The organism is Bradyrhizobium sp. 190 (assembly GCF_023073415.1).
Taxonomy (GTDB): domain Bacteria; phylum Pseudomonadota; class Alphaproteobacteria; order Rhizobiales; family Xanthobacteraceae; genus Bradyrhizobium.
In genome coordinates this window covers 392,426-504,421 of sequence record NZ_JADPJL010000005.1, presented here as the reverse complement: position 1 = coordinate 504,421, position 111,996 = coordinate 392,426, and the positions used below count along the sequence as shown (strand labels likewise).

Below are 111,996 nucleotides of genomic sequence, written 5' to 3'. Positions count from 1 at the left end.
GTGTGCCACGGCGTCGGTGCGGCCGGTGGCGTCGAGCTTGTCGAGCAGCGATCCGACGTGGAATTTGGCCGTGTGAACGGATATTCCAAGCTGTCTCGCAATGGCCTTGTTCGATGCTCCTTCGGCCATCAGCACCAGCACGTCGCGTTCACGCGGTGTAAGTTCGATGTCGTCAGGTTGGAGGACCGCTTGCGCCTCACGCGACACGAGCGCGACCGCGGCTGCCTCCCCCGGTGTCGCCAGGCGGATGCCGGTAACGCCACCGAGCAGCGATGCAAGCCGGTCCGCCAGCGCGGGATCGGAAATCTCGATGGCGACGACAACGACCGGTGCAACCTCCTCGCTCACGCGTCCGCCCTTTCGCCGATCGTGAGCTTGATCCGCACCGGTTCGCCGCCGCGCCGAATCGTGACGTCAACGACCGAGCCGACGCTGTCCGGCCCGAGCGCTCTTAACAACGAACGCACGCCGGAGAGTTTCTCGTCGTTCCAGCCGACGATAATATCGCCTTGCCGGATGCCGGCGGCGGCCGATGGGCCCGATCTATCGACACTCATCACCATCGCGCCGATTCCATCGTCGAGCTTGACGGGCTGCAGCCCAACCCCGAGATAGCCCCGCGCGATCCGGCCATGGGTTTCAAGTCTTCCTGCGACCCGGCCGATCGTCGAGCTGGGAATGACAAGAACGCGTCGCACCCCCTGGACAGCCATGCCAATCGCTTCGCCGGAGGCATTGAGGACGAGGCCCCCCTCGTGACTGGGTCGCAGCCGCACGCCGAGCTCGATCCGGGCGTCTATCTCGCCGCCACGAAGACTGCGCCAGCGGGTGCCAACCAGCGATACGGTACCCAGCGCCGCGGTGGGAACGCCGTGCTCGGCGGCGACCACGACCGACAGCGAGCCGAGATCCGGAACGACGGATGCAAGCGCGATCGGCGCAATATTCTGGGCATCAAATCGCAACAGCGCGATGTCGGTCGTGTGATCGCGTCCGGCGATGCTGGCTGGCCGCGTCGTTCCGTCGGCAAGCCTGACCGAGACTTCGCCCTCGTCGGCCAACGCCTCGTCAGCCGTCACGATCAGGCCGGGTTTCCAGACGAAGCCCGAGGCCTGCAAGCGGTGCGAATGCACCGAGACGATCGCCGGCTTTGTTCGGGCGACGAGTTCGGCAAGCGCGGAGGAGAACGAGGAAAGGGTGGCTGCGCTCGGGTCGGTCATGACAGGAACTCCTGGATTGTTTGATTCAATCTGGGAGTTCCGATCGCGTTCGGGAACTAGCCTGATGGGGAGGCGCGGTTGCTTTTAACGACGAGCGCAGCACCACGGAACCAACATCACCGAGGTGTGCCGACTTCGCAGATACCGTGTGTTGTTGCGACGATTAGCAATCTTCTGCGTTGATTTTTGGAGGCTTTCTAAGAGTTACTCTAAGAACCTTTCTATTAGAGGAATCGTCGTCCCTCGCGTTATGCGTCCCACTGGGGTTGCGCTGCCAAATTTTCCTGAAAGCGCGACAAGTGCTCGCAGGTTGGGGTGACGCTTTGAAGTCTCGTGATTTGTTGAAGGTCGCCGCGTCGGCGACCGCTTCCGTATTGGTGTTGTGGCCGCAGGCGACGTTCGCGCAGTCGAGTTCCGGCTCCGCGTCGCAATCGCTCCCGTCGGTCGTTGTCACCGCACCTGAGAAGCGCACCGCGGCGACGACGACGCGGCGCAGCCGGCGGCCGGCGGCGCAAAGCACGGCTGCTTCCCAAAGGCCCCAACCAAAACGCGAGGCAACCACCGTCGTCGTCGAGATTCCGCGCGGCGCGGTCCAGGGTTACGTCGCCGGCCGCTCGATGGCGGGCACCAAGACCAACACGCCGATCATGGAGACGCCGCAGTCGCTGTCGGTGATCGGCAGCGAACAGATTCGCGACCAGAAGCCCGGCAAGTTCGATGAGATCCTGCGTTACACGCCGGGCGTCGTCGCCGGAACGTTTGGTGCCGACACACGCAATGACTGGTTCCTGATCCGGGGCTTCAAATCCGACGATATCGGCCTGTTCCTCGACGGCCTGCAGCTCTTCTACACTTCCTATGCGAGTTGGAAGCTGCAACCGTTCAACCTCGCCCGCGTCGAGGTGCTCCGCGGCCCCTCCGCCGTGCTGTACGGCGGCTCCAGCCCGAGCGGCATCGTCAACGCGGTCAGCAAGATGCCTCCGGCCGAGCCGATCAGGTATATCGAGACCGGCGTCAACAATTTCGGCAACGCCTATCTATCGTTCGATTTCGGCGGCCCGGTTGCGACCGCGCCCGAAAACGGAAAACTGTTCTACCGCGTGGTCGGCCAGGTCCAGAACGGCGGCACCCAGGTCGACTTTACGCCTGACAATAACTATTTCATCGCTCCGTCCGTCACCTACAAGCCGGACGCCGATACAACGTTCACCGTGCTGGCATCAGCATCGAAGACGGATACGCGCGGCATTAACTTCCTTCCCTATGTCGGAACGGTGGTAAACGCACCTTTTGGGCGCATCCCGACGAAACTGTTCGTCGGCGACCCCAGCGTCGATACGTTCAAGCGCGAGCAGGAAATGCTCGGCTATCAGTTCGAGCGCAACGTTTCTGATAGCGTCACATTCCGGCAGAATGCCCGCTACGCGCATGTCGACATCACCTATCGCGGTTTTGTCGGCAACGGCTACACCAACGCCTCCGCCGGCGACATTGGCCGCTACAATTGGTACGCGAAAAACACCGCCAACCAGGGCAATCTGGACAACCAACTGGAGTATCGTTTCGATACCGGCCCGGTGCAGCACACGATGCTGTTTGGCCTCGATCTGAAAACCTATCGGATTGACGACTATCAGATCTTCGCCTTTGGCACCGTGCCCTCGATCAACGTGTTCAACCCGGTTTACGGCGTCGGTGACATACCCTTCACTGGCACCGATCCGTTCCGCAATTTTCTCCTGACTCAAAATCAACTCGGCACCTACATTCAGGACCAGATCAAATTCGGCGGCTTCACGCTGGTGTTGAGCGGACGCAATGACTGGGTATCGACCAGCCAGGGCGATCGTCCGACCGGAGCCACGCTGTACAACCGCGAGGACAGCAAGTTCAGTGGCCGCGCCGGCCTGATCTACAATTTCGCGAACGGCCTCGCGCCCTATGCCGCTTACGCGACCAGCTACAACCCGATCATCGGTCTCAACGCTTCGAACCAGCTGTTCCTGCCTGAAACCGGTGAGCAGGCCGAGATAGGATTGAAGTTTCAACCTAACGGCTTCAACGGCCATTTCAGCATTGCCGTGTTCGATCTGAAGCGGCAAAACGTGCCGACGACAGTTCCGAACATCACGCCGGTTCTGCAGAACCAGACCGGTGAGGTTACCTCGCGCGGTCTGGAGCTGGAGGCCGTGGCTAATCTCGCACCCGGTCTGAAGATGGTTGGCGCGTTCACCACCTACGATCTCTTCATCAGCAAGGACGCAAATCCGACCCTGCTCGGCCTGACGCCGACCAACACGCCGCAGCAGATTGGATCGCTCTGGGCAGACTACACGTTCCAGGAGGGGCCGCTGCGAGGCTTTGGCTTTGGCGGCGGCGTGCGATACGTCGGCAAGTCCTTTGCTAATGCCGCGAATACGTTGATCGTTCCTTCAGTCGTGCTTCACGACGCGACGATCCACTACGAATGGCAAAACTGGCGCGCGGCGTTGAACGTCATCAATATCGCCGACAAAACTTACGTCGCCAGTTGCGCGTCCGATACTTCCTGCTTCTACGGCGATCGGCGCCGCGTCACGGCGAGCCTCGCCTACAAATGGTAGCGCAGACGCGACGGAGGCTGCACTGAAAGCCAGAACTGTTCGTATCTGGTCGGTCGTCCACACCTGGAGCAGCCTGATATCGACGCTGTTCCTGCTGCTGCTGTGCGTCACCGGCCTGCCGCTGATCTTCCATCACGAGATCGATGAGCTGCTCGGCTACGATCCGAAGCCCGAGATTGCCCAGCCGGGCGCGGTGAAGCGGAGCATCGACGAGATTGCCCGCACCGCGCTGGCGAACGATCCCGGCCGCGTCCTGCAATACATCGCGTGGGACAAGGACGAACCGAACAACGTGATCGCCTTCACCAATAGCAAGGTCGATGGCGATCCGGATGCAGCGACTCTCAGAGCGTACGATGCCCACACCGCCAAGCTGCTCGGCTCGGTCGGTGGCGGCCCGATGCTGATATTCTTAAAACTCCACGTCGACATGTTTGCGGGCCAGCCCGGCAAGCTGTTCCTCGGTGCGATGGGCTTTTTGTTCCTGGTCGCGATCGTCTCCGGCGTGGTGTTGTACTGGCCCTTCACGCGCCGCCTGAGCTTTGGCATCCTCCGGGACAAGTCGCGCCGTATTGCCTGGTTCGACTGGCACAATCTTCTGGGCGCGATAACCATCGCATGGGCGCTGGTGGTTGGTGCTACCGGCGTCATCAATACGCTCGCCGAGGTGATGCTGGGCCAGTGGAAAGCCAACGAACTCGCTGACATGGTCAAGCCCTATGCCGGCAAGCCGCCGCCGGTGCACCTGGCCTCGCTTGACACAACGCTCGATAGAGCGCGCAAGATCGCGCCCGACATGAACGTCTCGTTCGTCGCCTTTCCGGGCACGCCGTTCACGAGTTCGCATCATTTCGCGGTGTTCATGCGCGGCGACACTCCGTTAACGTCGCGGCTTCTCAAGCCGGTGCTGCTGGATGGCGAAACCGGGGAAGTATCCGATGCGCGCGACCTTCCCGTCTATCTCAAGGCGCTGCTGATCTCGCAGCCGCTGCATTTCGGCGACTATGGCGGCATGCCGCTGAAGATCATCTGGGCGTTGCTCGACGTCATGACCATCGTCGTGATCGGCAGCGGGCTCTATCTATGGATTGTCAAACGCCGCAAGCACCGCAGCCACGCCATCGCGGGGCGGCCCTTGTTGCAGCCGTCCGAATGACCGCTGCACGCAATTCCCGATCGAGTGGCAATTGGTGGACCGTGTATGGTGGCCCGCTCCTGCTCGGCGTGCTCTCGATTGCGGGGCTATTGACAGCGCTGCTCTCCGAAGGCGCCGGCCGCTATTTTTCCTGGATCGCGGTCGGCGCACCTGTCGCCGCTACCGCGTGGTTTTTCGCGCGGCGCAAGCGGGGTTAGGCCGGCCGCATCAGCTTCAGCGTGGCGGCCAGCCGCAGGCTGCGCTTGCCCGCCAGCGCAATGGCTTCGAGTTCTGCACCGGCCTCGTCGCAGGTGCCCGCAAAGCCGATGCCGACCTCATGGCCGCCGAACACGGGGTTTTCGCCCTTCGCCGGCGTGTGCTCCTGGTTGAGGATCTCGCCCTTCCAGCGGCCGTCGGCCGATGAGTAGGCGCCGAGGTAATAGAAGAAAGCGTCGCCGCCCAGGATGCGCCCGTCCAGCAGCAGCATGACGCCCGACAACCGGGCCTTGACACCGTCGAGCGCGCGAAGCTGGTGGGAATAGAGTCCGTTGACGATGCCGCCCTGCCCGACGGTACCGACCGGTGGTAACCCCTCGTCGTCGAGCCGTGTCAACTCGGCCCAGAACAGGGCGCCGGGCCGCGGCGCGGCGCTGCCCTCAAAACGAATCCTGTTGCCTTGCAGCTTGCCTCGCACGCTGATGGCGGCGACGTCGGTGTCCATCAGCGGCTTGTAATAGGGGTCGTCATTGTGGCGCTGGGTGATGACCTCGCCGAGAATTTCCCCGCCACTTTCCTGATAGGTGCCGAGATGGGCAAAAGCGGAGTTTCCACCCAGCATTTTACCGTTGTGCATGCACATGATGCTGCGGCCGAACGCGTCGTTCACGCCATACTCGACCTTGTAGAGCCCGTTCAGCAACGAAAGTGTCCCGCAATTGTCAAAATCATCTGGCGGGGGCTTAGCACCGCCCAGGGCCTGGAACCAGCCGTGTTTTAACGCAGGTCAATGGCGCTTGAAATATTGTACCGCGCGCTCGTGCTTTTCCGCTGCCGCGCGGGATTTGAAGGTTCCAAGGTTACGGCGTTTGCCCGTTTTCGGGTTGATTTTGCGGGAATAGAGCCGGTATTCGCCCGATTGCAGTTTTCGGATCATGGAAAGCACCGCTTGTTGGCGAGCCCCCGTCCGCAATAATTGCGCCGCGGGACCTCTTGTTCCGGGCTGGCCATTCGCGTTGTCTTCAGGCCTTGCAATGCCGGATCGCTCTGCCAGCGCGGCATGAATTGGGGACCCCGATGCAACATTTCTTCCTCTACGTCCTCGCGCTCGGCGCAGGTGTCAGCGTCGTCACCCAGCAGGTGCTCAATGGCAGCCTGCGCACGGCGCTTACGTCGCCGGCCTGGGCGGGGTTGGTCAGTTATGCCGGCGGCCTCATCACCATGATCGTTGCGGTGATCGCACTCCGCGAACGGGTTCCCACGTGGAAGACTGTTGTCGATGTGCCGTGGTACGCGTGGTCCGGCGGCGTATTCGGTGGCGCTTTCATCCTGCTGGCAATCCTATTGTTGCCCTCGCTCGGCGCGGCGACACTGTTTGCGCTGGTCGTCGCGGGGCAGGTTCTCGCCGCGGTGACGCTGGATCATTTCGGTGCGTTCGGCTTGACGCCGCATCCGATCAGCGCCGCGCGGCTCGCAGGCGCGGCTCTCCTGATCGCCGGCGTCGTCTTGATCAGGGAGTGAAATTCAAGGCTCCAGGCCACTCTCGCGTAACGCCGGCGCGACCTCGGGCGACGCAAGAAACCGCAGCAACCGGTCTGCTTCGGCGGGCTTGTTCGCCGCCGCCATTCGTCCCGCCGAAAACACCGCGGGCGTTTGCAAGGCGTGTGGAATGGGACCGACGACCTCGATCCCGCCCACCTGCTTCAACTCGCTGATCTGCTGGACGGCGAGATCGGCTTCGCCGGTGACGAGCTTCTCGGCGGTAAAGCTCTGCTGGATGATCTGCGCCTTTGCATTGATCTCGGAGGCAATGCCGAGCCGCTCGATCAGCTTTGCAAACAGAATGCCGCTGGCGCCGAGCCGCGAATAGGCCACCGATCGCGCGCCGAGCAACGCCGCGCGCAGTGCAGCCTCAGTCGCGATATCAGGATGCGCGGCTCCCGCCTTCACCGCAACGCCGACCCAGGAGCGCGCGAGGTCGACGCAGCTTTCGGCAGCCACCCGTCCTTCTCGCGCGACCTCGTCCAGTCCCTCGCGGGTCAGGATGACAACGTCGGCGGCATCGCCCGCACGCAACCGCTCCAGCAGCGCCAGGGTCGGCGCGAAATCGGCATTGATGCGCGCACCTCCGGCCGCCTCGAATTGTCCGGCCAGGCTATGGACCGCCCCCTTCAATGCCAACGTTGAGAGCACGCGCACGGTATCGCTCATCTTCGCTACACTCGGTGCATCAGCTTGAGCACCGCGGTCATGCGAAGGCTGCGCTTGCCGGCGAGCGCGGTCGCCTCAAGCAGCGCGCCCCCCGTGTCGCAGGTACCGGAAAAACCGATGCCGACTTCATGGCCGCCGAAGACGGGGTTCTCACCCATCGCGGGCGTATGCTCCTGATTGAGGATCTGGCCTTTCCAGCGGCCATTCTCCGAGGTGTACGTGCCGACGTAGTAGAAGGATGCGTCGCCACCGAGGATGCGTCCGTCATTGAGCAGCATCACACCGGTCAGGCCGCCTTCGACGCCATCGAGCAGGCGAACATGGATGGAATAGAGGCCATTGACGACGCCCCCCTCGCCGACACCGCCGGCGATCGGTATGGCGTCCTGCTCGATCGGCGTCATCACCGAATGGAACGCCACGCCCGGCAGTTCCTTCAAGCCCCCTTGAAAGCGGTAGAGGTCTCCGTCAGCCCTGCCCTTCGCCAGCAGGGTGGCATCGTCGGTGCCGGCCATGGCGCGATAAGCCGGGTCCGGGTTATGGCGGACGGTCTGGATCACGATGTCGACGCCGTCGTCCCGTTTTTCGTACGTGCCGATATGGGCAAAGGCCGAGTTGCCGCCCAGCATCCTGCCGTCGCGCGCGTACATCACGCTGCGGCCGACCGCAGCGCCAAGCTGAAACCTGACTTTGTAAAATCCCTCAAACAATGCCGTGTCCCCGGCAAGCCCACGGCCGTTGTCTAGCGCGGTTCACAACGCAGGGAAACGGCCTTGAACCGGCGGAATTGAATCAAACTCATAAGACGCCGTGTCATCAAAACGCAATGATCCGCCAAGGCGGTTTTGCCTTGGCGGATCAGCTTTGCAGCCCGGGCGCCCCCGGGTCATATCGCAGGTTCCTTAGGCCGCAGCCGCCTTGGCGCCGGTCGGGACTTCGGCGATGGTCTTCAGGATCTGGGAAGCGATCTGGTATGGGTCGCCCTGCGAGTTCGGACGGCGGTCTTCCAGATAGCCCTTGTATCCGCTGTTGGCGAAGGAGTGCGGAACGCGGATCGAGGCGCCGCGGTCGGCAATGCCGTAGCTGAACTTGTTCCAGGGGGCGGTCTCGTGCTTGCCGGTCAGGCGCTTGTCGTTATCCGGCCCGTAGACGGCAATGTGGTCCATGAGATTCTTATCAAAGGCCGCCATCAGCTTCTCGAAGTACTCCTTGCCGCCGACTTCGCGCATGTACTTGGTCGAGAAGTTGGCGTGCATGCCCGAGCCGTTCCAGTCGGTATCGCCGAGCGGCTTGCAGTGGAATTCGATGTCGATGCCGTAAGCTTCGGTGAGGCGCAGCATCAGGTACCGGGCCATCCACATCTGGTCGGCGGCGGTCTTGGAGCCTTTGCCGAAGATCTGGAATTCCCACTGGCCCTTTGCCACTTCGGCGTTGATGCCTTCGTGGTTGATGCCGGCGGCGAGGCAGAGGTTGAGGTGCTCTTCCACGATCTTGCGGGCGACGCTACCGACGTTCGAGTAACCGACGCCGGTGTAGTACGGGCCCTGCGGCGCCGGATAGCCATCCGACGGGAAGCCGAGCGGACGGCCGTCCTTGTAGAAGAAATACTCCTGCTCGAAGCCGAACCAGGCGCCTTCATCGTCCAGGATGGTCGCGCGCTTGTTCGAGGGGTGCGGGGTCTTGCCATCGGGCATCATGACTTCGCACATCACGAGCGCGCCGTTTTCCCGCGCGGCGTCCGGATAGACTGCAACCGGCTTCAGCACGCAATCGGAGCTGTGGCCTTCGGCCTGCATGGTCGACGAGCCGTCAAAACCCCACAGCGGAAGCTGTTCCAGCGTCGGAAACTTGTCGAATTCCTTGATCTGCGTTTTGCCGCGCAGATTTGGCGTCGGCGTATAGCCGTCGAGCCAAATATACTCGAGCTTGTACTTGGTCATTGAGCCTCTCATTGAGCTGTTAGTGGAATGCGGAAAACCGAAGCCTTGAAATCTGGATTTTGACGCCCAGCCCCTGGAGGTCTCCGCATACGTGTACCCGGCCACGTCAGGCCACGCCTTACTAAGCATTTAACGTGCCAATCGCTGCACTGCGGCAATGGCCGTCCACAAGCTGCTGACCGCGCCTTCTCAAATAAAAGGTGCGACATACGAGCGCGGCAGGCCGCGGAAGCGGGCAGCCGGGCGCTTCGTCTGGAGCCCGAATCCAGCCCATTTCTCCGGCATTTTCGCAGTCGTGCCGTTCCGCGATTAAAGCTGCGGCAGCTCCTCAACCCATTCGCCGGGAAGGTACGCTTCCGCCGGCAACCTTCCGGCCGGCTCACGCGTTGGCCATTCGTTCGCTGCCTTGCAGGAAGCAACGCCCAGAATGCCTACGAATTAGACATCTAGTGCCGTTCTCTTAGTCACCTTGCGTCCGCGGAGGGCACGGCTGATATCCTGGATTGTAACGACTAGAGAACGAGTCGGGCGCACCATGGAGGCTGTCGCTTCGACAAGGAGAGACCGAAATGATGAATCCAGGTTTGAATCAGGGGTCTGCTAAGATCTATCAATTCCCGACCGGGGGCCGTGCGGCTCTCGAGGGGCGTCGCTATGGCGAGGCCAAGACCGAGCTTGCCGTCCCGCAGGCCAACTTCGTGGATTGCAGCGGGAGCTGGTACCACGCCGCCGCCATCGAGGACGAAAAGAGCGGGCGGGATCACTGATGCCCGGGAGGTGTTTGGCAGGGACGCGCCCGATCAGCAAGGCTCGGACAGTGAATTGAAGAGGGTCGAAACGATATCGTTTCGGCCCTTTTTCACGTCTGCTCGCAGGTCGTAGTCGGCCGTTTGGCGTGCTTGAGCGTGGTGACCCCCGCCTTGGTGATCCTCAGGGTCACGCCCTTCGCCTGATAGCGCGATCCCGACAGCGCCACGCGCTTGGGCAGTGTCAGCGCCTTGCCGTCGAGCTGCAGATGGGCGCGGGAATCGTACCGGAAAAACCCGACGATGAATTGCGCCCCGTCGGCGCAGCGATAGTTCCGGAAAGTCGACTGCGCGAACGCGGCCGACGGCGCGGTTGCCATCGCCGCGGCGCATAGCGCAGCGCCAAAAATTGTATTCCTGCGACATTTCATGTTTCGCCCCCTGCAGGGTTCAGTATAGACGAGACGGGAGCGGACGACATGCCCTTCCCCCGTCCGCCACTCAAGATCATCCGAACCAGCCAATGTCAGTCTCCCCCGACCGCCATCTCAATCTCGCCGGCGCCAGCAATTTCCGCGATCTCGGCGGCTATCCCACGAGCGACGGCCGGACCGTGCGCTGGCGGCAGATCTTCCGCTCCAACCATCTCGGCCATCTCACCGGCGACGATGTCTCCGTGCTGCGGGAGCTCGGCGTCCGCAGCGCGTTCGACTTTCGCGGCACCGAGGAGCGCGCCGCAGCCCTGTGCGGCATGCCTGAAATATCAGTCCATTCGCTGCCGGTCGAACCCACGGTCGTTGCGGCGCTGCGCGCCATCGCGGCCGCCGGCACGCCGCTGTCGACGGAACACGCCGTCGAGGTGATGCGCGATTCCTACAGCGGCTATGTACAGAACAACACGCAGCATTTCCGCACGCTGTTTGCACATCTCCTGGAAGATCGCGCGCCGCTGGTGATCCATTGCACCGCCGGCAAGGACCGCACCGGTTTCGCCTGCGCGCTGATCCTGCACACGCTCGGCGTTTCCAAGGACATCATCTCGGAAGACTATCTCCTGACCAACCGCTTCTACCGCAGGGATCCCAATCACAGCACCGACCTGCCCGACGAGATCAGACAGGTGCTGGGTTCGGTGCAGGCATCGTTTCTTGCCACCGCGTTCGAGGCCATCGACGCCGACTACGGCGATCTCGAAAGCTATCTCCGCGATGGCCTCGGCCTCGGCAAAGCCGAACGCGCCCATCTCGAGGCGCGCTACCTGCAAGGCTGATTTGTAAGCGTACCTAATTTGCCCGCCGCACCGACACGACCTGCGCGGACAGCTTGCCGCCTCGATCCCTGATGTTGACCTGCACCACGTAGTCGTTGCTGGTTTCGCCCTTGGGCACATAGAGCATCGCGGTAAAACGAAGGCGGCCCCGCGCATCAAGTGTCACCGGCAGATCCTCATGCACCCGGAACGAATTACCCTCGCGATTTCGCGGCGGCAGCCTGGCTGTCAAGACAGGCTCGACCAGCGCGCGCAGATCGAGCTTGGTCGCCGTTGCTCCATCAATCCGGTAATAGGCAAAGGAATCGCTGTCCCAGCGGCTGTTCGCGACCTCGACGACGGCCCGGCTATCCGGCGACCACGCCGCCATCAATTCGGAGCGGTTGGCCCGCACCTCGCCAGTCTCCCAATGGGTGCCGCCGAGCGTGGCCAGCACCGCGCCATCGGTGACACGGATCAGGACGTTTTCGACGCCGTTGGGAGCATCGCGGCCGGACGGCAGGCCCTGCGCGGTCCGCCAGGCGAATGCATAATTCTTGGATGGCGATGTGGTGTCGGCGAATACGCGCGACGCGGTATTGCCCGCACCACAGACAAGGTCGCCACCTTGATCGGCGACACAGGCCTGTGCCCGCACCGCAACCGTTTGCAGTGCGTACAATGCGAGGAGCACGACCGGCAATGTCAGAGCGGAGCGCACCGCTCGATCCTACGCTCCGGCGCCTGCTCCGTAAAGCTGCAGACGGATCGCGCGGCACGTTGCTGGCTTAGGCCGCCGCTTCCATTTCCAGTTCGGCATCGAGATCGGCGATGACGTCCTCGAACGCCGAGATCGCCTGCTGGATCGCAGCGATCTGCATCAATTCCCAGCTCGAAACCGGACCGCTGCGATTTTGCAGCGCTACGACCAGGTCGCGCCGCTGCTCCTTAAGCTGAACAAGCGGTAAACCGTGATCCGGCAAACCCATGACAAATCCCCCTGCCTTTTGTTGGTCATCCGGTTGTACCGAACGGATTCTGAAAACGGCTTACAGAACTCCGGCAAATTTTATCGATTCCGCCCGATTCCGTGGTCTTACGTAATTCGCTTCCTCCGGATCGGCGCGGCCCGCGGCAATTTGGGAGCGTGAGACAGATCGTTCCATGCAGAAATTCGCCGCATTGCGAGCGAAAAACTCCTGATAGAGTGCGCTCCCGTTCCCGGCAGGCGGAGGCCCTACATGGACGGAAAAGTCATTGTCGTGACGGGCGCGCTGGGTGCGCTCGGCCGGGTCGTCGTGGATGAAGCGCTGGCGCGCGGCGCCAGGATTGCAAGCGTCGACCACGCCCCGACGCAAGTGCCGGCCACGGCGGATCTGTTCGAACTCGGCGGCGTCGATCTCACCGACGCGGCAGCGGCCAGAAAGTCCATCGACGTCGCCGCGACGCATTTCGGCAAGCTCGACGCGCTGATCAACATCGCCGGCGGCTTCGCCTTCGAGACGGTAGCCGACGGCGATCCCAAAACCTGGCAGCGGATGTACGCGCTCAACGTCATGACCGCGCTCAACGCATCGCGCGCGGCGATCCCGCATCTCATCTCGTCGGGCACTGGGCGCATCGTCAATATCGGCGCGATGGGCGCGCTGCAGGCAGGCGCCGGCATGGGCGCCTACGCCGCCTCCAAGGCCGGCGTCCATCGCCTCACCGAGGCGCTTGCCACTGAACTCAAGGGCAAGATCACGGTCAACGCCGTGCTACCGTCGATCATCGACACCGCGGCCAACCGCGCCAGCATGCCCAAAGCCGATTTCGCCAAATGGGTGACGCCGAAGGAGTTGGCCGACGTGATCCTCTTCCTCGCCAGCGACGCGGCCAGCGCCGTCACCGGCGCGCTGCTGCCGGTGAACGGGAGGGTTTAGTCCTCAACCTCCACCAGCTTTCGCAGCACCGCCTTGAAGCGGATGCTGCGCTTGCCGGCGAGCGCGGTGGCTTCGCCTTCCGCGCCATCGCTATCGTACGTGCCGGAAAAACCGATGCCGACTTCGTGCCCGCTGAACAGCGGCCGCTCCGCTCTGGCGGACGTATGCTCGCGGTTGATGAGTTCGCCTTTCCATCTGCCGTTCGCCGCCGAGTAGGCCCCGATATAGTCGAAGAACGCGTCGCCGCCCCTGATGCGTCCGTCTTGCAGCATCATGACACCGGTGTTGCCGGCGTCGATGCCGTCGAGCATGCGGATGTGGATGGAATAGAGCCCGTTGCCAATCCCGTCAGGGCCGACCGCACCGGGCGGCGGCGCGTCGGAATCATTGATCCGGGTTAGAATCGTCTTGAAGCCGACGCCCGGCAACGCGGCGCTGCCACCCTCGAAATGAATTTCCTCTCCGTGAGGCACGCCCGTGAAACTCAAGACGATGTGGTCGACGTCAAACATCGGAACGTAATTGGGATCGTGATTGTGACGCGACATCGTAACCTCGGCAGAAATGACGCCATCAGCCGAGGTGAAACTGCCGGCAAAGGAAGAGCCGGAATCGCCGCCATAAAGCCGGCCGCTTTCGGTGGCGAACATCACGCCGCACCCCGTTCCGCGCCCGGTTATAAAACTAAATTTGTACAGTCCTTGCAGCACGCCCTACTCGTTTCGATATCCGGCAACGCCGATTGGCCCGCGAACACTGGTTCGCGGGTTCCCTCAATTGCCTTTGGCCTTGTCCCCGGAGCGCAGAATAGCCGCGAGCGCACCACCCGATCAAACGCTTTGCCGGAATTCGGCTAAAGTCCGGACACTGAGTCGCGGCTGCACGCGCCGCCGGAGCCCATTTTGGAAACCGCGCTTTATCTTCCTGTCAAACGCTTCCTCGAAAAGCTCGGCTTCACCGTCAAGGGCGAGGTCGGGGGCTGCGACCTGGTGGCGCTGAGCGGCGACGACCCGCCGATCGTGGTGATCGGCGAGCTGAAGCTTGCCTTCAATCTGGAACTGATCCTGCAGGCGGTCGATCGCGCGGGCGCCGCCGACGAGGTCTGGCTTGCGGCCAAATTATCTGCCCGCGGCAAGGGCCGCGAGAGCGACGCGCGGTATCGCAATCTCTGCCGCCGGCTTGGTTTTGGCATGCTGGCGGTCACCAACACGGGCGACGTCGAGGTGATCGTCCAGCCCGCGACGGCAGCCCCTCGCCGCAATCCCAAAAAGCGGTCGCGGTTGGTCGCGGAGCACCAGAAGCGCAAGGGAGATCCTGTCCTGGGCGGCTCGACGCGCACGCCGATCATGACGGCTTATCGGCAGCAGGCGCTGGCTTGCGCCTCGGCGCTGTCAGGCGGGCCGCGGCGCGTTAAGGATCTGCGGACCGAGCTTCCCGACGCCGGAAAAATCCTGCTGCACAACGTCTATGGCTGGTTCGACCGCGCCGAGCGCGGCATCTACGTGCTGACCGATGCCGGACATGCCGCCCTGAAACGCTGGCCGCAGCAGCCGCTGGACCTGACCGCCGCTGGCAATTCCGCGCCATGACGGCGAGAACGGGAGGGTATCATGATCGTGGTGACCGGCAGCGTGACCGCGCGTGCGGACAGTTTTGACGAGGTACGGAAACTGAGTCTCGAGCATGTCCGTCGCTCGCGCACCGAGCCTGGCTGCATTTCCCACGCCGTGCATGTCGATTGCGAAAATCCGTTGCGGCTGGTGTTTTTCGAGCAATGGGCCGATCGCGCCGCCCTATTGGCCCATTTTGCGGTCCCCGCCTCGCGTGAGTTCGTGCGATCGCTGCAAAAGCTGGCCGATCAGGCCACCACCATCGAACTGTATGAGGCTACCAGACTTGAGAAATTGTAGGTGCATGGCTGTATTGCCACGCGAAATTGATATTGCAATGCAGCATTGGGGCACCTAGGTATCTCCCGCAATCAGATTGCGAGGCCCCGATGAGCGAAGACTGGAACACGAAATACGGCACACGGCGCGTGCGGCGGGATCCGCCGACGCTGGAGGAGGCAATCTTCGCCGCGGTGGGGATCACCGACGATCAGCAGCAACAGGCAGAAATCGCCGCCGCGCTGATAGGCCTGCCCTACGAGGAAGTGCTGGCTGAAGTGAAGAAGACCGGCCGCGCGGTAGCGCGATCGGCCACCCGCATCATCGCGGGCGAGCAAGGCGCCCAGCGCGCCGTCGTGGTCGAGCGCCGCGTTATCAGGCGTTTTGGCAACGACAAGCGCACCGGTACCTGAACAATCAAAGTCTTGGGCAATTCGCTGGATCCAACGTCAGCGAATTGCCCTGATTTAACGCGCTGCTCAGGCGGCGCGGCCCCAGCCATACATCCGAAACAGCATCCGCCAATAGGCGCGGTTGAAATTCGCGACCGTGCGCGCGGCATTCAGCGTGCTGTCCGCCCAGCTGGTCGCGAGCTCTGTCTGATCCTGTTTCGTCAGGTCGATGATGCCGGTGGATTCGCCATGGCGGAACACCAGCTGTGCGCCGAACTTGTTGGCGAGCGCCCGCATCGCCTCATTCTGCGCGCCGGTGGTGATCCGCAGGCTCTTGTAGCCCTTGGCACGCGCCACCGTGATCAGCTTGCGGAACAGGATGCTGCCGACGCCCCGGCGGCGCACCGACGCTTCGACGCTGAAGGCGATCTCGGGGAGCGAATCCGGTGACTGGTCCGGCGGATGCAGCTCCGCCGCACCCCGAACCACGCCATTCTCGAAGAAGGCAATGATGACCGTGCCGTCATTGGCGCATTTCTCGGCGTAGCGCTCGATGAAGCTGTCGTCCATGAAGCCATGGAAACGGTCATGGCGGCTGGTGCGGTCGAGCCGCAGCAGGTGATCGCGCAACAGCGGCAATTCTTCCTGCTGGCTCAGCGTGCGCACGCTAGAGTTGGCAAGCGCGGCCGCAATATGGGTGAGGTACATATCCAAAACTCCTCTGAGAGAAGCCCTCGAGGAGGCGTCGAATCCCTAGACCACTTATATTGTGCATCGCAGCATGGAATTCAAGCCCGGATTGTCCGTATACTGCCTTAAATAATGGCAGCAATTGCAGCAGCTTAGCGGCACTCTTATTAACCAATTGTTAAGGTTGGCCGCCCGGCGCAGATTGGGCACGGGGATTGCTTATTTCTGAACGAGCCAAGGTCTTAGAGAACGCTCGGATGATTCGTGGAGGTCCGTCGTGGCTGTCGTGCTCGACACGAGTTCGTGCCTTCCGCAACGCCGGCTTGCGGTGTGGCAGGACATCGTCTGCGACACTTTCGTCGGCCTCGACTGCAAATCGGACATGCGCGGCGCGTTTTGGGGTGCGGTGTCGCAATCCAGAATCGGGCAGGTTTCGCTCACGCAGGTCGATTCCACCGCGCAGCGGGTATTTCGCACGCCGTCGCGAATAGCCCGCGCCAGCGAAGATTACGTGCTGATGGCGCTGGGCAATCACGGCGTGAACGGCGTCTACCAGGACGGCCGCGAAGCGATCGTCTCCGCTGGACAATTCGTTCTATACGACACCACCCGCCCCTACGAGCTGCGCTTTGACGACAGCTTTTCGCAGACCATCTTCCAGATGCCGCGCAAGCTGCTGCAACAGCGCGTCGGCTCGTTCGATAGTTTGACCGCGACCACGTTCGCCGGTGATCGTCCGCTCGAACGGCTGACCTATGATTTCGCGCGCAATGTGAGCAGGACGATCGAGCTGGTCGATCCCGCAGCCGCAAGCCGCCTGCTCGACCAGGTCCTCGACCTGCTCGCGATGACGCTTGCCGACAGACTGCACGCGCGCTTGCCGGACCAGTCGGTCCACCGGTCGGCGCTGCTCTATCGCCTCAAGAATCATATCCTGACGCATCTCGCCGATCCCGAACTATCGCTGCCGCGCGCTGCGGCGGCGACAGGAATCTCGCCGCGTTACGCCAGCGATTTGATGGCCGCCGAACAGACCTCGTTCCGCGGCTACGTGCAGACGCAGCGGCTGGAGCGCTGCAAGCGCGATCTCGCCGACCCCGCCTACCAGGCCCGGCACATCGGCGAGATCGCCTTCGCGTGGGGCTTTAACGACCTCGCCCATTTCAGCCGCATCTTCAAGCAGCGGTTCGGCGTCTCGCCGCGTGAATGGCGCGAGCAGCCGCGCCAATAACGCCTGCCACTCGGCACCCTCCTTCTGCCACGCCACAGGCATCCGGCGTCCATCTGCGCGTTAAGACAAGTTTTCGTTCCGCTGCAGACAAGCGGCGCGCGTTGCCATGGCTGTAGGCTTGCGACCGGGCGATTGTCGGCCTCCAACGCGAAAGGATCGATGCGATGGGTCTGGTTCATCAGAAATACAAGGTGGCGGTGGTTCAGGCGGCGCCGGTCTTTCTCGACCTCGATGCCACCGTGGACAAGACCATCGCACTGATCGAGGAAGCTTCTGCGCAAGGCGCGAAGCTGATCGCGTTTCCCGAGACCTTCATTCCCGGATACCCGTGGCAGATCTGGCTCGGCGCGCCCGCCTGGGCGATCGGCCGCGGCTTTGTGCAGCGCTACTTCGACAATTCGCTCGCCTTCGACAGCCCGCAGGCCGAGAAAATCCGCCAAGCCGTCAAGCGCGCCAAATTGACCGCGGTGCTCGGGCTGTCCGAACGCGACGGCGGCAGCCTCTATATCGCGCAATGGCTGATCGGACCCGACGGCGAAACCATCGCCAAGCGCCGGAAACTGCGCCCGACCCATGCCGAACGCACCGTGTTCGGCGAAGGCGACGGCAGCGACCTCGCGGTCCACGATCGCGCCGACGTCGGACGGCTCGGCGCGCTGTGCTGCTGGGAGCACCTGCAGCCATTGTCCAAGTATGCGATGTACGCCCAGAACGAGCAGGTGCATGTCGGCGCCTGGCCGAGTTTTTCGCTGTACGATCCGTTCGCGCATGCGCTCGGCCATGAGGTCAACAACGCCGCCAGCAAGGTCTATGCGGTCGAAGGCTCGTGCTTCTTCTTAGGCCCTTGCGCTGTCGTCTCGCAGGCGATGATCGACGAACTCTGCGACTCCCCCGAGAAACACGCCTTCCTGCATGCGGGCGGCGGCCACGCCGTCATCTACGGACCGGACGGCAGTTCGCTTGCCGAGAAATTGCCGCCCGACCAGGAAGGCATTCTGTACGCCGATATCAATCTCGGCATGATCGGGGTTGCGAAGAACGCCGCCGATCCGGCCGGGCATTATTCGCGGCCCGACGTCACGCGGCTGTTGCTCAACACCACGCGCGCCAACCGCGTCGAGCATTTCTCGCTTCCCGTCGATGCCGAGGTCATGAGCGAAATCAGGCTGCAGGCCTGACGCGCTTCAATTCCGAAGGAGCAGGCCGATGGAATCCGCAATCCCTGAGCATCTGCAAACCGCGCGAACGCGTCACCGCCGGGTCGGCGACGATTATGCCCCGCCCTATCCGTCCTTCGTGGCGCGGCACAAGCCAAGCGTGACGCGGGTGGTGATGGCCTATTTCGGCATCCAATCCCGCGGCGCGCTCCCGGCCGCTGCAGAACAGGCGTTGACGCGGATCGCCTCGGATTTCGCCAACTCGGATGGTCCATCGCATTGGGACCGCGCGGGCTATGTCGACGAGGCCGGTTTCAACAACGTCGTCACGGTGGCCTATTGGGACGACCGGCAAAAATTCGACCGCTGGTTTCCGGCCGCACGCGAGCGCTGGACCGGCAACCAGCGGACCAACAACGGGTTCGGGACCTTCATCGAAGCGCTTTATCCATCCGTGGAGGGATATGAGACGCTGTTCTCTTCGCTTGGAAGGCCCGAAGGCGTCGCCGTTCTCGCCGACGGCATGAGCGGCGAGGTTTTGGAGCACGCCTACTGGGGCGGCATGCGCGATCGTATCCCGTTGTCGCAAACCAGCGAGATGGCGCCTTCAGGCGCCGCGCGCGCGATCCGCGACGGCGCCCGCATCCGCATCATCCCGCATGACAACCTCTGCCTGATCCGGTCGGGCCAGGATTGGGGCGATACCGAAACCACTGAGCGCAAGATGTACCTCGGCGATGTCGAGCCGGTGCTGCGCGAAGGCATGGATTTCCTGCGCGACCAGGGACGCTCGATCGGCTGCTACGCCAACCGTTACATGACCGTCGTCGGCCGCGACGGCGCGGCTACCGAAAAATCCTACGGCATGAGCTGGTGGAAAAGCCTGTCAGCGCTCGAACGCTGGGCTGAATCGCACCCGACCCACGTCAGGATATTCGGCGCCGCCATGAAGTATCTGTCTACGCTGGGGCCGGCCGCAAAACTGCGGCTCTACCACGAAGTCACCGTCGCCCGCGCCGACGAACAGCTTTTCGAATATGTGGATTGTCATCCGCAAACCGGGATGCTGAACGCCGTGCAGACGGTGGAGGCGAGCTGAAGCTACAGCACCATCTGGGTCTGGGTCACAATCGCCACGAGTTTACCGTCCTCGGTCTCCAGCCGCGTCTGCCAAACCTGGGTGCGGCGGCCCCGATGCACCGGGGTTGCAGTGGCGATCACCGTAGACCCTTCCTTGGCACCGCCGATGAAGTTGGTCTTGCTCTCGATCGTCGTGGTGCCCTTGGCGTCCTCAGGCAGGTTGATGACGGTCGCCGCAGCGCCAACCGAATCCGCGAAAGCCATGATCGCGCCACCGTGAATCGTGTTCCGCAGCGTGCAGAGATCCGGCCGCACCAGCATCTTCGCCACCACCCGATCCATTCCGGCTTCCGTGAAGGTCACCCCCTTCAGTTCGGCAAACGGCATCTTCATCGACTGGATTTTCTCGAGCGGCGTCATTCGTCCTCCGGCTTTTCCTTGAAGCGATTTCTCAGACAGAATGGATGGTGCTGGTAAATCAGGCAATGACCTCTGAGGTAATGGCTGCCGTGACAATGCCCTGTTAATTCGGCATATCGTCGCCATGCGCCAGTTCCCGCCCCGCCGGATCGTCTGCCTCACCGAAGAGACCGTGGAGACGCTGTATTTGCTCGGCGAGCAGGACCGCATCGTCGGCGTGTCCGGCTATGCGGTGCGGCCGCCGCAGGTCCGCCGCGAAAAGCCGCGGGTTTCCGCCTTCATCTCCGCGGACATTCCGAAAATTCTCGCGCTCGAGCCCGATCTCGTGCTGGCCTTCTCCGACCTGCAGGCCGGCATCGTCGCCGACCTGGTGCGCGCGGGCGTCGCCATCCACGTCTTCAACCAGCGCGATATCGCCGGCATCTTCGCGATGATCCGCACGCTCGGCGCCATCATCGGTGCGGCGGAACGTGCTGATCAACTCGCGAGCGGTCTTGAACAGCGCCTCGCGCGTATCGCGGCAACGCCCCGGCCACAGCCCAAGCCAAAAGTCTATTTCGAGGAATGGGACGATCCGTTGATTTCCGGCATCGGCTGGGTATCCGAACTGATCGAGATCGCCGGCGGCGAGGACGCGCTACCGAAACTGCGGCTTCAGCAGGCGGCCAAGGACCGGATCATTTCGCCTGAAGTCGTGCGCGAGACCGCTCCCGACGTGATCCTCGCCTCCTGGTGCGGCAAGAAGGTCGTGCCGGATCGCATCCGGCAGCGTCCGGGTTGGAGCGAGATCCCGGCGGTGAAGAACAACCGCATTGTGGAGATCAAGTCGACGATCATCCTGCAGCCGGGACCAGCCGCGCTGACGGACGGGTTGGATGCGATTGTGAAGGCGTTGTGGGGGTGACAATCTAGCCGTCGTCCCTGCGAACGCAGGGACCCATACCGCGTGATCTATCGATAAGGCAGAACGGCAGACGTCATCTCAAGACAATTGAAGCCGGTGGTTATGGGTCCCTGCGTTCGCAGGGACGACGAGAGAACGAGCTACACCTTCTCCACCCCGCACCATTCCGCGATGAACAGCGCGGTCGCCTTGGTCGATTTCCGCAGCGGCTCCAGGTCGACATATTCGTTGAAGCCATGCATCGCCGCCCCCGTCGCGCCGAAGCAGAGGCTCGGGATGTTGTAGTTTAGGCCGTAGAAACGCGTATCGGTCAGCGCGGTGAACGCGCGGTCCGACACCGTGCCGCCATAGACCGCGCCAAACGCTTTTGCAAACGCGGCTTCCGGCTCGGCGGAATTCGTCAACTCATAACCCTCCGACAGGAAGCCCGACCATTCCACCTGCGGCGGGTTGTTGGAGAGAAAGCGATGGTCACGCGCGGCCGCCGACACGCAGGCCAAAATCTCCTTCTGGCATTCGGCGATCGACCAGCCCGGCAGCACCGCGATGCGGCAATCTACGTCGCACCAGGCCGGCACGCTGGAGGCCCAGTCGCCGCCCTTGATGATGCCGGGGTTGAAGTTGAGCGGATGGGCGACCGCCTTGAAGTGACGGTCCTTCTTGGCGCGCTCGTTCCACTCTTCTTCGAGCTTCTGCAAAGAATGGATCAGATGGTAAGCCGCCATGATCGCGTTGGCACCGGCACCGGCCTCGAACACATGCACGGGAAAACCGCGCACCTTCAGGCGAAACCAGATCACGCCGACCTGCGAGCGCACCATCGTCTCGCCGGTCGGCTCCGGGATGAAGCAGGCGTCCGCGCGGTAGCCGCGCTGCAAGGTCGAGAGCGCGCCGACGCCGGTGGACTCTTCCTCGATCACCGACTGGAAGTGGATGCGCGCAGTCGGCTTCAGCCCTGCAGCCTTGATCGCATCCAGCGCATAGAGTGCGCCGATGGTGCCGGATTTCATGTCGCAGGCGCCACGGCCATACATCTTGCCGTCCTTGATGACCGGCGCGAATGGCGGCGTCTCCCACATGTCGAGGGGCCTGCTGGAACGACATCGCAGTGGCCCTGCAGGATCAGCGATTTGCCGGCATTGTTCGAGGGCCGGTAGGTGCCGACCACGGTCCGCGCCTTGGAGAAATCATGCTCGATCGGACCAAAACCGCGCAGATCCTTCAAATCCTCGACGTCGATATGCCAGTCGTCGACTTCATAGCCGCGCTGCCGCAGGAGATCGCCGATCATGTCCTGGCATGGCCCCTCGGCGCCGCGGGTCGAGGGGATCGCGACGAAATCCCGCGTCGTTGCCAGTTGCGCGTCAAAGCCGGCATCGACGGCGTCGAGGATTTTCTGTTGCGTATCGGTCGTCATGCGGCGGCTCCGGTCGAGAATTCAAAGAGATCGGGAGTGCGCACCCTACCCCGATCTCAGCCGCCGGCGTAATGCGCAAAATGCGCATCCCGCAATGCATCTTCGAGCAGGCGGCCTTGCGAATAGCCGTGCAGCGACGCCGGGCGCTCGACGCCATCGAGAAGCCGCGGACAGGGTTCCGGCGCGCCCAGCACCGTGCGCACCGGAATGCGCTCGGCATAAATGGGCAATTCGTAATCCTCGTCGTCGTCGGCTACGCCCTTCGACCTGATCTTGGCGGACGCCTGCTCGATCTCCATCGCAATCACTGACGTCGCCTTGATCTCCTGCGCCGTGCTTTGCCGCAGGCTCGCGGTCCGATCGGGAAAGAACCGGTCGACCATGGCGACCAGCGCGCGCTCCTTCTCGCCCTCATCGGTGACGAGGTAAGCAGTGCCGAAGGCCATCACGGCGCGATAGTCCGCCGAATGATTGAAGCCGCACCTCGCCAGCACCAGGCTGTCGAGATGCGCAACGGTCAGACAAGCCTTTTGGCCATCCGACTGGTTCCTCAGCATGCGGCTGGCGCTGCTGCCGTGCCAGTACAATCTGCTTCCCTCCCGCCAGAAGAAAGTCGGCGTGCAATAGGGCTGGCCGTCGATCACATAGGAAACGTGGCACAGCATCGAGGCATCCAGCAGGCCATGGACCGTGGCGTGATCGTAAAAGCCGCGATCATGGCGGCGCTTCACCTGGTTTCGCGACGATAGCGGGTATGCGTCGGTGGTCTCGCCTTCGGTCACGATGGCTCCTGTCGGAATTGGCGGGTGGTCAGGAAGGTTGTACCGGCGAATTTGGTCTGCGATAGTGCCAATTCCATGCGAAAAATTCCGACCAATTCTCCGTCGCGGCGCAAGCCCGAGTTTGCGCTCGACCTTGGCGGGCCGCACATCACCCAAGGCGCCTCGTCGCAGCACCGGCTCTATCAGGCGCTCTGCCACGCCATAACGGGCGGGATCGCAAAACCCGGCGAGCCGCTGCCGCCGTCGCGCACGCTGGCAAAACAGACCGGTTTTCGCCGCAACGCCGTCACCTCGGCCTATGAGCGGTTGATCGCGGACGGCTTTGCGGTCGCCACCATCGGCTCCGGCACATTCGTCGCCGCGCGCATTCCCGCCCGCGTCAACGACGCGCGCAAGACCAGGATCGCGATCGAGGCGCCGCAGCAAGGCCCGCTGGCGCTCGGCTGCACGCATATCGATGAAAGGGCGCTGCAGCGCTTCAGGTCGTTTGCCGGCCGGCGCATGCGCGCCTTCGGCAACGAGCACCTGCAGTACGGCGACCCCAGGGGAAGCCGCGAGCTGCGCGCCGCGATTGCCGATCATTTGCTGTCGGCGCGCGGGCTGCGCTGCGATCCGGACCAGATCATGCTGGCGTCGGGAACGCAGCATAGCTTGCGGATCGTGCTGGGCGCGATCCTCAAGCCCGGCGATCAAATCTGGTGCGAGGATCCTGGCTATCCCGCGGCGAGAAGAGCGATCGGGCATTATGGCCTGCGCCCCGTCGCCGTGCCGGTCGACGCCTCAGGCATGATCGTTGCCAAAGGCCGGGCCCTCGCGCCGCTGGCGGGCGCGGCCTATGTGACACCGTCGCACCAGTTTCCGCTCGGCGTACAGATGTCAATGACGCGACGGCTCGAATTGCTCGACTGGGCAAGGGATGCCGGCGCCTTCGTGATCGAGGACGATTACGACAGCGAATTTCGATACGACAGCGCGCCATTGCTGTCGCTCGCCGGTATCGATCACCTCTCGCGCGTCATCTACATGGGCACGTTCGCAAAGACGCTGTTTCCGGGATTGCGCATCGGCTACTGCGCGCTGCCCGAACGGCTGGTCGGGCCGGTGACGACAGCCCGCGCCGCGCTCGACCGCTTTCCCGGCACGTTGCTCGAAGGCGCGGTGGCGGACATGCTCAATTCCGGGGCGTTCGCGGCAAATCTGCGCAAGGTGCGCGGAATCTATCGCGAAGCGCGTGACGTGCTGGCTTCGACTTTGTCGGTGGCATCGGACGGGCTTCTCACGGTGCCGGTGCCCTCGCAGGGCCTGCACCTGGTCGCGCGGTTCGATCCATCGACCGATCCGCTGGTGGCCGCCAAGGCAAAGACGGAGGCTGGCGTCGCCGGTTGGCTACTGGCGGAAACCTATTTTCGCGCGCGCCCGCTGCCGGGATTCGTCCTCGGCTTTGCCGGCCACCCCCTGCCGCAACTAATCGCGTCGGCCGAACGGCTGGCGAAGTCATCGCTGGCTGCCTTGCGGGCAAGCCGCAAACCGAACGCAAGTGGAACCGGGAGAGTCAAACGGTCGAAGGCTGTGACCTGACCGTTCCACCAGGGTAGCGCCCTATCAGAATCGCCGCCGCGTCACTAAGCTCAACGCCTGATTCAATCTCACGGCGGAAGCACCGGATGCCCGGCAATCGCAACGTTTTGTATCTCGTCATCGGCGTGTTGATCGTCGCGGTCGGCGTGCTCAGCTTCAATCTCTATAAAGCCAAGCAGGAACCCGAGGGCCTGCAGATCAATGTCGGCCCCGGCGGGCTGAAGATCCAGAGCAAGTAAGGGAGACCGCTTTGTCGCTCACGAAGGCCGAATCCCGATGCCTTGCCCTGGCCGCCAGCCTTGCCCTGTGGCTGATCGCAACGCCCGCCTTCGCGCAGGTGGTTTCGCGCGAGCAGGACATTATGGACCTGCGGCTCGGTCAACGCGTGCTGGTCGACGATGGATCTTGCCCAGCCGGACAGATCAAGGAGGTCAAGGGCTCGCAGATGACGACGTCAGGCGTGCTCCGTACCCGCCAGTGCATTCAGAGGCTGGGGACGAAGAAGCGTTAGCGGGATCTCCCCGGGCCTAGAACATGCCGTTGGTGTTGGCGGCTTTCTCCGGAATCTCCTGCACAACGTCCCAGTGTTCGACAATCTTGCCGTTCTCGAGCCTGAAAATGTCGACGATCGCACGGCCGCGCGTGCCCTTCTCGCGGACGCTGTGGACGTGGACAATCACGTAGTCACCGTCCGCAAAAGCGCGCTTGATCTCGCTCCGCGAGTCCGGGAATTTCTCCCGCAGGAAGCCGAGGAACGCCTTGAAGCCTTCGATACCGTCCGGCGCCGTCGGGTTGTGCTGGATGTAATGCGGCCCGAAAAACTTCGCGGCGGCGTCAAAGTCCTTCCGGTTGAGCGCCGCATCGTAGAATTCGAGCACGGCCTTCTTGTTGGCTTCCTGCGTCGTTGGGTCGGCGGCAGATGCCGGAGTTATGGCCAGCGACAACAGGCCGATCAGGCCGATGAGAAGAGATCGCATGACAGCTCCTTTGCGCAACCGGTCTTGATGCCGAACTTATCCTACCAGCTTCCGTCACCATGGCGAGCCTGGCAGTGGCAGCGGCGAAGCCGCCTTCTTCAGCGTGTATTGGTGCAGGATGCTGTCGAGGTGGCTGAACGATCCGACCCCGGGATGCTCTCGTCGTAAAACCAGTTGGCACGCGCGCAAACCGGGTAGCCGCGCCGAATTTACTGGTTCGTCGCCGGCTCGAACATGCATTGCAGTGTCGGCTTGGCGATCTTGGTGAAGGTCGGGCCAATCTGGGACTGCTTCGACGGCGGCACCCACGCGGTTTCGATGGTCGGCACGCCGGTCTCGCTGATGCCGCGCAGCAGCGCTTCGCGCAGGTCAGCATCTTCCACGGTCGCGGCGGCGTAGTCGTGCAGACAGCCGCAAACGCTTTCGGGATTCGCCCAGCGTCCGACCATATGCGGTGCGCAGAGGCGGACGAACTCACCGCGCGGATCGGGCACCTTGAACAGGGAACGGAATGAGGTCTGCGGCGCCTGAAACTGGAGTTGGACTTGCGCCTGCGCCGAGCCGCCAAGAAGGAAGAACGACAGGATTACAGAAGAACAGATGCGTACGAACATGCAGGGCCTTTATCGGCGATCTTCTTGTGAAACGTCCGCAACCGCTCAGTTGGCAGCCACGACCATCGGCTGGGACGCCGGGGTCGCAACCGGCGAGCCATTATAGGCGAAGGTACCGACGCCCGGCAGGCCCTGGTCAGAGGAACCAGCCATCGAGGGACCCGCCAGGATGAAGGCGAAGGCGAGGATGAAGCTGAGGGTCCGCATCTGACTGTCTCCGGTTATCCGTGGCCGGCAGCGCCCGCCGTCTCGTTGACCACGTGATAGCCATCGGCTGTTTCCGGACATCTGCGCCAAAAACGCAAAATGGTTTCGTCGCACAGGAGAATTGTTTCGTCGGTTCGAGCGGACGAAACAATAGCCGGAAAAATTCAATGAATTCAGCCGTGACGCCCCCACTTCAGACGCTCAGGCTGAACGCTGGAAGCCGGCTATTCGGGCCGCTTTGGCCCTCCTCTCATCGACGCGGACGGCCTCGTTCACCGGCCGATCGGATGAACCCAAGCCTCGGTCCGGCCGACTCAACGAACGCCGCGCAACTTTGCGTGTGCTTGTGCGTTGGTCACCCCTTCCTCAACAAAGGATAGCCGTCGTGGGCAGTGGCAACATCGATGTTGGCAATGACACCCCGACCCGCAAACCCGGCCGGCCGGCAGTTGAAAATGTGTCTGGCAGTTCAGAGCATCCCGTGAGCCCTTGTGGCGCGATGTCTCAGCAAGGCAGCGAATTTCGCGGCAATGTCTCAGCACCGCAAAAATTCGTGCATCTGGTCGGTTGCCGTGAGCGCAAGGCCGGACCCGGTCTGGAGGCCCGCCAATATTCCAATCCGGTCAAACGGTAAGCCCAAAACCCTCATCTCGGATCCCGGATCCGATCTCGGATGCTGGGTGGCATCGGACTTACTGGATGAATTCACCGCATTTCTGAACAGCGACATCGGTAGCCCCCCAAGGCATGATCGGAACCGAGGACGTCGAGTTTTTGGGTGAACCTTCGATCAGCCGGTCCGAATAGACCATGTAGACCAGCACGTTGCGTTTGGTGTCGCAGCCGCGAACGATCTGCATCTTCTTGAAGAACAGCGAGCGGCGCTGGCGGAACATGTCGTCGCCCTGCTCAAACTTGTGCTTGAACTTGATGGGGCCGATCTGGCGGCACGCCAGCGAAATATCCGAGACCTCCTCGGCAAGGCCAAGCCAGCCCTTGAAGCCGCCCTTTTCCGGCACCGTGAAGTGACAGGCCACCCCCTCGACCTCGGGGTCGTCGACGGCGTAGGTCGCCAGCTTGTCGTTCGGGCTCAGCCACTTGAAAACGGTCGAGCGGCGAAAGATCAGATCGGGCTCGTCCGCGGCCGACGCCGGCCCTGCCTGCCACAACGTCAGCGCCAGCACCACCAAGGCCAGAATTTCCCACTTCTTGTCACACTTAACGATGGCCTTGGATGTCATTGATATCTCCGCTGAAGGGCACGTCGCCTATGTAGTGCTGCAATGCCGAACGGGAAGGCCACTAGCGGGCTTGGAGGCCTCAGTACCGCCGTACGGGTGGCGTCCGATTGACCGGGCGCCGTTTAACGGAATGTGAGGCTTTTTTGCTACGATCAGAGCGAAAATCGCTGAAATTATAAGGCCTACGCTGGTGAACGCTTTTCGCCTCTGCGACAACAAACGGATTAGCTAGACTGTAGATTCGAGTACCTGGATTTGGGGATTATGCGCGTGAGCGAGCATCGAGTTCTTAGTGCGAGTATTACGGGCGCGACTATTTCCAAGCAGCGATTTTGGCAAATTGCGATGTTGACCGTGGCCGGCTCCGTTGCCACGGCTTCCCAGGCAGACGCCGCCACCATGTTCTACTGGCAGGACTCCGACCCCGGCTACTACCGGCCCGTGCCAATGGTGCAGCCGCGCAAGCCAAAGGCGCGCCGGCCGTCAGCCAAGACCGAGAAGGCCATCAAGGAGACCAACGCCAAGCCGCAAGGGCCGTTGATCATCGCGGTCTCGATCGAACAGCAGAAGGTCCGCGTCTACGACGCCAACGGGTTGTTCGCGGAAAGCCCGGTGTCGACGGGCATGAAGGGTCATTCGACCCCGATGGGCGTGTTCAGCATCATCCAGAAGCACAAGATGCACCGCTCCAACATCTACAGCGGCGCGCCGATGCCTTACATGCAGCGCATCACCTGGTCGGGTATCGCGATGCATGCCGGGGTATTGCCCGGCTATCCGGCATCGCACGGCTGCATCCGCATGCCGACGGCGTTCGCCATGAAGATGTGGAATTGGACCAGGATGGGCGCGCGGGTCGTTATCACACCCGGCCAGATCACGCCGGCCAATTTCTCGCATCCGTTGCTGATGGCGCAGAAGGTCGTGCCGCAGCCCCTCCTCGCCGACGATCCCTCGACCGACGCGCCCGCGGTGAAAGGCGACAAGGGCGCCGACGCAGGCGGTGCGATCAAGCCTGCGAATTCGGAGGCAGGCCTCGATCTCCGATCGACCGTCGGGCACGCGGCGCCGTTACGCGAACAGACCCACACCGCAGATGCCGGCAGCGCGATCAACGCTGTCGTGTCAGATGCAATGCCTTCAGCAGCCGGAGCCCATGCTGCCGGCGATATGTCGAATACGGGAGCCAACGCCGACGCGCCGAAATCCGGGCCAGCAGCCATCGCAACTGATGCCGGCGAACTCACGAGGACGGAAGTCTCCGCAAGCGAAAGCATGAAGGCCGAGGACAAGCCCGTCGAGGCGAAAATCGAAGCCAGCTCGCAACCGAAATCCGACGAGGTGCACGCCGAGGTTCCCACCGCAGCGATTGCCAATGCGGCGCCAGCCAAGACGGAAGCGCCGAAGGTCGAGGAAGCCAAGACTCTCGAATCCAAGACTCTCGAATCCAGGGAGGCTGAATCCAAGGCGGCCGAAAAGCCCGCCAAGGCGATCGCCGACGCACCGGCCGTTGCACCTGACGTGAAGAAGGATACGGCGCGTCTGCCCGGCGCCGAAAAGGCTGTTAAGGCCGAACCACCCAGGCGCCCCGGCCAGATTGCGGTGTTCGTGAGCCGCAAGGATTCCAAGCTGTACGTCCGCGAGAGCTTCAAGCCGCAGTTCGACGTTCCGATAACCATAGCGCCGAGCGACCGGCAGCTGGGTACGCACGTCTTCACCGCCGAAACCGACAAGAAAGATCCCAATCTGTTGCGCTGGTCGGTGGTCTCGCTGCCGGTCACGGCCCGCAACGCGGCTCGGACTGACGAGGACGATCGCGCTGTCCGACGGCGCAAGATGGCCGGCGGAGCCATTGCCGCGGCCAAACCGTTGCCAGCGCCGAACAGCCCCGCCGAGGCGCTGGACCGCATCACCGTCGCTCCCGAAGCGATGGCGCGGATCGCCGAAGTGCTGACCACCGGCAGTTCGATCGTGGTGTCCGATCACGGCATCAACCAGGGTGGCGAAACCGGCGAAGGCACCGACTTTATCGTCCCGCTGCGCTAATCTCTTCCTCTGACGCGTTTTCTTTACGCGAACCGGCACCCATAACGGCTTGTTGAGGCGCAGCGGGCCGCGGGTTGCGCTATGATTTGCGCGGTTGAACCGCAGGGCGAATCTTTTCATCGAGGCTTTTCATGATGGACCGCAGGAGCGTGATATCGGCGGCGCTGGCCGCGATCGCAGCCGTCGCCTCGAACAGGCAATCCCGGGCGCAGGCCGGCATGAGCCGGATCACGGCTTACGCGTTTTCGTTTCCGGGATTGGCCGGCGGCGATATCAGGCTTTCCGAACTTGCCGGCCGGCCGATCCTGATCGTCAACACCGCTTCGCTCTGCGGCTTCACCCCACAGTATGGCGGACTGCAGGAATTGTGGACCGAGTTTCACGACCGCGGCCTGATGATCATCGGCATCCCCTCCAACGATTTCGGCGGCCAGGAGCCGGGCGGCGCGGCCGAAATCACCGCGACCGCGCAGAACCACCGCGTCGCCTTTCCGATCGCCGCGAAGGCCGTCGTGAAGGGACCGAACGCGCATCCGTTCTACAAATGGGCGGCGGAGGCTCGACCTAAGGATGTTCCACGCTGGAACTTCCACAAATACCTGATCGGCCGCGACGGCTATATCGCCGACGTCTTCCCGGAATCCGTCAACCCCGTGGATACACGGGTGAAGACCGCCATCGCGCGGGCACTCGCCGCTTCCTGAATTAACCTGTCCGGTGACAAATCGGCTGGGGTAACCGCAGCGGTTGCGTTGGCGCGCCTGCTCCAACTAGGCTACTATGTGCTTCGGGAATGGAAGCAGACCGGACGGCGGCAGCGCCGCGACCGGGTGCGGGATTCAAATTTAAGGAAAACAAGATGCGTGTTGGGGCAGGGATGATCTTTGCAGGCGCGGTTTCGCTGTTGGCATCAAGCGCGGCATGGTCGCAGGTGCCACCCGCCAGGGGCGCGGCGGCTGCTCCGCAGGCTGCACCGGCGCCAGCCCCGCCGCCGGTGCCTGTCTCGACCCGTCCGCCCTGCAACAATCCCAACGCGCTCGGTATCGGCCGCACCGTCGAGATCGACACCACGGGCGGCCCCGGTTTCGGCTTCGAACATTTCAAGGAGCTCGACTTCCTTCGCGACAAGGAAGTGGTGTTGACCTTTGACGACGGCCCATGGCCGGTGAATACGCCTGCGGTCTTGAAGACGCTGGCGGAAGAATGCACCACCGGCATCTTCTTCCCGATCGGCAAGCACGCGACGTATTATCCCGAAATTCTCAGGCAGGTGATGGCGGCCGGCCATGCCATCGGATCGCACACCTGGTCGCATGCCGCCCTCGTCAACAAGAAGCTCAGCGAGCAACAGCGCAAGGATGAGATCGAAAAAGGTTTCAGCGCCGTGAAGTGGGCGCTCGGGGGCAAGTCGCCGGCGCCGTTCTTCCGTTTCCCGGCGCTGCAGCATCCACCCGAGATGGTGACCTATCTCGGCACCCGTAACATCGGGATCTTCTCCTGCGACCTCGATTCCTTCGACTTCAAGGCGAGCAAGTCGCAGACGATCATCGACAACGTGATGCGCAAGGTCGAGAAGAACGGCAAGGGCATCATCCTGATGCACGACTTCCAGAAGCACACCGCGGAAGCCCTGCCCGAGATCCTGAAGCAGCTGAAGGCCGGCGGCTACAAGGTGGTTGCGATGCGGGCCAAGGCGCCGATACAGACCATCGCGCAATATGACGAAGACATCGTCAAGGACCTGAAGCTGCCGACGGTGAGCTCGCGCCCGGTGTCCAGCGTCGTACAGACGATTTCGGAATAACACCAGGCGAGACAAGCGTGCCGGCGCTGCGTATCGAAGGCTATGTCATCGTCTCCGCGGACGGCATGCTGGCCGACGCGCGCAATGTCATGCCTGACGAGTTGAAGTTCGAGGGCGACAAGGCGTTTTTCACCGCCGCCCTCGATCGCGCCGACCTGATCCTGCACGGCCGCAATTCCTATGAGGACCAGCCGAACTCGCCGCGGCGCAGGCGCGTCATCCTGACGCGGACGGTCGACGCGATCGCACCCGATCCATCCAATCCAAACGCCACGTTGTGGAATCCCGCCGGCGCGACCTTCGAAGCTGCCTGCGCACATGCAGGTATGCGTGACGGCACTGTTGCGATCATTGGCGGCCCCGGCGTGTTCGGCATGTTCATGGACCGCTACGACGCGTTCTGGCTCTCGGTCGCGCCGCATGTTCGCCTGCCCGGCGGCGAGCCTTGCTTTCCCGGTGTCCCTGCCCGCACGCCGCAGGAAATCCTCGCCGCGCAAGGACTGCGCGGCGGCGACGTGCGGATGCTTGATGCAGTGCATGATGTCACCGTCACGCCGTGGCGGCGCAGCCCTTAGAGCTTAATCCTTTCGTACAATCAGCCTCGGCATAAGCCAGCCTCCGCCAGAGATCGCTTGACAGCACGCGGACGCGGTTCCACCCTGAAAAGAAAAAAAGACACATGTCATCATCGGGAGGACCACAACATGTTGAGGTACGCTTCAACCATGGTTGCAGCGGTGACTCTTGCAATGGTCACCGTCTTCGCTCAGCCGGTTAATGCTCAGACGACAGAAAAACCGCTAGTTCTAAAGGGTCAGTCGACCCACCCAGCATCCTCGAATTTCCACCTGATCTTCAAACTTTGGGCCGAGACCGTCGAAAAAATGACGGCCGGACGTCTCAAGATCGAAACGCTCCCGGCGGGAGCGATCGTGCCCGCGTTCGAGGTTTTCGACGCGACTTCCAAGAACGTTCTCGACGTCGGCATGGGCCCGTTCGGCTACATCCTCGGCCGCAACACCGCGACGATACCGATGTCGCATGGTCCGCTGTACGGCATGGACGGCTCGGACTACTGGGCCTGGTACTATGACGGCGGCGGCATGAAGCTGCTCGACGAGTTCTATCGCGACGTTCTCAAGCTGAACGTCGTCGGCTTCCCGATCCCGACCGACTACCCGCAGGGAATGGGCTGGTTCAAGAAGGAGATCAACAGCCTTAGCGACCTCAAGGGTTTGAAGTACCGGATCTACGGCATCGGTGCTGAAACCTACGGCAGGCTCGGCGTGTCGGTCGTCACCATTCCCGGCGGTGAAATCGTGCCGGCGATGGAGCGCGGCGTGATCGAGGGCGCCGAGTGGATTAACTGCGAGGAAGACAAGAAGCTCGGTCTGCACCAGGTCGCCAAACACTACTATACGCCGGGCATGCACGAGCCCGTTACCGGCGGCCAGTTGATGATCAATGGTGACGTCTGGAAGAAGCTCACTCCGGATTTGCAGGAGATCATCAAGGTGGCGAGCGTCTATGCCACGACACAGCGCAACTTCGCCCTGAATCGCGAAACGGCGCAGGCTTGCCAGGACCTGATCAAGGCGGGCGTCCAGATGCATCGTACACCCGACGAGATCCTGAAGAACTTCCTCGACGAGTGGGAGAAGATCCAGACCGAGCACGCGGCAAAGAACCCCTTCTACAGGAAAGTCATCGACAGCCAGAAGGCCTATGCCGAACAGATCGTGCCCTTCAAGCTCTCCTGGTTCCCGCCCTACAACTTCGCGGGCGAGTACTACTGGAAGAACAAGATCTATCTAACCAAGAAGTGATCTCTCTGTAGCGGAGCTGCTGGCGTCCGAACCGCCGGACGCCAGCACTGCCTGGAGGGGGCGATCATGTCCGCGGACACCAGCAGTGCGTCGATCCCAAGCCATCCGGGCGGCGAATTCCCGCGTGCTTTTTACGCGATCATACGGACGATCGACCGCTTCACCGACGTGACCGGCAAACTCATCGCCATGTCGATGTTGTTTCTGATGGTGACGATCTCATACGAGGTTGTCATGCGCTACGGGTTCGGCGCGCCGACCGTTTGGGTCTACGAATCCAGCTTCATGGTCAACGGCGCGGCCTTCATGCTCGGATCGGGATATGCGCTGTTGAAGGGCGCGCATGTTCGCACCGACATCTATTGGGAGAATTACTCGGAGCGAAAGAAGGGCGTCGTCGACCTGATCTCCTACCTGATGTTTTTCTATCCGGCGATGATCACGTTCATGCTGATCAGCATTGACGACACCTTGCACTCCTATGACACCGGCGAACGGTCGCAGGAAAGCGTGTGGCGCGCGATCATGTGGCCCTTCCGGGCAACGATCCCGCTGGCGGCGTTACTTCTCATGATCCAAGGCGTGTCCGAGGTACTGAAGTGCTGGTACCAGGTCCAGTTCGGTCGCGAGTTCGAGCACAAGGAAAAGATCGAGATATGACGGGACTCGAACTCCTCGGACTTGTCATGCTCCTCGTGATGCTGGGAGCGATCTTCATCGGCCTGCCGATCAGCTTCACGCTGCTCTTCCTGGCGCTGATGTTTGGTTACGTCGGCATGGGAGAGCGTGTTTTCAACCTCGCGTACCTGCAGACCATCGGCCTCATGAAGCAGGACGAACTCGTCGCGGTGCCGATGTTTATTCTGATGGGATTCGTCTGCGATCAGGCCGGTCTCATGGAGCGGCTGTTCCGGGCGTTCCGCGATCTGTTCGCGCCCCTCAATGGCGCGCTCTACGTGGTCGTCATCCTCACGGCGACGCTGTTCGGAATCGCCGCCGGAACTGTCGGCGCAACCGTCGCCCTGCTCGGCATCATGGCCGGGCCGATGATGATCCGCTCCGGCTACGATGTGCGCATGTCCGCCGGCGCCATCGCCGCCGGAGGCACGCTCGGCATTTTGATCCCGCCGTCCGTGATGCTGGTCGTGATGGCGCCGGTGCTCGATATCTCGATCATCGATCTCTATGCGGCCGCGTTCGGCCCGGGCTTCCTGCTGTCTGCGATGTTCATCGCCTACACCCTGATCCGCTGCTACTTCAATCCAAAGCTCGGCCCGCCGGTGCCGGTCGAGGAGCGGCCAGATTCGATGCGGATCGTGCTGTGGGAGTGCCTGGTCGGTCTGGTGCCGGTGACCGTGCTGACGATCGTGACCCTCGGCGCCATCCTCGCCGGCATCACCACGGCCGCGGAGGCGGCGGCGTTCGGCGCATTGGGGGCGATTCTCCTTGTGGTCGCCTACGGCCGGTTCTCATGGAAGGGCCTGTTGGATGCCTGCTACGCCACACTGGCAACGACCAGCATGGTGCTGCTGCTCGCGGTAGCCTCCAACGTGTTCGGCGCCGTCTTCTCGTGGCTCGGCACGGCAACCTGGATGACCAATGCCCTGCTGGCGTCGCCGCTGCCTCCCTGGGGCACGATGTCCATGCTCCTGACCCTGATCTTCCTGCTCGGCTGGCCGTTCGAATGGCCGGCTATCGTCTTCATTTTCCTGCCGATGCTCGCACCCGTCGCCAAGGGTCTCGGCTACGACATGGTCTGGTTCGGCTGCATCGTTGCGGTCGTGCTGCAAACCGCCTTCCTGTCACCGCCGGTCGCCATGTCGGCCTACTATCTCAAGCAGGTGGTCAAGGAATGGAACCTGCGGCTGATCTACCGCGGCATGGCCGACTTCATGGTGCTGCAGGTCGCTTGCGTGGCGCTGGTGCTGATTTTCCCGGCCATCGCGATGTGGTTCCCGCAATGGCTGCAGGCGCGCAGAATAGCGGCGCGGACCGCACAGATCGAGCAGGTCGCGCCACCGCAGAGCGCCGCCGCCACACTCGACGGTCCACGCGTGGCGATCCGGAATTTCTGACTCGGTCTGGGGCCGCCGCTACCGGCTTCAGACGTCCCCGTAGGCCGGTTCATTCGGCCGCGGCCCGCGGCCGTAACCTGCGATCATGAACAGCGCGCCGATGAGCGACAGGTTCTTCAAGGCGTCGATCAGCGTCTTGGCATTTTCGGGCGCTGGCTGGTTCCAGAAATCGTGGAAGTAGAAGGTCGTCGCGATGACGAAGAAAATCAGCAGGATCGCGAAGAAGCGCGCGCCGAAATTGACCGCGATCATCAGGCCGGCGAGGATCTCGAAGCCGCCGACGCTCCACGCCAATAGTTGCGGCATCGGCATGCCGGTCATGGTTTCGATCTGCGAGGTATAGGGCGCAAGCATCGCCGGGATGGTCACCTTGGTCGCGATGAAGTCCGCCGTCTGCTGAATCGCGAAGAGCTTGGTCGCTCCCGTGTACATGAAGAGGACGGCGAACAGGACTCGCCCGAAGGTAACTAACGCTGGCATGGGATCGGCCTCACTGAATGGCATGCAAAGATAGCAGGCGGCGCGAAACGATTATGGGCGTTTCGTCTCCGCTTTTCAAACGCTCAAATCGAAACCGTCCGCGCAGGAGCCTGCGCGGACCTAACCAGACCTACTGATAGAAGCAGAACCAAGGCCCTTTTTTGGCCATAGCGTTTTTGAGCGACGATACATTCCGTGCAGAGAAAACGCGCCAAAACAAAAGACTAGAACGGTTCCGATTCAATCAGAACTTCGCTCTATCCAAACAACGTCGGCTGCTGGCGGCCGGCACGCTCCTGGGCTTCGACGGCGGCAACCGCCGTCATGTTGAGTATGCCGCGCGCCGTCACCCCCGGGGTGAGGATATGCGCCGGACGCGCCGGCCCGATCAGGATCGGCCCGACCGGCAGCGCATCCGCCAGCGTCTTGATCATCTGGTAGGCGACGTTGGCGGTGTCGAGGTTCGGCATGATCAGGATGTTGGCATCGCCTTCCAGGTTGGAATGCGGCAGCACGAGCTTGCGCGCCGCGGCCGAGAGCGCGGTATCGCCCTGCATCTCGCCGTCGGCCTCGATCTCCGGATGCTTTTCCTTCAGAAGCGCGGTGGCGCGGCGCATCTTGCGCGAGGAGTCCGTATCATAGCTGCCGAAGTCGGAATGTGACACGAAGGCGACACGCGGCTTCATGTTGAACCGCTGCACATGGGTTGCCGCCAGCGACGCCACCTCCGCGAGTTCCTCGGCGCTCGGATTGGGCCGCACCTGGGTATCGGCGATGAAATAGGAACCCTTGCTGGTGATCATCATCGCCAGCGCCGCAAAATCGCTGACGCCGGGCAGGAAGCCGATGATCTCGCGGACATGGCGCAGATGGCTCATATAGCGGCCTTCGACGCCGCAGATCATGGCATCGGCTTCGCCGCGCACCACCGCAAGCGCTGCGATCACGGTGTTGTTGGTGCGAACCACGGTGCGCGCGGCCTCAGGCGTGACGCCGCGCCTTCCGGCCGTGTCGATATAGGTCTGCACATAGGAACGATAGCGCGGATCGTCCTCGGGATTGACGAGATCGAAATCCTGCCCGGCCTTGATCGAGAGGCCGAACCGCTTGATCCTTGCCTCGACGACGGAGGGACGCCCGACCAGGATCGGCCGCGCCAGTTTCTCTTCCAGCACGACCTGCGTGGCGCGCAGCACGCGCTGGTCCTCGCCCTCGGCATAGATCACGCGAACCGGCTGGGTCTTCGCCTTGGCGAACACCGGCTTCATGACGAGGCCGGAGCGGAACGCGAAGCGTTCCAATAACGCTTTATACTCTTCGAAGTTCTTGATCGGGCGCGTCGCCACGCCGGAGTCCATCGCAGCCTTCGCCACGGCCGGCGCGATACGCAGGATCAGCCGCGGATCGAACGGGCTCGGGATCAGCGAGCCCGGGCCGAATCCTTGCGTCTCGCCGCTGTCAAAACCCTGCGCCACCGCATCCGACGGCGGATCGCGCGCGAGCTGCGCGATCGCGTCAACCGCTGCATGTTTCATTTCCTCGTTGATCCCGGTGGCGCCGACGTCGAGCGCGCCGCGAAAGATGAACGGAAAGCACAGGACGTTGTTGACCTGGTTCGGGAAGTCGGAGCGCCCGGTGCAGATCATCGCGTCGGGGCGCGCCTTGCGCGCCTCGTCCGGCATGATTTCCGGGTTCGGATTGGCCAGCGCCATCACCAGGGGCTGGTCCCCCATCGACTTGACCATGTCAGGCGTCAGTACGTTAGGCGCGGACAACCCTAAGAAAATATCCGCGCCGCCGATCACGTCGGCCAACACGCGCGCGTTGGTCTTCTGCGCATAGACCGCCTTCCAGCGGTCCATCAGCGTGTTGCGGCCTTCATGCACCACGCCGTCGATGTCGCAGACCCAGATGTTCTTGCGCTGCGCGCCCATCGACACCAGCAGATTAAGGCACGCGATCGCCGCCGCACCGGCGCCCGAACAGACGATCTTCACATCAGCCAGCTTCTTGCCGTTCAACAGCAGCGCATTGACAATGGCGGCTCCGACGATGATGGCCGTGCCATGCTGGTCGTCGTGGAACACCGGGATCTTCATGCGCGCCTTGAGCTGCGCCTCGATCTCGAAGCATTCCGGTCCCTTGATGTCCTCGAGATTGATGCCACCGAAGGTCGGTTCCAGCGCCGCCACTGTCTCGACCACGCGCTCGATGGTGTCGGCGGCGATTTCGATGTCGAAGACGTCGATCCCAGCGAATTTCTTGAACAGGACCGCCTTGCCTTCCATGACGGGCTTCGAGGCCAGCGGGCCGATATTGCCAAGCCCCAACACCGCGGTACCATTGGAGACCACGGCGACCAGGTTGGCCCGGGAGGTCAGCGACGCCGCTTCGGCCGGATTGTTGGCGATTTCGGTGCAGGCTGCAGCGACGCCCGGCGAATAGGCCAGCGCGAGGTCGCGCTGGTTGGCGAGCGGCTTGGTCGCCTGGATCTCGAGTTTACCCGGGCGCGGCAGCCGGTGATACGCAAGCGCCGCGGAGCGGAGATCTTCAGAATAGGACGACATGCACTCCCCCACGGGCTTTCTCGACCCCGAATTGCTTCCGGCGGCCGGTCTTCATTCGAACCATTAGTTTTGCGGCAGATTGAGCCGGATGTGAAGCACGGGCGGCCACTTGGATGCAACATCCGAGAGCGTCCCCATCAACAGGGGGCATCGACGCAAAGCACCAAAGCCGGTAGCATATTATCCTCCCTACCCCATCCCCTTGACCGACTTGTGGCAATTTTGCCTCGCGCGAGTGTCGGCGTCCGGAGCACAACTAATGGTAAAGATACTGATGGGCCTGGCCGCTGCGGTCGTAATCGCGGCGGGCGGCTTCTTCGGCTTCGAGTTTTATACGCAGCACCGGATCGCCGGCGAGGTCGAGGCCGCGTTCGAGCAGGTTCGCGCGGGCGGCGGTAAGGCAAGCCACGGCAAGGTGTCGTTCGACCTGCGCAGCCGAACGCTCAGGATCGTCGATATTGCCGGTGAATCTGCGACGCAGCCCCCGGTGAATGTCAAGATTGCCAGCCTGACGGCTTCCGGCGTCGGCCAGCCGGACGCGGCGAAATTCTCGGCTCACAATATCGAATGGACCGACACGGAAGTCAGCGTTGACATCGCAGGCCCGGCAGGCGGACACGTCACCTACAAGGTGCCGCAAATCATCGTGAAGGACTATTCCGGCCCCGCCAGCCTGCCGGTACGACCCGCTTCAGCCTCCATCGTCGAGGCGTATCGGGCCGCACTGGAGCAGTTTGCCACCGTCTCCGCGTCATCCGTCGTGGCGCCCAGCATTGTCGGGACCATCAACTTCGGCGCAATCACGTCGGGCAATTTCACCTATTCGGGCACAGCGCTGCGGGACATCAAGAACGGCAAGGTCGCGTCCATGCAGATCGAGCGGCTCGCTTTTACCGCCAACACCCAGCAAGCGGGCAAGACCGACAAATTGACCGGCGAGATCGCAAATTTCGTTTCGCGTGATTTCGACGCTGCCGCGGCCGCCGCCATCCTCGATCCGCAGAAGGCTAACGACGACAAATACTATCGCTTCTACGGTCAAACGACCGCAGGCGCCTATACCATCACGTCCGCCCAAGGCGTGCGTATGCGTATCGATGGGATGACCATCGACGATGTCAGCGTGCGGCCGTCGCGACTGCAACTTCCGGCGCTGCTGGCGCTGATGCAGCCGGCCGGCGGCACTCCGACGCCGGCGCAGACGCGCGAGATGATGGACAAGATGGCGAAGATCTATGAGGCCGTGCGCGTCGGAACTGCCGAGATGCGCGGCATCTCGGCGGAAACGCCGGAGGGCCCATTCAAGCTCGCGGCGGCCCGCTTCAACCTGGAAGACGGCAAGATCGGCGAATTCGCGATCGAAGGACTGGATGCACGCTCTGCGAAGGGGCCCGTCAAGATCGGACGCTTCGCGCTCAAATCACTCGATATCGCAGGTCTGCTGCGAATGGCGGCGCAATTCTCGAACCCGGGACGGCCGCCGTCACCCGACCAGTTTCTCGGGATGTTTCCGCTGCTCGCTGGCATTGAGGTCAAGGGCTTCGTGGCGCCGTTCAAGAACACCGGCAAGCCCGTCACACTCGACAACTTCAATCTGGATTGGGGCCAGTTTGTCGGACCGGTGCCAAGCCAGGCGCGCCTTACCACGAAGATGGTCACGCCCATCGATGTGAGCGACCCCACAACGAAGCCGCTGATTGCAGCCGGCATCAGTTCGATCGCCTTCGACTGCGATCTCGGCGCGTCCTGGACGGAAGCATCGCGCAGCTTCGTGTTGGAGCCCGTCGCACTCGAAGTCGGCGGCCTCGTGAAACTGTCCGCGCGCGTTTCGCTTGCCAATGTGCCGAGGCAGATATTTTCCTTCAACCCGCTGCAAGCAGCTACCTTGGCGGCGCAAATCGAGGCCGGCGGGATCGAGCTCACGCTGCGCGACTTGGGCGGCGTCGATCTCGCGGTCGCACACTATTCCCGCCTGCAGAACATCAGCCGCGATGCGGCACGAAAAGCGATCGTTGACGACATCAGAAACAGCGCAGCGACGAAAGGGACAAACAATCCCGATGCTGTGGCCGCCGCCGAGGCGCTGGCGCGCTTTATCGAAACTCCGGGGACGACGCTGACGCTCAAATTCACGCCGCTCGGCAAGGTGCCGGCGATGCAGCTCTTCCAGGCGTTGAAGATCGACCCGCTCGACGCGCTCGCGAAGTTCCGGATCGAGGCTGCGACGGCGCTATAAGCTAGCCCTTGTCCGGCAAATTGAGCCGTACATGGAGCTCGCGCAGCTGCTTGGGCGCGACGTCCGACGGCGCGCCCATCAGGAGGTCCACGGCCTGCTGGTTCATCGGGAACAGCGAGATCTCACGCAGGTTCGTGGTGCCGCAGAGCAGCATCACGATGCGGTCGACGCCGGCCGCCATGCCGCCATGCGGCGGGGCGCCGTACTGGAACGCACGATACATGCCGCCAAAACGCTCGACGACGTCCTTTTCGCCATAGCCCGCGATCTCGAACGCCTTCACCATCGCCTCGGGGCGGTGGTTGCGGATGCCGCCAGACGCGATCTCGTAGCCGTTGCAGGTGATGTCGTACTGGAACGCCTTGATGGTCAGCGGGTCCTGCCCGTTGAGCGCATCGAGGCCGCCCTGCGGCATCGAGAACGGGTTGTGCGAGAAATCGACCTTCTTGTCTTCCTCATTGTACTCGTACATCGGGAAGTCGACGATCCAGGCCAGTTCGAACCTATCCTTGTCGATCACGTTCAATTCCTCAGCCACCTTGGTGCGGGCGAGGCCTGAAAACTTCCAGAATTTTTCCGGATCGCCGGCGACGAAGAACGCCGCGTCGCCCTCCTTCATGCCGAGTTGCGCCCTAATAGCCTCGGTCCGTTCCGCACCGATATTGTTGGCAAGCGGACCTGCCCCCACCGTGATCTTCTCGGGAGAGCCGCTAAGCACTAACGATCCACTTGGGGTGCCCTCGCCTAGCTTACTGGTCTCTTCGCGCCACATGATGTAGCCGAGGCCGGGCTGGCCTTCGCCTTGCGCCCAGGAGTTCATTCGGTCGCAGAACGCGCGCGAGCCGCCGCCCGTGCCGGGGATCGCCCAGACCTGGTTCTTGGGGTCTTCCAGCATCCGCGCGAACACTTTGAAGCCGGAGCCGCGGAAATGCTCGGAGACGTCCTGCATGACAATGGGATTGCGCAGGTCGGGCTTGTCACTGCCGTATTTCTTCAAGGCTTCCGCGAACGGAATCCGCGGCCAGCCTTTTGTCACCGGCTTGCCCTTGGCGAAATCCTCGAACACGCCTGATATGACAGGCTCCATCGCCGCAAAAACATCTTCTTGCGTGACAAAGCTCATCTCGACGTCGAGCTGATAAAACTCGCCCGGCAAACGGTCGGCGCGCGGGTCCTCGTCGCGGAAGCAGGGCGCGATCTGGAAATAGCGGTCGAAGCCCGACATCATCAGGAGCTGCTTGTACTGCTGCGGCGCCTGCGGCAGCGCGTAGAATTTTCCGGGATGAATGCGTGAGGGCACCAGAAAATCCCGTGCCCCCTCCGGCGAGGACGCCGTCAGGATCGGGGTCTGGAACTCGAAGAAGCCCTGCTCCTTCATCCGCTTGCGCATGGAATCGACGATCGCGCCGCGGGTCATGATGTTCTGGTGCAGCTTCTCGCGACGGAGATCGAGGAAGCGGTACTTGAGCCTTATGTCTTCAGGATATTCCTGCTCGCCGAACACGGGCAGCGGCAGCTCGGCAGCAGGCCCCAGCACCTCGATCTCGCTGATATAGACTTCGACCGCTCCGGTCGGCAGTTCCGGATTGTCGGTGCCGTCGGGACGGCGGCGTACCTTGCCGTCGATCCGCACCACCCATTCCGAGCGGAACTTTTCGACTTCCTTGAACGCCGGCGAATCCGGATCCGCCACGCACTGCGTGATGCCGTAATGGTCGCGCAGATCGATGAACAGCACGCCGCCATGGTCGCGAATACGATGGCACCAGCCGGAAAGACGGGCGGTCTGGCCGATGTCGCTGTCGCGGAGCGCGCCGCATGTATGTGACCGGTAGCGATGCATGGAATTCCCAAAAAACAGATGTCGGAGGTCAGAATCGGGGCCAAAGGCCGCGCGAATTGCGGGAGGGTTTACCCGACGCCGCGAGGGGCGGCAACCAATGGCGGGGCCTGTTTTGCGCTCCGAGAGCGAGATTTCCGCCCCCACCGGCCCGAACCGTTTGCCTATTCCGTGCCCGCGCCTATCTTTGGGTCATGACCGTCCATTTCCCGTTCCAGAACACCTATTCGGCGCTGCCGGCGAGCTTTTTCGCCCGCGTGGCCCCGACGCCAGTGGCCGCCCCCCGGCTAATCAAGTTGAACCGGGCCCTGGCCGTCCAACTCGGCCTTGATCCTGACGTGCTGGAGAGCCCGGAAGGGGCCGAAATCCTTGCCGGAAAGCGCCTCCCCGATGGCGCCGACCCGATCGCGATGGCCTATGCCGGCCACCAGTTCGGTCAATTCGTGCCCCAGCTCGGCGACGGCCGCGCTATCTTGCTCGGCGAAGTCATCGACAGGGACGGCATCCGCCGCGACATCCAGCTCAAGGGATCTGGCCCGACGCCGTTTTCCCGCCGGGGCGACGGCCGCGCCGCGTTGGGTCCGGTCCTGCGCGAATACATCGTCAGCGAGGCGATGTTTGCATTAGGCATCCCCACCACTCGCTCGCTGGCCGCCGTGACCTCGGGCGAGAACGTGATGCGCGAGACCATGCTGCCCGGTGCGGTGCTCACGCGTGTGGCCGCAAGCCACATCCGCGTCGGCACCTTCCAGTTCTTTGCCGCGCGCGGTGACACTGATGGTGTGCGAGCGCTCGCCGATCATGTCATCGCCAGGCACTACCCTGAGATCGCCGGCGTAGAGCGCCCCTATCACGCTCTGCTCGAAGGCGTCGTCGCCCGCCAGGCGGACCTCGTCGCGCGCTGGCTTCTGATCGGCTTCATCCATGGCGTCATGAACACCGACAATTGCTCGATCTCGGGCGAGACCATCGATTACGGCCCCTGCGCCTTCATGGACGAATACAACCCCGCGCAGGTGTTCTCCTCGATCGATGAAATGGGCCGCTACGCCTACGCCAACCAGCCGCGCATCGCGTTGTGGAACCTGACGCGGCTCGCCGAATGCCTGCTGCCGCTGTTTTCCGACGACCAAGACAAGGCGATCGAACAGGCGCAATTCATCCTCGGCGAGTTCGCCGAAAAATTCACCGCCGCCTATCAGGCCGGGCTGCGCAAGAAGATCGGCCTGTTCACCGCGCGCGACGGCGACGAAGCGCTGGTGCAGGATCTGCTCGATGCCATGGCAAAAAACCAGGCCGACTTCACCCTCACCTTCCGCCGCCTGAGCGACACCGCTGCGGATGCCGACGACGACAGCGTTAGAGCCCAGTTCACCGATCCCACAGCCTTCGACGAATGGGCGGCGCGCTGGCGGCAGCGCCTCACCGACGAACCACAATCCACCGCCGAACGGCAAGCCGCGATGCGCGCCGTCAATCCGGCCTTCATCCCGCGCAACCACCGCGTCGAAGCGGTGATTTCGGCCGCCGTGAACAACGACGACTACGCGCCATTCGAGGAATTGCTGACGGTGCTGTCGAAGCCGTACGAGGATCAACCCCAGTACGCGGCTTATGCCGAACCACCGCTGCCGGAGCAGCGCGTGACGCAGACGTTCTGCGGGACGTGAGGCGGGCGACCGATCATCGATCCGTGGTTGCGAAATCTCCACTGTCGAGTTCAAGCGGCGCTCCTCTGGCAGAGCCTCCGCCATGCAAATACTTTCCCTGCAAAGACTTTAGCCAGGGAAGCTTTTGATCGATGCCCTTCACTATCGGCTCGTCCGTCACGCCGAACGAATTGAGCGGCCAAACTCCCTCAGGAACGATTTCGAGTGTGGCTCGCACCAGCCTTGCGCCGCCGCCGAAACTTTTGCTGATGTCGAACGGATCGACCTTTTCCACCGTCATCGGATCGTTGAGATCGCGAAAGCGAACCAGGAGCGGCAGGCTCGTCAACGGCAGTTCGCGCTTTCCGGACAGTTGCCGAAGCTTTTTGAACCCCTCTTCGACTGTCGGGCCGGGAAATGCGCCACCGTCGAAATTGAACGCGCGCAGAATGATCGACTCGGGGATCGAGCGGCTGTCGGAGCCAGCCTTCAGCAGCGCAAAGAGTATGCCGCGGTCACCAAGATCGAGAACGACTGCTTCGCCCCTATGGCTCGAGACGCGGTCGCGGCCGCTCGCGAACTCGGGTTGCTTGCTATAGATGACCTCAATGACGCCCGAGCCGGTCTTCGGCTTGCCGTCGACCTCCGCTTCGAGGGTCAGGCGGTAGCGTAGCGTGAGGCTGGGGTACGCGACGCTGTACAACACCGGCGTGCCACCGATCAGCGCAAGGACAATTCCCAGCCATTTCATGCGACTTCATCCTTCGACTTGCAGCCGCCAATCTGCACGCCGAGAGGTTGAGAAGAACGTAACGCCGATGGCGACCGCTGACGTTTCCGCACCCAGCAATCGCCTCCGTTAACCGCAATCCTTAAGCGCCCGTCCACCATCCGCCGACACGTCTCGCGCCTCACCCCCACAAATTAAGAAACGGTCAACGCGCTCCCCACAATTCTAACGGTTTATCAGGGGAGAATTGCCGTGGACGCCTTTGCTTTCGCATTCATGGGAATGGTGATGATTGCCCTCTGTCTCGCCGTGCTCGCGATCCCGTCGGGACGGCGCCGGTCGCGGCATATCCGCTACGAGTGAGCGGTTTTCTCACCCCGCCGCCGCCTGGCGGCCGGAACTGTTTTATCGAACCGGTCCAGCCGCGGTTGGGTCGCAAAAAAGCCGTGCTCAGGCTCAAATCCAGGGCTCAAATCCCCGCAACACCCTTGACATATCAGCGTTTTCGGCAGAACGCCTGTCCGACGCGTCATGGATTGTTCATGGATCTGATTACCACCACTTCCGACCTCGCCGCTGCCTGCTCCCGGCTCGCCCAGCACAAGGTCATCACCGTCGACACCGAGTTCCTGCGGGAGACGACCTACTACCCCCTGCTCTGCGTCGTGCAGATGGCGAGCGCGGACGAGGCCGTCGTGATCGACACGCTGGCGCCCGGCATCGACCTCAAGCCGTTCTTCGAGCTGATGGGGAACGAGGCGGTGCTGAAGGTGTTTCACGCCGCCCGCCAGGACATCGAGATCGTCTGGCATCAGTCCGGCACCATTCCGCATCCGATCTTCGATACCCAGGTCGCAGCCATGGTGCTGGGTTATGGCGACAGCATCGCCTATGACCAGCTCGTCGAGCGCGTCACCGGCCACCGGCCGGACAAGACCCACCGCTTCACCGACTGGTCGCGCCGGCCGCTGTCGCCCGAGCAGATGCATTACGCGGTCTCCGACGTCACCCATTTGCGCGACGTCTTTGCAGCGCTCGATGCCGACCTGAAGAAGCGCAGCCGCAGCGACTGGGTCAGCGAGGAGATGGAAGTCCTGACCTCGCCCAGGACCTACGATTTCCACCCTGAGCGCGCATGGGAGCGGCTCAAGACGCGGGTGCGCAAGCCGAAGGAGCTCGCGGTGCTGATGGAAGTCGCGGCCTGGCGCGAGCAGGAAGCGCAAAGCCGCGACGTGCCGCGCTCACGCGTACTGAAGGACGATGCGGTCGGCGACATCGCCACCCACGCCCCGACCTCACTGGAGCGCCTCGCCAGTCTGCGCTCGCTGCCAAAAGGTTTTGACCGCTCCAAATGGGGCACCGATATCATTGCCGCCGTGCAGCGCGGCCTCGCCCGCGATCCCCACACGTTGCCGAAGATCGAAAAGCCGCGCGGCAATTCGAATGGCGCGGCTACCGTCGAGCTCCTGAAAGTGCTGCTACGGATGACGTCGGAACGCCACGCCGTCGCCAGCAAGGTCATCGCCACCGTCGACGATCTCGACCAGATCGCCGCCGACGATCAAGCCGACGTCGCCGCGCTCCATGGCTGGCGCCGCGAATTGTTCGGCGAAGCGGCGCTGGCGCTGAAACACGGCAGGCTGGCGCTCGCGATCGAAAAAGGCCGCGTCGTCAGGGTCGACCGGGCTTAGGCTTGGCTCTCCGTCCGTTCCCCGGATGCTGCGCAGCGCGAAGCGGTGCGCTGCTGGTCCGGGGTCCACATACTGCGGCGGCCATGGGTCCCGGCTCTGCGTCGCATCACTGCGTGCTGCGCCGCGTCCGGGACACGCTTACCTTCGCTACCACTTCAACTCCAGCCCGAGCGTGCCCTGATGCGACTGCAGCGCGGCGCGTAATCTGGCGTCGTAATTGACGTAGAGCCGCGCGGTATTGGTGAGACTCAGCGATGCGGAGGCGCCGGTATCGAGGCCATACCGGCTCTCGCCGATACCCTGGAACGTAATGCTCTGCACACCCTGGCTGACGGTGATGTCGGAGAAATTCTGCACGACATTGTGGACGAACTTGCCGTAGCCCGACAGGTCGAAGATCTTGCCGTCGAATATCCAGTACTGGCCGATCTCCGCGCCGACCAACAGACGCCCGCGCTGCACGGTGGCGCCGGTCGCCGTCACGGGATCGAGGCCGCCGATCTCCTGCAGCGACCCGGTCTGGGCGCGAACATATTCGAACGCTGCCTTGGGCACGATGCGGCCCTGGTCCCTGGTCCAGTAATAGCTGATCTCGCTCAGGACGCCGTCGAGCTTCGCGCTGTATCCGGCGGTCGCAATTCCAAGTCCCGTGTCGCGGCGCGAATTGACGTTGCCGAAACCGTGCACCACCGCGCTGGCCCAGGTCCACGGCCCGCTGTCGACAGAGGCCGTGAAACCGATCTGGGTCAGGTCGATCGTCGCCGATTGCAGAGCCAGCGGAATATCGATCGCGGAGCGGCTCTGGTCGACGGAGAAGCCGATATTGATGCCCGGCGCCACCCGCGCGCCGATCCCGGCCACACCGCCCCAGGTCTTTCTGCTATCGCCGACGAAATCTCCGATCGCGCCGGTCTTCGTATGGTTCCCGTAGCCTTCGAACCAGGTCCGGTAGCGCGGCGCTTCCGTGCTCTCGGAGGCGCCGCCGCCGCCGGGATTGGTCCGCTGCAGGCGATTGAAACCGTTGCTCGACTGATTACCCAGCCGCTCCAGGAAACTGCTGCCGAGATTGGTCAGCGCCGCCCCCGACGACACCGTCGAATTGATCACTGTAGGCGTCGGACTGGGCGTCGGTGAAGGCGTGGGAGTCGGGGTGGGTGTCGGCGTCGGCGATTGCGCCTGCGCGGCGGACATGATGCCGATGAGAACGAACGCGATCGCGGCCAGCCGCGCGAGCGTGTGACCGGGCCTGATTTTTCGTGCTCGCGAAGGCCGCGGTAAGCAGCGCATGCAATCCATTCCCAAAGGCAAAAGCGCCGGCCCGAAAAATGCGCAAATCCCGATCAACTGGAGCGATTTGCCCCCAGTTCGCGGGAAGGGTCAATCGGTTAGCCCCCTGGGCGGCCGCCGAATACGCATCATTGTTGTTCGGCTGCCACAGCCCGCGCGACACCGCGACGACGTTTCCGGCAGTCGCCAAACCTTGCGAACGCCCACCCTGGCATTCAGGCCGCGGCCTGGCAGCCCGCAATCTCGCTGAGTTCAGGATAGAATCGCGCAGTCATCCGGCCGACATAGCGGCGCAAATTGGCATGGCTTGCGGCCGCCCGCTGCAAGTCCGATTCGAACACCGGACAGATCACGCTGACCGCGAAGGCAAACATCGTGGCGTCGATGCCGGCGGGCGCGCTGCCCATGAAGAACGGCTTGTCGCCGAGATAGGCCGCCATCGCATCGATCGAGCGGATTCCGATCGCGGTGATCTCGTCGGCGGAGTGACGGCCGATTCCCTGGCCCTGCAACGTCTTGCGCAGGCGGCGGCGGATCATCGACACGACGACCGGCCGGACCGGCGCAGGTACGCCCTTGAAGAAATTGACCGGCCCCTTGCGGAAATTGTCATCGATCATCCAGCGGAAGTAGACGCTGGCCCAGTACAGATTGTCCTCCGCCATTTTTTCGAACGCCCAGGAGATGGCGAGCTGTTCGGCGGTGAGGCCCTGGTCGAAATCGATGCCGTATTTCTTTTCGAGGTGCCAGCGGATCAGCGTGGAGTCGCCGAGCAACTGGCCGTCGTCCTCGATGTAGGGAATCTTCCCCTTCGGCGCCTTCGAAAAGCTCATCGGCGCCTTTTCGAACGGGAGTTTCGACATCCGCAACAAGGTCTCGGCCTTGGTCACGAACGGGCTTGCGTCGGGAAGGCCGAAATTGGGCCCGGAACCGTAGAGCGTGATCATGGAACCTCGATGGATTTTGCGGAGCGCGGTTATCGCGCCCGTCGCGCACACCGCCAGATAATATCAGATCGTCCGCGGCGAAATCAGGGTGCCGTCACGATCGGCGCTACCGGCGATATTGCAGATGTCGCCTTCGAGGCGAAGTTTGCCGCTCGCAAGCAAGCGCAGCGCCTCCGGGTAGATGAGATGCTCGATGCCGAGAATTCGCTGCGACAGCGTCTCTGCCGTGTCGTCATCGGCCACCGTGACTGCGCCCTGCATCACGATCGGGCCGGCGTCGGTTTCGGGGATCACGAAGTGCACGGTCGCGCCCGAGATCTTCACCCCGGCCTGCAGCGCCTGGCCGTGTGGATCGAGGCCGGGAAAGGACGGCAGCAGCGAAGGGTGAATGTTGAGCATCCTGCCGTACCAGCGCTGCACGAATTCGGCGGTGAACAGCCGCATGAATCCGCCGAGACAGATCAGATCGACCTTCTTTTCCTCCAGCGCCCGCTGCAGGACGGCTTCGAAGCCGGCGCGATCCTTGCCGAACGGCCTGCTCTCGACGACGGTCGTCGCGATGCCGCTCGCTTCTGCCTTCTCCAGCCCGACCGCATCGGCCCGGTTGGAGATGACGGCGACGATCTCGGCCGGAAAATCCGCAGCCTTCGCCGCGTCGATCAGCGCGGCCATGTTCGACCCGCGCCCCGAGATCAGGATGGCGACACGACGCTTCATTGCGCGAGATCGAGATGGCCGTTGTAGACCACGCGATGTTCCCCATCCTCGTCGCGCCGGGCCGGAATCACTTCGCCGAGCAAGGCGACGGTCTCGCCGCTTTCAGTCAGCACTTGCGTCACCTGCTCGACCGCATCCGGCTTGACGATCGCAATCATGCCGATGCCGCAGTTGAAGGTGCGCAACAATTCGAGTTCCGCGATGCCGCCCTGCGCCGCCAACCATTTGAATACCGGCAGCACCGGCAGCCGCGCCAGATCGATGCCGACGCCGAGATGCTTCGGCAGCACGCGCGGAATGTTGTCGGTGAAACCGCCGCCGGTGATGTGGGCGAGCCCCTTGATGGCCCCGGTCTCGCGGATCGCACGCAGGCAGGATTTTACGTAGAGCTTGGTCGGCGCCAGCAGCGCGCCGCCCAGCGTCATGACCGGCGAGAACGGTGCCGGGGCATCGAAGCCAAGACCCGAGTTTTCCACGATCTTGCGGACGAGCGAGAAGCCATTGGAGTGCACCCCCGACGAGGCCAGTCCGACGACCGCGTCGCCCACGGCGATATCGACGCTCGGCAGCAGCGTGCCGCGCTCGGCAGCCCCGACCGCAAAGCCCGCGAGGTCGTAATCGCCCGCCTTGTAGAGCCCCGGCATTTCGGCGGTTTCGCCACCGATCAGGGCGCAACCTGATTCCCGGCACCCCTCGGCGACCCCGGCCACGATGGCCGCGGCCGCGTCGGGGTCGAGCTTGCCGCAGGCAAAATAGTCGAGGAAGAACAGCGGTTCCGCGCCCTGCACCACGAGGTCGTTGACCGACATCGCCACCAGGTCGATGCCGATGCCGCCATGCAGGCCAGTCTCGATCGCGATCTTGACCTTGGTACCGACGCCGTCGGTCGCCGCCACCAGAACGGGATCCTTGAAACCTGCCGCCTTGAGGTCGAATAGACCGCCGAATCCACCGATTTCGGCGTCCGCGCCCGCCCGGGCGGTGGCCCGGACCATCGGCTTGATGAGATCGACCAGGCGGTTGCCCGCATCGATATCGACGCCCGAATCCGCGTAAGTGAGCCCGTTTTTGCGGTCGATCATGCCCAAATTCCAGTATGATGACGGCTGGTTACGAGGAATTCCGCGATCCTGCAATGGCTCGCAAGCGCTTGGCGCATATACTATGTAGATAAGGACCGGCTGAACCCGCCAGGGGCCGGATTTTTGGCCGGGAGCCGGGAAGCGACCGACTTGAGTATTCCGAATATCATTACGCTGGGGCGCATCATTCTGGTCCCGGTCATCGTCTGGGCGATCGTTTCCAGCCAGATGGAAATCGCCTTCGCGATTTTCGTCATTGCCGGGGTCAGCGACGCCGTCGACGGCTTTCTCGCCAAGCGGTTCAACATGCAGAGCGAACTGGGCGCCCTGCTCGATCCGCTCGCCGACAAGGCGCTGCTGGTGTCGATCTTCGTGGCACTCGGCATCTGGGGCGCGGTGCCGCGCTGGCTCGTCATCCTCGTGGTGTCGCGCGACATCATGATCGTCACGGCCGTGATCGTCTCATGGCTGTTCGACAAGCCGATTCCGATGAAACCGCTGATGGTGTCGAAGCTCAACACGGTCGCACAGGTGGCGTTCGCGGCGCTGGTACTGGCTTCGCTCGGTTTCAATTTCAAGCCGGCGCCCTATGACGTGATCCTGATGGGTTTTGTTACGGTCTTTACTTTGGTTTCCGTCTCGCTCTATCTCGTCGAGTGGGTCCGGCACATGAGCACGATCGAAGCGCGCTAAATCGTCCCACTTCGCTTAAAAACGCTATGAAGGCTGTAATATCCCGGCCTGGAGATTTGCGTGGCAGTCCGCGTTCAACCTCGTCAGCTAGCCTTTGCGTTGCCGCATGCGGAGAGCTTGACCCGCGACAATTTCCTCGAAGGGCCGGCCAATGAAGCTGCTCTCTCGCTGATCGAGAGCTGGCCGGACTGGCCGAACCGCATCATGCTGCTGGTGGGACCGGAGGGCTCCGGCAAGAGCCATCTCGCCGCGATCTGGGCCGAACAGGCCGGCGCGCGTGCGACATCGGCGCATGCGCTCAACCCCGCTGCCGTCCCCGGCGCGCTCGCCACCGGGGCGCTGGTCGTCGAAGACCTGAGACCGGCCGACTTCGACGAGCGCGCGATGTTTCACCTCCTGAACCTGGCGCGCGAGGACGAGGCGTTCGTCCTGATCACGGGGCGCGTTCCGCCTGTCGCGTTCGAGGTCGAACTGCGCGATCTCAGGTCGCGGCTGCGCGCCGCCCCCGTCGTGTCGCTATCCCCGCCCGACGACCTCTTGTTTCGCGGCCTGATCGTCAAATTCTGCGCGGACCGCCAATTGAGCATCGACGAGGCTGTCGTGAGCTACCTCGCCACCCGGATCGAGCGCTCCTATTCCGCCGCCCGCCAGGCGGTCGACCTCCTGGATACCGAGGCGCTGCGGCTCGGCCGGCCGGTAACCCGGGCGCTGGCCGCGGAACTGCTGCGCAACGCCTGATCGGACGGCTGCGTGCTGCTTCCTGCCGCCTTGACGGCGGCAACGGGCGGAACGTCAATGTCATTGAAACGTCATCGGCGTATCACATGCTGCAGGCCGCAATCCCGTAAATTAGCCCACACCTCTCCCGAGATGGATCAAAGCCTTATGGAATCGGCACAAGTAATTGAAATAAAAGAAAAAGAACCAATTGCCGAGGCTCCGTCCACGATTGCCACGAGCCCGGAGCGCTTCATCAATCGGGAACTATCCTGGCTGCATTTCAACCGCCGGGTGCTCGAGGAATCGGTCAATCCAGGCCATCCCCTGCTGGAACGGGTCCGGTTCCTGTCGATTTCGGCCAATAACCTTGATGAGTTCTTCATGGTCCGCGTTGCCGGTATTAAGGCACAGGTCCGTGAAGGTATTGCTGAACGTAGCCCTGACGGCATGACGCCGTCCGAGCAGCTCACCCTCATCAACAAGACGGTTTCGGCGCTCGCCTCCGACCAGCAGGCGATCTGGCGCGATCTGCGCACCACCCTGTCGGGGACGGGCATCATACTCGTCGACGGCCACGACTTCACAAAGACGGAGCGGGGCTGGCTCGAGGATCACTTCCTCCGCAACATCTTCCCGCTGCTGACGCCACTGGCGATCGATCCGGCGCACCCCTTCCCCTTCATCCCGAGCCTCGGCTTCACCATCGCGCTGCAGTTGGCGCGCGTCGCCGACGGCAAGCCCATGAACGCGCTGATCCGCATGCCCGGCAAGATCGACCGGTTCATCCGCATGCCCGCCGGCAAGGATGGCACGGTGCACCTGATCCCGCTGGAGCAAGCCACCGGCCTGTTCATCGGCCGCCTGTTCCCCGGCTACACCGTCAAGGGCCAGGGCGCCTTCCGCATCATCAGGGACTCCGAACTCGAAATCGAGGAAGAGGCCGAAGACTTGGTTCGCCTGTTCGAGACCGCGCTGAAGCGACGGCGGCGGGGTTCGGTGATCCGCCTCGAGATGGAAGCCAAGATGCCGGAAGAACTGTGTGGCTTCGTGCGGCAGGCGCTTTCGGCGGCCGACGACGAAGTGTTTCTGGTCGATGGCGTGCTGGCCATGAACGAGCTCTCGCAGCTCACACGGCTCGATCGGCCCGACCTCGAATTCACGCCCTATGTGCCGCGCCATCCCGAGCGCGTGCGCGACCATGGCGGCGACATCTTCGCCGCGATCCGGCAAAAGGACCTGATCGTCCATCACCCCTACGAATCCTTCGACGTCGTCGTGCAGTTCCTGCAGCAGGCGGCCCGCGACCCCGATGTCGTCGCCATCAAGCAGACGCTCTACCGCACCTCGAACAATTCGCCGATCGTGCGCACGCTTGCCGAAGCGGCCGAGGCCGGCAAATCGGTGACCGCCCTGATCGAATTGAAGGCGCGGTTCGACGAGGAAGCCAATATCCGCTGGGCGCGCGACCTCGAACGCGCCGGCGTGCAGGTGGTGTATGGCTTTCTCGAACTGAAGACCCACGCCAAGCTGTCGATGGTGGTGCGGCGCGAGGGCGGCAATTTGACGACCTATGTGCATACCGGCACCGGCAACTATCATCCGGTCACCGCGCGCATCTATACCGATCTCTCCTACTTCACGTCGGACCCGATCATCGGCCGCGACGCGGCGCGGGTGTTCAACTACATCACCGGCTATGCCGAGCCGAGCGACATCGAGCGGATGGCGGTGTCGCCGCTGACGCTGCGCAAGCGCATCATCGAACACATCAAGGGCGAGGCCAATCACGCCCGGCACGGCAAGCCGGCGGCGATCTGGATGAAGATGAACTCGCTGGTCGACCCCGATGTCATCGACGCGCTGTACGAGGCGTCGCAGGCCGGCGTATCGATCGATCTGGTGGTGCGCGGCATCTGCTGCCTGCGGCCAGGCATTCCCGGATTTTCCGAGAACATCCGGGTCAAATCGATCATCGGCCGCTTCCTGGAGCACGGCCGAATCTACTGCTTTGGTATGGGGCAGGGCCTGCCCAGCGCCAAAGCGGCTGTGTATATCTCGTCCGCCGACATGATGCCGCGGAACCTCGATCGCCGCGTCGAAGTGCTTTGTCCGTTGCAAAATCCCACGGTACATCAGCAGGTTCTCGAACAGATCATGGTCGCCAACCTGAAGGATACCGAGCAGAGCTGGCAGTTGTTGCCGGACGGGTCCTCAACGCGTATGAAGACCGCGAAAGGCGAAGAGCCGTTCAATCTGCACAACTATTTCATGACCAATCCGAGTCTGTCAGGCCGTGGAAAGTCTCTCAAGGAATCTTCGCCGCGCCGCCTCACGCGCCGTAACGAACGCCAGCAATCGCCATAAGGGACCGCGGCTGTGAAGCGACCGCGCAAGCGCGCTTCCAGCGTCGCCGTCATCGACATCGGTTCGAACTCGGTTCGTCTCGTCGTCTATGAGACGATGACGCGCAGCCTCGTCACCATCTTCAACGAGAAGGCGCTGTGCGGGCTCGGCCGCGAGGTGCAGAGTACCGGCCTGCTGTCGGCCGACGCTGTCGCCAAGGCCCTGACCTCGCTACGGCGGTTTCGTGCCCTGTGCCGCATTCAGCAGGTCGGCCGCGTCTATGCGATCGCCACCGCGGCCTGCCGCGACGCCTCCAATGGTCCCGACTTTATCGCCAAGGCCGAACGCATCTGCGGCGTTCCCATTGAAATCCTGTCGGGGCCACGCGAGGCGAAACTATCCGCGCTCGGCGTCGTGTCCGGCATCCACAATCCTGACGGCGTCGTCGGCGATCTCGGCGGCGGCTCGCTCGAACTGATCGACGTGCATGGCAGCCGCGTCAGCAGCGGCGTCACGCTGCCGCTCGGAAGCCTCGCGCTGCAGGACCTCTCGGACAAATCTCTGAAGCGCGCCGAACGCATCGTCAGTAACGATCTGTCTGGCGTGACCCAGCTCAAGGCCGGCAGTGGCCGCACCTTCTACGCGGTCGGCGGCACCTGGCGCGCGCTGGCGCGCATCCACATCGTCCAGAGCGGCTATCCGCTGCGGGTGATGCACGGCTATGAGTTGCCGGCCGCCGACGCGCTGGATTTCGCGCGGCGCCTGCGCCGGCTCGCGGCGGCCAACATGCTCGCCGATATCGAAGTGGTCGCCGATGCACGGCGTCCGCTTCTGACCTATGCCGCGCTGGTGCTCGAATACATCATCCGCGTCGGCCGCCCGAAGACGATCGTGTTTTCGACCTTCGGTGTGCGCGAAGGCCTGCTCTACGAGATGCTGCCGCCGCAGGAACGCGCCAAGGACGGCTTCATCTGCGCGGCCCAAACCCTCAACGGGCTGCTGTCGCGCTCCGCGCGCCACGCCGAGGAACTGGTCGCATGGACGGATCGGCTGGTGCGAGTTGTGAAGCTGCGTGAGACCGCGGAGGACCGCCGCCTGCGCCACGCCGCCTGCCTGCTCTCCGATGTCGGCTGGCGCGTGCATCCCGATCATCGGGGCGAGGAAACGCTGAGCCTGATCACCAACGGCAATTTCGGCTCGATCAGCCATCAGGGCCGCGCCTTTGTCGCGCTGTCGGTGTTCTACCGTTACGCGGGCTTAAGCGAGGAAAACGAACCGCCGGCCCGCATTCGCGAACTGGTGCCGCCCGCGATGGATGAACGCGCCCGCATTCTCGGCGCGGCGTTTCGCGTCGCGCATCTGATTTCGGCGGCGCGCACCGGCGTGTTGCCCGCGACGCATTTCCGTACCAGCGGCCGCAACCTGATGCTGATGTTCGAACACCGCATGGTCGATCTCGTCGCCGACCGCGTCGGCAGCCGCTTCAAGCAACTGGCGCGGCTGGTCGGGCGCGCCGGCTCGATTGTGCGAAGCTGACGGGCCGAACGAGCCGATTGGCTAGGTAAGTCGAGATTGATTGATGTGGCTTACTCGACGTCCGCCATGCCCCGACAGCGTCCAAATTCCGCATCGCAGCGAAAATGACGCGATGTGCCAGCAGCGGTCATTTATCAGAAGTTGAACTGCCGCTCGTCGTGTGAGCGAGCCCGCCATGCCGGCACCATTGGACAGCCTCATCCAGAAGATTGGCGCTCCAGAAGACACCCGTCCCTCCACCAAGGGATATAGGCCCCGAGGTCCTCGTGCTCGGTCTAGCGGCTGGATGGCTGTCCGCGCTCCTGGGGGCGGCTGCGACGGCTATCCAGCCGCTGGCGCCGAGATCGCCGCTAAAGTAACATTCCACCGGATCGCTCGACGGCGACTGATCGGTCGCAATGGATAGTGCGGCCAGTTTTTCACGGGTTCACGATCGGGCTGCGTCTGAGGGTCAATTGATGGCCACTGTAATGACCAGTGTCTCGTCGTCGCCAAGGCCGACGCCACCCCGGGGCTATTTGGCCGTTATTCGTACCATCGACAAGTTCACGGAGTGGACCGGCCACCTCTTCGTGCTTCTCATCATTCCCTTGGTGTTCGCCAACGTTTTCGAGGTTTTCGCCCGCTACTTCTTCAGAAGCCCTACCGTCTGGGCGCTCGACGTGACGACCATGTCGTATGCGGCGCTCTTCATGCTGGGATCGGCGCTGGCGCTTCTCAAGGGTGCTCACGTGCGCACCGACATGCTGTGGGACGGGTTCTCGGACCGGACCAAAGGCATGATCGACAGCCTTGCCTTCATCCTGTTCTTCCTGCCGACGATGGCCGTGCTGTTCTATATCTCGATCGATGATTTCCTTTACTCGATTTCGATCGACGAGCGCTCAAGCTCCGGAGCCTGGACGCCGATATTGTGGCCGCTGCGCGGGGTTATCCCGCTCACCGCCTTCATGCTGTCACTGCAGGGCATCTCGGAGCTCATGAAGAGCCTGTGGGCGTGGCGCACCGGCGAATTCCTGACCAGGCACGAGAGGATCGAGGTCTGAACATGAGCTATTCCGAGCTCCTGGGCCTCATCATGCTCGTCTGCATGGTCGCCGTCATCTTCATCGGATTCCCGATCTCCTTCACGCTGCTGTTTCTCGCCATCATCTTCGGCGGTTTGGGATTAGGCTGGGAGCAGACCTTCAACCTGAGCTACCTGCAGATCTGGGGCACGATGAAGGACGAGATCTTTCCGGCCGTGCCGCTGTTCATCTTCATGGGCTACATGACCGAACAGGCCGGGCTGATGGAGCGCCTGTTCGGGGCCATGCGCAGCCTGCTGGCACCGGTACGCGGCTCGCTCTATCTGGCGGTGATCCTGACGGCGACCATCTTCGCCATGGCGACCGGCATCGTCGGCGCGGCCGTCACGGTGCTCGGCATCATGGCCGCGCCGATGATGATCAAGACCGGCTACGACGCCCGGCTCTCCTCGGGCGCCATCGCTGCCGGCGGCACGCTCGGAATTCTCATTCCACCCAGCGTCATGCTGGTGGTGATGGGCCCGGTCATGGGCGTTCCCGTCAACCTGCTCTATTCGGCGGCGTTCGGGCCCGGCTTTCTGCTCGCCGGCTGCTACATCGCCTGCACGCTGACCCGAAGCTTCCTCAATCCCAAGCTCGGTCCGGCCATGACGATGGAGGAGCGCGAAGCCGCCTACAAGGAGATGACCACCGAGAGGGTAGGAATACCGGTACTGATCCTGGCGCTTCTCTGCCTCGTGGCGATTGTCTATCTGCTCATCTATCTGCTGCTCGGCGTTACCCGCGCCCCGTCTCTCGCGGTGACGATCGGCGGGATCAGCGTGTCGGTTGCGGCGCTGGTGCCGGCGCTGCTGGCGGCGTGGGCCTACGTCCGCAACGCCTATTTCCGAGCTGTCGTGCTGGGTATCGCACCGCTGAGCGCGCTGATCGGCTTTACGCTTGGCACCATTGTCGGCGGCCTGGCGACGCCGACCGAGGCCGCCTCCTGCGGAGCCTTCGGCGCCGCCATCCTGGCGCTCGTGTATCGCCGGCTTAGCGTGCAGTCGCTCACGAATGCCGGCATCGGCACGATGGTGACCTCCGCTATGGTGCTGTTCCTGGCAGTGGCCTCAACCGTGTTCGGCGCCGTCTTCACCAAGCTCGGCTCGGCCAGTCTGATCACCAACTACCTGCTCGCCGTTCCGCTGAGCGACTGGTGGAAGCTCGCTCTCATCATGGCGATCTTCTTCGTGCTCGGATGGCCGTTCGAATGGCCCGTGATCATCCTGGTGTTCCTGCCGATCGCCCTGCCGGTGGTGGAAAAGCTCCAGTTGGGCCTCGGCAAGCTCGACCTGCTGATCTGGTTCGGCACGCTTACCGCCGTCAACATGCAGACCGCTTATCTCAGTCCGCCCGTCGCCATGTCGGCCTACTATCTGCGCAACGTCGTGCCGAACTGGAGCCTCTCCACGATCTACAAGGGCATGGCCGACTACATGGTGATCCAGGCCTTCGTCCTCATCCTGCTGCTGGTGTGGCCGCAAATCGCGCTGTGGCTGCCGCATGCGGTGAGATAGCAACAAGGGCGGCGCTGCCGCCGCCCCTCGATTTGGTATTCCCCCGCTGCTACTTGCCCTCCTTTGGCGGCCAGTAATAGTCCGCCTGAAAAGCGTAGGGCGGGAACATGAAGCGCTTGGCCGGCACCACCTTGGCGGCATACGCCTTCTGGGAGTCGTAGACCTTCTTGAAGAACGGATTCTTGGCCGACTCGGCGGCAGCGAATTCATCCCAGGTCTTGAGGAAGGCCTGGTTGATCTCGGCCGGCGTGGTCAGCAGCTTCACGCTGTGCTTCTCCGCGAATTCGGCAATCGCGTCCGCGTTCTGCCGCTGATAACTCGCCCACCAGCGGAGAAACGTTTCCGAAAGCGCCGACTTGATGGCCTCCCTGTTCTGGTCCGGCAGGCTGTCCCAAACGTCCTTGTTGAAGGCCATCTCGGCCACGGATGCGCTCTCGTGCATGCCGGGCGTGTAGTGGAACTTCCACACGGTGTGCAACCCGAGCCGCTGATCCTCGATGCCGCCGACCCACTCGGCACAGTCGATGGTACCGCGCTCAGCCGCCGGCAGGATCTCACCGCCCGGCATGTTGACGACGGCCATGCCCATCTTGGAATAGAGTTCGGCAACGATGCCCGTCTGTCGGCACTTCATGCCGCGGAAGTCGTTGAGGTCCTTGATCGGACGCTTGAACCAGCCGAGCGCCTGCGGGCTCGGCGGCATGCTGGGGAACGCGACCAGGTTGAGCTTGAGCTCCTTCTGGTAGAACTCATTCCACAGATCGAGGCCCCCGCCCTCGTATACCCAGCCGATGAAGTCGACAGGATCCATGCCGGCAATACCGGCAGGCGTATTGGCGAACAGGGTCGCAGCCTTGTTCTTGCCGAACCACCAGTAGGAGATGCCCCAGGCGCCATCGATAACCTTCTTGTGCGCTGCGTCGAGAATCTCGAACGGCGGGACGATCGCACCGCCCGGCAACGCCTCGATCTTGAGCTGGCCCGCTGTCAACTTGTCCACCCGGTCAGCGAAGAACTTCAAGGCATCCTGCGCCGTGGACGACGGTGGCACTGCCGATTGGACCTTTAGTGTTCGAGCCTGCTGCGCATGCGCCGTGACGGCCAGCGCCAATGTGGCAGTGACTGCCGCGACCAGAGCCGTCCCCGTAAGCGAACTGATTTTCATTGTCGACCTCCTCTCTAGCGTTGGATGTTTGCCTCCCTCTAACAGTGTGCAGGCGAGCCATTCGGGCGCCGCCGGCGAACAATCCTACCGCGGATGAGGTGCCTTCAGCCAGAGCGACCCTCCGGAGCGGCTTACTTGCCAATGAGACGAATTTCCCTGCGAAATGGCTGCCGGGCGACAGGGCCGATTAGGTCATTCGCGACCGGGTCAAGCCAACAGCAAGTCGGGCCATGTCCGCTATGCCGCTAGTTTGGTCGCGCGGTGCCCTCATACATGAAAGTCATCGGCTTGGGTCCGGGCATATAGCCCGTTTCCACCCGATCGATCCTGAAGCCGGCACTTTCGATCATCGCGCTGACGGGTCGATTGAGATGACAGCCGCCACTGATGCATTTCCAGGCAGGCGTCAGCCAGTCCTGCCATCGCCGCACACTCTTGTCCGGCGCCATGCCATGCTCCACGAACAAGAGCTTGCCGCTCGGCCGAAGCACGCGACGCATTTCGGTGAGCGCCATGGCGGCATCTGGAATGCTGCACAGGGTCCAGGTGGTCACAACGGTATCAACGCTGCGATCATCGAGTGGAATGGCTTCTGCTGACGCTTCGACGAAGCTGACATGCATGCCCGGATGCAGAGCATGACGAGCCATTGCCGTGAGTTGAGGAGACGGCTCCAGCGCCAGCAATTCCGTTACTTGCGACCGATAGAAGGGCAAATTCCGACCCGAACCGATCCCGATCTCGAGCACGCGGCCTTCGGCCGCGCCGATCACCCGCTCGCGATACGGCCGAAGTTGCTTGTTCCGCATCGCGAGATCGCAAACCTTCGGCAGGATGACATCGTTGTAGAAGCCCATGGCTCCCGAACCCTTCCGACGATCAAAAATACCACCAGCAGCCGGCAAGGTGGATCGAGCGTTCGCGGGGACAATTTTCGCATAATCCAGTCTGTTCCATCACGAAGCCGCGGGTTTCGTTGACATAATTCCAATGCACCACGTTGCGTTGGACCAATCGGGTCTGATCCAGCGCGCCGGCATTAATGCGGAGGCCAGAACATTTTCGGTCGCTGCGGCTTGAAGTAGCGGCCGCCCCGCTTGCGCTGGCCGTCAAGCAAGGAGCCCACCATGCACGCCCGCGAAATGATCGGCACCCACCCGGCCGTCCAGGGCCAGATCGACGACGCCCTGATCCGCTGCATCGAGGAATGTTATTCCTGCGCCCAGACCTGCACCTCCTGCGCCGACGCCTGCCTGTCGGAGCGCATGGTGCAGGAGCTGACCCAGTGTATCCGACTGGACCTGGATTGCGCCGACATCTGCAACATCACCGGCCGCATCATGACCCGCCGGACAGGCTCCGACGACGAAGTGATGCGCCGCATGCTCAGCGTCTGCGCCGCCGCCTGCCGGCTTTGCGCGGAGGAGTGCCAGAAGCACGCCGCCATGCATGAACATTGCCGCATCTGCGCGGAAAGCTGCCGCCGCTGCATGGAGGCCTGCCAGGAATTGGCACGCGGCATGGCGCATTAGCGCGCGAGGCGGGCGCGAGTTAACCCTCGCGCCTGAATACGCTGAACTGGAAGATCTGTCGGGACTCCCACGGGGTCGCGTGTTCGTGCCGCTGCGTGTGGACCAGCTTGAATGTGGCGCCGAGCGTCTGTCCGAGGCTCGCACTGTCATAGCGTGCGACCGGCAGGCCGCTGCACTTTTCAGGTCCGTCGAGCGCGAAGGTGGCGATGATGGCGTGCCCGCCGATTTTCAGGCCCCGCTCAAGGCGGGCGATATAGCCGGCGCGATCGCTTGCGTCGGTGAGAAAGTGGAACGCCGCCCGGTCGTGCCAGATGTCGTAGGCCCTGGCCGGCTCCCAGGTCGTCGCGTCCGCAACGATCCAGCTAACGCGCTCGGCGCTGGCGCCAACATGGCTCTCAAGGCGGCTTCTTGCGGCAGCCAATGCCGCGTCCGACAGATCGAGCACGGTGACATCCTCAAACCCCTGCTCGACGAGATTGTCGACCAGCCGCGAAACGCCGCCGCCAATGTCGATGATGGCCGACTTACGCGTGGCGCCTGCCTGCCCGATCAAGTCGAGCGAAGGCGCCGGGCTTTGCTGAAACCAGCTGACCTCGTTCTCGCCCTTGGTAGCGTAGACGGTCTCCCAATGGGCCTGACGGCTGGCATCTCCCATGAGCCTCACCTCCCTGTCCTACATGGTCATGCCGCCCGTCTTCGACAACGAGCCAACGATCATGTCGCTGGCGTTCGCGCCCGCAGCTCGCTTCGCGGATGGCCGCGAGAGCAGACAGTGAGGCATAACCAGCGGGATATAGTAAGCTCAAGAACCGGCGGTTCCCGGGGGTAGAACTACCGGCTACAGCCTCACGCTTTTCGACTTGACTAACCCATATCTCTGTAGTTATGGATCAATCAATAACCCAAAGGTTATCGATCCCAAATGCCGAACGCCCACGACGTGCTCTTCAGAACACTCGCCGATCCTTCCCGTCGGGCGATCTTCGAGCGGCTGTGCCGCGAAGGAGAGCAGACGGTGGGAGCCCTGACGGCGCGGGCCGGGATCTCGCAACCGGCCGTCTCAAAACATCTCGGCGTTCTGAAACAAGCTGGGCTGGTGCGCGACCGCCACCAAGGCCGACAGACGCATTACAGCGCGCAGCTCGGCGCCCTGGCCCCGCTGATCGACTGGACGAGCGAGATGGCGGGGTTCTGGCAGAGGAAATTCGACGATCTCGAAGATCTACTCAAACGGATGGACCAATGACCAATACCGCGACTGAAACCCGCTCCGTCGTCGTCGAACGCGAGATGCCGCATCCGCCGGAAAAGCTCTGGCGCGCGCTCACGCAACCACACCTGATGGAGGAATGGCTGATGAAGAACGACTTCAAGCCTGTCGTGGGTCACCATTTCAATCTTCGCGGAGAATGGGGCGGCGTACTGGACTGCGAGGTCCTCGCCATCGAGCCGAACAAAGCGCTGTCCTACACCTGGAATTTCAAGCACGAGGATGCAGCCTTCAATCTGCAGAGCGTGGTGACATTTACGCTCACGCCAACGCGCACGGGGACCCTGCTGCGCATGGAGCAGACCGGCTTCCGGCCGGATCAGAAGCAGGCCTACGGCGGCGCCCACGCCGGCTGGCAGCAATTCTTCGCGAAGCTGGAAGAACTCGTGGCGCGGGCGGACTGAAACCGCCGCGTTGCGCTTCGGCTCGTTTCAAAGGAGGTCTCATTGAACTGGAATACGTCTATTCGGCAAATCCACCGCTGGCTGTCCATTGCCTTCACGGTGGCCGTCATCGTCAACGTCATCGCCATGATGCAGGAGAAACAAGCCGCCTGGGTAGGTCTTCTGGCGCTGTTCCCGCTGATCTTGCTTCTGCTCACCGGTCTGTACATGTTCGTGCTGCCCTATGCCGCCAAATGGCGCAGCGCGCGGGGCATCAGCGGATAGGAGTGCAGCCAATGGTCGGCAAGACACCCGCAAAGTCGGCGAAGGTCGCAAAGAAGGCCGCCGCAAAGCCCGTCCTGCTCTCAGGCGGAAACCCGCAGATCGCGAAAGGGGACGGCGACGTCCCCGTGCAGGCCTACATCGAGGCCATGCCAGGCTGGAAACGCGACATCGGGCGCCACCTCGATGCGCTCATCGTGCGCACCGTCCCCGGCGTGCGCAAGGCAGTCAAATGGAATACGCCCTTCTATGGCGTCGAGGACCAGGGCGGCTGGTTCATCGCCTTTCACTGTTTTACGAAGTACGTCAAAGTGACCTTCTTCCGCGGCACGTCGCTGCGCCCTCTCCCGCCCGGCGAGTCCAAGCACAAGGAAGTGCGCTACCTCGACATTCGCGAGGACGAGCAGTTTGACGAAGCTCAGTTCATCGCCTGGGTAAAGCAGGCCAGCCAATTGCCCGGCGAACGAATGTGAGCGGAGCGACGACAGCCATGAAGAAAGCGACAGGTTTGAAGAAGAGCAGCGCGAGCGAAGCAAGAGGCGGAAGCTCTCCCTCCCGGCAGATCGATGCGAGAATCAAGGAGCTGGGCGATTGGCGCGGCGATACGCTCGCGCGTATCAGAAGCATCATCAAGCAGGCCGTCCCCGAAGTGGTCGAGGAGTGGAAGTGGCGGGGCGTTCCGGTGTGGGAGCACGATGGAATCATCTGCACCGGCGAGACCTACAAGGCTGTCGTGAAGATGACCTTCGCCAAGGGCGCCGCGCTGGACGATCCGTCAGGCCTCTTCAATTCCTGCCTCGAAGGCAACGTCCGGCGCGCCATCGATATCCACGAGGGCGACAAGATCAATGAGAAGGCGTTGAAGGCGCTCATTCGCGAGGCCGCGGAACTGAACATGTCTGCGCGCGCTGCCCGGACGAAATCAAAGAGCGCTTGAGGAGACGACGGCAACTGGCTCGGTCGACGTTACAAGGTCACGGCGCCTTCGCCCGCAATTGCACAAAGCTTACAATGCGGCCCGCAATCGCACTGGCCGCCACCGTAGACGGGCTCGCCAGCCAGACTTGTCCTGGCCCGGAACGTCCCGGAAAATTGCGGTTGATCGCGCTCACTGTCACCTGTTCGGCTCGATCGGAGACGCCGGGGCCGGCGTTCACGCACGCGCCGCAACCCGGTTCGATCAGTTCGACGCCCGCGCGTTCAAACACGTCAAGCATTCCGCTCTGCACGCAATAATCGCGGACATCCTGACTGCCGAACTGGAGAAAGAAACGTGTGCCGGGAGCTACCCGCATGCCCCTTTGCGCCGCCCATTCGAGCACGGCATGGTAATGCAACAAGTCTTCGCGCTTGCCGCCGGTGCATGAGCCACCATAGGCGATATCGATCCCCACCGTCTCGGCCAGTTCCGATACGGCAATGCCGTGACCGGGATCGCCAGGCCTCGCCAGCATCGGCTCGAGCCTGTCGCACTCGACTTCGATGACGTGAGCGAATTCGGCGTCCTCGTCGCTGCACATCCAGGGCTCCAGTTGCAAGTCGGTGCCACGGCGGTCCCTCACAAAGCGCCGTGTCTCTTCGTCAGGCACAACAATTCCACTGAAGCCGCCGATCTCCGCCACCATGTTGGTCAGGGTCGCGCGCTCGTCAGTGGACAGGACCGACAACGCTTCGCCACAATACTCGATCACCTGACCGATTGCCTTTCCCTCGCGCACATAGGGCAAGCGCAACAAATGCAGAACTATATCCTTCGCCTCAACGCCTGCCGGAAGCCGGCCATTGAGCCGCACACGGCATGTCCGTGGGACTTCGACGCGCACTTCTCCCGTCATCCATGCGTTTGCCATCTCGGACGTACCGATGCCAAAGGCCAATGCCCCCAATGCGCCGCAGTGGGGCGTATGGGAGTCGGTGCCGACGACCAATTGACCAGGCCGAACGTAACGCTCGGTCATGATCGAATGGCTGATGCCTTCCGAGCCATCACGGTCCGCAAGGTAGTCGTGCAAACGCAGCCCGTGCGTTTCGCAGAATTGCTTTTGAACCTTGGCCAATGCCTGAGCCGCTTCGAGTAGCCCTTGCGCACGCCGCTCCGGTGACATGCTCCGGTGGATGAAAGGCAAGTGATCGCCAAAGCATACGATGCTCGCGCGATCATGCAGCGTGATCTGGTCGCCCATCTCGCGCTTGAGAAAGCTGATGCACATCGGCGACACATATTCATGCGCGTAGCGCCAATCCGCCCTTGCGAAAATTGCATCTCCAGGCCGAACCGCGTCGGAATTGTCGGCGGAAGCGCGTGCGATGATCTTTTCGGCATAGGTCATCGGCCGCGGTGCGGTGGCTTGCGTGGTCGGCGACCATCCGTCCTTTCGCGCGCGCGCCAGCTTGAACAACCCTCCCCGGCGAATGAGCTCGGCCGTGAGTTCGTCCTCTCCTTGCGTGAACTCGCTGATAGGAATGCTCTCGCCGCGGCGGATGCGTTCGATCAATCCGAAATCGGTCGAGGTGTAGATACCGAGGTTGCGGCAGTTCTGCCGATAGATCCGCTCAAAACTTTCGGCAATCACCAGCCGGATGCCGGCACACCACTCGGCATAGGGACTGGCCTCCCGCGACGAACCCTTGCCGTAGCGCCGTCCCACTACCGTCACGCCGAACCCGCCGGCCTTGACGCTGCCGGCGGACACCGGCAGGCGCTGACCGCATTTCAGGCCCAGATAAGGATATTCCCCGAGCTTTTCGTCGTAATAATAGCAGATCCAGGCCGGAGTGATCTCGTCGGTCGACACGTCGCTGCGCAACGGCAACGCATCGGCCAGCAAGACATCCGTCCCCCGCAACTGGCTCTCCACCACATCAGCGTCTTCAGTCAGGAACAAGATACGGCCCTCAAACCGGACCTGTTCGTTCGATACCGCCATGATGCTTCCTCGCTCACTCGCCGGTAATGCCGAGAGCTCGGACCAGCTCACCGCGCGCCTGATAGTCGACCTCGATCTGGCGCCTGAAATCATCAGGCGTACCGCCGACGGCGACCATGCGCTGCTTGTCCAGCCAGGCGCGCATCGAATCCGTTTCAAGTATCCGGTTCACTTCCTTGTTCAAGGTAGCGATCACCGGTTTTGGCGTATTCGTTGGGAGCATGAACCCGATGTAGCTGATGATCTTGAACTGCGGAAAGGTTTCGCTGATCGCCGGCACGTCGGGAAGCAACGGGAATCGCTTTTCCGATGTGACGCCGAGCACCTTGATCTTGCCCGCCGTCGCCAGCGGCTCCACCGCCGTGGGTGCGCCGAACAGCAACGGTATTTGCCCGCCCAGGAGGTCGTTCACCGACGCCGCCGTTCCCTTGTAGGGAATGTGGGTCATGGTGAAGCCGCCGTACTTCTGCAGCATCTCGCCGGCGAGGCGGTGCGGCGTCGAGCTACCCGAACTCCCAAAGCTCAAATTCTGCGTCTCTTGCTTGCCCAGCGCGACGAGCTCGGCCACCGAATTCGCCGGCACATTGTTGGCCGCGGCAAGCAGCAGCGGCGACCATGCGACGTTGACGACCGGCTCCATCGCCTTCGAAAGGTCGAAGTGATTGCTGGTGGCGAGGTGCGGATCGATCGTCACCATCGCATCCGTCACCATGAGGATGGTGTATCCATCAGGCTCGGCGCGCGCGGCGGCCTGGGCCGCGATCATGCCGTTGGCCCCCGTCTTGTTCTCGATGACGACGGATATTTTGAGGTTCTCACCGAGTTGCTTGCCCACGATCCGGGCCAGGGCGTCGGCCTGCCCTCCTGCGGAATAGCCGACCAGCATCGTGATCGATCGCGATGGATATGGCTGTGCCTTTGCAGGCAACGCGATCGCGCTCAGCGTAAGCGCCACGGTCGCCACACCGAGGATGCGCGCTTTCGCTCGAACCAGTTTGCCGAAAATCATACGCCGTTTCCTCCCTGACCATGTTGCGTTGCGCGAGGCGGTTGGGCCGCTCTTTTGCTCGCTTCTTCTTGTTCCTATGCGGGCACGCTCGTAGCCTCGCCCAGTACGCCCGCCGCGCGCAGTTCGATAATTTCGTGCTCCGAATATCCGGCCGCCCGCAGAATTTCGTCAGCGTGCTCGCCGACCTTCGGCGGCTGGCGCTCGAGACCCGCACGTTCGCGCCCGTCGCCGAACTCCACTGGAAGCGCGGGGATTCCGACCAGCGGTCCGCCGCCTAGTCCGGAAACGGCCGTCGCAAGCAGGCCGCCATGGGCAAGCAGATGCGGATCGAACGACAATTCATCGGGCCGTCCGACGCGCGAATAGGCCACCCGTGCCGCCTCGCACTTTTCGAGGATTTCATTAAGCGGCAATTTCGTGATCCGCCGCTCCAGCTCGGGCAGCATCCACTCGCGCGCTTCGCACCGCCTGCTGTTTCCTGCAAGCCGTGGATCGTCGCGCCAGTCGTCAAGGCCGAAGGTTTCGCAGAAGCGTTGCCAGTGTCCGTCCGACGTGCAGCCGATAAACACCTGGCCGCCATCGGAAGCGGTGAAAACGTCGTACACGCCCCAGGCGTTCTTGCGTGCCGGCATCGGCGGTATCGGGCCGCCGGTCACGGCACTACCCACGACGATCGCGCCGAGCATGAACGTCGCGCTTTCGAAAAGGGAACTGGCGACCTTCTGCCCAATGCCGGTGGCGTCGCGCTCGCGAAGCGCAGCCAGCGCTGCCACCACGCCGAACACGCCGCCGAGAATGTCGATGACAGGCGCCCCCGCACGCAACGGCCGGCCCGGCGGCCCGGTCATATAGGCGAGCCCGGACTGCATCTGCACCACCTCGTCGAGCGCGCCACGGTTCTCGTACGGACCTTTAAGGAAGCCTTTCATCGAGAGGTAGACGAGGCGCGGGTTGATCTGACGCAGATCCTCCCAACTGCATTTCAGCCGCTCGATCGTTCCCGGTCCAAAATTCTCCAGCACGACGTCGGCATCCCTGACCAGCCGATGCACGATCGCCTGTCCCTCTGATCGTTTCAGATCGATCGCGATCGAGCGCTTGTTGCGGTTATAGGTCGCGAAGAACCCGGCGGCGAAGCCCGGCAACCGCCGCGTCGGATCGCCGTCGGCCGGCTCGATCTTCACCACGTCGGCGCCGAGATCGGCAAATACGACGCCGGCGCACGGCCCCATGATGGTGTGACCGAAATCGAGCACCTTCAGCCCCGCGAGCGGTCTGGAGGAAGTCGTCATGCAGCCCGTCTCCTGAATGCGGCGAGCGTTCCCGACCGCAATGCGGCGCTCGGCAGCCTGTGTCCGACGATCCGTTCGGCAAGCCGCCCGGCCTCGATCAGCGCTTCGATATTGAGGCCGGTGGCGATACCCATCTCTTCGCAGAGCAGCACGAGTTCTTCGGTGGCGATGTTGCCCGGCGCCCCCGGCTGGCCGGCAAACGGACAACCGCCGAGGCCCGCCACCGCGGCATCGAACGCCGTCACCCCGAGCCGCAGGCCCTCATAGGCGCAGGCGATGCCCTGCCCGCGCGTGTCGTGGAGATGAAGGGCGATCCGCACATCGCTCCAGCGGTCACGAACGGCACCGACCGCGGCCGCGACTCGGACGGGCGTTGCCCAGCCCATGGAGTCTGCGAGCGTGACGTCCTGCACCGCCACGCCGGCTTCGCGCGCGATGGCGCGCGCGTCCGCAATCGTCTCGACGACTTCGGCCGGGGAAACGTCTCCCGAAAAATTGCAGCCGAAGGCGGCCATGACGATGATCTTGGCAATCGGCAAGCCGGCTTCCCGATGCACGCGCACATATCTGCGCATCGCCTCGATCTGTCCGGCACGGTCGCGGTTGAGGTTCCTGATCGCGAACGGTTCGGATGCGCTCAGTGAGATGAAGCCGGCAAGCGTCAGCTTCCCCTTGAACGCAAGCGCACGCTGCAATCCGCCCTCGTTGAACCACAGTGCGGAGTATTCGACGCCTTCCCGAGCAGTGAATCCCCCGATCACGGCCTCGGCATCGGCCCAGCCGGGGACGTGCTTGGGATTGACGAAAGAGGCGATCTGGATGCGGCGGAGGCCGCACGCGGAGAGCGCGTCGATCAATGCGATCTTGTCCGCCGTCGCGATCGGACCCGGCTCGATCTGAAAGCCTTCGCGCGGCCCCTCCTCGCTGATGACGACACTGCTCGGCAGGTCCACGCCGCGTTCCTCCGGATTATCCTTGTTGGTTGTGACCCCAGCTTGCCGCGGGCATAGACATCTGACAAATATAATATGAAGATCATTATGTTCTGATAATTAGATGTGAGGGGCGATTTCAGTGGCGCTCGGATTGCGGCAGATCAGGTATTTCATCGCCATCGCCGATGCCGGCGTGCTGTCGAGGGCGGCGGAGACGCTCAACGTCGCCCAGTCGGCGCTGAGCCACCACGTCGCCGCGCTCGAAACGGATCTGGGCGTCAAGTTGCTCGAACGAAGGCCGCGCGGGATCGCGCTGACCGCGGCTGGCCGGCGGCTCTACGAGCATGCCAGCGCCGTGCTGTCGGCGCTCGGCAAGGCGGAAGAGGATGTACGGACCTATAACGAGGCCGCGACGGGTCCGGTTAGCCTTGGCCTCAGCCATACTGCTCTCTCCATGGTCGCACTCGATGTCATGAAGGCGGTGCGAAAGAACTCCCCGGGCGTCCATCTGACGGTCGTCGAGGCGCTGTCGCCGGCGCTGATCGAGCGCGTCTTCTCAGGGACAGTCGATCTCGCGCTGGCCTATAATCCACCCAGGGATGCCCGCCTCGACGTCGAGCTGCTGCATGACGAAGAGCTCTATCTCGTCGGGCATCCGAGCCTGATCGGCCGATCATCCGGTTCGATCGCGTTCTCCGCCATTCCGCAACGAAGCGTGGTTGGGCTGACGCCGATGCCGGCATCGCGCGCGATCATCCAGACCCAGGTTCTGCGCAACCAGATCACGCCGAGCGAGACGCTCGAAGTCGATTCATTGTCGGCATTGCGAATGGCGCTTGAGGCCGGACTGGGATGCGCGATCCTCTCCCGCGCAACCGTCCTCTCCGACCTGGCGGCGGAGAAGTATCACGCACGGCGCATCGTCGATCCGCCGCTGACGCGCTCGTGCGGCTTGGTTTCGCTCGCGGACCGGCCGCAGACCAAGGCGTTCCTCGAGGTGCGCAGGACCGTCGTCGAGATCGTCCGCGCCGCTGTCAACGAAGGGCGCTGGCCCGCGAAGGGAAACGGGCGGCGGAGCAAGCGCACCAGCGCGCCGGAACGGCCTTAGTCCTGTCCAGGTGTTCGCGAGCCGGCCGACCGGATCGCGTGCCAGATGCGGGAGGGCGTTGCCGGCATGTCGAGATGCCGCACGCCGAGCGGGATCAGTGCGTTCATTACGGCGTTCATGATGGTGGCGGGTGCAGCGATGGCGCCGGCCTGACCGCTTCCCTTCACACCCAGCCGGTTGGCGCGGCTTGGAAAGTCGCCCGTCAGGCTGCCCTCGAACGCCGGAAGATCGTCCGCGCGCGGCAGCGCATAATCCATCAGCGAGCCCGAGAGGATCTGGCCGGTGTCGGCATCGAACAGCGCGTGCTCGAACAACGCCTGCCCGATCCCTTGCGCCACGCCGCCATGCACCTGCCCCAGCGTCAGGCGCGGATCGAGCAGCCGGCCGTAGTCGTCTGATATCACATAGCGGTCGAGCCTGACCTCGCCGGTCTCTGGGTCGATCTCCACTTCGGCGACATGGCAGCCGTTGGGAAAGGTGTAGCGGTCGCAGAGATGGATCGCCTTGTGCGCGAGGCCTGGCGCGACATCGTCGCCGGGTGTCTGGTAGGAGGCGCGCGCCACCTCCTCGAGGCTGATCTCCTGCCCGGTCGCAGCCACGCGCAACATGCCGGCTTCGTAGTTGACAGCATCTACGCTGGCCTGCAGCAGGCGAGCGGCAAGCCGCCGCGCATTCTCGATGACGCCTTCGGCCGCCATCAGCAGCGCGGTGCCGCCCTGGTGCATGGAGCGCGCGCCGCCATGTCCGCCGCCAGCGTCGAGATCATCCGTATCGCCCTGCCGAAACCGGAAACGCCCGAGCGGCAGGCCAAACGCATCGGCCGCGATCTGGGCAAATGTCGTCTCGTGGCCCTGGCCGTTGGAATGCGTGCCGACCATCAGATCGATCCGACCGTCGTCACCGACGCGCACCTCCGCCACTTCATTGGGCTGGCCACGCGACGTTTCGAGAAAGCAGGCAAGCCCAAGGCCACGCAACCGGCCCCGCTTGCGTGAGCTTCGTCGGCGCGCATCGAATCCGGCGACGGCCTTGACCGCGTGATCGATCGCATGTGCAAAGCTGCCCTGCTCGACCGTAAGCCCCATGGCGCTGGAATGGGGAAAACGACGAAAGATGTTCTTGCGCCGCAGCTTCAGCGCATCCATCCCGAGCTGGTGGGCTGCGATGTCGATGCAGCGCTCGATCAGATAATTCGCCTCGGGCTTGCCGGCGCCGCGATAGGCGTCGACCGGCGTCGTGTTGGTGAACACGCCGCTGGTCTGAAAGGCGATCAGCGGAATGTCGTAGACGCCGCCCATTGCGCTCGCCATCGCCATGGTCGGCACGGCCGGCGCGACCGTCGAGACATGGGCGCCCAGATTGGCGAAGACTTTTGTGTCGAGCGCAAGGAAGCGGCCATCGCGGTCGAGCGCGAGGCGGGCCCGGACGACGCTGTCGCGGCCATGGGCCGAGCCGGTAAAATCCTCGCTGCGATCCCCGATCCATGTGACCGGGCGGCCGAGGCGGCGCGCCGCCCACAGCAGCAACACCCATTCCGGATAGAGAACGTTCTTCATTCCGAAGCCGCCACCGACGTCGGGAATGCTGACGCGAAGTTTTTCCCTGGCGATGCGAAAGACAACGTCGGCGAGCAGGTCGCGGATCGCGTGCGCGCCCGCGGCCGAGGCGATCAGATGCAGGCGGCCGCTCGCGGCATCGAACTCTGCGACCGCACCGCGCGTCTCCAGCGGAGCTGCGACGACGCGGTTGTTGACCAGCTCGCATTCCACGACGTGGGCGGCGTCGCGGATCGCCGCCTCCACCGGGCCGACCTCACCACGGTTGAACTGGAACGCGATGTTGCCACGCGCCTCCGGCCAGATCGACGGGGCGTCCGGCAGAATGGCATCCGCGATCGAGACCACCGGCGGCAGCGGCGCATAGTCGACGATGATGGCCTCGGCGGCATCGCGCGCGGCCTCAGTGCTTTCCGCAACCACGAACGCGACCGGCTCGCCGACATAGCGAACGACGTCGCGCGCCAGTGCGTGACAGGGCGGCACCACGAGCGGCGTTGTCATCGGGATATGGGTCACCGCGCACGGCAGCGGCCCAATATTGTCGGATGCCAATTCCTGTCCCGTGACCACGGCCGCAACGCCGGGCATCTGGCGTGCCGCATCGACGCTGATCGCGGCGATCCGCGCATGCGCATGCGGCGAGCGAACGACGACGCCATGAAGCGCGTTTGGCGCCACGAGATCGGCGACGTAGCGCCCGCGTCCCCGCACGAAGCGCTCGTCTTCAAGGCGGTCGAGGCTGCGACCCAGTAACGGCTCGGTCATGTGAAGCTGTATGGAACCCCGCGGCGGCAAAAGCAATCGGCAGCTTCGTCAGCACGCCGGCCAATCGCAACGATTAGCGTTGAATGAGCTGCAATTCCAGCAGCGCAAGTCTTTGCAGCACGATCGGGTCGCGCTCTCCGCTATGGGCCGCGCGCAGGATCGATTCGGCGATGGCTTGAACGTGACTGGAATGGACCGGCTCGGGAAGTGAAGCCACCGCGGCATCAAACGCAACTTCCATCACCGAGATCACCTCGGGCGGGAAGGACGCATTGGAAAAATCCTTCATGATGGCCGCAACCAAAAGCAGCGGCTGCTGCCAACACGCCTCGGCAACGGGAATGCAATCGGCAGCCGCTTGGAGTTTGATGTGTCTATCCCTAGGGCACAAATTGCATAATTTTCCCGACAATGAATCGTTCCTGGAAGGTGAACAAAATCGCCATTCATAACGGGCTCATCTCACGCGCGCCTCACGCCAGCAGGGTTCAAGGGGCAGAGCCATTCCGGCACCATGCTTACAGGAATGGATCCTGGTGAAGATAACGGTCGTCAAACTGCGCCAATTCCGCAAGCTTTACCTCATCAAGCACCACGACGCGTCCGCGGCTGATATCGATGATCCTTTCCTCCCGCAACTGCTTGATGACCCGATTTGCATGCACCGGCGTGATCCCCAGCGCCTCGCCAATTTGCTCCTGCGTCAGCGGCATTTCGAACGTGTCGCCCGCGGCGCGGCCCGTGACGACAAGGCGCCTGCGAAGTTCGACAACGGTGTGGGCAAGCCGGCTGGTGGCCGGCCGCTGACCGACGTTGACGATCCACTCCCGAAAGATCGCGGCATCGATCAGCGTCTCGCGCCAAAGCACTTCAGCGACATTCGGCTTTTCACGCGTCAGGGCCCGCAAGGAGGCGTGACTGATGAAGCCGAGCGTGGAAGGAACCAACGAGATGATGTCGTGATCCATCCTGCGCAGATACAAACTCTGGAGGTCCGGAATTTCGCCGGGGATATGGATGGAAAGAATTTGCCGCTGGCCGCTGACCGTAGTTTTGGAGCGAACGCAAAATCCTTCGACAACAAGACAGCAGTCCGTCGGACGCTGGCCATCGGCCACAATCGCCCGTCCGGCATCCCATTGGCGAACGGCGATCGGCAGCGCGCGGATAGCTGCAATATCCGGCTCATCGAGTCCCGAGACGATCGTGAGCCGCCGCAATAAGGGCGCGTACACCGTTTCCCGGTCCAAGCCCAAGCCTCCTTTCCGATCAGTTGATTTCCAATACCTGAATGAACGGAAGCGACCCGATGCCGGTTCCCAACAAAGGTTAAGGAGGCGGCTCTCCCGGCATGCAAGGATCAAGGCCAACCAGGAGATCTGCTCATGAAGAAAAGGCGCAATCGCAGCCGCCCGCCGCTGCCGCTTCAAGAACGGCTCAAGCAAATTGCACTTGGCGCCCGCGAAAAGGCCGCCGGCCTGCCGCCCGGGCATGAACGCGATCGTCTGTTGGAGACGGCGGTCTCAACCGAGTCCGCGGCCGCTATCGACCGTTGGTTGTCGTCACCCGGCTTGCAGAGCCCCAAATAGCTGGACTTCTGGCTGATCCGCAGCCCCGTCCGGCCCAAGGTTCTCCTGTCAGGGCTCATTTGGCCGATCGGCGCTGACGTGAATGACGTAAAGCGGATTTGCGAATTCGTCGGTGACCTCCAGCCGCCAGTCTTTACCGGGGCGCAGCTTGCCGTCGAGGTCCTGGATGATTTGCCCCGCAGTAACCGTCGCTTCCCGCCACGCGGCTTGCACGTCTGGCAATTCTTCGCCTTCCTCGTCCAGTTCCGCCCTGTCGTGATAGACGTTGAAAAAATAGCGGGGCATCAGGCATTCCTTAGCGTTTACTCGCCCTCTTCTCTGTCCGCACGCCCTTGAACTTCTTCGCCGACGTTTTCTTTGCGACCAGCTTTTTGGCCGCCATTAATTTTCCCGACGATTTGCTGCGCTTGGTCCAGGCGCTGGCGCCGCCCAATTTCGTCTTTACCTGACTGCGCCTTTTCACCGCGCCCTTGCGCGCGTTGTCGCCCACCGGCTTGTTCACCGCCATCCCGGTCCTCCCGTGTCGGCCGTATACAGAAGGAAGTCAGGACTTTGCTAAATGTTCCTATGCAGGAACCGAGAGCAGTGCCGCGGCATTACGCCGGCGAACGACGAAGGAAGAGCAGTCCTTTTTGCCGTCTCAGGCTCTGGCGTGATTCGGCGCCTTTCCCTGCGCGGAACGAATCAAAATTCGCGCACTTGAATCTTCGTCCTGTGGCGTGAGAGTTCGTTCATGCGTACCTCTTTCGGAACCCCATCGATCGTGCCGCAAAGCGAGGAGCACGACGTCTATCTCGTCGAGCATGAACCCGGCTCATCCGGCCTGGTTTGGGCAGAGGTGGATTCCGAGGCAGCCGGATTCGAGCCGGTCGTCATGGACCTCCTGACCGGACGGTACACGAAGCCTGTCAGGGTGGTGGTCTTTAACGTCGCCGGGGGGTGGTGCCGTGACGCGTCTGTGGAGGTCGCGCATGAGCTGCGGCGACGCTGCGACCTGCAGCTTCGCGACATTCCGTTTTTCCTGCAGGACTTCGTCGACCGCTACGAAGGCCGCTATCGCGAAGTTCAGCTGCCGTTGCCGATGCGCTTGTTCTAGCGCCGCCGGGCCGGGAATTGCTTCCCTACGCCGTGGCGGAATGCTCGGCGGCTTCCAGCTTTCGCCTGCGCCAGATCGATCCCACCAAGAGCACCACGGCGATGCCGATGAGCCCGAGCAGCACCTCGCCGCCGTGGCCGCCATTGGCAAAACGAAGCCCAAGACCAAGCGAGCTCAGCACGCCATCGAGGCCGACGCCGACCGGGCCGTTGAAGAAGGCATGCATTGCCGGCTGTATCGCGGGGTCGGTCGCCATCACCTCGCCGGCGACCCAGCCGAGCAGGCCCGCACCGGCCCACACCAAAGCGGGCAAGCGTGTGAGCAGCGCCATGATCAGCGCGGCGCCCGCGACGATCAGGGGAACGCTGATGGCAAGGCCGATGACCAGCAGCGGAATGCTGCCGTTGGCGGCGGCGGCAACCGCAATCACATTGTCGAGGCTCATGACGATGTCGGCGATCGCCACGATCTGCACGGCCGCCCAGAGATGCGCAGCCGCATCCACGTCTCCCTCGCCCTCGTGTTCAGGCACCAGCAGCTTCGCTGCGATAAACAGCAACGCGAGGCCTCCGACCAGCTTGAGGAACGGCAGCGCCATCAACGTCACGACGATACCGGTGAAGATGATGCGCAAGAAAACGGCGACGCCGGCGCCAAGGATCATGCCCCAGAACCGCTGGCGCGGCGGCAACCCGCGGCACGCCATCGCGATGACAAGCGCGTTGTCGCCGGACAGCAGGATGTTGATCCACATGATCTTGCCGAGCGCGACCCAGAAAGCGGGATGCTGCATCTCGGCCTGGAACTGGGTGAAGAACGCCGAGATCGTCGCCGGATCGAAAATTTGCCACAACCAGTTCACAGCGTCTCCCCCATCGGCCTTCTCAGCCGTTGCACGCGGCTACTGCCGCTGTCCCAATAAAATCAGCCGACGATTTCGTTGCCCGAAAAGAACTGCGCGATTTCGATCGCGGCCGTCTCCGGAGCATCCGATCCGTGCACCGAGTTCTCGCCGATCGACTTCGCGTGGACCTTGCGGATCGTGCCGTCCGCTGCCTTCGACGGGTCGGTGGCGCCCATCACGTCGCGATATTTCAGTACCGCGCCCTCGCCTTCCAGCACCTGCACCACGACCGGAGCCGACGTCATGAAGTCGACCAGTTCGCCGAAGAACGGACGCGCCTTGTGAACGGCGTAGAAGGTTTCCGCCTGTTCGCGGGTCATGCGAATGCGCTTCTGGGCCACGATACGGAGACCGGCCTTCTCGATCAGCGCGTTGACGGCGCCAGTCAGATTGCGCTCGGTCGCGTCCGGTTTGATGATCGAGAAAGTGCGTTCAATCGCCATGTCTTGGTCCTTGCAGAATGCAGTGGATGGAGAGTTGCGGGGCTTATATCGGCGCCATCTCGCCACGGCAAGCGCCGGTGACGCGCCCCTGCCACCCCTTTTGGGCGTGTTTTCGTGCCACGCACGCGCCTCGGGGGCGAAGATTACAGCAATTTCACGGAGGTGAACCCTGTCTGAAGCCGCCGTGCCGTCTTCATTCAGCTTCGCGGCCGTAGACTTACGGACGATCGAACGCAGGGCACGCGCATCCGCCGGCCCTAAGGCGTCACGGGACCCGATCTCACTGGTGGTGCCAACTGGCGCCGAAACTTTGGAGACGATCATGTTACGCAAACTCTCGCTCGTTGCAGTGGCCGCGGCCTCGCTGGGTGCAGCCGCGCTGGCGCCGACATCGGCCTCGGCCGGCAGCTGGCACCATGGCGGCTGGCATCGTCATCATCATCATCATGGCTGGGGCGGCCCTCGCGTCTTCATCGGCGGCCCCGCCTATTACGCCGGCGGATATGGCGGCTGCTACGCGCGGCGCCTTGTTCCAACCCCCTGGGGTCCGCGCTGGCGGCCCGTGAACCGCTGCTACTGATCTGATTTGAGCTTCCCCCTGAGACTGACGCCCCGGCCGCCGCGCCGGGGCTTTTTTGTGCTGTGGAACCGGATTGCCCGACGTGCGTCGACTACTTGCAGGCGAACGCATGTCGCCATGCACGGAAACCAATTTCGCCGCTGTGACTTGACCCATCGATAATAATCAAAGCCTTGCGACTGCTGCGAGGTGGAACTCGTAGAGACCGCCATGGATACCCGAATCAACAATGATTTCGAACAAATCGATCACAAGACATGTGTGTCGATCTGCGACGCCATCGGCGAACGGCTACAGCAAAGCCTGCGCCCCGAGGCCGACCTGTCGCCACGTTTGCGCGAGCTCGTCGATGAGCTGCGCCGCCGCGACGACGAGTTGCATTGAGCGCCACCGGATGTCGGCTGATAGATCTTGTCGATATACCGATAGATTTTACCAATAATGGGTTGCGTTTGGGGTTGCGTTTGCCGGGCGCTCCGGTGACAACGCCGCATGCTCTCAATAACGGATATTTCGGTCCGCATCGCCGGACGGCTTTTGATCGACAGCAGCACGGTGCAGATCGTGCCCGGCGCGCGCGTCGGCTTCGTTGGCCGCAACGGCGTCGGCAAGTCGACGCTGTTTCATGCGATTCGCGGCGACCTGCCGATTGAGTCCGGCAGCATCACGCTGCCACCGCGCTGGCGCATCGGCAGCCTGGCGCAGGAAGCGCCCGATGGCCCCGAGAGCCTCGTCAACGTCGTGCTAAAGGCCGACCTGGAGCGCGACGCGCTGCTCAGTGAAGCCGAAACCGCTGACGATCCGCACCGGATCGCCGAGATCCAGACCCGGCTGGTCGACATCGATGCGCATTCCGCGCCGGCGCGCGCGGCGGCGATTTTAAGCGGTCTCGGATTTTCCACCGCCGATCAGGCCCGGCCGTGCTCGGAATTCTCCGGCGGCTGGCGCATGCGGGTGGCGCTGGCGGCGACGCTGTTCTCTGCGCCGGATCTGCTGCTGCTCGACGAGCCCACCAACTATCTCGACCTCGAAGGCACGCTGTGGCTGGAAGACCATCTGGCCAACTATCCGCGCACCGTCATCGTCATCAGCCACGACCGCGACCTGCTCGACACCTCGGTTGACCAGATCCTGCACCTCGATCGCGGCAAGCTGACGCTCTACAAGGGGACCTATTCCTCGTTCGAGGAACAGCGCGCCACGCGCGAGATGCTGGACGCCAAGCACGCCAAGCGCCAGGCTGACGAGCGCAAGCGGCTGCAGGCCTTCGTCGATCGCTTCAAGGCCAAGGCTTCCAAGGCGCGTCAGGCGCAATCCCGCGTGAAAATGCTGGAGCGGATGAAGCCGGTCACCGCGCTGGTAACCCAGGACGTGCGCGAAATTTCGTTTCCGACGCCGGAGAAAATGCTGTCGCCGCCGATCATCGCGGTCGATGACGTCTCGGTCGGCTACGATCCGAAAAAGCCAGTGCTCAATCGCGTCACGCTGCGTATCGACACCGAAGACCGCATCGCCCTGCTCGGCTCCAACGGCAACGGCAAGTCGACGCTGGTCAAGCTGTTGGCCAACAAGCTGCAGCCTTTCTCCGGCCGGATCACACGGGCGGAAAAACTCTCGGTCGGCTATTTCGCGCAGCATCAGGTCGACGAGCTTAACCTCGACGGCTCGCCCTACGATCACGTCCGCAGGCTGATGCCCGATGCGCCGGAAACCAAGGTGCGCGGCCGCACCGGCGCGATCGGGTTTTCCGGAAAGGCCGGCGATACCCTGGTCAAGAGCCTGTCGGGCGGCGAGAAGGCCCGGCTGCTGCTCGGGCTCGCCACATTCTTCGGCCCGAACATGATTATCCTCGACGAGCCGACCAACCATCTGGACATCGACAGCCGTGCGGTGCTGGCCGAAGCGATCAACGATTTTCCCGGCGCCGTCATCATGGTCTCGCATGACCGCTATTTGATCGAGGCTTGCGCCGATCAATTGTGGGTCGTCGCCAATCAGACGGTGACGACTTACGACGGCGACCTCGACGAATACAGGCGCATGGTGCTGTCGATCGGCGACCCGCGCAGCGGTTCGCGCGAGCGCAGCAGCGAGCGTGTCAGGGAAAGCGTAAAGCCCGAGCGCGGCAAAAACGAAAGGCGATCGCCGCTGAAGCAGCGGATCGCCGAGGCGGAAGCCGAGATCGAGCGCATCAACGGCATCATCGCCAAGATCGACACCGCACTTGCCTTGCCGGATCTGTTCACACGCGATCCCAAGCAGGCCGCCCAGCTCGGCAAGGCGCGCGCCGGTGCCGAAAGCGCGCTGCGGCGGGCGGAGGAAGTTTGGCTGGAGGCCAGTTCGGAATTTGACGAAGCGGCGGGATAAAACCGCTCGATACCCGCTAACTACGCGGCCGGCTTCTTCTTCGGCTTTGCGCCCCTTGCCGGCGCCGCCTCCGGTGCACGCTCGATCGACGTCAGGCGGCCCGCGGTGAAGGTGTAGAGGCCGGCCCGCTGGCCACGCGAATAGCTGACGACCGCCACACGATCGCCACGCGGATTGTTGGAGAGGCTGACATTGTCGGGCGCACCAATGCCGCGCACGACGTCGCATTCGGTATGACCGAGCGCCACCGTCCCGGTCGTCGAGGGAGGCGGACTGCCTGCAGCACCGTTTGCCAGCGCGTTGGCATCGGCGCCCGGTGCAGCCATTCCGGGACAGCCACCGTCGGTACTGACGAGTTCATCCGGCGTGACCGCCTTGGTCGGGGTGAGCGGCGGCGTTTCAATCGACACGTTTCGGATGAAAGTGCGGCCGGTACGCGAGAACCAGTCCGCATCCTTCGACAGGAGGTCGGACGCACCCGAGCAACCCGCAAGCATGGGCCCGAGCAGCAACAACGTCAGCAATGGCTTTCGATCGATCATTCCGCGTCGCACGCTAGACCCAGGCTCCGCCCCAAACTGTAACCAATTGTCCGACCATCACTTTGCGGCACGACCATGACTGCCAGCAAGGTCCGGCGTAGAATCCGCAGATTATCATTAATTCCTATAGATTCGCTATTGCCGCCGCTGCCACCGGCCCCGCTCATCGGCCTGCCAGTAAGTCAGCTCGAATCCCCGCGCCTTGCAATCGGCCCAGGCCCCGCGCGCCGCGGTCAGCGCGTCGTCATCGTCGCCGTTGAAGACCAACACCACCCGTTCGTAGTTGTCGCAATCGGCCGGCAACGCCGCGTTGTCGATCAGGAACCTGACATTGGCCCGATTCGGGTTACCCTCCTCGATCGAGAGAATGATGGGCTGGTCCTGCGCATCGCCGGCGCGCCACGTGGCGTGCGGCAGGAACGAATCGTCGCTGTAAGTCCACAAATGCGCATCGAGCGCCTCTGTGCGCTCCGGCGAAGTCGATTGCACGACCACGCGCCAGCCGCGCTCGAGCGATTTTTCCAGGAGCGGCGGCAATACGCTTTCGAGCGACATGCCCTGCAAATGATAGAACAGGATTTCCGTCATCCGGCTGCCCAGGTTACTTCGTGGCTTCGTAATATTCCGCGACCAGCCGGTCCAGCAGGCGAACGCCGTAGCCGGACCCCCAACTGTGGTTGATGTCGGTTTTCGGCGCGCCCATTGCGGTTCCCGCGACGTCGAGATGCGCCCACGGCGTTTCGTCGACGAAACGCTGCAGGAACTGCGCGGCGGTGATCGAACCGCCGTGGCGCCCGCCGGTATTCTTCATGTCGGCAAACTGTGAATCGATCTGCTTGTCGTATTCGGGACCAAGCGGCATGCGCCAGACGCGTTCGCCGGTTTCTGTTCCGATCTTGCTCAGCCGTTCCGCCAGTTCGTCGTTGTTGGAGAACATGCCTGCATATTCGGTTCCGAGCGCGACCATGATCGCGCCGGTGAGCGTCGCAAGATCGACCATGAATTTGGGCTCGAACTTCTTGGCCACGTACCAGAGCACATCGGCGAGCACGAGCCGGCCTTCGGCATCGGTGTTGATGATCTCGATGGTCTGCCCCGACATCGAGGTGACGATGTCGCCGGGGCGCTGGGCGTTGCCGTCAGGCATGTTCTCGACCAGGCCGATGGCGCCGACCGCGTTGACCTTTGCTTTACGGGCAGCCAGCGCATGCATCAGGCCGACCACGCAGGCCGCACCGCCCATGTCGCCTTTCATGTCTTCCATGCTGGCGGCGCCCTTGATGGAAATACCGCCGGTATCGAAGCAAACGCCCTTGCCGACGAAGGCCACCGGCTGATCGCCCTTTTTGCCGCCGTTCCAGCGCATGATCACGGTGCGGCCGGGCTGCGTCGAGCCCTGCGCGACACCGAGCAAGGCGCCCATGCCGAGTTTTTTCATCGCCTTGACGTCGAGCACCTCGACCTCGACGCCGAGCTTCTTGAGCTGGCTCGCGCGGCGCGCGAACTCCACGGGGTACAGCACGTTCGGCGGCTCGTTGACGAGTTCGCGCGCGATCACCACGCCGTCCACGACATGGGATGCCGGCGCAAAGGCCTTTCGCGCGGCGGCGACATCCGCAACCGCAATCGAAACGTCGGCGCGAAGCACGCCGTTCTCGCCGTCTTTCTTCTTGGTCTTGTAACGGTCGAATTTATACGCGCGCAGCCGGATACCCGACGCGATGGCGGCGGCGGCATCGCCCTGCATCGCCCCCTCAGGCATTTCGGCGATCACGGTGACCGATTCGCTGGCGGCGTTGAGCTTGCCCGCCGTTACCCCACCGAACTTTAGAAAATCCTTCTCCTTGATGTCGGACGCCTTGCCGGCACCGACCACGATCAGGCGCTCCGCCTTGATTCCGTCCGGCGCCGGGATATCGAGCGTCGATCCGCTCTTGCCCTTGAACTGGTTGGCGGCCGCTGCCCGCTTGACGGTATCGGCCGCCTTCCCCAGCGCCTTCCGCGTCGCCTCGCCGAACTTCAATGCGTCATCGCAAAACACCACGAGAACGCCACGGGGCGCGGCGGAAAAGGCGACAAAGCCGACCTTGACGGCGTCGGACATAGGTAAATCCTCCAGAATTCAGGGCTGCTTACGGGTCCGGAATTCGGCCCGTACGATGGAATGTTTCTCTTCGGTAACGGCCCAAATCGCTCAGGACCTGATGTTTTCGGCACTATGGCCCGCAAGCCAGGGCACTGCCAAGCGCCGCAGTGGCCGGAAGGCCACATGAAGTGAATTATTAACCGTATCGAGGGGACGCCACGGCCCGGCCATTTTGTTGACGGATCAAAGGGATGGTAGAGAGAGTAGACGGCTGGCGGTTGGCGGCCCGACCAAAGGGGACCCTCAAACAGGGGTTGGTCGGAAGCCGCTCTTGGGGCGTGTAAGGGTGGGACCGTACGGGTAACGATGGGGTCGATCGACAGGTACATTTTCCGCACGACGCTCGCGTCGTTTGCGCTGGTCCTGGTCAGCCTCACCGGCGTGATCTGGATTACGCAGGCGTTGCGCGGCATCGACCTGATGACGAGCCAGGGCCAGACCATCATCACCTTTCTCGGCATCACCAGCCTGGTGATTCCGGCGCTGGTGCTGGTCATCGCGCCGATCGCGCTGATGATCGCGATCTCGCACACGCTGAACAAGCTCGCTACCGACTCCGAAATCATCGTGATGAACGCCGCCGGCTTTTCCCCATTCCGGCTGTTCCGCCCATTTTTCTTCGCCACTTGTGTGGTGGCGTTCCTGGTCACCTTCATCGCTGCCTATCTCGCTCCCGACGGCCTGCGCCGGATCAAGCAATGGGACGCCGAAATCACCGCCGATGTGCTGACCAACATCCTGCAACCCGGACGTTTCGCCCAGCTCGACCAGAACCTGACGATTCGCATCCGGGAGCGGCAGCCGGGCGGCGTGCTCGCCGGCATCTTCGTCGACGACCGCCGCGATCCCAAGGAGCGCGTCACCATCATTGCCGACCATGGCACGGTGCTGAAGAACGAGAACGGCTCCTATCTGGTGCTGGAGGACGGCAATCTCGAACGTTTCGAGGCCGGCAAGCGCGATCCGGCGCTGGTGGCTTTCGCCCGCTATGCCTTCGACATGTCGAAATTCTCCAATCGCGGCCGCGACGTCGCGCTGGGAATTCGCGAACGCTATCTCTGGGAGCTGGTTTCGCCCTCCGAGGACGATCCGGTTTTCAAGCAATTGTCCGGGCAGTTTCGCGCCGAGCTGCATGACCGCTTCCTGGCGCCGGTCTATCCCTTCGCGTTCGCCGTCCTGACCTTTGCCTTCCTCGGCACGCCGCGCACCACGCGCCAGAGCCGCAATTTTTCGATCGGCGGATCCATCCTGGCGGTGTTCGGCCTGCGCATGGCGGGATTCGCCTGCTCGGTGATGACGGTGAAGACGCCGGGTATGGCCCTCGTCCAGTACCTGATGCTGTTCACAGCGATCGGCGGCGGGCTGTGGATGATCATCGGCGGCGTCGTGGTGGAGCCGCCGGCTGCGCTGATGGAGGCCATCAACCGATCGAATGCGCGGCTTGCGCGGCTCTTTGGACGGCCGGCCACAGCATGAGCATGATGACCAACACGCTCGGGCGATACTTTGCCGGCCGCTTCCTGGTCGCGGCGGTGGGCGTGTTTGCGAGCATTTTCGTGCTGCTGGTGCTGGTCGACTACATCGAAATGGTCCGCAAGACCTCCGGGCTGGTATCGGCATCCGCGATCACGGTGGCTCAGACGTCGCTTTACCGGGTGCCGCAACTGCTTGAAAAGCTGATGCCGTTCTGCGTCCTGATCGGCGCGATGACCTGCTATCTCGCGCTGTCGCGGCGGCTCGAACTGGTGGTCGCACGTGCGGCCGGCGTATCCGCCTGGCAGTTCATCTCGCCTGCGTTGGCAAGTTCGATCATCCTCGGCATCGTGGCGACCGTTGCCTACAACCCGATGTCGGCGAACCTGCGCGAACTCTCCAAGCGGATGGAGGCCGAATTGTTCGGCTCGGCGCCCGGCGGCGGCATCCAGGATGCGTCCGGTTTCTGGCTCAACCAGATCAACAGCGACGGCCAGTCGATCATCAATGCGGCGCGCAGCGAGCAGCAGGGTGTCCGGCTGACGGGACTGACCGTGTTCCGGTTCGATACCGATCTCCAGTTCAAGGAGCGAATCGAAGCCCGCGAAGCTGCCCTCGAGGAAGGCCGCTGGGCCTTCAAATCGGTACGCAGATACTCCCTGGATAAACCTCCGGTTGATCAGGAGAACTATTACCTCTCAACCACCCTCACCCCGGCCCAGGTTCGCAACAGTTTCTCCACCCCCGAAACCGTGTCTTTTTGGCAACTTCCCGGCTATATCCGCTCTTCCGAAAGCTCGGGATTTGCGACCGCCGGCTACCGTCTGCAGTACCATAAGCTCATCGCACAGCCATTTTTGCTGGCTGCAATGGTGATGTTGGCGGCTTCCGTCAGCCTTCGCTTCTTCCGGATGGGCGGCGTGCAAAAGATGGTTTTGAGTGGCGTGGGCGCAGGCTTTCTGCTCTACGTTCTATCGAAAGTTACTGAGGATTTGAGCAAGGCTGAGTTGATGCATCCCATCGCTGCGGCGTGGTTGCCCGTCTGTGTGGGTGGCCTCACCGGCTTCTTAGCCTTGCTGTACCAGGAGGACGGGTAGTGGCCGTTGTCGCCGCCCGCCAGTTGAGGTCGCCTGCGTTCAGGCGGCGCACTACCGTGCGCCGCTATCGAGCCCGCTTGGCTGCCGTTGGCGTACCAATGTTTGCCCTGCTCGCCGGATTCGTTTTCGCGGGCGCGATCGAGCTTGCCCTGACGGTGCCGGCCTCGGCGCAAAGCTTCACCTACAATCCGCGGCCGCCCAAGCCGCCGCCACGGCCTGCCAACAACGACGGCAGGATGCTCGTGCAAGCGGTCGAGGTGGACTACGATTACAACAACCAGCGCGTGTCGGCGGTCGGCAACGTGCAGATGTTCTACAACGGCACCAGCGTGGAGGCCGACAAGGTCATCTATGACCAGAAGACCAAGCGGCTGCATGCGGAAGGCAACATCCGCCTGACCGACGCGGAAGGCAAAGTCACCTACGCCAACATCATGGACCTGAGCGACGACTACCGTGACGGTTTCGTCGATTCGCTCCGCGTCGATACCGCTGATGACACGCGGATGGCGGCGACGCGCGCCGACCGCTCCGCCGGCAATTACACCGTGTTCGAGAACGGCGTGTATACCGCCTGCGCGCCCTGCAAGGACAATCCGAAGAAGCCACCACTGTGGCAGGTCAAGGGTGCGCGCATCATCCACGACCAGACCGACAAGATGCTGTACTTCGAAAACGCGCAGCTCGAGTTCTTCGGCGTGCCGATGGCGTATCTGCCGTATTTTTCGACGCCCGATCCGACCGTCAAGCGCAAGACCGGCTTCCTGATGCCGTCCTACACGACGGTCACCGGCTACGGCTACGGCGTGGAAACCCCGTTTTACTGGGCGATCGCGCCGGACTATGACGCGACCTTCAACCCGCGCTTCACCACCCGGCAGGGCGTGCTGCTGCAGGGCGAATTCCGCCAGCGCCTCATCAACGGCTCCTACCAGATCCGCGCCTACGGCATCGATCAGCTCGACCAGGGCGCCTACGCCGGTCAGCCCGGCGACCGCCAGTTCCGCGGCGGCGTCGACACCAAGGGCCAGTTCGCGATCAACGACAAATGGGTTTGGGGCTGGGACGGCGTTCTGCTGTCGGACTACTACTTCTTCTCGGACTACCGGCTGGCCCAGTACAAGGACCCGCTGGGCTCGTTCCTGAGCCTGCCAACGGAAGCGATCTCGCAGCTTTATCTGACCGGCGTCGGCAGCCGCAGCTACTTCGACGCGCGCACGATCTATTACCTGTCCTTCTCCGGCAGCCAGGACAAGGTGCCGGTGATTCACCCGGTGATCGACTACAACAACGTCATCAACCACCCGGTCCTCGGCGGCGAGGTCAGCTACAAGACGAATTTCACCAGCCTGTCGCGCACGACCGCGGCCTTCGACCCGATCACGACGCTGGCAAACACCAATGGACTGTGCCTGAACGCGACGGCCGATCCGCTGGCGCGGATTCCCTCGCAGTGCCTGTTGCGCGGCATCCCCGGCACCTATACGCGGCTGACGGCTGAAGCGCAGTGGCGGAAGTCGTTCACTGACCCCATGGGCCAGATCTGGACGCCGTTTGCGATTATGCGCGCCGACGCCATCGACGCCTCGATCTCGAACCAGCCCGGCGTTTCGAACTTCCTGCCCGTGGGCGACACCCAGGCAGTTCGCCTGATGCCGGCGGTCGGCCTCGAATATCGCTACCCCTTCATCAATGTTCAGCCCTGGGGCACCACCACGATCGAGCCGATCGCGCAGGTCATCGCCCGTCCCAACGAAACCTACGCCGGCAAGCTGCCCAACGAAGACGCCCAGAGCATGGTGTTCGACGCCAGCAACCTGTTTGCGGTCGATAAGTTCTCGGGCTACGACCGCGTCGAGGGCGGCGGACGCGCCAATGTCGGCGTGCAGGCGACCACGCAGTTCGATCGCGGCGGCAGCGTCAACGTGCTGTTCGGACAATCCTACCAGTTGTTCGGACTGAATTCGTACGCCGTGCACGACGTGACCAATACCGGGCTCGATTCCGGCCTGCAGACCCCCCGTTCCGACTACGTCGCCCGCATCAACTACTCGCCGAACCGGACCTATACGTTCAGCGTGCGCTCGCGCATGGACGAAGCGACGCAGAATATCAACCGCTTCGAGGCCGAAGGACGCGCCGCGTTCGACCGCTGGTCGGTGAGCATGATTTACGGCAATTATGCCGCGCAGCCGGAACTCGGCTATCTGACCCGGCGCGAAGGCCTGCTCGGCAGCGCCTCGATCAAGGTGGCGTCGAACTGGGTCGTGTCGGGCTCGGCGCGGTGGGATCTTGAAGCCAACAAGCTGAACCAGTACATCGTTGGCGCCGGCTATGTGGATGACTGCTTCGTGCTGGCGGCCAATTACGTCACGTCCTACAGCTACTCAGCCGGGACGACGCCGCCGGTGCTCAGCCACGCGTTCATGTTGCAGATCGGCCTGCGGACCATCGCGAATTCGTCCTCGTCGGCCGGCCCCAGCGGCGTTCAGTAGCGTGAGGCCCCCGACCTTGCCGGAAAGTACCCAGCGCAACGCGATGCGAATTGGTTGATACGGCTGACATGACCATGACCACCATCAAGCTCCTTCCTCGCCGACGTTGGTCCAATGTTTGGTCCCTTGCCGCCGGCTGCGCCATCGCGCTGGCCGTGCTGGCCGGCGGCGTTTCACCGCTGCCGGCGCAGTCCATTGCCTGCATGGTCAACGGCGAACCCATCACCAGTCTCGATATCGAGCAGCGCACCAAGCTCAACTTCCTGACCACGCGCAAACAGCAGCCTCGACAGGAAGTGCTCGACGAGCTGACCAACGATAAGGTGAAGATAAAGGAAGCCAAGCGATTTGGCGTCGATCCTTCCGCCAGCGATGTCGATCAGGCCTATTCGGGAATGAGTCAGCGGATGCGACTGTCGCCCGAGCAGCTCACCAAGACCCTGGAGAGCCAGGGTGTCCGGCCGGAAACGCTGAAGGCCCGCCTCAAGGCCGAGATGGTCTGGGGCAGTCTGGTGCGCGGCCGCTTCAAGGAGAGCCTGCAAGTCGGCGAGAAAGACGTTGCGGCCGCCGCCGAGCAAAGCGGCGAAGCGACCCAGACCGAGGCGTTCGAATACAAGCTGCAACCGATCGTCCTGATCGTGCCGCGCGGCTCGGCACAAGCCGCGGTCGACCAACGGCGCAAGGAAGCGGAATCCTTGCGCGAGCGCGTCCAGACCTGCGAGCAGGCCAACTCCTACTTCAAGTCGATGCAGAACGCTGCGATCCGCGAGACGATCACCAAGACCTCGGCCGACATTCCCGGCCCGCTTCGTGAGCTCCTGGACAAGACGCCAATCGGCCGTTTGACGCCGCCCGAGATCACCAAACAGGGCGTCGAGATGGTGGCGTTGTGCGACAGGAAGCCGACCAAGGTCGACACGCCGAAGAAGCGGGAAATCCGGGAAAAGATGTACGCCCAGAAGTACGAGACGAAGTCGAAGGCCTATCTGAACGACCTGCGCAAAGCCGCGATGATCGAATGTCGTTGATGGCCAAGCTCTGATGGCCAAATCTCCGAAGACCGAGGCTCCGAAAACCAATGCTCTCGCGCTGACATCCGGCGAGCCCGCGGGCATCGGCCCCGACATCGCCCTCGCAGCCTGGCTGCGCCGCGGTGAGCTGGATCTTCCGCCGTTCTATCTGCTCGGAGATCGCGCGTTCTTCGCCGACCGGGCGAAAATCCTGGGATTGCAGGTCGAACTCGCCGATGCCGTGCCTGAGGAAGCGAGCGCGGCATTTGCGAAAGCCTTGCCCGTGGTGGCGACGGGAGAAATCGCCACCGCACGGCCCGGACAGCCCGATCAGACCAGCGCGAACGCTGCGCTGGCCTCCATTCGCCACGCTGTCGACCATGTCAGGGCTGGAAGGGCCGGCGCCGTCGTCACCAACCCGATCGCCAAGAGCGTGCTGTACCGCGCCGGATTCCGCCATCCCGGCCACACCGAATTTCTCGCCGAGCTTGCCGCGAAAAGCGGCCGCGCGCCGCAGCCGGTGATGATGCTGTGGTCGCCGGCGCTCGCCGTCGTTCCCGTCACCATCCACCTTTCGCTGCGCGAGGCGCTGACCCAGCTATCGATCGAGCTGATCGTGACGACGGCCCGGATCGCGGTCGCGGATCTGAAGGCGCATTTCGCCCTGGCCCGACCGCGGCTTGCGATATCGGGCCTCAATCCGCATGCCGGCGAAGACGGCTCGCTCGGCAGCGAAGACATCGACATCGTGGCACCTGCCGTCGAAGCGCTACGCACTGAGGGCATCGACGCCAGGGGCCCCTTGCCGGCGGACACCATGTTCCACGCCGCGGCCCGCAAGACCTACGACTGCGCCATCTGCATGTATCACGACCAGGCGCTGATCCCGATCAAGACGATCGCGTTCGAGGACGCCGTCAACGTCACGCTGGGTTTGCCGTTCATCCGCACCTCGCCGGATCACGGCACGGCCTTCGACATTGCCGGCACCGGCAAGGCCAACCCGTCGAGTCTCGCAGCAGCCTTGCGGCTCGCCGCGCGGATGGCGACGACCAAACCTTCATGAGCGCGATCGACGATCTGCCGCCCCTGCGCGACGTCATTCGCGAACACTCGCTTTCTGCACGAAAATCCCTCGGCCAGAACTTCCTGCTCGACCTCAACCTCACCGCGCGGATCGCGCGCGCCGCAGGTCCCCTCGAAGGCGCCACGATCATCGAGGTCGGCCCCGGCCCCGGCGGCCTGACGCGCGCGCTGCTGGCGCTGGGCGCCAAGCGCGTCATCGCCGTCGAACGCGACGAGCGCGCGCTGGCCCCGCTCGACTATATCGCCAAGCGATATCCCGGGCAGCTCGAGATCGTGCACGCCGACGCGCAGCGCTTCGATCCGCGCCCAATGCTCGGCGACGAGCCGGCAAAGATCGTTGCCAACCTGCCCTACAACATCGCGACCGCGCTTCTGGTGGACTGGCTTTCGATCGAGCCATGGCCGCCCTGGTACGACATGATGGTGCTGATGTTTCAGCGCGAGGTCGCCGAGCGCATCGTCGCAAGAGAGAATGACGAGGCCTATGGCCGGCTCGCGGTGCTCGCCAACTGGCGCACTGAAACGAAAATCCTGTTCGACATTTCGCCGGCCGCCTTCGTGCCGCAGCCCAAGGTCACCTCCTCGGTGGTGCGGCTGGTGCCGCGCAACGCCCCTGAAACGTGCGATCGCCGCGCCCTCGAACAGGTGGCAGCCGCGGCCTTCGGCCAGCGCCGGAAAATGCTGCGGCAGAGCCTCAAATCGCTGTCGGTCGATCCGGCCAGGCTGGCCGCGGCCGCCGGCGTCGACGCCACCCGGAGAGCTGAGACAATCCCGGTTTCCGGCTTTGTTGCCATGGCCCGCGAATTGACCGATATACGAAACACAAAAACTCAAACGTCCTGAAGAAACTTGGGCTCAAGGGAGATATTGCCATGGCGCTGATGCGTCGCCAGTCGCTGGTCAAGTTCGATGCGCCGTTGTGCGAAACCATTGTCGACACGCCGAAGCCGCAGGGCCGCGAAGTCCTCGTCCGCATCGAGCGCTGTGGTCTCTGCCATTCCGACCTGCACATCCAGGACGGCTATGCTGATCTGGGTGGCGGCAAGCGGCTCGACACCACGCGCGGCATGACGCTGCCGTTCACGCTCGGCCACGAGATCGCCGGCGTCGTCGATGAAGTCGGTCCCGATGCCCCGAAGGAGCTGATCGGAAAGAAGCAGGCGGTATTCCCCTGGATCGGCTGCGGCCAGTGCCGCGACTGCGCCAATGGCGACGAGAACCTCTGCGTCAAGCAGCGCTTCCTCGGCGTATCGATCGACGGCGGCTTTGCCACCCACGTGCTGGTGCCCGACGCCAAGTATCTGCTGGATTACGATCCGCTGCCGGTCAACCAGGCGGCGACGCTGATGTGCTCGGGGGTAACAGCCTATGGCGCGCTGAAGCGGCTGGTCGACCGTCCGCGGCAGCGCAACCTGCTGCTGATCGGGCTCGGCGGCGTCGGCATGATGGGGCTTTCGTTCGCGCAGGCGATGTTCAAGCAGAACATCACGGTCGCCGATCTCAGCCCCGCCGCCCGCGAGACCGCGCTGAAGAACGGCGCAGCGGCCGCCTACGATCCGTCCGAGCCCGAAATCATCAGGCGCATCCTGAAAGAAACCGAAGGCGGATTCGACGGCGTCGTCGATTTTGCCGGCAATGAGAAATCGATGGCGTTCGCTGTTGCCACCGTTGCACGCGGCGGCAAGGTCGTGGTCTCCGGCCTGATGGGCGGCAATTTCAGCCTGCCGATGGTGCAATGGGTCTACAAGCGCATGACCATCGAGGGCTTCATGGTCGGCACCCTCGCCGAGGCGAAAGAGCTGATGGCGCTCGCCCGCGCCGGCAAGATCAAGCCGACGCCGATGAAGGAAGAGCCGATGGCCGACGTCCAGAAATGGATCGACGAGTTGCGCGCCGGGAAAGTCATTGGACGCATCGTTCTGAAGAACTGAGGCGGTTCGCTCGCCTCATTGCGATGACGGCGCATTCGTTCTGCGCCATCCCTTTGGCTTGAGCATGATCCACGCAGACGCGTTCCGCGTTTGTCGCGAGAGGTATCCGCCAAGGCGTGTACTCATGACTGAAAACTAAGTGCATTACCCATACCCTCTCTATCGCCCTGAGGTCGTGGCCGTCCGCTGGCGGGGTCCAGCGAGCGGCGCAATTGCCCTTCGAGTTCGTCAAGCAGGAAAAAGCTGACGTCGTCGACGGAGCCGTGTCCCTTGGCGAATGGCTGTTCGAGGAGCCGAATCAGATACAGGACGTAGACGAACATGTAGGTAATGAACCCGAACAGCAGGGCCGCCGCCGGGTCCCCCTCCGTCTTCAGCAGAAGCAACAGCAGGATGATCGAAACCACCAGCGTCTGCACCAGGACATGCACCGACGGCACGAACTCGACGCGCTGTATGGTGTAGATGCGAAGCAGCGCCCTTCGGATCCCGTCCTGGCTGTTGCGGAGGCGCACGACGAAATTCGCAGCCATGCCCATGCCCTCCAGGCTGCCGAGGATCGGCGTCAGCTTGGCCAGTTCGTCAAGCACGGGGGAAATGTTCTTGTGGTCGTAGGCACGGCCGAGACCTTCGCGCAGCTTTGCAATGACACCCAGCAGGATCAGTCGCGCTTCCCCAAGATTGAAACGCTCATTGTCCCGCGCGAAGCATTCCAGATCTCCGTCGATCGCCTCGATCGCGGTGCGCAGTGCCGTCGGAATTTGTTCGGCCTCCTTATAGTCCTTGAGAATGCTCGACAGCAGGAAGCCGATGATGAAGATGGCGCCACCGATGCCACTTGTCACCAGCCCGTTGAGATCGAGAAATTCGAATTCGACATAGTGAACGATTGCCTTGATGCCGCCGAGCAGCAGGACGATGACCCCAACCGTAAAAAACAGCCGAAATTTCTTTCGCAGGCTGATTTCGGCGCTACCGAAAGGGAGATGCGAGAATATCGAAGACGACAAGTGTTGGTATCCTTTCCCTGTAAAACGCAAAGAAACGAAACTCCGTCCGTTCCATCGCAGCATCTGTGGCCTGATTTTCCTGCCTAAGTGCTGAAGACGAGGCCCGCCCGGCTGCCCGACTTCAGATAGATGTGTGCAGACAACAGTCAACCCGACAAATGGGTCCCGGGTTCTCGCAGGCGAAATCTTCAAGATGCAGCGATCTGAGATGAAGATGGCCGGCCTCGAATCGTGGCGGAAAAGTAGTAATCCGCGGCAGCCTTGCCGCACGCGAAACCGCGCTATAGAACGGCGCGGCCGTCGCCTACGGCCCGGCCGAACCAGAAATCATCAGGCGCATCCTCAAGGAGACCGAGGGCGGCTTCGACGGCGTTGTTGATTTTGCTGGCAACGAGAAATCGATGGCGTTCGCCGTTGTGACGATGGGACGCGGCGGCAAAATCGTGGTCTCCAGCCTGATGGGCGGCAATTTCGGCCTGCCGATGCTGCAATGGGTCTACAAGCGCATGAGCATTCCCGGCCGCCGTGACGGCAGGAAAGCTCGCTTGGCTTGGCGCCTATCCGACATTTGATACGTCGCCTTTGGACGCAAAGTGAGAGAGGCAAGCCACGCCGCGCGGATCGCCCGTTAGGATCGAACGATGCGTGGTGACCCGGTTTATTCGGGCTCCATTGACATACATCAAAGGTCGTGAAGCTGGCGTCGCGACGGTAGCGGGTGCTCACTCGCCGCAGCTCCGGATCGTGGAGGTGGGGCGGGACAAATCCTGATACCACCGCTCGGAGACGGACCATGAAGGGAAGCGCAGCGCTTAGGCAAGACGCAGATTCGGGCGATTGTTGGAAGGGTTTTCGACCCGGCGATTGGACCACTTCCATCAGCGTTCGGGATTTCATCGTCCGGAACGTCAAGCCTTACCCTGGGAACGAGGACTTTCTTGCGGGACCATCGCAGCGCACAAAGGCCGTTTGGGCAAAACTACAGCCGTACTTCGCCGACGAGCGAAAGAAGGGAGTGCTCGCGGTTGATGTTCAAACCCCGTCGACGTTGCTCGCCCACAAGGCCGGCTATATCGATCGCGAAAACGAAGTCATTGTAGGCCTTCAGACGGACCAGCCGTTCAAGCGGGCAATTTTCCCCTACGGGGGACTGCGGATGGTCGAGTCAGGCATCAAGGCCGCGGGATTCGAACCCGATCCGCTCGTGCACGAAGCTTTCACGAAATACAGAAAATCACACAATGACGGCGTGTTCGACGCGTATACGCCCGAGATCATGAGTTGCCGAAAGTCGGGGATCATCACCGGCCTACCGGATGCTTACGGGCGCGGTCGTATCATTGGCGACTACCGCCGGGTAGCTCTTTATGGGGTCGATCGGCTGCTTGAATCCAAGCGTGAAGAACGGGCGCAGATCGACGATATGTGGCCGACCGACGAGATCATCCGGCTGCGCGAGGAATTGTCGGAGCAGATGCGCGCTCTCAAGGACCTCTCCTCGATGGCAAAACTCTACGGTCTCGACATATCGAAACCCGCTTCGAATGCCCAGGAAGCGTTCCAGTGGACGTACTTCGCCTATCTCGGCGCCATCAAGGAAGCCAACGGCGCCGCGATGTCGATCGGGCGCATCTCCACCTTCCTGGACATTTACATCGAGCGCGACCTCAAGGCCGGGATCCTGGACGAGGCGCGGGCGCAAGAGCTTTGGGACCAACTGGTGCAGAAGCTGCGCATCGTTCGCTTCCTCCGTACGCCCGACTGATGCGCTGTTCAGCGGCGATCCCTACTGGGCCACCGAATGCGTCGGCGGAATGGATCTCGATGGTCGCGCTCTGGTGACCAAGAGCAGCTATCGGATGCTCCACACGCTTTCCAATCTCGGCCCCGCCCCCGAACCGAACATCACGGTTCTCTGGTCGAACCATATGCCGAACACCTTCAAGCGCTATTGCGTCAAGGTCAGCCGCGACACATCCTCGCTGCAATACGAAAACGACGACCTGATGCGGCCGTTCTGGGGTGATGACTACGGTATCGCCTGCTGCGTCTCGGCGATGCGTCTCGGCAAGCAGATGCAGTTCTTCGGCGCCCGCGTCAACCTCGCAAAGGCACTGCTCTATGCGATCAATGGCGGCCGTGACGAGGTAACGGGCGATCAGGTTGCTCCGCCGACATTGCCGGCGTCCGGCGATTTCCTCGACTACGACGATGTCATGGACAAGTTCGATGCCACCATGGAATGGCTGGCTAAGACCTACGTGCATGCCATGAACTGTATCCACTACATGCACGACAAGTACTTCTACGAACGCCTGGAAATGGCGCTTCACGATCGCGACATCTTGCGAACGATGGCATTCGGGATCGCCGGGCTTTCGGTGGTCGCCGACAGTCTGAGCGCGATCAAGTACGGGAAAATGCGTGTCACGCGCGACCCGACAGGATTGATCGTCGACTTTCAAAACGAAGGTAACAAATCCACGCCCCAGTTCGGCAACAACGACGATCGCGTCGACCAGATCGCATCGAGCATCGTCACCAGCTTCATGGAGAAGATACGCAAGCACCCGACCTATCGAAACGCGACACACACGCAGAGCGTCCTCACCATCACTTCCAACGTCGTGTACGGCAAGGCCACCGGAAATACCCCGGACGGACGCCGGAAAGGCGAGCCGTTCGGGCCGGGAGCAAACCCGATGCACGGCCGGGATAGTCATGGCTGGCTCGCATCCTGCCTATCGGTCGCAAAGCTTCCCTACAAGGACGCGCAAGACGGCATCAGCTACACCGTCTCCATCGCTCCGCAGAAGGCGCATCTGTCCGAAGCCCAGATTGTCGACGAGGCGGTCAAGGCTTTTGACGCCTACTTCGAGCGAGGCGGCTTTCATATGAACCTGAACGTCATCGAGAAGGAGACGCTCGAGGACGCGATGAAAAATCCGGACAAGTATCCTCAACTCACGATCCGCGTGTCTGGCTATGCCGTAAACTTCGTTCGCCTGACGCCGGAGCAGCAAAGAGACGTGATCAGCCGCACGTTCCACGGCCAAATCTGATGAGGTGCTGCCATGTCCACGGTGCAGCCGCTTGAACCCGGAAGCCGTTATGACATCCGGGTGGGGATTTCGCCCGACGCCCCTGACGAAGACAACTTCAAGGACGAGGCGGGCTCATTCGGATATTGCCATTCCTATGAAACCTCGTCGCGCTATGACGGGCCGGGCCTTCGAATCGTCATCTTCACCTCTGGATGCCTGCTGCGCTGTACGTATTGCCATAACCCGGACACCTGGCATCTCAAGGACGGCACCTACGTGTCGGTCGATCATGTGCTGCGCCGCCTCGGTGCGTTCGCACCGACAATCCGCACCCTGGGTGGAGGCCTGACGATATCGGGCGGTGAGCCCATGGTGCAGCTCGCATTCACCCGAAGGATATTCGCCGGCGCCAAGGACATGGGCCTGCACACGGCAATCGAGACTTCCGGATTTCTCGGAGATCGTGCCGACGATTCCTATTTGTCGGTGATCGACCACGTCCTGCTGGATATTAAGAGTTCGGATCCCGCTACCTATCGCCGGGTGACCGGCCGGGACCTCGCGCCCACGCTGCGGTTTGCGGAGCGCCTTGCTTCGATATCAAAGCCGGTCTGGGTCCGGTTCACGCTTGTTCCCGGCGCGACCGACGATCCGGCGAATGTCGACGGCATTGCCCGGTTTGTCGCGCCCATGAAGAACGTGGAGTGGGTGGAGGTGCAGCCGTTCCACCAGATGGGAGAATTCAAGTGGAAGGCGATGGGCCTTGACTACAAGCACTTCGATACGCAGCCCGCGAGCCGGGAGTTGGTGAACAGGGTTATTGAGCAGTTCCGAGCCGCGGGCTGTCAGGCGCGCTGATCGGCGGACATTGGGGGAGATCAACCATGCTGGACCTTGCTCGCGACCTCATCGGAAGCCAACCCATCCTGACGGCCTTCCTGGCGATAGGCGTGGGTTACCTGGTTGGTCAGATCAACATCTTCGGCTTCTCGCTTGGCGTCGGCGCAGTTCTTTTTGTCGGTCTCGCCCTCGGCGCATTCGCACCGAAAGCTCAGATCATCGGGCCGATCGGCCTGACGGGCCTGATCATGTTCCTTTACGGAATCGGCATCCTTTATGGTCGCCAATTTTTCGAGGGAATGGTCGGCGCAGGGCAGAAGTACAACCTCCTCGCGCTCGTCGGCTGTCTGGCGGGCTTGGCTGTCGCACTGCTCTTGGGGCACATCTTCGGCATCAAGATCGGGCATACGCTGGGCCTCTACGCCGGATCGATGACGAGTACCGCGACCCTCCAGGCCGCCCTCGACGTGATGAAGAACAAGGATCCCTCGATCGGCTATTCCATCGCCTACCCGTTCGGGGTCATCGGCCCCATCCTGTGCATCTATTTCATGACCCGGATCGTAAAGCCAAAATTTCCCGCAAAGACCCAGCGCTTCCACATGGGAGAGATTTCGGTTGGCGAACGCTTCGCCGGTCGGCGTCTGGGCGACTTGATGGCGAAAGCGCCGCGCGGCTTGCAGGTAACGATGGTTCGCAAGGGCGGGCACAATATTGTCGCGACCGACGATACGATTCTGGAGAACGGAGACGCCGTCCTGGTCGTCGCCGAAGACAACGAGGCGATTGCAACCGCCGCGGCCAAGCTCGGAATGCTCTCACCGGGCCGGTTGGCCAGCGACCGCGCGGACCTCGACTATATCAGGGTCTTCGTCGGCAAGGCCAGCGCGGTGGGCATCCCGCTTGCCCGCCTTCCGATGCCCGCCGGCTATCCGACCCATCTGCTGCACGTTCGTCGCTATGACGCCGACCTCGTCCCTGCCCCCGACCTGATGCTGGAATTCGGCGATCGGGTCGGCGTGCTGGCGCCTCCGGAGCGGAAAGAGGAGATCCGGCGTCACTTCGGCGACACGGTCAAGGCCACCGCGGAATTCAGCTACGTCTCGCTTGGGCTCGGCATGGTTATGGGCGTCCTTCTCGGTCTCATTCCAATCCCGATTCCCGGTGTGGGCATCGTGACGCTCGGCATCGGCGGCGACCCGCTGATCGTCGCGCTCATCCTCGGCAAGCTGCGTCGTACCGGTCCGATGCTTTGGACCATGCCGTTGCCGGCCAACATCGTGCTGCGAAATTTCGGTCTCGCCATGTTCCTCGCCACCGTCGGCGTCAATGCCAGGCAGCCTTTCGTCCGTACCGTCGCAGAATCCGGGTTCACGATGCTGTTCATCGGCGTCGCAGTTCTATTGACGACCGTGGCGATCGTCCTGCTCGTCGGCCACTATCTGATGAAGATTCCATACGACGACCTCGTCGGCGTCGCGTCCGGCGCAACGGGAAATCCGGCCATTCTCGTCTACTCCGCGAAGATGGCTCCGACAGAGCGACCCGACATCGGGTATGCCATGATCTTTCCTTCGATGACGCTGGTGAAGGTCATTGCCGCGCAGATCGTCGGTCTCCTGGCCGTCGGAAGCGCCGGTTAGCCGGCGGCTGCGGCTTTCCGCTGTCGTGCGGCAGCCGACGTGGATAGCCGAGGCAGGTTACGGAGGAGATGCAGGATGGACGACCGAGCACCCGCGCCGCAACCGCCCGTGTTCAATTCGAATGCCTACAGTCCCGCCGAGATCAAGGAAGCCGTTGAGAAAGTCGGGGTCAAGAAGGCGAGATTGCCGTATCTCGCGTCGTTCATGCTTGCGGTCGTGGCGGGCGGCAGCATCGGGCTTGGGGCGCTCTACTACACCATCGTCGCCAGCGACCCGGAGCTGAGCTTCGCTACGGTCCGCGTGCTCGGCGGCCTGGTGTTTTCGCTCGGCCTCGCGCTGGTGCTCGTCGGAGGCGCCGAGCTGTTTACGGGCAACAACCTGATCGTGATGGCGTGGGCAAGCCGGAAAGTCACGACCAGAGAGATGCTGCTCAATTGGCTCATCGTCTACCTCGGCAATTTGGTGGGTGCGCTCGGCCTTGCCGTCCTGGTTTTTCTTTCCCATCACCTCGACATGAACGGCGGCCGGATCGGCTTGTCGATATTGAACACCGCCGTCGCAAAGATTCAGCCTGATGTCTTGACGCTCTTTGTCAAAGGCATCCTGTGCAACGTGCTTGTCTGCCTGGCGGTTTGGCTTGCCTATGCCGGGCGGTCGGTCACCGACAAGATCGTCGCGCTGATATTGCCGGTCTCGGCTTTCATCGCCGCCGGCTTCGAGCACTGCGTCGCCAACATGTATTTCCTGCCGCTGGCCTGGCTGTTGACCATCACGGGCAAGATTCCCAACGGTTTCGACGCCTCCGCGATCACGTTATCCGGAATCGTCCACAACCTCGTTCCGGTCACCCTTGGCAATATCGTGGGCGGCTCCGTCCTGGTCGGCGCCGTGTATTGGACGATCTACCGGGCCGCGTTCGGCGCCGGGTCGGTTTGGGAGAAGCGATAGAGCGTTGCTCACACCAACTGAGATGAGAATTGTCGGTGGTACGTGAGGCGGTGCGCTCGCGTCATTGCAATGACGCTGCGTTCGGTCCGCTCCGTCCTTTTGATTCCGATAGCTTCCCGTCGAGTTGCTTTCGTCGAAATGGCCTGAGAGGTGGGCACGGCGCGAAGCGCCGTGCCCACCTTGAAACTACCTGCTGTAGACCACGGGCGCGCGGCGGAACGCCACGCGCGGCGGCGGGCCGATGTCGCGCTGCCAGACGCGGCCATCATCGAACTGAATGCGCATGCCATCGGGCGAATAGACAGCGCCCTCGTCGCGCGCATCGATCCAGATTCGGCTGTAGGGCGCGCTCCAGTCGGGCCAGGCCCGGTAGGACTCACCCGTTTCCGTCGTGAGGTTCACGGAGTCGCCGTTCTGCGTGACGAAGGTGGGCGCGCCGAGCATGCCGCTCCGGCACATTTGGATGCACCGGTAGGTGCCGGTCAGGTTGACCGTTTCGGCCGAGGCGCCAGTGGCGGCGCACGCAGCCAAGAGGCCCAGGGCCAGCGACAATCGTCTCATCAGGATTACTCCATCGCTTGTATGAAGATTCGCCCGAGCAAGCGGACGACGGACAAGCGCTGTCGAAAGCAGCTTGTTCCCCCTGTTCCCTGCAGTTCCAACACCTCTGCGTGAGATGGAACGTGAGGCGTCACCGTAATTCCACGGAACGCTGACCATCGCTTTAAGGCGCTGTGCGTTTTTCGAATCGAGAACGATTTTCGCAGACAGGCTTCTGCAACCACAGCGATGGCGCAGGTGCATCGTCAATGTGCACTCGATGGTGTGGTCGCGATACCGAAACGCAACAGGCGACCGCAATCAGATGTCGCAAGCAGAGTTGTAATGAAGGAACCAACCAGACTCAGGTTAGATTCCATGCAGTTGGAATTTGGCAGGGGGCTCGAATGCCATACTTCAATTTTGATCTCGTCGTCGGCACGGACTTCAAAAACCAGGGCGGCATGATCCTCGAAAACACAGATTACGCGATCGATAAAGCCGATAGCCTCGCGAGCGAGCTTTGCATCGTTCGTCCCGAGCTGTGTTCGACAGGATGTGCCGTGCGCGTTACCGACGAAGACAGTAACGAGTTCTACCGTACTCCGGTCGATCTTGTCGGCCGCGGATGAACTCGTCCCATCGTGCACGATGAGCGCGCGATATTGCGAATTGCGGTGACAGTGCGCTTAACTTGCCGGTGATGGTCGCGTAGGCACGGCTACCGATAACCGTGCCTTCTCGACGCCGCCGACGATCGCGAGCCTCATCGCCCACGCGACACGATGCGTGGTCCAGTCGCCGTCGTGCAGCCTGTGCTCATCCGTCGGGTCAACCATCCGGTCGAACGAGACCTGTTCGACTTCTTTCAAGCCCTTCATGAATGCGAAGCGGCGGAACACATTGACGCCGGCGTCCCGCGCCAGTTCGCTGATCGCCTCGACCATCGCGATCGCCTTGTCCTTCTTTGCCGGGGTCAGCACGGCCGGCACATATTGGAGGTCCATCAGGATGACGTCGGCCTGCGTCTGGTTGCGCAGTTTGATGAGGCCATCGTGGATGGCGCTGGTGGTCTCGTCGAAGGAAGGAGGTGGAGGCTTCAGGTCCGGCCTTTGCCAGATCGCATTCGTTCCGACCTGCCAGATCACCAGATCGGGCTTCTCGGCGATGACGTCGGTATCGAACCGCTGAAACTCGATCGGCGCTTCCTGGCCGCCGATTCCCTGGTTGACCATGGTGATCTTGGCATTCGGATATTGGGCCTGAAGAAACGACAGCAGCCGCTCCGGATAAGGCTTGATATTGCCGTGGCCTACCGTCGACGACGAGCCGATAGCGACGATCTTGGCTCGTCCTCTGAGGCTCTCCGCAAAGTGGATCAGGCCGTGTTCGAATGGAATTGGCTCAACCGGAATCTGTGAGGGATCGCTGTCCATGGGTCACCAGTTTGTTGCAGCCGAGACAACGTGGGGTGGAACAAGAATAACGCGCCACGGCGAGATCGCCTAGCCTGCGGCCGCGGATGATGGCGCTCGCCCGCGCCGGCAAGATCAAGCCGACGCCGATGAAGGAAGAGCCGATGGCGGATGTTCAGAAATGGATTGATGAGTTGCGGGCCGGGAAAGTCGTCGGGCGGATCGTTCTGAAGAACTGAGGCGGTTCGCTCGCCTCATTGCGAAGTGCTGAAGACGAGTCGCGCCCGGCTGCCCGACTCCAGATAGATGTGTGCAGACAACCGTCAACCTGGCAAATGGCCCCCGGGTTCTCGCAAGCGAAATCTCCAAAATGCAGCGATCTGCGATGTGGGATGTGCGCTCTTTGGTCGCGATACATGGCACGGCGGAAGGTCCTATGGTCGTCACGACATGATAAACGTTCTCGACATCGATCCGCGCATCGCGCGGCGTTGCTTGCACGCCGGACTCCTCCAAGCAGGAGTTTAGGCGGACGGTAGTTGGTGCCGTCCGGATACCCCCTTCCTTCATCAAACAGATTTGGTGTGTGGCTCTCCCGCGAGGAAAGCCCAAACAAGGAGGCATGTCGTGAACAACCCCTCTATCCCGGACGTCACTCTTCCGGCGTCTGACCATCGCCGCTTGGAACGGATCGCGCAGGTGGGCGCAGATCACGGCGACGTGGACGCACGTTTTCTGTTGAGTGAGATCAACCGTGCGGAAATCGTCCCTGATCGCGCAGCCAGATTGGACAGCATTGTCACCATGGGTTCGTGGGTGACGTTCTGGATCACCTGGGACTTCCCTCGCGAGACGAGGCAACTGGTGTACCCCGAAGACTACACGTCCGGGCGAACCCAAATCCCCGTGATGTCACCGTTGGGCGCAGCGTTGGTGGGGCTGAAGGTCGGAAGCGAAATCCCCTTCTTCACCGCTGGGCGCACCAACGTCGTCAGGATCGAACGCGTCAGTCGAGGTGATCCGAATGATGTTGTCAGGGCTCTGTTTTGCAATCCGCTGGTCAAGGGCAAAGAGCTCTTTGATGACGATGATCCGGAACCCACAGCCGCCTAGGAAAGGAGAGAAGGTAATGAGAAAGACTGATCGCAAGAGCAAGCCTGAAATCGCATTGCCGCCCATCACGGTGATGGAGGATGAGGCTAGGCGTCTAAACGCCCTGGCCAGTTCGAGCGCGATGCTCTTCCCGCGCGTGGCCCATTTCCTTTCACAGGAGATGGAGCGTGCAAGCGTGGTGGCGGACAATTCCGATCTGCGCGGCGTGGTCCGCATGGGCTCGCAGGTCCGGTACTGCGATGACAAGACCGGTGAAGTCCGGGACGTGGTGTTGGTGTATCCGCACGAAGCGGACATAACGCTAAAGCGCGTCTCGGTTCTTACGCCGGTCGGAGCTGCGTTGATCGGCCTGTCGATTGGCCAAGCCATCGAGTTTCAAACGCCGGGTCACAACAAGCGGTGCTTGACGATACTAGGCGTGTCCAACTGAAGGAGGCGTCGATATGCGCGACGTTTCAACTAAACAGGCAGCCTTAACGGTCATCGGTATCACGGTCGTTTTGGCTGCCGTGCTCTATCTTGCGACCTTCTTCAAGGCTTGAAGGTCCAACCTCTAACGTGGCCCCTCTCGGTCTATGATCGAGCTGGGGCCACCCCCAACCGCCAACCCCACGGCGGTTTCTGGTGCACTTAGAGACCCAGATCGTAGGGCGGATCAGCAAGGCGTAATCCGCCGTTTCGACCAAGGCGCAAGTTCATGAAGTCATTGTGGCATCGGTGTCGTGTTGCAGTACAGTTTGCTGCAACCAAGCGGCGGATTACGCCTTCGGCTCCAATCCGCCCTACGGGCTGTCACCGGAATTCCGTAATGTGTAATTCAAGACTTTACGAAATCTGTCGTGCAGGCGGATCATTCTCATCCGATCACGCGAGCGCCGGGCCCGGATCGCCAACCTTGCGAAACCGCGCAACCTTGATCTTCCCGGCACGGCGACGCGCCTGCGCAATGTCGTAGCTATTTTGCATGCGCATCAACGTATCCATGGATACGCCGAACGCCTTCTCGATGCGCAACGCCATTTCAGACGATAGTACCGCGCGCTCCTTGAGCAGCGTCGAGAGCGCGGGACGGGTCACACCCAGCGCCTTGGCGGCGTCGGTCACCGAGAGGTCGAGCGCCTCGACGGTCTCGCTCTTCACGAACCCACCGGGATGGTCGATCCGAAACGTCAGCCGCCAGTTCTTGGTGACAGGCTCCAGGTCCCCTTGCGGTCCCAGCTCGGCACGGCCTTTAATTCCGTCTCTTTCTGCATATCCAGGCCGAACTATGATCGGTGCGGATGGAACCGTTCGATCGGCCCAAACCTCCCCGATCGGCCAGTGGAACGGTTAGCGCTTGCGCCCGTTACACCGGTTCAAGCTCAAGGGAGGACTCCCACATGATGAAGATCGCTCTTACCTTGGCGGCAGCCGCAGCGGCACTGACAACCACCCCGCTTGCCATTCCGGCCAACGCCCAAGGCGTTAAGATGGCCCAAGGCGTCGATGTTCAGGTCGGACGGGACCGGGACGACCGCTATGATAGGGACCGCAACCGCTACGACCGCGACACGACCGTCGGCGTCGGCCCGGGTGGCGTTACCATCGGCCAAGGACAGCGCTGCCGCACAGTGACTACAACGGTTGAACGCGGCGACGGCCGTATGGTGACGCGCAAGGAGCGTCGCTGCGATTAGCGTCATAGCCATAGGTTCGGCGGCAAGCGCCGGGAAAGTCGTCGGGCGGATTGTGCTGAAGAACTGATGCAGCGTAAGAGCGCGCGAACGTGAGCGGTTTGTGAAGCGGCGCCACTTCCATCCCTTTGTCCGCCGTGGCAGGGTGTGGAATGGTTCTGCGCCGACTGATTGCCCGATTTCTGGCGATATCCGTGATCGCCAACCTCGTTTTTGCGCCCTTGGTGACGCCCACGTCCTTGAAAGCATCTGAGGCCGTCGGCATGGCGTCGATGTCGGCGGACATGCAGTGTTGCCCGGACGAGCAGAATAGCAAGGATTGCCAGGATTGCCCTTTGCTGGCGATCTGCGCCCTCAAGACGGCGCAGCCGGGCCGGTCTCCGACCGAGGCGCTACCGCTGCGCCATGCGATCCGGACGGCGCATTCGGTTCTCGACGACATGCCCGCCGACGGGCTCAAACGTCCTCCACCCGACCACCCTCCTCGAAACCTGTCCTGACGGCGCCCAGGCGCCGTGGCTGCCGCGCGCCTTGAGCACGCGGATGACACATGCCGCCCTTGCGGCAGGCCAGGACAATCGAGGGTCGGAAAATGAAAACGTTGAATTTCGCGCGCGCCGCACAGGCGGCGCTGATCGCTGCCGCAATTGGCAGCCTCAATTCGGCAGCTCTCGCTGATATCAAAGACTACAAGTTCGAACTGGTCGACCAGACGGTCCAGGCGGGTCCAGACAAGGTCTTCACGGTCCGCTTGATGAACACGAAAACGGGAAAGGCCGTATCGGACGCAGTCATCTTCGCCACCCGCCTGGACATGGCGCCCGACGGCATGCAGGAGATGGCTACCAAGGTCTTGCCGATGCCGGGCGCTGAACCCGGAACCTATAAGTTCAAGGCGACGTTCGGCATGGCCGGCCGCTGGCAGCTTTCGCTCGGCGCCAAGGTTCAGGGCGAAACCGGCACCGTCGAAAACAAGCTCGTTATCACGGCGCAGCAATGACCCGCACCTTGTTGAGCGGCGCAGCCGCCGTCGCGCTTGTCGCGGCGGCCGGCGGCGCATTCGTCGGCATCCTCGCGCTACGCGGGGCCGGGCCGATGGCGATGTCGGTATCGGTGGCTGCCGAGCCTGCCGGCACACCGATCTATTACCAGGACCCCGACGGCAAGCCGTTCTATTCGCTGACGCCCCGGAAGACGCCGGACGGCCGAGACTATCGAGCCGTACCCGCCGGGGCAGACGTCAGCTTCGACTCCGAGGCTCCAGAGGGGCCGTCACCGACGGCGGCATCGGAGCGAAAGATCAAATATTATCGGAATCCGATGGGCCTTCCGGACACTTCACCGACGCCGAAGAAGGATTCCATGGGGATGGACTACATCCCCGTTTACGAAGGCGAGGACACCGACGACGGGTCCGTCAAGCTGTCGCCCGGCAGGATTCAGCGGACGGGCGCGAAGTCCGAACCGGTCGTGCGGCAACCCATCAAGTCGCTGATCCGGGCACCGGGGACAGTGCAGGAGGACGAGCGCCGCATCTCGGTCGTGACGCTGCGGTTCGAGGGTTTCGTGGAGAGCGTCGCGAACGTCACCACCGGGCAGCACGTTCACAAGGGGCAGCCGCTTATGAACGTGTTTAGTCCTGCGCTTTCCAGTGCGGCCGCCGAATATCTCTCGGCCCTCAACGCAGGCGCGACCGGCCAGGCGCTGAAGGGCGCGCGCCGCCGGCTGGAGAACCTCGCTACACCGGAGCCGGCTATCAAGGAGCTCGAACGCACGCGGGAAATCTCACTCTCCATTCCCTGGCTCGCCCCGCAGGATGGCGAAATCCTCGAGCGCAACGCGGTGAATGGAATGCGGGCCGGACCCGGCGACGTGCTGTTCAGAATCGCCGACCATCAGCTCGTCTGGGTGCTCGTCGACATCGCCGAACGCGATCTCGCGCAAGTGACACTCGAAACGAAAGTCATCGTCAGGCCGCGTGCGCTTCCGGGCCGGACGTTTGCCGGCACAGTTTCGCTGATCTATCCGCACCTCAACGCCCAGACCCGCACGGCCCGTATCCGCATCGAGGTGCCCAATCCCGATGAAGTGCTGCGGCCCGAGATGTATGTCGACGCCGAAATCGAAACAGGCTCGCCAGGCCCCGTGCTCACGGTGCCTGAAAGCGCCGTGCTCGACAGCGGCAGCCGTCAAGCCGTTCTGGTCGACAAGGGCGAAGGTCGTTTCGAGCCGCGCGACGTCAAGCTTGGCCGTCGCGGTGGCGGGTTCGCTGAGATTACCGACGGCGTGGCAGAGGGCGAGGCCGTTGTTACCTCTGCAAACTTCCTGATCGATGCTGAAAGCAACCTGAAGGCGGCTTTGAAGGGCTTTTCCGAGGGAGCCCGGCAATGATCGCGCGCCTCATCGGCTGGTCGGCCCGCAACCTGCTGCTGGTGCTGTTCGGCACCGGCTTTGCCGCCGCGGCCGGCATCTATGCCCTGATCCATCTGCCACTCGACGCGATTCCGGACCTCTCCGACACGCAGGTCATCGTGTACACGGAGTATCCGGGCCAGGCCCCGCAAGTGATCGAGGACCAGGTCACCTACCCACTGACGACCGCAATGCTAACCGTGCCGAAATCGAAAGTCGTCCGCGGCTTCTCTTTCTTCGGCGTCTCCTTTGTCTACGTCATTTTTGAAGACGGGACCGACATCTACTGGGCCCGCTCGCGCGTGCTCGAATTCCTCAACGGCGCCACGTCGCGGTTGCCGGCCGGCGTAACGCCGACGATCGGCCCCGATGCGACCGGCGTCGGCTGGGTCTACCAGTACGCGGTGGTGTCGAAGGAGTTGAACCTCGCCGACACGCGCGCGATTCAGGACTGGAATTTGAAATTCGCCATCGCCAAGGCCGAAGGCGTCGCCGAGATTGCGAGCGTCGGCGGATTTGTCAGGCAGTATAACGTGATCCTCGACCCGCAGCGGATGCGTGATCTTGGCATCACCATTCAGAAGCTGCGCGATGCAATTCGCGCCAGCAACGCCGACGTCGGCGGACGCACGGTTGAATTGTCGGAGTTCGAATATGTGATCCGCGGCAAGGGGTACCTGAAGAGCATCAACGACCTCGGCAACGTCGTACTGAAGACGAACAACGGCACGCCGGTACTGGTGCGGGACGTCGCCCGCGTCGAACTCGGTCCCGACGAACGGCGTGGCATCACCGAATTGAACGGCGAAGGCGAGGTCGCGAGCGGGATCGTGCTGCAGCGGTTCGGTGTCAACGCACTCGACGTCATCGAAAACGTCAAAAAGCGCTTCAAGGAGATTGCAAGCAGCCTGCCGAAGTCGGTGGAGATTGTGCCGGTCTACGACCGCTCTAACCTGATCTATGCAGCCATCGACACTCTCAAGCGGACGCTGTTTGAGGAAAGCGTTGTTGTCGCGCTGGTCTGCATCGTATTCCTGCTGCATGTCCGAAGCGCCCTCGTTGCCATCCTGATGCTGCCGGTCGGTATCCTGATGGCGTTCGGCGCAATGAAGCTGTTCGGATTAGGCTCCAACATCATGAGCCTTGGTGGCATCGCGATCGCGATTGGCGCCATGGTGGATGCTGCGATCGTCATGATCGAGAACGCCCACAAGCATCTCGAACGGGCCGAGCCCGGAAAGTCGCGGATCGACATGCTGATCGATGCGGCATCCGAGGTGGGGCCTGCGCTCTTCTTCAGCCTGCTCATCATCACCGTGTCCTTCATGCCGATCTTTACCCTGGAATCGCAGGAGGGCCGGCTGTTCAGTCCTCTGGCCTTCACCAAGACCTTTGCCATGGCCGCCGCAGCGCTGCTGTCGATCACGCTGGTGCCGGCGCTGATGGTGATCTTCGTCCGCGGTCGAATCGTTGCCGAGCACCGCAATCCGATCAACCGGTTCCTGATCTGGATCTACCGGCCCGTGATCAAGGGTGTGATGCGCGCCAAGATGCTGGTCGTCGTGTTCGCTATCGCCGTTCTCGTAATCAGCATCTGGCCGGCGCGCCAGCTCGGTACCGAGTTCATGCCGAACCTGAACGAAGGCACGCTGCTGTACATGCCGACCACGCTACCGGGGATTTCGGTTACCAAGGCCGGCGAATTGATGCAGACGCAAGATCGGATCATCCGCTCGTTTCCGGAAGTCGTCTCGGTCTACGGCAAGGCGGGCCGCGCGGCGACGGCGACCGATCCGGCCCCGTCCGAGATGTTCGAGACCGTAATCAACCTCAAACCCAAAGAGGACTGGCGTCCCGGCATAACGCTCGACGGCCTGATCGCCGAGATGGACAAGGCGTTGCAGTTTCCGGGCGTGTCGAACGCCTGGACGATGCCGATCAAGGCCCGAATCGACATGCTGTCGACCGGCATCCGGACGCCGATCGGGGTCAAGGTGATCGGGACTGACTTGATCGAGATCGACAAGCTGGCCAGGCAGATCGAGCAAGTGTTGAAGGCCGTGCCCGGGACGTCATCCGCCTACGCCGAGCGCGGCATCGGCGGCTACTATCTGGAGGTGACGCCGGACCGCGAAGCGCTGGCGCGTTATGGAATCATGATCCAGGACGTGCAGGATGTCATTGCAACGGCGTTGGGCGGGCAAACGGTGACGACGACGGTGGAGGGCCGCCAACGCTTCACCGTCAACATGCGATACCCGAGAGACCTGCGCGATAATCCGCAGGCCATCGCGAACAACGTGCTGGTGCCGATGCCGGCCGGCGGTGCCGTTCCGCTCGGCGAAGTCGCCAAGGTCGCCCCGGCCCGCGGGCCGAGCTCGATCCGGACCGAGAATGGCCAGTTGGCGACTTACATCTACGTCGACATCCGCGACCGCGACCTCGGCGGCTACGTCGCTGACGCGCAGCGCGCCGTGCAGGCGAGCATCCAATTTCCGCCTGGCTATTACGTGATGTGGAGCGGTCAGTACGAGTACCTCGAACGTGCGGCGGCGCGGCTGAAGGTCGTCATTCCGATGACACTGCTGATTATCTTCCTGCTGTTGTACCTGAACTTCCGTTCGATCGCCGAGACCATGCTCGTCATGCTCTCGCTTCCGTTCGCCCTGGTCGGCGGCCTCTGGCTGATGTGGTGGCTGGGCTACAACCTTTCCGTCGCCGTTGCCGTCGGCTTCATCGCGCTCGCCGGCGTTGCTGCGGAAACCGGAGTCGTGATGCTGATCTATCTCAACCAGGCACTGGCAAACATCACGGCACGGCGCGAGCGAGAAGGCTCCCCGCTGACGCGCGATGATCTGTATGACGCGGTGATGGAGGGAGCCGTAGAACGCGTGCGTCCGAAGATGATGACGGTCGTTGCGATCATGGCGGGCCTGCTGCCAATCATGTGGAGCAGCGGCACCGGCTCCGAGATCATGCAGCGCATCGCGGTGCCGATGATTGGCGGGATGGTCTCCTCGACACTGCTCACGCTGATCGTGATCCCGGCGATCTTCGCATTGGTCAAAGGCTACCGATTGCGGCCAGCAGAGCGATGCGCGGTGGGACAAATTTCTTCAATCCAATCAACATGATTTGCCGCATCCAGCCCTCGCCGCAAAAATAAACCTGTTCTCACCTCCCCCAAATCAGCGCTACCACCCCGCTATCCTGTCCCGCCAGAGGGGCGTTGGCCATCGTCACGAACGTTGGGACAGGTTGCGGTGGACGCGGCAGCGTCGGGCGCGCGCGTGGTCGCAGGGCGGTTAATCCCGTGAGCGATCCACTGGCTGCGCAGACGAACGGCGCTTAAACGCCTCGGTCGAAACTTCTTCCGGCAGCATACGGGCCGGTCGAAGCGTATGGCACGAGGAAGCTGCGGACGGCAAAACCGTGTGGTCCTGGCACCCGTTGCTGGTGTCAAGCCGGCGGAGGTTCGTAAAGCCCAACCGGGCGATGCGAGCCGCCAATTCGCCGGTGACGGAGGCAAAAGGAATTCGTCTCCGAGGAGAGCGCGGCATAAGCCGTTAAAACCATCGCGCAGGGAAAGCCGGGTGTTCCGGCGCACCTGCGGTCCACCGTGTGCATTCTTGCGCACGACTGCGGGTGTCATGGGCACCCGGCTTTCCCTGCGCCCTCCCTTTCAAGAGGGCACCGTCGATGCACAACTTCGGGCGCTTCGCGCCGCGAGATCGCAATGTCGTATCCAGCCGCCGGCGCATCTATCGAAAACAACTATACGCGCATCGGAGTACCGACATAGCTCTACCCTGTCAGCCCCTGTTTGCGACGCGGTACCGCTTTTCGCAGAGCGCGCGGACTGATAATCTGCCGTCTTTCATTATGGGCTTTATTAGAGATGCGCGGGGCTTTGGGCGGGAAAACCTGGAAAATCGCGGCGCTGGCGTCATTGCTGGCGCTCACCCTCGCCGCGCCGGCCGCGGCCGAAAAGCGCGTCGCACTGGTCATCGGCAACTCCGCCTATCAGAACGTGACCCGGCTCGATAACCCCCGCAACGACGCCGCCCTGATGGCCGAGACGCTCGGTGCTCTCGGCTTCACCCTGATCGGCGGCCGCGCCCAGCTCGATCTCGACAAGCCGGCGATGGATCTGGCCGTGCAGAATTTCGGCCGCCAGGTTCAGGGCGCCGACGTCGCGCTGTTCTATTATGCCGGCCACGGCGTGCAGGTCTCCGGCGCGAACTACCTGGTCCCGGTCAGCGCCAACCCGACGCGCGAGGCCGATGTCGATTTCCAGATGGTGGACGTCAACCTCGTGCTGCGCCAGATGCAGGGCTCGGGAACGCGCCTCAACATGGTGATCCTCGATGCCTGCCGGAACAACCCGTTCGGCGCCCGCGGATTGCGCGCCTCCGACGGCGGCCTCGCGCAGATGCGCGCGCCGGAGGGCACGCTGATCTCCTATGCGACGCAGCCCGGCAATGTCGCGCTCGACGGCACCGACGGCCACAGCCCCTATACCAAGGCGCTGGCCTCGACGATCAAGCAGGCCGGGCTCGACATCTTCCAGACCTTCAACCAGGTCGGCCTCGCCGTGAAGCGCCAGACCGGCGGGTCGCAACAGCCCTGGGTGTCCTCCTCCCCGATCGACGGCAATTTCTATTTCGTGGCCCCTGCCCCAGTCGCTTCATCCCAACAGCTCGCCGTCGCCGCGCCACCCCAACCGCTGGCCTCGACGCTGCGTCCCGATCCCGACCGCATCCCGATCAAGGATCCCGTCCTGCTGCGCGAATTGAGCGACCGCCTGTTCGAGTTGAATTACGATCCCGAACCGCCGGACAGCAAGAACGGCATGCGCCTGGCGATCTCCAAGTTTCAGGACAAGGTCAGGATGACGCCGAATGGCGAGGCCACCGAAGGCGTGCTGACGCGACTGCGCAAGATGGACGACCTGAAACCGTGGGCCTCGATCGTCTACGGACCCGACGGCGACAAATGGGGAATGTCCTGGAATCACTCTTCGCGCCGGGCGGCGATCGACGACGCACGCAACAAGTGCGGCACGAACAAATGTCCGATGGAGTTGAGTTTCTATGGGTCGCGATGCGGCGCGTTCGCGATCTCGGACGAGTCATGGTCACTGATTCAGCGCGACACCGTTCAGCAGGCCAGGAAAGCGGCGCTTGACGAGTGCGGCAAGGCTGGCAAATCTTGTCGCATTATTGGTGCGGTCTGTGCCGACGGGTCGGGCCGCTAAAATTTATGTTCGCGATATTGGAAGCACCTGCTCATGGAAAATGCCGACCGACGTTCGATCCCGATCATTCTCCTCGCCATGTTGATATCGGTGGCGTTCGGCTCCGTCCTTGCCTATGCGCAATCCGGCAGCGCGGGCGGCAGCATCGGCAACGATGAAAAATCGCTGTCCGGTTCGCGCGCAGGCGAATCGTCAAAACCCGCGCGACGCAGCCAACCCGAAGCGGACGAACCACGTCGCTCGGCGCGCAAGAGCGGCGGAGGCGGCGGCAACAATTTCGATGGCGCCTGGCTCGTCAACTCGCGCGGCGTGAGCTGTTCGGGCACCAGCAGCAACGCCGTCGTCGTCACCAGCGGCAAGATTATCGGTGAGACCGCCAGGGGCACCGTCAGCCCCGATGGACGGGTGTACGGCACCTCCAGCGGCAATGGCATTACGGTC

Annotated in this window: 112 protein-coding genes and 4 pseudogenes (2 of these 116 only partly in view); 69 read left to right on the top strand and 47 right to left on the bottom strand. The window is 62.7% G+C overall.

Annotated elements, in window-relative coordinates; translation table 11 throughout:
* Both IVB22_RS03695 and IVB22_RS03690 read right to left on the bottom strand, forming a co-directional pair.
* Positions 1-348: the 5' portion of a response regulator transcription factor gene (locus IVB22_RS03695; protein ID WP_247515938.1), read on the bottom strand. It extends 30 nt beyond the left edge of the window; only the first 348 of its 378 coding nucleotides appear in the window; its start codon is at positions 346-348; its stop codon lies off the left edge, out of view.
* Positions 345-1,220: a S1C family serine protease gene (locus IVB22_RS03690; RefSeq protein WP_247515937.1), complete on the bottom strand. Its 876-nt coding sequence runs from the start codon at positions 1,218-1,220 to the stop codon at positions 345-347. The genes IVB22_RS03695 and IVB22_RS03690 overlap by 4 nt, the downstream gene beginning before the upstream one ends.
* 323 nt (positions 1,221-1,543) lie before the next feature.
* Here IVB22_RS03690 and IVB22_RS03685 point away from each other — a divergent pair, with 323 nt between their 5' ends.
* From IVB22_RS03685 to IVB22_RS03675, 3 genes are read left to right on the top strand one after another with little or no spacing between them, the layout of a single operon-like run.
* On the top strand, positions 1,544-3,823 hold the full coding sequence (locus IVB22_RS03685; RefSeq protein ID WP_374207449.1) for a TonB-dependent siderophore receptor: 2,280 nt from the start codon (positions 1,544-1,546) through the stop codon (positions 3,821-3,823).
* Positions 3,783-4,979 (top strand): PepSY-associated TM helix domain-containing protein, encoded by a 1,197-nt coding sequence (locus IVB22_RS03680; RefSeq protein WP_374207455.1) that lies wholly within the window; start codon positions 3,783-3,785, stop codon positions 4,977-4,979. The genes IVB22_RS03685 and IVB22_RS03680 overlap by 41 nt, the downstream gene beginning before the upstream one ends.
* Positions 4,976-5,176 carry a hypothetical protein gene (locus IVB22_RS03675; protein WP_247515936.1) on the top strand — a complete coding sequence of 67 codons (201 nt, stop codon included), beginning with the start codon at positions 4,976-4,978 and terminating at the stop codon, positions 5,174-5,176. Before IVB22_RS03680 ends, IVB22_RS03675 begins: the two co-directional genes overlap by 4 nt.
* On the opposite strand, the gene IVB22_RS03670 is transcribed toward IVB22_RS03675, so the two are convergent.
* The gene (locus IVB22_RS03670) at positions 5,173-5,877 is read right to left on the bottom strand and encodes a hypothetical protein (protein ID WP_247515935.1); all 705 of its coding nucleotides are present in this window, start codon (positions 5,875-5,877) and stop codon (positions 5,173-5,175) included. The two genes, IVB22_RS03675 and IVB22_RS03670, sit on opposite strands and share 4 nt — an antisense overlap.
* Before the next feature lie 374 nt (positions 5,878-6,251).
* On the opposite strand from IVB22_RS03670, the gene IVB22_RS03665 reads away from it, so the two are divergent.
* Positions 6,252-6,695 (top strand): DMT family transporter, encoded by a 444-nt coding sequence (locus IVB22_RS03665; protein ID WP_247515934.1) that lies wholly within the window; start codon positions 6,252-6,254, stop codon positions 6,693-6,695.
* Between the two features lie 3 nt (positions 6,696-6,698).
* On the opposite strand, the gene IVB22_RS03660 is transcribed toward IVB22_RS03665, so the two are convergent.
* The 3 genes from IVB22_RS03660 to IVB22_RS03650 form a co-directional block, all read right to left on the bottom strand.
* Positions 6,699-7,385 (bottom strand): substrate-binding domain-containing protein, encoded by a 687-nt coding sequence (locus tag IVB22_RS03660; protein WP_247515933.1) that lies wholly within the window; start codon positions 7,383-7,385, stop codon positions 6,699-6,701.
* Between the two features lie 5 nt (positions 7,386-7,390).
* On the bottom strand, positions 7,391-8,095 hold the full coding sequence (locus IVB22_RS03655) for a GrlR family regulatory protein (RefSeq protein ID WP_247515932.1): 705 nt from the start codon (positions 8,093-8,095) through the stop codon (positions 7,391-7,393).
* Between the two features lie 192 nt (positions 8,096-8,287).
* Positions 8,288-9,325 (bottom strand): glutamine synthetase beta-grasp domain-containing protein, encoded by a 1,038-nt coding sequence (locus tag IVB22_RS03650; protein WP_247515931.1) that lies wholly within the window; start codon positions 9,323-9,325, stop codon positions 8,288-8,290.
* Positions 9,326-9,894: 569 nt separating this feature from the next.
* Between IVB22_RS03650 and IVB22_RS03645 the strand changes: the two genes are divergently transcribed.
* Complete coding sequence (locus tag IVB22_RS03645; protein WP_247515930.1) at positions 9,895-10,092, top strand: DUF2735 domain-containing protein; 198 nt, start codon at positions 9,895-9,897, stop codon at positions 10,090-10,092.
* 92 nt (positions 10,093-10,184) lie between these two features.
* On the opposite strand, the gene IVB22_RS03640 is transcribed toward IVB22_RS03645, so the two are convergent.
* A complete protein-coding gene (locus IVB22_RS03640; protein WP_308200349.1) occupies positions 10,185-10,502 on the bottom strand; it encodes an MliC family protein in 318 nt (105 codons plus the stop codon).
* Between the two features lie 92 nt (positions 10,503-10,594).
* On the opposite strand from IVB22_RS03640, the gene IVB22_RS03635 reads away from it, so the two are divergent.
* Entirely contained in the window at positions 10,595-11,341 is a 747-nt protein-coding gene (locus IVB22_RS03635; protein WP_247515929.1) for a tyrosine-protein phosphatase, read from the top strand.
* A gap of 13 nt (positions 11,342-11,354) precedes the next feature.
* On the opposite strand, the gene IVB22_RS03630 is transcribed toward IVB22_RS03635, so the two are convergent.
* Both IVB22_RS03630 and IVB22_RS03625 read right to left on the bottom strand, forming a co-directional pair.
* Entirely contained in the window at positions 11,355-12,041 is a 687-nt protein-coding gene (locus IVB22_RS03630; protein ID WP_247515928.1) for a hypothetical protein, read from the bottom strand.
* Between the two features lie 67 nt (positions 12,042-12,108).
* The gene (locus tag IVB22_RS03625; protein ID WP_028346392.1) at positions 12,109-12,309 is read right to left on the bottom strand and encodes a hypothetical protein; all 201 of its coding nucleotides are present in this window, start codon (positions 12,307-12,309) and stop codon (positions 12,109-12,111) included.
* A 252-nt stretch (positions 12,310-12,561) separates the two neighbouring features.
* On the opposite strand from IVB22_RS03625, the gene fabG reads away from it, so the two are divergent.
* On the top strand, positions 12,562-13,242 hold the full coding sequence (gene fabG / locus IVB22_RS03620) for a 3-oxoacyl-ACP reductase FabG (protein WP_247515927.1): 681 nt from the start codon (positions 12,562-12,564) through the stop codon (positions 13,240-13,242).
* Here the strand turns inward: fabG and IVB22_RS03615 are convergent.
* A complete protein-coding gene (locus tag IVB22_RS03615; RefSeq protein ID WP_247515926.1) occupies positions 13,239-13,892 on the bottom strand; it encodes a hypothetical protein in 654 nt (217 codons plus the stop codon). The two genes, fabG and IVB22_RS03615, sit on opposite strands and share 4 nt — an antisense overlap.
* Positions 13,893-14,144: 252 nt before the next feature.
* On the opposite strand from IVB22_RS03615, the gene IVB22_RS03610 reads away from it, so the two are divergent.
* From IVB22_RS03610 to IVB22_RS03600, 3 genes are all read left to right on the top strand, one after another.
* Entirely contained in the window at positions 14,145-14,831 is a 687-nt protein-coding gene (locus tag IVB22_RS03610; protein ID WP_247515925.1) for a DUF2161 domain-containing phosphodiesterase, read from the top strand.
* Between the two features lie 21 nt (positions 14,832-14,852).
* Positions 14,853-15,152, top strand: a complete 300-nt coding sequence (locus IVB22_RS03605) for a putative quinol monooxygenase (RefSeq protein ID WP_247515924.1) — start codon at positions 14,853-14,855, stop codon at positions 15,150-15,152.
* A gap of 89 nt (positions 15,153-15,241) precedes the next feature.
* Entirely contained in the window at positions 15,242-15,544 is a 303-nt protein-coding gene (locus tag IVB22_RS03600) for a hypothetical protein (protein WP_247515923.1), read from the top strand.
* A gap of 66 nt (positions 15,545-15,610) precedes the next feature.
* On the opposite strand, the gene IVB22_RS03595 is transcribed toward IVB22_RS03600, so the two are convergent.
* Positions 15,611-16,231: a GNAT family N-acetyltransferase gene (locus IVB22_RS03595; protein WP_247515922.1), complete on the bottom strand. Its 621-nt coding sequence runs from the start codon at positions 16,229-16,231 to the stop codon at positions 15,611-15,613.
* A 259-nt stretch (positions 16,232-16,490) separates the two neighbouring features.
* Between IVB22_RS03595 and IVB22_RS03590 the strand changes: the two genes are divergently transcribed.
* From IVB22_RS03590 to IVB22_RS03580, 3 genes are all read left to right on the top strand, one after another.
* Positions 16,491-17,444: a helix-turn-helix domain-containing protein gene (locus IVB22_RS03590; protein ID WP_247515921.1), complete on the top strand. Its 954-nt coding sequence runs from the start codon at positions 16,491-16,493 to the stop codon at positions 17,442-17,444.
* A gap of 164 nt (positions 17,445-17,608) precedes the next feature.
* On the top strand, positions 17,609-18,622 hold the full coding sequence (locus IVB22_RS03585; protein WP_247515920.1) for a carbon-nitrogen hydrolase family protein: 1,014 nt from the start codon (positions 17,609-17,611) through the stop codon (positions 18,620-18,622).
* Positions 18,623-18,650: 28 nt separating this feature from the next.
* Positions 18,651-19,700 (top strand): phenylacetaldoxime dehydratase family protein, encoded by a 1,050-nt coding sequence (locus tag IVB22_RS03580; RefSeq protein ID WP_247515919.1) that lies wholly within the window; start codon positions 18,651-18,653, stop codon positions 19,698-19,700.
* Between the two features lie 2 nt (positions 19,701-19,702).
* Here the strand turns inward: IVB22_RS03580 and IVB22_RS03575 are convergent, their stop codons facing one another.
* Positions 19,703-20,101, bottom strand: a complete 399-nt coding sequence (locus IVB22_RS03575) for a PaaI family thioesterase (protein ID WP_247515918.1) — start codon at positions 20,099-20,101, stop codon at positions 19,703-19,705.
* A 124-nt stretch (positions 20,102-20,225) separates the two neighbouring features.
* On the opposite strand from IVB22_RS03575, the gene IVB22_RS03570 reads away from it, so the two are divergent.
* Positions 20,226-21,005, top strand: coding sequence for a cobalamin-binding protein (locus IVB22_RS03570; protein ID WP_247515917.1), 780 nt, complete (start codon positions 20,226-20,228; stop codon positions 21,003-21,005).
* Positions 21,006-21,145: 140 nt separating this feature from the next.
* On the opposite strand, the pseudogene IVB22_RS03565 reads toward IVB22_RS03570, so the two are convergent.
* Positions 21,146-22,422: pseudogene (locus tag IVB22_RS03565) on the bottom strand (ArgE/DapE family deacylase).
* Positions 22,423-22,478: 56 nt separating this feature from the next.
* Entirely contained in the window at positions 22,479-23,204 is a 726-nt protein-coding gene (locus IVB22_RS03560) for a pyridoxamine 5'-phosphate oxidase family protein (protein ID WP_247515916.1), read from the bottom strand.
* Between the two features lie 75 nt (positions 23,205-23,279).
* Here IVB22_RS03560 and IVB22_RS03555 point away from each other — a divergent pair, with 75 nt between their 5' ends.
* The 3 genes from IVB22_RS03555 to IVB22_RS03545 all read left to right on the top strand — a co-directional run bounded on the left by IVB22_RS03555 (position 23,280) and on the right by IVB22_RS03545 (position 25,293).
* Complete coding sequence (locus IVB22_RS03555) at positions 23,280-24,782, top strand: PLP-dependent aminotransferase family protein (protein ID WP_247515915.1); 1,503 nt, start codon at positions 23,280-23,282, stop codon at positions 24,780-24,782.
* 86 nt (positions 24,783-24,868) lie between these two features.
* Positions 24,869-25,021, top strand: coding sequence for a hypothetical protein (locus IVB22_RS03550; protein ID WP_247515914.1), 153 nt, complete (start codon positions 24,869-24,871; stop codon positions 25,019-25,021).
* Between the two features lie 11 nt (positions 25,022-25,032).
* The gene (locus tag IVB22_RS03545) at positions 25,033-25,293 is read left to right on the top strand and encodes a DUF6719 family protein (protein WP_247515913.1); all 261 of its coding nucleotides are present in this window, start codon (positions 25,033-25,035) and stop codon (positions 25,291-25,293) included.
* A 16-nt stretch (positions 25,294-25,309) separates the two neighbouring features.
* Here the strand turns inward: IVB22_RS03545 and IVB22_RS03540 are convergent, their stop codons facing one another.
* From IVB22_RS03540 to IVB22_RS03530, 3 genes are all read right to left on the bottom strand, one after another.
* Positions 25,310-25,759, bottom strand: a complete 450-nt coding sequence (locus tag IVB22_RS03540; RefSeq protein ID WP_247515912.1) for an ester cyclase — start codon at positions 25,757-25,759, stop codon at positions 25,310-25,312.
* Between the two features lie 209 nt (positions 25,760-25,968).
* Entirely contained in the window at positions 25,969-26,373 is a 405-nt protein-coding gene (locus IVB22_RS03535) for a hypothetical protein (RefSeq protein ID WP_247515911.1), read from the bottom strand.
* A 45-nt stretch (positions 26,374-26,418) separates the two neighbouring features.
* Positions 26,419-26,580 (bottom strand): hypothetical protein, encoded by a 162-nt coding sequence (locus IVB22_RS03530; protein WP_247515910.1) that lies wholly within the window; start codon positions 26,578-26,580, stop codon positions 26,419-26,421.
* A gap of 385 nt (positions 26,581-26,965) precedes the next feature.
* On the opposite strand from IVB22_RS03530, the gene IVB22_RS03525 reads away from it, so the two are divergent.
* The gene (locus IVB22_RS03525) at positions 26,966-27,214 is read left to right on the top strand and encodes a hypothetical protein (RefSeq protein ID WP_247515909.1); all 249 of its coding nucleotides are present in this window, start codon (positions 26,966-26,968) and stop codon (positions 27,212-27,214) included.
* A 58-nt stretch (positions 27,215-27,272) separates the two neighbouring features.
* Here IVB22_RS03525 and IVB22_RS03520 read toward each other — a convergent pair whose 3' ends face one another.
* Positions 27,273-27,821, bottom strand: a complete 549-nt coding sequence (locus tag IVB22_RS03520; RefSeq protein WP_247515908.1) for a CreA family protein — start codon at positions 27,819-27,821, stop codon at positions 27,273-27,275.
* Positions 27,822-28,166: 345 nt separating this feature from the next.
* Between IVB22_RS03520 and IVB22_RS03515 the strand changes: the two genes are divergently transcribed.
* The 7 genes from IVB22_RS03515 to IVB22_RS03485 all read left to right on the top strand — a co-directional run bounded on the left by IVB22_RS03515 (position 28,167) and on the right by IVB22_RS03485 (position 35,572).
* On the top strand, positions 28,167-29,867 hold the full coding sequence (locus IVB22_RS03515) for a L,D-transpeptidase (protein WP_247515907.1): 1,701 nt from the start codon (positions 28,167-28,169) through the stop codon (positions 29,865-29,867).
* A 131-nt stretch (positions 29,868-29,998) separates the two neighbouring features.
* A complete protein-coding gene (locus tag IVB22_RS03510) occupies positions 29,999-30,571 on the top strand; it encodes a glutathione peroxidase (protein WP_247515906.1) in 573 nt (190 codons plus the stop codon).
* A gap of 155 nt (positions 30,572-30,726) precedes the next feature.
* Positions 30,727-31,671: a polysaccharide deacetylase family protein gene (locus IVB22_RS03505; RefSeq protein ID WP_247515905.1), complete on the top strand. Its 945-nt coding sequence runs from the start codon at positions 30,727-30,729 to the stop codon at positions 31,669-31,671.
* A gap of 65 nt (positions 31,672-31,736) precedes the next feature.
* On the top strand, positions 31,737-32,246 hold the full coding sequence (locus IVB22_RS03500) for a dihydrofolate reductase (protein ID WP_247515973.1): 510 nt from the start codon (positions 31,737-31,739) through the stop codon (positions 32,244-32,246).
* A gap of 129 nt (positions 32,247-32,375) precedes the next feature.
* Positions 32,376-33,497: a TRAP transporter substrate-binding protein gene (locus IVB22_RS03495; protein WP_308200348.1), complete on the top strand. Its 1,122-nt coding sequence runs from the start codon at positions 32,376-32,378 to the stop codon at positions 33,495-33,497.
* A 66-nt stretch (positions 33,498-33,563) separates the two neighbouring features.
* A complete protein-coding gene (locus IVB22_RS03490) occupies positions 33,564-34,157 on the top strand; it encodes a TRAP transporter small permease subunit (RefSeq protein ID WP_247515904.1) in 594 nt (197 codons plus the stop codon).
* Positions 34,154-35,572: a TRAP transporter large permease subunit gene (locus IVB22_RS03485; protein ID WP_247515903.1), complete on the top strand. Its 1,419-nt coding sequence runs from the start codon at positions 34,154-34,156 to the stop codon at positions 35,570-35,572. The genes IVB22_RS03490 and IVB22_RS03485 overlap by 4 nt, the downstream gene beginning before the upstream one ends.
* A gap of 27 nt (positions 35,573-35,599) precedes the next feature.
* On the opposite strand, the gene IVB22_RS03480 is transcribed toward IVB22_RS03485, so the two are convergent.
* Both IVB22_RS03480 and IVB22_RS03475 read right to left on the bottom strand, forming a co-directional pair.
* The gene (locus IVB22_RS03480) at positions 35,600-36,052 is read right to left on the bottom strand and encodes a DoxX family protein (RefSeq protein ID WP_247515902.1); all 453 of its coding nucleotides are present in this window, start codon (positions 36,050-36,052) and stop codon (positions 35,600-35,602) included.
* Between the two features lie 257 nt (positions 36,053-36,309).
* Entirely contained in the window at positions 36,310-38,619 is a 2,310-nt protein-coding gene (locus IVB22_RS03475; RefSeq protein WP_247515901.1) for an NADP-dependent malic enzyme, read from the bottom strand.
* Between the two features lie 259 nt (positions 38,620-38,878).
* Here IVB22_RS03475 and IVB22_RS03470 point away from each other — a divergent pair, with 259 nt between their 5' ends.
* Positions 38,879-40,855, top strand: coding sequence for a hypothetical protein (locus IVB22_RS03470; protein ID WP_247515900.1), 1,977 nt, complete (start codon positions 38,879-38,881; stop codon positions 40,853-40,855).
* A gap of 1 nt (position 40,856) precedes the next feature.
* Here IVB22_RS03470 and aspS read toward each other — a convergent pair whose 3' ends face one another.
* The gene (aspS, locus tag IVB22_RS03465) at positions 40,857-42,698 is read right to left on the bottom strand and encodes an aspartate--tRNA ligase (RefSeq protein ID WP_247515899.1); all 1,842 of its coding nucleotides are present in this window, start codon (positions 42,696-42,698) and stop codon (positions 40,857-40,859) included.
* 191 nt (positions 42,699-42,889) lie between these two features.
* On the opposite strand from aspS, the gene IVB22_RS03460 reads away from it, so the two are divergent.
* Positions 42,890-44,365: a YdiU family protein gene (locus IVB22_RS03460; protein WP_247515898.1), complete on the top strand. Its 1,476-nt coding sequence runs from the start codon at positions 42,890-42,892 to the stop codon at positions 44,363-44,365.
* A gap of 13 nt (positions 44,366-44,378) precedes the next feature.
* Here IVB22_RS03460 and IVB22_RS03455 read toward each other — a convergent pair whose 3' ends face one another.
* Positions 44,379-45,095, bottom strand: coding sequence for a hypothetical protein (locus tag IVB22_RS03455; RefSeq protein ID WP_247515897.1), 717 nt, complete (start codon positions 45,093-45,095; stop codon positions 44,379-44,381).
* 521 nt (positions 45,096-45,616) lie between these two features.
* Between IVB22_RS03455 and rnd the strand changes: the two genes are divergently transcribed.
* Positions 45,617-46,765 (top strand): ribonuclease D, encoded by a 1,149-nt coding sequence (gene rnd, locus IVB22_RS03450; RefSeq protein ID WP_247515896.1) that lies wholly within the window; start codon positions 45,617-45,619, stop codon positions 46,763-46,765.
* 147 nt (positions 46,766-46,912) lie between these two features.
* On the opposite strand, the gene IVB22_RS03445 is transcribed toward rnd, so the two are convergent.
* From IVB22_RS03445 to purM, 4 genes are all read right to left on the bottom strand, one after another.
* Complete coding sequence (locus IVB22_RS03445) at positions 46,913-48,052, bottom strand: autotransporter outer membrane beta-barrel domain-containing protein (protein ID WP_247515895.1); 1,140 nt, start codon at positions 48,050-48,052, stop codon at positions 46,913-46,915.
* A gap of 215 nt (positions 48,053-48,267) precedes the next feature.
* Positions 48,268-48,999 (bottom strand): glutathione S-transferase family protein, encoded by a 732-nt coding sequence (locus IVB22_RS03440; protein ID WP_247515894.1) that lies wholly within the window; start codon positions 48,997-48,999, stop codon positions 48,268-48,270.
* Between the two features lie 63 nt (positions 49,000-49,062).
* Complete coding sequence (purN, locus tag IVB22_RS03435) at positions 49,063-49,716, bottom strand: phosphoribosylglycinamide formyltransferase (protein WP_247515893.1); 654 nt, start codon at positions 49,714-49,716, stop codon at positions 49,063-49,065.
* On the bottom strand, positions 49,713-50,798 hold the full coding sequence (gene purM, locus IVB22_RS03430; RefSeq protein ID WP_247515892.1) for a phosphoribosylformylglycinamidine cyclo-ligase: 1,086 nt from the start codon (positions 50,796-50,798) through the stop codon (positions 49,713-49,715). The genes purN and purM overlap by 4 nt, the downstream gene beginning before the upstream one ends.
* 150 nt (positions 50,799-50,948) lie before the next feature.
* On the opposite strand from purM, the gene IVB22_RS03425 reads away from it, so the two are divergent.
* The 6 genes from IVB22_RS03425 to IVB22_RS03400 all read left to right on the top strand — a co-directional run bounded on the left by IVB22_RS03425 (position 50,949) and on the right by IVB22_RS03400 (position 58,674).
* Positions 50,949-51,491, top strand: a complete 543-nt coding sequence (locus IVB22_RS03425) for a CDP-alcohol phosphatidyltransferase family protein (RefSeq protein ID WP_247515891.1) — start codon at positions 50,949-50,951, stop codon at positions 51,489-51,491.
* 60 nt (positions 51,492-51,551) lie between these two features.
* Positions 51,552-52,229, top strand: coding sequence for a DnaA ATPase domain-containing protein (locus IVB22_RS03420; RefSeq protein ID WP_247515890.1), 678 nt, complete (start codon positions 51,552-51,554; stop codon positions 52,227-52,229).
* A 147-nt stretch (positions 52,230-52,376) separates the two neighbouring features.
* Positions 52,377-54,575, top strand: a complete 2,199-nt coding sequence (locus tag IVB22_RS03415) for an RNA degradosome polyphosphate kinase (protein WP_247515889.1) — start codon at positions 52,377-52,379, stop codon at positions 54,573-54,575.
* 12 nt (positions 54,576-54,587) lie between these two features.
* Positions 54,588-56,090, top strand: a complete 1,503-nt coding sequence (ppx, locus tag IVB22_RS03410) for an exopolyphosphatase (RefSeq protein ID WP_247515888.1) — start codon at positions 54,588-54,590, stop codon at positions 56,088-56,090.
* Positions 56,091-56,608: 518 nt separating this feature from the next.
* On the top strand, positions 56,609-57,136 hold the full coding sequence (locus IVB22_RS03405; protein ID WP_247515887.1) for a TRAP transporter small permease subunit: 528 nt from the start codon (positions 56,609-56,611) through the stop codon (positions 57,134-57,136).
* A gap of 2 nt (positions 57,137-57,138) precedes the next feature.
* Positions 57,139-58,674, top strand: a complete 1,536-nt coding sequence (locus IVB22_RS03400) for a TRAP transporter large permease subunit (RefSeq protein ID WP_247515886.1) — start codon at positions 57,139-57,141, stop codon at positions 58,672-58,674.
* A 49-nt stretch (positions 58,675-58,723) separates the two neighbouring features.
* Here the strand turns inward: IVB22_RS03400 and IVB22_RS03395 are convergent, their stop codons facing one another.
* Positions 58,724-59,839 carry a TRAP transporter substrate-binding protein gene (locus IVB22_RS03395; protein WP_247515885.1) on the bottom strand — a complete coding sequence of 372 codons (1,116 nt, stop codon included), beginning with the start codon at positions 59,837-59,839 and terminating at the stop codon, positions 58,724-58,726.
* Between the two features lie 245 nt (positions 59,840-60,084).
* A complete protein-coding gene (locus IVB22_RS03390; protein ID WP_247515884.1) occupies positions 60,085-60,696 on the bottom strand; it encodes a class I SAM-dependent methyltransferase in 612 nt (203 codons plus the stop codon).
* 270 nt (positions 60,697-60,966) lie between these two features.
* On the opposite strand from IVB22_RS03390, the gene IVB22_RS03385 reads away from it, so the two are divergent.
* The gene (locus tag IVB22_RS03385; RefSeq protein WP_247515883.1) at positions 60,967-61,371 is read left to right on the top strand and encodes a four-helix bundle copper-binding protein; all 405 of its coding nucleotides are present in this window, start codon (positions 60,967-60,969) and stop codon (positions 61,369-61,371) included.
* Between the two features lie 19 nt (positions 61,372-61,390).
* Here IVB22_RS03385 and IVB22_RS03380 read toward each other — a convergent pair whose 3' ends face one another.
* Positions 61,391-62,026 carry a trans-aconitate 2-methyltransferase gene (locus IVB22_RS03380; RefSeq protein ID WP_247515882.1) on the bottom strand — a complete coding sequence of 212 codons (636 nt, stop codon included), beginning with the start codon at positions 62,024-62,026 and terminating at the stop codon, positions 61,391-61,393.
* On the opposite strand from IVB22_RS03380, the gene IVB22_RS41315 reads away from it, so the two are divergent.
* From IVB22_RS41315 to IVB22_RS03355, 6 genes are all read left to right on the top strand, one after another.
* Positions 62,025-62,147 (top strand): hypothetical protein, encoded by a 123-nt coding sequence (locus IVB22_RS41315; RefSeq protein WP_256467371.1) that lies wholly within the window; start codon positions 62,025-62,027, stop codon positions 62,145-62,147. The genes IVB22_RS03380 and IVB22_RS41315 overlap by 2 nt on opposite strands.
* Before the next feature lie 146 nt (positions 62,148-62,293).
* Complete coding sequence (locus IVB22_RS03375) at positions 62,294-62,617, top strand: helix-turn-helix transcriptional regulator (protein WP_247515881.1); 324 nt, start codon at positions 62,294-62,296, stop codon at positions 62,615-62,617.
* Positions 62,614-63,045 carry an SRPBCC domain-containing protein gene (locus IVB22_RS03370; protein ID WP_247515880.1) on the top strand — a complete coding sequence of 144 codons (432 nt, stop codon included), beginning with the start codon at positions 62,614-62,616 and terminating at the stop codon, positions 63,043-63,045. The genes IVB22_RS03375 and IVB22_RS03370 overlap by 4 nt, the downstream gene beginning before the upstream one ends.
* Before the next feature lie 42 nt (positions 63,046-63,087).
* Positions 63,088-63,309 carry a hypothetical protein gene (locus IVB22_RS03365; protein ID WP_247515879.1) on the top strand — a complete coding sequence of 74 codons (222 nt, stop codon included), beginning with the start codon at positions 63,088-63,090 and terminating at the stop codon, positions 63,307-63,309.
* Between the two features lie 11 nt (positions 63,310-63,320).
* Positions 63,321-63,779: a DUF1801 domain-containing protein gene (locus tag IVB22_RS03360; RefSeq protein ID WP_247515878.1), complete on the top strand. Its 459-nt coding sequence runs from the start codon at positions 63,321-63,323 to the stop codon at positions 63,777-63,779.
* A gap of 17 nt (positions 63,780-63,796) precedes the next feature.
* A complete protein-coding gene (locus IVB22_RS03355; RefSeq protein ID WP_247515877.1) occupies positions 63,797-64,243 on the top strand; it encodes a DUF1801 domain-containing protein in 447 nt (148 codons plus the stop codon).
* 37 nt (positions 64,244-64,280) lie between these two features.
* Here the strand turns inward: IVB22_RS03355 and IVB22_RS03350 are convergent, their stop codons facing one another.
* From IVB22_RS03350 to IVB22_RS03335, 4 genes are all read right to left on the bottom strand, one after another.
* The gene (locus IVB22_RS03350; protein ID WP_247515876.1) at positions 64,281-66,233 is read right to left on the bottom strand and encodes an aconitase family protein; all 1,953 of its coding nucleotides are present in this window, start codon (positions 66,231-66,233) and stop codon (positions 64,281-64,283) included.
* Positions 66,234-66,246: 13 nt separating this feature from the next.
* On the bottom strand, positions 66,247-67,242 hold the full coding sequence (locus IVB22_RS03345) for a tripartite tricarboxylate transporter substrate binding protein (RefSeq protein ID WP_247515875.1): 996 nt from the start codon (positions 67,240-67,242) through the stop codon (positions 66,247-66,249).
* A gap of 74 nt (positions 67,243-67,316) precedes the next feature.
* Positions 67,317-68,534 (bottom strand): CaiB/BaiF CoA-transferase family protein, encoded by a 1,218-nt coding sequence (locus tag IVB22_RS03340; protein WP_247515874.1) that lies wholly within the window; start codon positions 68,532-68,534, stop codon positions 67,317-67,319.
* Positions 68,531-69,487, bottom strand: coding sequence for a hydroxymethylglutaryl-CoA lyase (locus IVB22_RS03335; RefSeq protein WP_247515873.1), 957 nt, complete (start codon positions 69,485-69,487; stop codon positions 68,531-68,533). The genes IVB22_RS03340 and IVB22_RS03335 overlap by 4 nt, the downstream gene beginning before the upstream one ends.
* A gap of 121 nt (positions 69,488-69,608) precedes the next feature.
* Between IVB22_RS03335 and IVB22_RS03330 the strand changes: the two genes are divergently transcribed.
* Positions 69,609-70,577 (top strand): LysR family transcriptional regulator, encoded by a 969-nt coding sequence (locus tag IVB22_RS03330; protein ID WP_247515872.1) that lies wholly within the window; start codon positions 69,609-69,611, stop codon positions 70,575-70,577.
* On the opposite strand, the gene IVB22_RS03325 is transcribed toward IVB22_RS03330, so the two are convergent.
* The 5 genes from IVB22_RS03325 to IVB22_RS03305 form a co-directional block, all read right to left on the bottom strand.
* Positions 70,574-72,901: a xanthine dehydrogenase family protein molybdopterin-binding subunit gene (locus IVB22_RS03325; RefSeq protein WP_247515871.1), complete on the bottom strand. Its 2,328-nt coding sequence runs from the start codon at positions 72,899-72,901 to the stop codon at positions 70,574-70,576. The two genes, IVB22_RS03330 and IVB22_RS03325, sit on opposite strands and share 4 nt — an antisense overlap.
* Positions 72,902-72,974: 73 nt before the next feature.
* On the bottom strand, positions 72,975-73,190 hold the full coding sequence (locus tag IVB22_RS03320) for a hypothetical protein (protein WP_247515971.1): 216 nt from the start codon (positions 73,188-73,190) through the stop codon (positions 72,975-72,977).
* A gap of 229 nt (positions 73,191-73,419) precedes the next feature.
* Positions 73,420-74,394, bottom strand: coding sequence for a Crp/Fnr family transcriptional regulator (locus tag IVB22_RS03315; protein WP_308200347.1), 975 nt, complete (start codon positions 74,392-74,394; stop codon positions 73,420-73,422).
* Between the two features lie 144 nt (positions 74,395-74,538).
* Positions 74,539-74,775: a hypothetical protein gene (locus IVB22_RS03310; RefSeq protein ID WP_247515870.1), complete on the bottom strand. Its 237-nt coding sequence runs from the start codon at positions 74,773-74,775 to the stop codon at positions 74,539-74,541.
* A 10-nt stretch (positions 74,776-74,785) separates the two neighbouring features.
* Complete coding sequence (locus IVB22_RS03305) at positions 74,786-74,998, bottom strand: hypothetical protein (protein ID WP_247515869.1); 213 nt, start codon at positions 74,996-74,998, stop codon at positions 74,786-74,788.
* Between the two features lie 225 nt (positions 74,999-75,223).
* Here IVB22_RS03305 and IVB22_RS03300 point away from each other — a divergent pair, with 225 nt between their 5' ends.
* On the top strand, positions 75,224-75,586 hold the full coding sequence (locus IVB22_RS03300) for a hypothetical protein (RefSeq protein WP_247515868.1): 363 nt from the start codon (positions 75,224-75,226) through the stop codon (positions 75,584-75,586).
* Between the two features lie 25 nt (positions 75,587-75,611).
* Here IVB22_RS03300 and IVB22_RS03295 read toward each other — a convergent pair whose 3' ends face one another.
* The gene (locus IVB22_RS03295; protein WP_247515867.1) at positions 75,612-76,448 is read right to left on the bottom strand and encodes a TerC family protein; all 837 of its coding nucleotides are present in this window, start codon (positions 76,446-76,448) and stop codon (positions 75,612-75,614) included.
* A 62-nt stretch (positions 76,449-76,510) separates the two neighbouring features.
* Positions 76,511-76,933, bottom strand: a complete 423-nt coding sequence (gene ndk, locus IVB22_RS03290) for a nucleoside-diphosphate kinase (protein ID WP_247515866.1) — start codon at positions 76,931-76,933, stop codon at positions 76,511-76,513.
* A gap of 322 nt (positions 76,934-77,255) precedes the next feature.
* Between ndk and IVB22_RS03285 the strand changes: the two genes are divergently transcribed.
* From IVB22_RS03285 to IVB22_RS03275, 3 genes are all read left to right on the top strand, one after another.
* Positions 77,256-77,513 (top strand): sulfur globule protein precursor, encoded by a 258-nt coding sequence (locus IVB22_RS03285; RefSeq protein WP_247515865.1) that lies wholly within the window; start codon positions 77,256-77,258, stop codon positions 77,511-77,513.
* A 210-nt stretch (positions 77,514-77,723) separates the two neighbouring features.
* Positions 77,724-77,897 carry a hypothetical protein gene (locus IVB22_RS03280; protein WP_247515864.1) on the top strand — a complete coding sequence of 58 codons (174 nt, stop codon included), beginning with the start codon at positions 77,724-77,726 and terminating at the stop codon, positions 77,895-77,897.
* Positions 77,898-78,005: 108 nt separating this feature from the next.
* Positions 78,006-79,880, top strand: a complete 1,875-nt coding sequence (locus tag IVB22_RS03275) for an ABC-F family ATP-binding cassette domain-containing protein (protein WP_247515863.1) — start codon at positions 78,006-78,008, stop codon at positions 79,878-79,880.
* Positions 79,881-79,900: 20 nt separating this feature from the next.
* On the opposite strand, the gene IVB22_RS03270 is transcribed toward IVB22_RS03275, so the two are convergent.
* The 3 genes from IVB22_RS03270 to IVB22_RS03260 all read right to left on the bottom strand — a co-directional run bounded on the left by IVB22_RS03270 (position 79,901) and on the right by IVB22_RS03260 (position 82,526).
* Positions 79,901-80,422: a hypothetical protein gene (locus IVB22_RS03270; protein WP_247515862.1), complete on the bottom strand. Its 522-nt coding sequence runs from the start codon at positions 80,420-80,422 to the stop codon at positions 79,901-79,903.
* Positions 80,423-80,557: 135 nt separating this feature from the next.
* Positions 80,558-81,010, bottom strand: coding sequence for a DNA polymerase III subunit chi (locus IVB22_RS03265; protein WP_247515861.1), 453 nt, complete (start codon positions 81,008-81,010; stop codon positions 80,558-80,560).
* Between the two features lie 13 nt (positions 81,011-81,023).
* Positions 81,024-82,526, bottom strand: a complete 1,503-nt coding sequence (locus IVB22_RS03260; protein WP_247515860.1) for a leucyl aminopeptidase — start codon at positions 82,524-82,526, stop codon at positions 81,024-81,026.
* A 348-nt stretch (positions 82,527-82,874) separates the two neighbouring features.
* On the opposite strand from IVB22_RS03260, the gene lptF reads away from it, so the two are divergent.
* From lptF to IVB22_RS03225, 7 genes are all read left to right on the top strand, one after another.
* A complete protein-coding gene (gene lptF / locus IVB22_RS03255; RefSeq protein WP_247515859.1) occupies positions 82,875-84,044 on the top strand; it encodes an LPS export ABC transporter permease LptF in 1,170 nt (389 codons plus the stop codon).
* Entirely contained in the window at positions 84,041-85,138 is a 1,098-nt protein-coding gene (gene lptG / locus IVB22_RS03250) for an LPS export ABC transporter permease LptG (RefSeq protein WP_247515858.1), read from the top strand. The genes lptF and lptG overlap by 4 nt, the downstream gene beginning before the upstream one ends.
* Before the next feature lie 98 nt (positions 85,139-85,236).
* Entirely contained in the window at positions 85,237-87,633 is a 2,397-nt protein-coding gene (locus IVB22_RS03245; protein WP_247515969.1) for an LPS-assembly protein LptD, read from the top strand.
* A 74-nt stretch (positions 87,634-87,707) separates the two neighbouring features.
* On the top strand, positions 87,708-88,661 hold the full coding sequence (locus tag IVB22_RS03240) for a SurA N-terminal domain-containing protein (protein ID WP_247515968.1): 954 nt from the start codon (positions 87,708-87,710) through the stop codon (positions 88,659-88,661).
* A 13-nt stretch (positions 88,662-88,674) separates the two neighbouring features.
* Complete coding sequence (pdxA, locus tag IVB22_RS03235) at positions 88,675-89,709, top strand: 4-hydroxythreonine-4-phosphate dehydrogenase PdxA (protein WP_247515857.1); 1,035 nt, start codon at positions 88,675-88,677, stop codon at positions 89,707-89,709.
* The gene (rsmA, locus tag IVB22_RS03230) at positions 89,706-90,572 is read left to right on the top strand and encodes a 16S rRNA (adenine(1518)-N(6)/adenine(1519)-N(6))-dimethyltransferase RsmA (protein WP_247515856.1); all 867 of its coding nucleotides are present in this window, start codon (positions 89,706-89,708) and stop codon (positions 90,570-90,572) included. Before pdxA ends, rsmA begins: the two co-directional genes overlap by 4 nt.
* 29 nt (positions 90,573-90,601) lie before the next feature.
* Complete coding sequence (locus tag IVB22_RS03225; RefSeq protein ID WP_247515855.1) at positions 90,602-91,660, top strand: alcohol dehydrogenase; 1,059 nt, start codon at positions 90,602-90,604, stop codon at positions 91,658-91,660.
* 122 nt (positions 91,661-91,782) lie between these two features.
* On the opposite strand, the gene IVB22_RS03220 is transcribed toward IVB22_RS03225, so the two are convergent.
* Entirely contained in the window at positions 91,783-92,862 is a 1,080-nt protein-coding gene (locus IVB22_RS03220; protein WP_247515854.1) for a hypothetical protein, read from the bottom strand.
* A 71-nt stretch (positions 92,863-92,933) separates the two neighbouring features.
* Between IVB22_RS03220 and IVB22_RS03215 the strand changes: the two are divergent.
* The 5 genes and pseudogenes from IVB22_RS03215 to IVB22_RS03195 form a co-directional block, all read left to right on the top strand.
* Positions 92,934-93,191: pseudogene (locus IVB22_RS03215) on the top strand (zinc-binding dehydrogenase); the annotation flags it as partial.
* A gap of 272 nt (positions 93,192-93,463) precedes the next feature.
* Positions 93,464-95,732: pseudogene (gene pflB, locus IVB22_RS03210) on the top strand (formate C-acetyltransferase).
* Between the two features lie 12 nt (positions 95,733-95,744).
* On the top strand, positions 95,745-96,572 hold the full coding sequence (pflA, locus tag IVB22_RS03205; RefSeq protein WP_247515853.1) for a pyruvate formate-lyase-activating protein: 828 nt from the start codon (positions 95,745-95,747) through the stop codon (positions 96,570-96,572).
* 26 nt (positions 96,573-96,598) lie between these two features.
* A complete protein-coding gene (locus tag IVB22_RS03200) occupies positions 96,599-98,197 on the top strand; it encodes an aspartate:alanine exchanger family transporter (RefSeq protein ID WP_247515852.1) in 1,599 nt (532 codons plus the stop codon).
* A gap of 75 nt (positions 98,198-98,272) precedes the next feature.
* Positions 98,273-99,145 (top strand): formate/nitrite transporter family protein, encoded by an 873-nt coding sequence (locus IVB22_RS03195; RefSeq protein ID WP_247515851.1) that lies wholly within the window; start codon positions 98,273-98,275, stop codon positions 99,143-99,145.
* A 186-nt stretch (positions 99,146-99,331) separates the two neighbouring features.
* On the opposite strand, the gene IVB22_RS03190 is transcribed toward IVB22_RS03195, so the two are convergent.
* The gene (locus IVB22_RS03190; RefSeq protein WP_247515850.1) at positions 99,332-99,706 is read right to left on the bottom strand and encodes a hypothetical protein; all 375 of its coding nucleotides are present in this window, start codon (positions 99,704-99,706) and stop codon (positions 99,332-99,334) included.
* Positions 99,707-100,092: 386 nt separating this feature from the next.
* Here IVB22_RS03190 and IVB22_RS03185 point away from each other — a divergent pair, with 386 nt between their 5' ends.
* Positions 100,093-100,317 carry a hypothetical protein gene (locus IVB22_RS03185; protein ID WP_247515849.1) on the top strand — a complete coding sequence of 75 codons (225 nt, stop codon included), beginning with the start codon at positions 100,093-100,095 and terminating at the stop codon, positions 100,315-100,317.
* 57 nt (positions 100,318-100,374) lie between these two features.
* Here IVB22_RS03185 and IVB22_RS03180 read toward each other — a convergent pair whose 3' ends face one another.
* Positions 100,375-101,121, bottom strand: coding sequence for a GDSL-type esterase/lipase family protein (locus IVB22_RS03180; RefSeq protein WP_247515848.1), 747 nt, complete (start codon positions 101,119-101,121; stop codon positions 100,375-100,377).
* An 86-nt stretch (positions 101,122-101,207) separates the two neighbouring features.
* Between IVB22_RS03180 and IVB22_RS03175 the strand changes: the two are divergent.
* The 3 genes and pseudogenes from IVB22_RS03175 to rnk form a co-directional block, all read left to right on the top strand.
* Positions 101,208-101,339: pseudogene (locus IVB22_RS03175) on the top strand (alcohol dehydrogenase); the annotation flags it as partial.
* Positions 101,340-101,727: 388 nt separating this feature from the next.
* The gene (locus tag IVB22_RS41535; protein ID WP_247515847.1) at positions 101,728-102,213 is read left to right on the top strand and encodes a GreA/GreB family elongation factor; all 486 of its coding nucleotides are present in this window, start codon (positions 101,728-101,730) and stop codon (positions 102,211-102,213) included.
* Positions 102,214-102,229: 16 nt separating this feature from the next.
* A complete protein-coding gene (rnk, locus tag IVB22_RS03165; protein WP_247515846.1) occupies positions 102,230-102,643 on the top strand; it encodes a nucleoside diphosphate kinase regulator in 414 nt (137 codons plus the stop codon).
* 434 nt (positions 102,644-103,077) lie between these two features.
* Here rnk and IVB22_RS03160 read toward each other — a convergent pair whose 3' ends face one another.
* On the bottom strand, positions 103,078-103,353 hold the full coding sequence (locus IVB22_RS03160) for a HigA family addiction module antitoxin (protein WP_247515845.1): 276 nt from the start codon (positions 103,351-103,353) through the stop codon (positions 103,078-103,080).
* A 239-nt stretch (positions 103,354-103,592) separates the two neighbouring features.
* Here IVB22_RS03160 and IVB22_RS03155 point away from each other — a divergent pair, with 239 nt between their 5' ends.
* From IVB22_RS03155 to IVB22_RS03125, 7 genes are all read left to right on the top strand, one after another.
* Positions 103,593-103,889 (top strand): hypothetical protein, encoded by a 297-nt coding sequence (locus tag IVB22_RS03155; protein ID WP_247515844.1) that lies wholly within the window; start codon positions 103,593-103,595, stop codon positions 103,887-103,889.
* 191 nt (positions 103,890-104,080) lie between these two features.
* Positions 104,081-104,386, top strand: coding sequence for a hypothetical protein (locus tag IVB22_RS03150; RefSeq protein WP_308200346.1), 306 nt, complete (start codon positions 104,081-104,083; stop codon positions 104,384-104,386).
* A 92-nt stretch (positions 104,387-104,478) separates the two neighbouring features.
* The gene (locus IVB22_RS03145) at positions 104,479-104,886 is read left to right on the top strand and encodes a FixH family protein (RefSeq protein ID WP_247515842.1); all 408 of its coding nucleotides are present in this window, start codon (positions 104,479-104,481) and stop codon (positions 104,884-104,886) included.
* Positions 104,883-106,277, top strand: coding sequence for an efflux RND transporter periplasmic adaptor subunit (locus IVB22_RS03140; RefSeq protein ID WP_247515841.1), 1,395 nt, complete (start codon positions 104,883-104,885; stop codon positions 106,275-106,277). The genes IVB22_RS03145 and IVB22_RS03140 overlap by 4 nt, the downstream gene beginning before the upstream one ends.
* Positions 106,274-109,432 (top strand): efflux RND transporter permease subunit, encoded by a 3,159-nt coding sequence (locus IVB22_RS03135; protein WP_247515840.1) that lies wholly within the window; start codon positions 106,274-106,276, stop codon positions 109,430-109,432. Before IVB22_RS03140 ends, IVB22_RS03135 begins: the two co-directional genes overlap by 4 nt.
* 764 nt (positions 109,433-110,196) lie before the next feature.
* Positions 110,197-111,555 carry a caspase family protein gene (locus IVB22_RS03130; protein ID WP_247515839.1) on the top strand — a complete coding sequence of 453 codons (1,359 nt, stop codon included), beginning with the start codon at positions 110,197-110,199 and terminating at the stop codon, positions 111,553-111,555.
* A gap of 33 nt (positions 111,556-111,588) precedes the next feature.
* Positions 111,589-111,996 carry the 5' portion of a hypothetical protein gene (locus IVB22_RS03125; RefSeq protein ID WP_247515838.1) on the top strand. Its footprint extends 93 nt past the window's final position, so the window shows 408 of its 501 coding nt (coding positions 1-408); the start codon lies at positions 111,589-111,591; its stop codon lies off the right edge, out of view.

What these genes read in the sequence shown, in the direction of transcription:
- IVB22_RS03640 (WP_308200349.1), bottom strand. Translation starts at nt 10,502, where the DNA reads ATGAAATGTCGCAGGAATACAATTTTTGGCGCTGCGCTATGCGCCGCG.
- IVB22_RS03675 (WP_247515936.1), top strand. Translation starts at nt 4,976, where the DNA reads ATGACCGCTGCACGCAATTCCCGATCGAGTGGCAATTGGTGGACCGTG.
- IVB22_RS03240 (WP_247515968.1), top strand. Translation starts at nt 87,708, where the DNA reads ATGACCACCATCAAGCTCCTTCCTCGCCGACGTTGGTCCAATGTTTGG.
- IVB22_RS03225 (WP_247515855.1), top strand. Translation starts at nt 90,602, where the DNA reads ATGGCGCTGATGCGTCGCCAGTCGCTGGTCAAGTTCGATGCGCCGTTG.
- IVB22_RS03310 (WP_247515870.1), bottom strand. Translation starts at nt 74,775, where the DNA reads ATGCCCCGCTATTTTTTCAACGTCTATCACGACAGGGCGGAACTGGAC.
- IVB22_RS03360 (WP_247515878.1), top strand. Translation starts at nt 63,321, where the DNA reads ATGGTCGGCAAGACACCCGCAAAGTCGGCGAAGGTCGCAAAGAAGGCC.
- IVB22_RS03320 (WP_247515971.1), bottom strand. Translation starts at nt 73,190, where the DNA reads ATGAAGGATTTTTCCAATGCGTCCTTCCCGCCCGAGGTGATCTCGGTG.
- IVB22_RS03355 (WP_247515877.1), top strand. Translation starts at nt 63,797, where the DNA reads ATGAAGAAAGCGACAGGTTTGAAGAAGAGCAGCGCGAGCGAAGCAAGA.
- IVB22_RS03520 (WP_247515908.1), bottom strand. Translation starts at nt 27,821, where the DNA reads ATGACATCCAAGGCCATCGTTAAGTGTGACAAGAAGTGGGAAATTCTG.
- IVB22_RS03595 (WP_247515922.1), bottom strand. Translation starts at nt 16,231, where the DNA reads ATGTACCTCACCCATATTGCGGCCGCGCTTGCCAACTCTAGCGTGCGC.
- IVB22_RS03375 (WP_247515881.1), top strand. Translation starts at nt 62,294, where the DNA reads ATGCCGAACGCCCACGACGTGCTCTTCAGAACACTCGCCGATCCTTCC.
- IVB22_RS03305 (WP_247515869.1), bottom strand. Translation starts at nt 74,998, where the DNA reads ATGGCGGTGAACAAGCCGGTGGGCGACAACGCGCGCAAGGGCGCGGTG.
- fabG (WP_247515927.1), top strand. Translation starts at nt 12,562, where the DNA reads ATGGACGGAAAAGTCATTGTCGTGACGGGCGCGCTGGGTGCGCTCGGC.
- IVB22_RS03665 (WP_247515934.1), top strand. Translation starts at nt 6,252, where the DNA reads ATGCAACATTTCTTCCTCTACGTCCTCGCGCTCGGCGCAGGTGTCAGC.
- rnd (WP_247515896.1), top strand. Translation starts at nt 45,617, where the DNA reads ATGGATCTGATTACCACCACTTCCGACCTCGCCGCTGCCTGCTCCCGG.
- pflA (WP_247515853.1), top strand. Translation starts at nt 95,745, where the DNA reads ATGTCCACGGTGCAGCCGCTTGAACCCGGAAGCCGTTATGACATCCGG.
- IVB22_RS03490 (WP_247515904.1), top strand. Translation starts at nt 33,564, where the DNA reads ATGTCCGCGGACACCAGCAGTGCGTCGATCCCAAGCCATCCGGGCGGC.
- IVB22_RS03540 (WP_247515912.1), bottom strand. Translation starts at nt 25,759, where the DNA reads ATGCGATCTCTTCTCATCGGCCTGATCGGCCTGTTGTCGCTGGCCATA.
- IVB22_RS03535 (WP_247515911.1), bottom strand. Translation starts at nt 26,373, where the DNA reads ATGTTCGTACGCATCTGTTCTTCTGTAATCCTGTCGTTCTTCCTTCTT.
- IVB22_RS03550 (WP_247515914.1), top strand. Translation starts at nt 24,869, where the DNA reads ATGCCCGGCAATCGCAACGTTTTGTATCTCGTCATCGGCGTGTTGATC.
- IVB22_RS03555 (WP_247515915.1), top strand. Translation starts at nt 23,280, where the DNA reads ATGCGAAAAATTCCGACCAATTCTCCGTCGCGGCGCAAGCCCGAGTTT.
- IVB22_RS03180 (WP_247515848.1), bottom strand. Translation starts at nt 101,121, where the DNA reads ATGGACAGCGATCCCTCACAGATTCCGGTTGAGCCAATTCCATTCGAA.
- IVB22_RS03385 (WP_247515883.1), top strand. Translation starts at nt 60,967, where the DNA reads ATGCACGCCCGCGAAATGATCGGCACCCACCCGGCCGTCCAGGGCCAG.
- IVB22_RS03130 (WP_247515839.1), top strand. Translation starts at nt 110,197, where the DNA reads ATGCGCGGGGCTTTGGGCGGGAAAACCTGGAAAATCGCGGCGCTGGCG.
- IVB22_RS03580 (WP_247515919.1), top strand. Translation starts at nt 18,651, where the DNA reads ATGGAATCCGCAATCCCTGAGCATCTGCAAACCGCGCGAACGCGTCAC.
- IVB22_RS03605 (WP_247515924.1), top strand. Translation starts at nt 14,853, where the DNA reads ATGATCGTGGTGACCGGCAGCGTGACCGCGCGTGCGGACAGTTTTGAC.
- IVB22_RS03470 (WP_247515900.1), top strand. Translation starts at nt 38,879, where the DNA reads ATGGTAAAGATACTGATGGGCCTGGCCGCTGCGGTCGTAATCGCGGCG.
- IVB22_RS03480 (WP_247515902.1), bottom strand. Translation starts at nt 36,052, where the DNA reads ATGCCAGCGTTAGTTACCTTCGGGCGAGTCCTGTTCGCCGTCCTCTTC.
- IVB22_RS03530 (WP_247515910.1), bottom strand. Translation starts at nt 26,580, where the DNA reads ATGCGGACCCTCAGCTTCATCCTCGCCTTCGCCTTCATCCTGGCGGGT.
- lptG (WP_247515858.1), top strand. Translation starts at nt 84,041, where the DNA reads ATGAGCATGATGACCAACACGCTCGGGCGATACTTTGCCGGCCGCTTC.
- IVB22_RS03500 (WP_247515973.1), top strand. Translation starts at nt 31,737, where the DNA reads ATGCTGGCCGACGCGCGCAATGTCATGCCTGACGAGTTGAAGTTCGAG.
- IVB22_RS03515 (WP_247515907.1), top strand. Translation starts at nt 28,167, where the DNA reads ATGTTGACCGTGGCCGGCTCCGTTGCCACGGCTTCCCAGGCAGACGCC.
- IVB22_RS03390 (WP_247515884.1), bottom strand. Translation starts at nt 60,696, where the DNA reads ATGGGCTTCTACAACGATGTCATCCTGCCGAAGGTTTGCGATCTCGCG.
- IVB22_RS03275 (WP_247515863.1), top strand. Translation starts at nt 78,006, where the DNA reads ATGCTCTCAATAACGGATATTTCGGTCCGCATCGCCGGACGGCTTTTG.
- purM (WP_247515892.1), bottom strand. Translation starts at nt 50,798, where the DNA reads ATGATCGACCGCAAAAACGGGCTCACTTACGCGGATTCGGGCGTCGAT.
- IVB22_RS03460 (WP_247515898.1), top strand. Translation starts at nt 42,890, where the DNA reads ATGACCGTCCATTTCCCGTTCCAGAACACCTATTCGGCGCTGCCGGCG.
- IVB22_RS03145 (WP_247515842.1), top strand. Translation starts at nt 104,479, where the DNA reads ATGAAAACGTTGAATTTCGCGCGCGCCGCACAGGCGGCGCTGATCGCT.
- IVB22_RS03690 (WP_247515937.1), bottom strand. Translation starts at nt 1,220, where the DNA reads ATGACCGACCCGAGCGCAGCCACCCTTTCCTCGTTCTCCTCCGCGCTT.
- purN (WP_247515893.1), bottom strand. Translation starts at nt 49,716, where the DNA reads ATGAAGCGTCGTGTCGCCATCCTGATCTCGGGGCGCGGGTCGAACATG.
- rsmA (WP_247515856.1), top strand. Translation starts at nt 89,706, where the DNA reads ATGAGCGCGATCGACGATCTGCCGCCCCTGCGCGACGTCATTCGCGAA.
- IVB22_RS03345 (WP_247515875.1), bottom strand. Translation starts at nt 67,242, where the DNA reads ATGATTTTCGGCAAACTGGTTCGAGCGAAAGCGCGCATCCTCGGTGTG.
- ndk (WP_247515866.1), bottom strand. Translation starts at nt 76,933, where the DNA reads ATGGCGATTGAACGCACTTTCTCGATCATCAAACCGGACGCGACCGAG.
- IVB22_RS03600 (WP_247515923.1), top strand. Translation starts at nt 15,242, where the DNA reads ATGAGCGAAGACTGGAACACGAAATACGGCACACGGCGCGTGCGGCGG.
- IVB22_RS03585 (WP_247515920.1), top strand. Translation starts at nt 17,609, where the DNA reads ATGGGTCTGGTTCATCAGAAATACAAGGTGGCGGTGGTTCAGGCGGCG.
- IVB22_RS03140 (WP_247515841.1), top strand. Translation starts at nt 104,883, where the DNA reads ATGACCCGCACCTTGTTGAGCGGCGCAGCCGCCGTCGCGCTTGTCGCG.
- IVB22_RS03475 (WP_247515901.1), bottom strand. Translation starts at nt 38,619, where the DNA reads ATGTCGTCCTATTCTGAAGATCTCCGCTCCGCGGCGCTTGCGTATCAC.
- IVB22_RS03645 (WP_247515930.1), top strand. Translation starts at nt 9,895, where the DNA reads ATGATGAATCCAGGTTTGAATCAGGGGTCTGCTAAGATCTATCAATTC.
- IVB22_RS03445 (WP_247515895.1), bottom strand. Translation starts at nt 48,052, where the DNA reads ATGCGCTGCTTACCGCGGCCTTCGCGAGCACGAAAAATCAGGCCCGGT.
- IVB22_RS03495 (WP_308200348.1), top strand. Translation starts at nt 32,376, where the DNA reads ATGTTGAGGTACGCTTCAACCATGGTTGCAGCGGTGACTCTTGCAATG.
- IVB22_RS03635 (WP_247515929.1), top strand. Translation starts at nt 10,595, where the DNA reads ATGTCAGTCTCCCCCGACCGCCATCTCAATCTCGCCGGCGCCAGCAAT.
- IVB22_RS03265 (WP_247515861.1), bottom strand. Translation starts at nt 81,010, where the DNA reads ATGACGGAAATCCTGTTCTATCATTTGCAGGGCATGTCGCTCGAAAGC.
- IVB22_RS03285 (WP_247515865.1), top strand. Translation starts at nt 77,256, where the DNA reads ATGTTACGCAAACTCTCGCTCGTTGCAGTGGCCGCGGCCTCGCTGGGT.
- IVB22_RS03575 (WP_247515918.1), bottom strand. Translation starts at nt 20,101, where the DNA reads ATGACGCCGCTCGAGAAAATCCAGTCGATGAAGATGCCGTTTGCCGAA.
- IVB22_RS03510 (WP_247515906.1), top strand. Translation starts at nt 29,999, where the DNA reads ATGATGGACCGCAGGAGCGTGATATCGGCGGCGCTGGCCGCGATCGCA.
- IVB22_RS03270 (WP_247515862.1), bottom strand. Translation starts at nt 80,422, where the DNA reads ATGATCGATCGAAAGCCATTGCTGACGTTGTTGCTGCTCGGGCCCATG.
- IVB22_RS03325 (WP_247515871.1), bottom strand. Translation starts at nt 72,901, where the DNA reads ATGACCGAGCCGTTACTGGGTCGCAGCCTCGACCGCCTTGAAGACGAG.
- IVB22_RS03260 (WP_247515860.1), bottom strand. Translation starts at nt 82,526, where the DNA reads ATGTCCGACGCCGTCAAGGTCGGCTTTGTCGCCTTTTCCGCCGCGCCC.
- IVB22_RS03380 (WP_247515882.1), bottom strand. Translation starts at nt 62,026, where the DNA reads ATGGGAGATGCCAGCCGTCAGGCCCATTGGGAGACCGTCTACGCTACC.
- IVB22_RS03200 (WP_247515852.1), top strand. Translation starts at nt 96,599, where the DNA reads ATGCTGGACCTTGCTCGCGACCTCATCGGAAGCCAACCCATCCTGACG.
- IVB22_RS03370 (WP_247515880.1), top strand. Translation starts at nt 62,614, where the DNA reads ATGACCAATACCGCGACTGAAACCCGCTCCGTCGTCGTCGAACGCGAG.
- IVB22_RS03190 (WP_247515850.1), bottom strand. Translation starts at nt 99,706, where the DNA reads ATGAGACGATTGTCGCTGGCCCTGGGCCTCTTGGCTGCGTGCGCCGCC.
- IVB22_RS03485 (WP_247515903.1), top strand. Translation starts at nt 34,154, where the DNA reads ATGACGGGACTCGAACTCCTCGGACTTGTCATGCTCCTCGTGATGCTG.
- rnk (WP_247515846.1), top strand. Translation starts at nt 102,230, where the DNA reads ATGAGAAAGACTGATCGCAAGAGCAAGCCTGAAATCGCATTGCCGCCC.
- IVB22_RS03660 (WP_247515933.1), bottom strand. Translation starts at nt 7,385, where the DNA reads ATGAGCGATACCGTGCGCGTGCTCTCAACGTTGGCATTGAAGGGGGCG.
- IVB22_RS03570 (WP_247515917.1), top strand. Translation starts at nt 20,226, where the DNA reads ATGCGCCAGTTCCCGCCCCGCCGGATCGTCTGCCTCACCGAAGAGACC.
- IVB22_RS41315 (WP_256467371.1), top strand. Translation starts at nt 62,025, where the DNA reads ATGAGCCTCACCTCCCTGTCCTACATGGTCATGCCGCCCGTCTTCGAC.
- IVB22_RS03455 (WP_247515897.1), bottom strand. Translation starts at nt 45,095, where the DNA reads ATGAAATGGCTGGGAATTGTCCTTGCGCTGATCGGTGGCACGCCGGTG.
- IVB22_RS03350 (WP_247515876.1), bottom strand. Translation starts at nt 66,233, where the DNA reads ATGGCGGTATCGAACGAACAGGTCCGGTTTGAGGGCCGTATCTTGTTC.
- IVB22_RS03315 (WP_308200347.1), bottom strand. Translation starts at nt 74,394, where the DNA reads ATGCCCGGGCGGCAGGCCGGCGGCCTTTTCGCGGGCGCCAAGTGCAAT.
- IVB22_RS03505 (WP_247515905.1), top strand. Translation starts at nt 30,727, where the DNA reads ATGCGTGTTGGGGCAGGGATGATCTTTGCAGGCGCGGTTTCGCTGTTG.
- IVB22_RS03185 (WP_247515849.1), top strand. Translation starts at nt 100,093, where the DNA reads ATGCCATACTTCAATTTTGATCTCGTCGTCGGCACGGACTTCAAAAAC.
- IVB22_RS03195 (WP_247515851.1), top strand. Translation starts at nt 98,273, where the DNA reads ATGGACGACCGAGCACCCGCGCCGCAACCGCCCGTGTTCAATTCGAAT.
- lptF (WP_247515859.1), top strand. Translation starts at nt 82,875, where the DNA reads ATGGGGTCGATCGACAGGTACATTTTCCGCACGACGCTCGCGTCGTTT.
- IVB22_RS03440 (WP_247515894.1), bottom strand. Translation starts at nt 48,999, where the DNA reads ATGATCACGCTCTACGGTTCCGGGCCCAATTTCGGCCTTCCCGACGCA.
- IVB22_RS03395 (WP_247515885.1), bottom strand. Translation starts at nt 59,839, where the DNA reads ATGAAAATCAGTTCGCTTACGGGGACGGCTCTGGTCGCGGCAGTCACT.
- IVB22_RS03400 (WP_247515886.1), top strand. Translation starts at nt 57,139, where the DNA reads ATGAGCTATTCCGAGCTCCTGGGCCTCATCATGCTCGTCTGCATGGTC.
- aspS (WP_247515899.1), bottom strand. Translation starts at nt 42,698, where the DNA reads ATGCATCGCTACCGGTCACATACATGCGGCGCGCTCCGCGACAGCGAC.
- IVB22_RS03625 (WP_028346392.1), bottom strand. Translation starts at nt 12,309, where the DNA reads ATGGGTTTGCCGGATCACGGTTTACCGCTTGTTCAGCTTAAGGAGCAG.
- IVB22_RS03135 (WP_247515840.1), top strand. Translation starts at nt 106,274, where the DNA reads ATGATCGCGCGCCTCATCGGCTGGTCGGCCCGCAACCTGCTGCTGGTG.
- IVB22_RS03340 (WP_247515874.1), bottom strand. Translation starts at nt 68,534, where the DNA reads ATGACGACTTCCTCCAGACCGCTCGCGGGGCTGAAGGTGCTCGATTTC.
- IVB22_RS03155 (WP_247515844.1), top strand. Translation starts at nt 103,593, where the DNA reads ATGATGAAGATCGCTCTTACCTTGGCGGCAGCCGCAGCGGCACTGACA.
- IVB22_RS03615 (WP_247515926.1), bottom strand. Translation starts at nt 13,892, where the DNA reads ATGTTCGCCACCGAAAGCGGCCGGCTTTATGGCGGCGATTCCGGCTCT.
- pdxA (WP_247515857.1), top strand. Translation starts at nt 88,675, where the DNA reads ATGGCCAAATCTCCGAAGACCGAGGCTCCGAAAACCAATGCTCTCGCG.
- IVB22_RS03415 (WP_247515889.1), top strand. Translation starts at nt 52,377, where the DNA reads ATGGAATCGGCACAAGTAATTGAAATAAAAGAAAAAGAACCAATTGCC.
- IVB22_RS03300 (WP_247515868.1), top strand. Translation starts at nt 75,224, where the DNA reads ATGCGTACCTCTTTCGGAACCCCATCGATCGTGCCGCAAAGCGAGGAG.
- IVB22_RS03650 (WP_247515931.1), bottom strand. Translation starts at nt 9,325, where the DNA reads ATGACCAAGTACAAGCTCGAGTATATTTGGCTCGACGGCTATACGCCG.
- IVB22_RS03245 (WP_247515969.1), top strand. Translation starts at nt 85,237, where the DNA reads ATGTTTGCCCTGCTCGCCGGATTCGTTTTCGCGGGCGCGATCGAGCTT.
- IVB22_RS03280 (WP_247515864.1), top strand. Translation starts at nt 77,724, where the DNA reads ATGGATACCCGAATCAACAATGATTTCGAACAAATCGATCACAAGACA.